This window comes from Cytobacillus sp. EB106-05-05-XG126, from assembly GCF_058791715.1.
In genome coordinates this window covers 1-92,212 of record NZ_JBYTDU010000009.1, presented here as the reverse complement: position 1 = coordinate 92,212, position 92,212 = coordinate 1, and the positions used below count along the sequence as shown (strand labels likewise).

91 protein-coding genes, 1 pseudogene and 3 riboswitches are annotated in these 92,212 nt (G+C 42.7%); of the genes and pseudogenes, 35 read left to right on the top strand and 57 right to left on the bottom strand.

Annotated features, from left to right (window positions below; all coding sequences use genetic code 11):
• Positions 1–357: 357 nt before the first annotated feature.
• Positions 358–1,296, bottom strand: coding sequence for a serine aminopeptidase domain-containing protein (locus AC3WTL_RS19910; RefSeq protein ID WP_248349383.1), 939 nt, complete (start codon positions 1,294–1,296; stop codon positions 358–360).
• 128 nt (positions 1,297–1,424) lie between these two features.
• On the opposite strand from AC3WTL_RS19910, the gene AC3WTL_RS19905 reads away from it, so the two are divergent.
• Positions 1,425–1,751 carry a hypothetical protein gene (locus AC3WTL_RS19905; protein ID WP_163144896.1) on the top strand — a complete coding sequence of 109 codons (327 nt, stop codon included), beginning with the start codon at positions 1,425–1,427 and terminating at the stop codon, positions 1,749–1,751.
• A 55-nt stretch (positions 1,752–1,806) separates the two neighbouring features.
• Here the strand turns inward: AC3WTL_RS19905 and AC3WTL_RS19900 are convergent, their stop codons facing one another.
• Entirely contained in the window at positions 1,807–2,136 is a 330-nt protein-coding gene (locus AC3WTL_RS19900) for a winged helix-turn-helix transcriptional regulator (protein ID WP_197212471.1), read from the bottom strand.
• A gap of 279 nt (positions 2,137–2,415) precedes the next feature.
• Here AC3WTL_RS19900 and AC3WTL_RS19895 point away from each other — a divergent pair, with 279 nt between their 5' ends.
• The 4 genes from AC3WTL_RS19895 (at position 2,416) to AC3WTL_RS19880 (ending at position 5,600) form a co-directional block, all read left to right on the top strand.
• Positions 2,416–3,615 carry an MFS transporter gene (locus AC3WTL_RS19895; RefSeq protein WP_492369932.1) on the top strand — a complete coding sequence of 400 codons (1,200 nt, stop codon included), beginning with the start codon at positions 2,416–2,418 and terminating at the stop codon, positions 3,613–3,615.
• Between the two features lie 20 nt (positions 3,616–3,635).
• Positions 3,636–4,469 (top strand): aldo/keto reductase, encoded by an 834-nt coding sequence (locus AC3WTL_RS19890; RefSeq protein WP_492369931.1) that lies wholly within the window; start codon positions 3,636–3,638, stop codon positions 4,467–4,469.
• 474 nt (positions 4,470–4,943) lie between these two features.
• Positions 4,944–5,072: a hypothetical protein gene (locus AC3WTL_RS19885; RefSeq protein WP_264193796.1), complete on the top strand. Its 129-nt coding sequence runs from the start codon at positions 4,944–4,946 to the stop codon at positions 5,070–5,072.
• 15 nt (positions 5,073–5,087) lie between these two features.
• Positions 5,088–5,600 (top strand): hypothetical protein, encoded by a 513-nt coding sequence (locus tag AC3WTL_RS19880; protein ID WP_197249286.1) that lies wholly within the window; start codon positions 5,088–5,090, stop codon positions 5,598–5,600.
• Between the two features lie 32 nt (positions 5,601–5,632).
• Here AC3WTL_RS19880 and AC3WTL_RS19875 read toward each other — a convergent pair whose 3' ends face one another.
• The 4 genes from AC3WTL_RS19875 to AC3WTL_RS19860 all read right to left on the bottom strand — a co-directional run bounded on the left by AC3WTL_RS19875 (position 5,633) and on the right by AC3WTL_RS19860 (position 8,853).
• Positions 5,633–7,261 (bottom strand): ATP-binding protein, encoded by a 1,629-nt coding sequence (locus tag AC3WTL_RS19875; RefSeq protein ID WP_492369930.1) that lies wholly within the window; start codon positions 7,259–7,261, stop codon positions 5,633–5,635.
• Positions 7,262–7,403: 142 nt separating this feature from the next.
• Positions 7,404–7,745 carry a zinc ribbon domain-containing protein YjdM gene (locus tag AC3WTL_RS19870; protein WP_197249284.1) on the bottom strand — a complete coding sequence of 114 codons (342 nt, stop codon included), beginning with the start codon at positions 7,743–7,745 and terminating at the stop codon, positions 7,404–7,406.
• Positions 7,738–8,520: a hypothetical protein gene (locus AC3WTL_RS19865; protein WP_197249283.1), complete on the bottom strand. Its 783-nt coding sequence runs from the start codon at positions 8,518–8,520 to the stop codon at positions 7,738–7,740. Before AC3WTL_RS19865 ends, AC3WTL_RS19870 begins: the two co-directional genes overlap by 8 nt.
• Positions 8,521–8,523: 3 nt before the next feature.
• Positions 8,524–8,853, bottom strand: a complete 330-nt coding sequence (locus AC3WTL_RS19860) for a PadR family transcriptional regulator (RefSeq protein ID WP_163144887.1) — start codon at positions 8,851–8,853, stop codon at positions 8,524–8,526.
• Positions 8,854–9,489: 636 nt separating this feature from the next.
• Between AC3WTL_RS19860 and ahpC the strand changes: the two genes are divergently transcribed.
• Together ahpC and ahpF are read left to right on the top strand one after the other, a co-directional pair.
• Complete coding sequence (gene ahpC, locus AC3WTL_RS19855; protein WP_009335870.1) at positions 9,490–10,053, top strand: alkyl hydroperoxide reductase subunit C; 564 nt, start codon at positions 9,490–9,492, stop codon at positions 10,051–10,053.
• A 14-nt stretch (positions 10,054–10,067) separates the two neighbouring features.
• Entirely contained in the window at positions 10,068–11,597 is a 1,530-nt protein-coding gene (ahpF, locus tag AC3WTL_RS19850) for an alkyl hydroperoxide reductase subunit F (protein ID WP_492369929.1), read from the top strand.
• Positions 11,598–11,942: 345 nt separating this feature from the next.
• Here ahpF and AC3WTL_RS19845 read toward each other — a convergent pair whose 3' ends face one another.
• Positions 11,943–12,560, bottom strand: coding sequence for a DUF3298 and DUF4163 domain-containing protein (locus AC3WTL_RS19845; RefSeq protein ID WP_492369928.1), 618 nt, complete (start codon positions 12,558–12,560; stop codon positions 11,943–11,945).
• A gap of 126 nt (positions 12,561–12,686) precedes the next feature.
• On the opposite strand from AC3WTL_RS19845, the gene AC3WTL_RS19840 reads away from it, so the two are divergent.
• Together AC3WTL_RS19840 and AC3WTL_RS19835 are read left to right on the top strand one after the other, a co-directional pair.
• Positions 12,687–14,420, top strand: a complete 1,734-nt coding sequence (locus AC3WTL_RS19840) for an ABC transporter ATP-binding protein (RefSeq protein WP_492369927.1) — start codon at positions 12,687–12,689, stop codon at positions 14,418–14,420.
• A 165-nt stretch (positions 14,421–14,585) separates the two neighbouring features.
• Positions 14,586–14,810: a hypothetical protein gene (locus AC3WTL_RS19835; protein WP_163144883.1), complete on the top strand. Its 225-nt coding sequence runs from the start codon at positions 14,586–14,588 to the stop codon at positions 14,808–14,810.
• Between the two features lie 111 nt (positions 14,811–14,921).
• Here AC3WTL_RS19835 and AC3WTL_RS19830 read toward each other — a convergent pair whose 3' ends face one another.
• The 8 genes from AC3WTL_RS19830 to AC3WTL_RS19795 form a co-directional block, all read right to left on the bottom strand.
• The gene (locus tag AC3WTL_RS19830; RefSeq protein WP_197249280.1) at positions 14,922–15,749 is read right to left on the bottom strand and encodes a sugar phosphate isomerase/epimerase family protein; all 828 of its coding nucleotides are present in this window, start codon (positions 15,747–15,749) and stop codon (positions 14,922–14,924) included.
• Complete coding sequence (locus tag AC3WTL_RS19825; RefSeq protein ID WP_492369926.1) at positions 15,746–16,729, bottom strand: DUF6005 family protein; 984 nt, start codon at positions 16,727–16,729, stop codon at positions 15,746–15,748. The genes AC3WTL_RS19830 and AC3WTL_RS19825 overlap by 4 nt, the downstream gene beginning before the upstream one ends.
• Complete coding sequence (gene asbD / locus AC3WTL_RS19820) at positions 16,726–17,001, bottom strand: petrobactin biosynthesis protein AsbD (RefSeq protein ID WP_197249278.1); 276 nt, start codon at positions 16,999–17,001, stop codon at positions 16,726–16,728. Before asbD ends, AC3WTL_RS19825 begins: the two co-directional genes overlap by 4 nt.
• Positions 16,998–18,233, bottom strand: a complete 1,236-nt coding sequence (locus AC3WTL_RS19815) for an AMP-binding protein (protein WP_492369925.1) — start codon at positions 18,231–18,233, stop codon at positions 16,998–17,000. The genes asbD and AC3WTL_RS19815 overlap by 4 nt, the downstream gene beginning before the upstream one ends.
• A gap of 19 nt (positions 18,234–18,252) precedes the next feature.
• Entirely contained in the window at positions 18,253–19,968 is a 1,716-nt protein-coding gene (locus AC3WTL_RS19810; RefSeq protein ID WP_492369924.1) for an IucA/IucC family protein, read from the bottom strand.
• Positions 19,940–21,766, bottom strand: a complete 1,827-nt coding sequence (locus AC3WTL_RS19805; RefSeq protein ID WP_492369923.1) for an IucA/IucC family protein — start codon at positions 21,764–21,766, stop codon at positions 19,940–19,942. The genes AC3WTL_RS19810 and AC3WTL_RS19805 overlap by 29 nt, the downstream gene beginning before the upstream one ends.
• Positions 21,767–21,914: 148 nt before the next feature.
• Positions 21,915–22,862: an ABC transporter substrate-binding protein gene (locus AC3WTL_RS19800; protein ID WP_061793031.1), complete on the bottom strand. Its 948-nt coding sequence runs from the start codon at positions 22,860–22,862 to the stop codon at positions 21,915–21,917.
• A 168-nt stretch (positions 22,863–23,030) separates the two neighbouring features.
• Positions 23,031–24,572, bottom strand: a complete 1,542-nt coding sequence (locus AC3WTL_RS19795) for an AraC family transcriptional regulator (RefSeq protein WP_261391562.1) — start codon at positions 24,570–24,572, stop codon at positions 23,031–23,033.
• Positions 24,573–24,709: 137 nt separating this feature from the next.
• On the opposite strand from AC3WTL_RS19795, the gene AC3WTL_RS19790 reads away from it, so the two are divergent.
• Together AC3WTL_RS19790 and AC3WTL_RS19785 are read left to right on the top strand one after the other, a co-directional pair.
• Complete coding sequence (locus AC3WTL_RS19790) at positions 24,710–25,744, top strand: FecCD family ABC transporter permease (RefSeq protein ID WP_492369922.1); 1,035 nt, start codon at positions 24,710–24,712, stop codon at positions 25,742–25,744.
• Complete coding sequence (locus tag AC3WTL_RS19785; protein ID WP_197212529.1) at positions 25,744–26,775, top strand: FecCD family ABC transporter permease; 1,032 nt, start codon at positions 25,744–25,746, stop codon at positions 26,773–26,775. Before AC3WTL_RS19790 ends, AC3WTL_RS19785 begins: the two co-directional genes overlap by 1 nt.
• Positions 26,776–26,826: 51 nt before the next feature.
• Here AC3WTL_RS19785 and AC3WTL_RS19780 read toward each other — a convergent pair whose 3' ends face one another.
• On the bottom strand, positions 26,827–27,162 hold the full coding sequence (locus AC3WTL_RS19780; protein ID WP_197249272.1) for an antibiotic biosynthesis monooxygenase family protein: 336 nt from the start codon (positions 27,160–27,162) through the stop codon (positions 26,827–26,829).
• Between the two features lie 144 nt (positions 27,163–27,306).
• Between AC3WTL_RS19780 and AC3WTL_RS19775 the strand changes: the two genes are divergently transcribed.
• Entirely contained in the window at positions 27,307–28,521 is a 1,215-nt protein-coding gene (locus AC3WTL_RS19775) for an MFS transporter (RefSeq protein ID WP_197249271.1), read from the top strand.
• 155 nt (positions 28,522–28,676) lie between these two features.
• On the opposite strand, the gene AC3WTL_RS19770 is transcribed toward AC3WTL_RS19775, so the two are convergent.
• On the bottom strand, positions 28,677–29,726 hold the full coding sequence (locus AC3WTL_RS19770; protein ID WP_163144872.1) for an NAD(P)/FAD-dependent oxidoreductase: 1,050 nt from the start codon (positions 29,724–29,726) through the stop codon (positions 28,677–28,679).
• A gap of 215 nt (positions 29,727–29,941) precedes the next feature.
• Between AC3WTL_RS19770 and AC3WTL_RS19765 the strand changes: the two genes are divergently transcribed.
• The 8 genes from AC3WTL_RS19765 (at position 29,942) to AC3WTL_RS19730 (ending at position 37,420) form a co-directional block, all read left to right on the top strand.
• On the top strand, positions 29,942–30,787 hold the full coding sequence (locus AC3WTL_RS19765; protein ID WP_095245508.1) for an ABC transporter ATP-binding protein: 846 nt from the start codon (positions 29,942–29,944) through the stop codon (positions 30,785–30,787).
• A complete protein-coding gene (locus AC3WTL_RS19760) occupies positions 30,738–31,664 on the top strand; it encodes an iron-hydroxamate ABC transporter substrate-binding protein (protein ID WP_163144870.1) in 927 nt (308 codons plus the stop codon). Before AC3WTL_RS19765 ends, AC3WTL_RS19760 begins: the two co-directional genes overlap by 50 nt.
• A 99-nt stretch (positions 31,665–31,763) precedes the next feature.
• Positions 31,764–32,774: a FecCD family ABC transporter permease gene (locus AC3WTL_RS19755; RefSeq protein WP_197249270.1), complete on the top strand. Its 1,011-nt coding sequence runs from the start codon at positions 31,764–31,766 to the stop codon at positions 32,772–32,774.
• On the top strand, positions 32,771–33,778 hold the full coding sequence (locus AC3WTL_RS19750) for a FecCD family ABC transporter permease (protein WP_163144868.1): 1,008 nt from the start codon (positions 32,771–32,773) through the stop codon (positions 33,776–33,778). The genes AC3WTL_RS19755 and AC3WTL_RS19750 overlap by 4 nt, the downstream gene beginning before the upstream one ends.
• Before the next feature lie 109 nt (positions 33,779–33,887).
• Positions 33,888–34,709, top strand: a complete 822-nt coding sequence (locus AC3WTL_RS19745; protein ID WP_492369921.1) for a manganese catalase — start codon at positions 33,888–33,890, stop codon at positions 34,707–34,709.
• A gap of 257 nt (positions 34,710–34,966) precedes the next feature.
• Entirely contained in the window at positions 34,967–35,674 is a 708-nt protein-coding gene (locus AC3WTL_RS19740; RefSeq protein ID WP_492369920.1) for a polysaccharide deacetylase family protein, read from the top strand.
• The gene (locus AC3WTL_RS19735; protein WP_197212545.1) at positions 35,671–36,258 is read left to right on the top strand and encodes a DedA family protein; all 588 of its coding nucleotides are present in this window, start codon (positions 35,671–35,673) and stop codon (positions 36,256–36,258) included. The genes AC3WTL_RS19740 and AC3WTL_RS19735 overlap by 4 nt, the downstream gene beginning before the upstream one ends.
• Positions 36,259–36,274: 16 nt before the next feature.
• Entirely contained in the window at positions 36,275–37,420 is a 1,146-nt protein-coding gene (locus AC3WTL_RS19730; RefSeq protein WP_197249267.1) for an MGDG synthase family glycosyltransferase, read from the top strand.
• Between the two features lie 57 nt (positions 37,421–37,477).
• On the opposite strand, the gene AC3WTL_RS19725 is transcribed toward AC3WTL_RS19730, so the two are convergent.
• Positions 37,478–38,314 carry a DUF6843 domain-containing protein gene (locus tag AC3WTL_RS19725; RefSeq protein ID WP_197249266.1) on the bottom strand — a complete coding sequence of 279 codons (837 nt, stop codon included), beginning with the start codon at positions 38,312–38,314 and terminating at the stop codon, positions 37,478–37,480.
• 123 nt (positions 38,315–38,437) lie between these two features.
• Positions 38,438–39,271, bottom strand: a complete 834-nt coding sequence (locus AC3WTL_RS19720) for a TIM barrel protein (RefSeq protein ID WP_197249265.1) — start codon at positions 39,269–39,271, stop codon at positions 38,438–38,440.
• A gap of 103 nt (positions 39,272–39,374) precedes the next feature.
• On the opposite strand from AC3WTL_RS19720, the gene AC3WTL_RS19715 reads away from it, so the two are divergent.
• Entirely contained in the window at positions 39,375–40,082 is a 708-nt protein-coding gene (locus AC3WTL_RS19715) for a DUF1287 domain-containing protein (RefSeq protein WP_492369919.1), read from the top strand.
• A gap of 121 nt (positions 40,083–40,203) precedes the next feature.
• Here the strand turns inward: AC3WTL_RS19715 and tenA are convergent, their stop codons facing one another.
• The 4 genes from tenA to AC3WTL_RS19695 form a co-directional block, all read right to left on the bottom strand.
• Positions 40,204–40,893 carry a thiaminase II gene (gene tenA / locus AC3WTL_RS19710; protein WP_197212551.1) on the bottom strand — a complete coding sequence of 230 codons (690 nt, stop codon included), beginning with the start codon at positions 40,891–40,893 and terminating at the stop codon, positions 40,204–40,206.
• A 60-nt stretch (positions 40,894–40,953) separates the two neighbouring features.
• Positions 40,954–41,055: riboswitch (TPP riboswitch) on the bottom strand.
• Positions 41,056–41,216: 161 nt separating this feature from the next.
• Positions 41,217–41,705 (bottom strand): energy coupling factor transporter S component ThiW, encoded by a 489-nt coding sequence (gene thiW / locus AC3WTL_RS19705; RefSeq protein WP_492369918.1) that lies wholly within the window; start codon positions 41,703–41,705, stop codon positions 41,217–41,219.
• Between the two features lie 114 nt (positions 41,706–41,819).
• Positions 41,820–41,935, bottom strand: a riboswitch (TPP riboswitch).
• Between the two features lie 69 nt (positions 41,936–42,004).
• Positions 42,005–42,388, bottom strand: a complete 384-nt coding sequence (locus AC3WTL_RS19700; protein ID WP_197212553.1) for a DUF302 domain-containing protein — start codon at positions 42,386–42,388, stop codon at positions 42,005–42,007.
• Between the two features lie 104 nt (positions 42,389–42,492).
• Entirely contained in the window at positions 42,493–43,602 is a 1,110-nt protein-coding gene (locus tag AC3WTL_RS19695; protein WP_197249291.1) for an alpha-hydroxy-acid oxidizing protein, read from the bottom strand.
• 437 nt (positions 43,603–44,039) lie between these two features.
• Here AC3WTL_RS19695 and AC3WTL_RS19690 point away from each other — a divergent pair, with 437 nt between their 5' ends.
• Entirely contained in the window at positions 44,040–44,411 is a 372-nt protein-coding gene (locus tag AC3WTL_RS19690) for a PaaI family thioesterase (protein WP_197249261.1), read from the top strand.
• 57 nt (positions 44,412–44,468) lie between these two features.
• Here the strand turns inward: AC3WTL_RS19690 and AC3WTL_RS19685 are convergent, their stop codons facing one another.
• Positions 44,469–45,317 (bottom strand): TVP38/TMEM64 family protein, encoded by an 849-nt coding sequence (locus AC3WTL_RS19685; protein ID WP_492369917.1) that lies wholly within the window; start codon positions 45,315–45,317, stop codon positions 44,469–44,471.
• Between the two features lie 131 nt (positions 45,318–45,448).
• The gene (locus AC3WTL_RS19680; RefSeq protein WP_163144854.1) at positions 45,449–45,586 is read right to left on the bottom strand and encodes a hypothetical protein; all 138 of its coding nucleotides are present in this window, start codon (positions 45,584–45,586) and stop codon (positions 45,449–45,451) included.
• Between the two features lie 142 nt (positions 45,587–45,728).
• On the opposite strand from AC3WTL_RS19680, the gene AC3WTL_RS19675 reads away from it, so the two are divergent.
• Positions 45,729–46,277, top strand: a complete 549-nt coding sequence (locus AC3WTL_RS19675; protein WP_197249259.1) for a GNAT family N-acetyltransferase — start codon at positions 45,729–45,731, stop codon at positions 46,275–46,277.
• Between the two features lie 50 nt (positions 46,278–46,327).
• On the opposite strand, the gene AC3WTL_RS19670 is transcribed toward AC3WTL_RS19675, so the two are convergent.
• The 5 genes from AC3WTL_RS19670 to phoD form a co-directional block, all read right to left on the bottom strand.
• Complete coding sequence (locus tag AC3WTL_RS19670; RefSeq protein WP_197249258.1) at positions 46,328–47,110, bottom strand: TerC family protein; 783 nt, start codon at positions 47,108–47,110, stop codon at positions 46,328–46,330.
• Between the two features lie 14 nt (positions 47,111–47,124).
• Complete coding sequence (locus AC3WTL_RS19665; protein WP_197249257.1) at positions 47,125–47,250, bottom strand: FbpB family small basic protein; 126 nt, start codon at positions 47,248–47,250, stop codon at positions 47,125–47,127.
• 319 nt (positions 47,251–47,569) lie between these two features.
• Positions 47,570–48,565, bottom strand: coding sequence for a hypothetical protein (locus tag AC3WTL_RS19660; RefSeq protein WP_492369916.1), 996 nt, complete (start codon positions 48,563–48,565; stop codon positions 47,570–47,572).
• A 173-nt stretch (positions 48,566–48,738) separates the two neighbouring features.
• Positions 48,739–48,945: a twin-arginine translocase TatA/TatE family subunit gene (locus tag AC3WTL_RS19655; protein WP_226620198.1), complete on the bottom strand. Its 207-nt coding sequence runs from the start codon at positions 48,943–48,945 to the stop codon at positions 48,739–48,741.
• A 15-nt stretch (positions 48,946–48,960) separates the two neighbouring features.
• The gene (phoD, locus tag AC3WTL_RS19650) at positions 48,961–50,715 is read right to left on the bottom strand and encodes an alkaline phosphatase PhoD (RefSeq protein ID WP_197249255.1); all 1,755 of its coding nucleotides are present in this window, start codon (positions 50,713–50,715) and stop codon (positions 48,961–48,963) included.
• A 313-nt stretch (positions 50,716–51,028) separates the two neighbouring features.
• On the opposite strand from phoD, the gene AC3WTL_RS19645 reads away from it, so the two are divergent.
• A complete protein-coding gene (locus AC3WTL_RS19645) occupies positions 51,029–51,346 on the top strand; it encodes a hypothetical protein (protein WP_095245487.1) in 318 nt (105 codons plus the stop codon).
• A gap of 231 nt (positions 51,347–51,577) precedes the next feature.
• On the opposite strand, the gene AC3WTL_RS19640 is transcribed toward AC3WTL_RS19645, so the two are convergent.
• From AC3WTL_RS19640 to AC3WTL_RS19620, 5 genes are all read right to left on the bottom strand, one after another.
• Complete coding sequence (locus AC3WTL_RS19640; RefSeq protein ID WP_197249254.1) at positions 51,578–51,703, bottom strand: FbpB family small basic protein; 126 nt, start codon at positions 51,701–51,703, stop codon at positions 51,578–51,580.
• A gap of 67 nt (positions 51,704–51,770) precedes the next feature.
• A complete protein-coding gene (gene purU, locus AC3WTL_RS19635) occupies positions 51,771–52,637 on the bottom strand; it encodes a formyltetrahydrofolate deformylase (protein WP_197249253.1) in 867 nt (288 codons plus the stop codon).
• 138 nt (positions 52,638–52,775) lie between these two features.
• A riboswitch (glycine riboswitch) is annotated at positions 52,776–52,876 on the bottom strand.
• 167 nt (positions 52,877–53,043) lie between these two features.
• Entirely contained in the window at positions 53,044–54,231 is a 1,188-nt protein-coding gene (locus AC3WTL_RS19630; protein ID WP_492369915.1) for an MFS transporter, read from the bottom strand.
• A 134-nt stretch (positions 54,232–54,365) separates the two neighbouring features.
• A complete protein-coding gene (locus AC3WTL_RS19625; RefSeq protein ID WP_197249251.1) occupies positions 54,366–55,004 on the bottom strand; it encodes a glycosyltransferase in 639 nt (212 codons plus the stop codon).
• Positions 55,005–55,191: 187 nt separating this feature from the next.
• Positions 55,192–56,556, bottom strand: a complete 1,365-nt coding sequence (locus tag AC3WTL_RS19620; protein ID WP_252220655.1) for an aspartate kinase — start codon at positions 56,554–56,556, stop codon at positions 55,192–55,194.
• A 335-nt stretch (positions 56,557–56,891) separates the two neighbouring features.
• On the opposite strand from AC3WTL_RS19620, the gene AC3WTL_RS19615 reads away from it, so the two are divergent.
• On the top strand, positions 56,892–58,034 hold the full coding sequence (locus AC3WTL_RS19615) for a PP2C family protein-serine/threonine phosphatase (protein WP_252220653.1): 1,143 nt from the start codon (positions 56,892–56,894) through the stop codon (positions 58,032–58,034).
• 70 nt (positions 58,035–58,104) lie between these two features.
• Here the strand turns inward: AC3WTL_RS19615 and AC3WTL_RS19610 are convergent.
• From AC3WTL_RS19610 to AC3WTL_RS19590, 5 genes and pseudogenes are all read right to left on the bottom strand, one after another.
• Positions 58,105–58,931 (bottom strand): annotated as a pseudogene (locus AC3WTL_RS19610) (CheR family methyltransferase).
• Positions 58,932–58,998: 67 nt separating this feature from the next.
• The gene (locus AC3WTL_RS19605) at positions 58,999–61,794 is read right to left on the bottom strand and encodes an ATP-binding protein (protein WP_492369914.1); all 2,796 of its coding nucleotides are present in this window, start codon (positions 61,792–61,794) and stop codon (positions 58,999–59,001) included.
• A gap of 172 nt (positions 61,795–61,966) precedes the next feature.
• Positions 61,967–64,714, bottom strand: a complete 2,748-nt coding sequence (locus tag AC3WTL_RS19600; protein ID WP_492369913.1) for a dynamin family protein — start codon at positions 64,712–64,714, stop codon at positions 61,967–61,969.
• Positions 64,715–65,056: 342 nt separating this feature from the next.
• Positions 65,057–66,259, bottom strand: a complete 1,203-nt coding sequence (locus tag AC3WTL_RS19595) for an MFS transporter (protein WP_197212581.1) — start codon at positions 66,257–66,259, stop codon at positions 65,057–65,059.
• A 174-nt stretch (positions 66,260–66,433) separates the two neighbouring features.
• The gene (locus AC3WTL_RS19590; RefSeq protein WP_048009716.1) at positions 66,434–67,198 is read right to left on the bottom strand and encodes an alpha/beta hydrolase; all 765 of its coding nucleotides are present in this window, start codon (positions 67,196–67,198) and stop codon (positions 66,434–66,436) included.
• A gap of 282 nt (positions 67,199–67,480) precedes the next feature.
• Here AC3WTL_RS19590 and AC3WTL_RS19585 point away from each other — a divergent pair, with 282 nt between their 5' ends.
• From AC3WTL_RS19585 to AC3WTL_RS19575, 3 genes are all read left to right on the top strand, one after another.
• Positions 67,481–69,172 carry a glutamine--tRNA ligase/YqeY domain fusion protein gene (locus AC3WTL_RS19585; protein WP_197249246.1) on the top strand — a complete coding sequence of 564 codons (1,692 nt, stop codon included), beginning with the start codon at positions 67,481–67,483 and terminating at the stop codon, positions 69,170–69,172.
• Positions 69,173–69,296: 124 nt separating this feature from the next.
• The gene (locus tag AC3WTL_RS19580) at positions 69,297–69,647 is read left to right on the top strand and encodes an ASCH domain-containing protein (protein WP_252220647.1); all 351 of its coding nucleotides are present in this window, start codon (positions 69,297–69,299) and stop codon (positions 69,645–69,647) included.
• Between the two features lie 9 nt (positions 69,648–69,656).
• Positions 69,657–70,103, top strand: a complete 447-nt coding sequence (locus tag AC3WTL_RS19575) for a hypothetical protein (protein ID WP_197204360.1) — start codon at positions 69,657–69,659, stop codon at positions 70,101–70,103.
• Between the two features lie 151 nt (positions 70,104–70,254).
• Here AC3WTL_RS19575 and AC3WTL_RS19570 read toward each other — a convergent pair whose 3' ends face one another.
• Positions 70,255–70,980 (bottom strand): glycerophosphodiester phosphodiesterase, encoded by a 726-nt coding sequence (locus tag AC3WTL_RS19570; protein ID WP_222499833.1) that lies wholly within the window; start codon positions 70,978–70,980, stop codon positions 70,255–70,257.
• Between the two features lie 211 nt (positions 70,981–71,191).
• On the opposite strand from AC3WTL_RS19570, the gene AC3WTL_RS19565 reads away from it, so the two are divergent.
• The 4 genes from AC3WTL_RS19565 (at position 71,192) to AC3WTL_RS19550 (ending at position 75,180) form a co-directional block, all read left to right on the top strand.
• The gene (locus AC3WTL_RS19565) at positions 71,192–72,643 is read left to right on the top strand and encodes a TerD family protein (RefSeq protein ID WP_492369912.1); all 1,452 of its coding nucleotides are present in this window, start codon (positions 71,192–71,194) and stop codon (positions 72,641–72,643) included.
• A 179-nt stretch (positions 72,644–72,822) separates the two neighbouring features.
• Complete coding sequence (locus AC3WTL_RS19560) at positions 72,823–73,641, top strand: MBL fold metallo-hydrolase (protein ID WP_252222264.1); 819 nt, start codon at positions 72,823–72,825, stop codon at positions 73,639–73,641.
• 112 nt (positions 73,642–73,753) lie between these two features.
• Entirely contained in the window at positions 73,754–74,101 is a 348-nt protein-coding gene (locus AC3WTL_RS19555) for a hypothetical protein (RefSeq protein WP_048009723.1), read from the top strand.
• Between the two features lie 116 nt (positions 74,102–74,217).
• The gene (locus AC3WTL_RS19550) at positions 74,218–75,180 is read left to right on the top strand and encodes a D-2-hydroxyacid dehydrogenase (RefSeq protein WP_197249243.1); all 963 of its coding nucleotides are present in this window, start codon (positions 74,218–74,220) and stop codon (positions 75,178–75,180) included.
• A gap of 24 nt (positions 75,181–75,204) precedes the next feature.
• Here AC3WTL_RS19550 and AC3WTL_RS19545 read toward each other — a convergent pair whose 3' ends face one another.
• Together AC3WTL_RS19545 and AC3WTL_RS19540 are read right to left on the bottom strand one after the other, a co-directional pair.
• The gene (locus tag AC3WTL_RS19545; protein WP_197249242.1) at positions 75,205–75,882 is read right to left on the bottom strand and encodes a DUF421 domain-containing protein; all 678 of its coding nucleotides are present in this window, start codon (positions 75,880–75,882) and stop codon (positions 75,205–75,207) included.
• A 160-nt stretch (positions 75,883–76,042) separates the two neighbouring features.
• On the bottom strand, positions 76,043–76,966 hold the full coding sequence (locus AC3WTL_RS19540) for a DMT family transporter (protein WP_346769656.1): 924 nt from the start codon (positions 76,964–76,966) through the stop codon (positions 76,043–76,045).
• A gap of 165 nt (positions 76,967–77,131) precedes the next feature.
• Between AC3WTL_RS19540 and AC3WTL_RS19535 the strand changes: the two genes are divergently transcribed.
• Positions 77,132–77,698, top strand: a complete 567-nt coding sequence (locus AC3WTL_RS19535) for a CBO0543 family protein (protein ID WP_197249240.1) — start codon at positions 77,132–77,134, stop codon at positions 77,696–77,698.
• A 62-nt stretch (positions 77,699–77,760) separates the two neighbouring features.
• Positions 77,761–78,444, top strand: a complete 684-nt coding sequence (gene rpiA, locus AC3WTL_RS19530; RefSeq protein ID WP_197249290.1) for a ribose-5-phosphate isomerase RpiA — start codon at positions 77,761–77,763, stop codon at positions 78,442–78,444.
• A 38-nt stretch (positions 78,445–78,482) separates the two neighbouring features.
• Here rpiA and AC3WTL_RS19525 read toward each other — a convergent pair whose 3' ends face one another.
• The 12 genes from AC3WTL_RS19525 to AC3WTL_RS19470 form a co-directional block, all read right to left on the bottom strand.
• Positions 78,483–78,764, bottom strand: a complete 282-nt coding sequence (locus AC3WTL_RS19525; protein ID WP_197249239.1) for a cupin domain-containing protein — start codon at positions 78,762–78,764, stop codon at positions 78,483–78,485.
• A gap of 27 nt (positions 78,765–78,791) precedes the next feature.
• Complete coding sequence (locus AC3WTL_RS19520) at positions 78,792–80,081, bottom strand: TRAP transporter large permease (RefSeq protein WP_197249238.1); 1,290 nt, start codon at positions 80,079–80,081, stop codon at positions 78,792–78,794.
• Positions 80,078–80,554: a TRAP transporter small permease gene (locus AC3WTL_RS19515; protein ID WP_197249237.1), complete on the bottom strand. Its 477-nt coding sequence runs from the start codon at positions 80,552–80,554 to the stop codon at positions 80,078–80,080. The genes AC3WTL_RS19520 and AC3WTL_RS19515 overlap by 4 nt, the downstream gene beginning before the upstream one ends.
• Before the next feature lie 79 nt (positions 80,555–80,633).
• The gene (locus AC3WTL_RS19510) at positions 80,634–81,662 is read right to left on the bottom strand and encodes a TRAP transporter substrate-binding protein (RefSeq protein WP_252220643.1); all 1,029 of its coding nucleotides are present in this window, start codon (positions 81,660–81,662) and stop codon (positions 80,634–80,636) included.
• A 34-nt stretch (positions 81,663–81,696) separates the two neighbouring features.
• Positions 81,697–82,326 (bottom strand): bifunctional 4-hydroxy-2-oxoglutarate aldolase/2-dehydro-3-deoxy-phosphogluconate aldolase, encoded by a 630-nt coding sequence (locus AC3WTL_RS19505; protein WP_197249235.1) that lies wholly within the window; start codon positions 82,324–82,326, stop codon positions 81,697–81,699.
• Positions 82,327–82,352: 26 nt separating this feature from the next.
• Positions 82,353–82,910: a 6-phospho-3-hexuloisomerase gene (gene hxlB / locus AC3WTL_RS19500; protein WP_492369911.1), complete on the bottom strand. Its 558-nt coding sequence runs from the start codon at positions 82,908–82,910 to the stop codon at positions 82,353–82,355.
• Positions 82,907–83,530 (bottom strand): 3-hexulose-6-phosphate synthase, encoded by a 624-nt coding sequence (gene hxlA / locus AC3WTL_RS19495; RefSeq protein ID WP_197249233.1) that lies wholly within the window; start codon positions 83,528–83,530, stop codon positions 82,907–82,909. Before hxlA ends, hxlB begins: the two co-directional genes overlap by 4 nt.
• Positions 83,531–83,539: 9 nt before the next feature.
• A complete protein-coding gene (locus AC3WTL_RS19490) occupies positions 83,540–84,493 on the bottom strand; it encodes a sugar kinase (RefSeq protein WP_048009733.1) in 954 nt (317 codons plus the stop codon).
• A gap of 24 nt (positions 84,494–84,517) precedes the next feature.
• Positions 84,518–85,519 (bottom strand): LacI family DNA-binding transcriptional regulator, encoded by a 1,002-nt coding sequence (locus tag AC3WTL_RS19485; RefSeq protein ID WP_197249232.1) that lies wholly within the window; start codon positions 85,517–85,519, stop codon positions 84,518–84,520.
• Between the two features lie 171 nt (positions 85,520–85,690).
• On the bottom strand, positions 85,691–87,091 hold the full coding sequence (locus AC3WTL_RS19480) for a M28 family peptidase (RefSeq protein ID WP_492369910.1): 1,401 nt from the start codon (positions 87,089–87,091) through the stop codon (positions 85,691–85,693).
• A 194-nt stretch (positions 87,092–87,285) separates the two neighbouring features.
• Complete coding sequence (locus AC3WTL_RS19475; RefSeq protein ID WP_076258255.1) at positions 87,286–87,846, bottom strand: FAD-dependent oxidoreductase; 561 nt, start codon at positions 87,844–87,846, stop codon at positions 87,286–87,288.
• 83 nt (positions 87,847–87,929) lie between these two features.
• Positions 87,930–88,160, bottom strand: a complete 231-nt coding sequence (locus tag AC3WTL_RS19470; RefSeq protein ID WP_035331742.1) for an excisionase family DNA-binding protein — start codon at positions 88,158–88,160, stop codon at positions 87,930–87,932.
• A 205-nt stretch (positions 88,161–88,365) separates the two neighbouring features.
• Between AC3WTL_RS19470 and AC3WTL_RS19465 the strand changes: the two genes are divergently transcribed.
• Positions 88,366–90,024 carry a PAS domain-containing sensor histidine kinase gene (locus tag AC3WTL_RS19465; protein WP_197249230.1) on the top strand — a complete coding sequence of 553 codons (1,659 nt, stop codon included), beginning with the start codon at positions 88,366–88,368 and terminating at the stop codon, positions 90,022–90,024.
• Positions 90,025–90,076: 52 nt separating this feature from the next.
• Here the strand turns inward: AC3WTL_RS19465 and AC3WTL_RS19460 are convergent, their stop codons facing one another.
• Entirely contained in the window at positions 90,077–91,243 is a 1,167-nt protein-coding gene (locus AC3WTL_RS19460; RefSeq protein WP_197204379.1) for a toxic anion resistance protein, read from the bottom strand.
• On the bottom strand, positions 91,240–91,896 hold the full coding sequence (locus AC3WTL_RS19455) for a 5-bromo-4-chloroindolyl phosphate hydrolysis family protein (protein WP_197249229.1): 657 nt from the start codon (positions 91,894–91,896) through the stop codon (positions 91,240–91,242). Before AC3WTL_RS19455 ends, AC3WTL_RS19460 begins: the two co-directional genes overlap by 4 nt.
• Positions 91,897–92,212: the final 316 nt, after the last annotated feature.

Below are 92,212 nucleotides of genomic sequence, written 5' to 3'. Positions count from 1 at the left end.
GGATCAAACTCTCCATATAAGAGTTGATTAAGCTCGTTTGTCTTTTCGAAAAAGACTAATGATTTAAACGTTGACGTTTCTGTTTTGTTTAGTTTTCAAAGAACTAATGTGCTAACTTCTTTCGAAGTGACAACGATATTCATCTTATCATCTTCATTTAAGTAAGTCAACAGATTTTTTTACTTTTTTTCTATTCGATATTCAAACAGATTCAAAAGTTTTTTTGCCGCTGAGCGAATAACTCTTAGCGACAAAAACTATCTTACAATAATTTAAACCCCAAAGTCAATACTTTATATAAAAAAATTGCATACGCCATAATTTTTCTCAAAACCATGCGCATGCATCTTTACGTCTTTAGAGAATATACTTCTTCGTCCATTCTTCAATTATGTCCAGCATTTCAGCGCTCAGCGGCTTTGAAAGACTTCTTTTATAAATCGACTTCAGCTTTAGCATAGAAGTTTGTTCTTCCTGATCTCTAAGAAGATGGTTCATATTCGAGACATTATAGCTCTCAGCTGGGCCATTCACTTTTTCTGCAAAAAGATGTACATGCTCAGGATCGACTTGAACATCTTTATTACCGGTAATAGCAAGAACGGGACATGTAATTGCAGCCAAATCTTCTTCCATCTTATATTGAAAATGCTCTCTTGCCCATTTTGCATTGATCTTTGTAAATCCTTTTTTCATTACTGCCTCTTCTGATTCCATCATTTCATCAAAAATTTTCTTTTGTTTGGAAGCGGCAGTTTTATGAACTTTTAAAGCACGAAGAATTATCCCATTCACTCCCTTCATTTCTTTAATTTCTTCTTCCAGCAGTTTTACTTGCAGCTCAGATGCATTCCTGACATTTTCCGCGTGACCGGCAAGAAAGATAATACCTGTAGCTTCCGCCTTCTTATTAATAGGAGGAATTAATGTACATCCTTCACTGTGACCCAGCAGAAATATTCTTTTAGGGTCAATTTCCGGCAGTTCGAGAGCCGTCTTTACAGCTGCTGCTCCGTCGTTAACTAAATCCCACATGCCTGTTTGATAAAAGTCACCCCCGCTCACACCGGCTCCCCGCTTGTCATATCTAAGAACCGCTACACCGGCTGATGCAAAAAACTCAGCAAGCATCTTATAAGCATTCATCTGCATTACCTTCGCATTGCCATCCCGGTCAACAGGGCCTGAACCATGAATTATAATAACAAGGGGAAGCTTTCCTTCGGACTCTTTCGGAAAACTCACTGTCCCCTTTATTTTTACATCTGTATTGAATTCGACCACACGTTCTTTCATTATGAGTACCCCCAATAAATGACTTTACTTATGAGACGCTTATAAATAATTATCGTTCAGTTTTTTTATTATTTTTTTGAGGCAATACTAAGAGAAATTCTTATTCGTATTAGAAAGGGTATGATTTCATGCCAAGGAAAGCAGCATCAGCAGACAGCGGAGAAGAGAACAAGAAGGATAGTGAAGCACCATCAAATACCCCCCTCAAAAAAAGTGAGGATGAAATCAGTAAGCTAAATAGGATGTTAGCTTCTGTTTTAAATTATCTTTCGGATGATGAAGTAGAAGAAATCGATATTGAGTATCTGCTTGCAAATACAGAAGGACTGCGAGATTGGTGGGACCAATACAGAGAAAGTAATAAGAAACAAATCGAGGAAGAAATTAAGAAGTCACTTGGCTCTTTATCGCTTGAGGAGCTCGAGAGTATCCGCGAACAAATAAAGAGTAAATAGCTTTGCCATTAAAAAGGACTCGTTTGCCTAAAGCATACGAGTCCTAAATTTTTTATTATTCCACAAGCTCTCCGCCTGTTAACTCAATATGCCCTTCTCCCCAGTTGCACATTGCATCCAGGATCGGGCGAAGTGACCATCCGTAATCTGTTAAAGAATATACAACCTTAGGGGGCACCTGATCAAAAACAGTGCGGTTTACAACCTCATCCGCTTCAAGTTCACGAAGCTGCTGAGTCAGCATTTTTTGCGTAATCCCAGGCATAAGGCGTTTAAGCTCGCTAGTTCGCTTTTCACCTTTAATTAAATGACACATAATTACAACTTTCCACTTCCCGCCAATCACATCTAAAGTAGCTTCTACCGGTATATTGTAAGCCAACATCCTTCCCCCTCTGTTTTATAGGCACTTAAAAGTACCTACATTACTTTAAAGTGCGTACTGTTCATTTAGAATCATGCCCTCCATAATAGCATAAGGAAGCATAAAACAAAATGGTGAAATAGACCATAGGTTACTTTTTAGTACCTGTATTACTTTAAAGTACGTACTGTTCATCATGTTTGTCCTGCTCCATAATATCTTTCAACAAGACTGTATGGCCAAGGCGCCTGGCTGTACTTTCTTAACTGCTATTACATTAAAAAGGAGGATTCATTGCTAATGAATTCAATTGCAATAAATAGACAAAAAGAAAAAGGCGGCACTCCCGCCCTGCTTGCACTTGCAATCAGTGCATTCGGAATTGGCACCACAGAGTTTGTGCCTGTAGGGCTTTTATCTGCCATATCAGGCGATTTGGGAATTTCCATTACATTGGCCGGTTTATTGATTTCCGGTTATGCCATGGGAGTTGCGATTGGTGCACCTATACTAACTGCTTTGACCAGTAAAATGAACAGAAAGTCTTTGCTTATGTCATTAATGGTTTTATTTATCATTGGAAATTCTGTTGCAGCCATGTCTTCGTCATTTACATTTTTGCTGGCTGCGCGTTTTATAACAGCTTTTTCACACGGCATCTTTTTCTCAATCGGATCGACCATTGCTGCTGATTTAGTTCCTGAAAATAAACGAGCCAGTGCGATTGCCTTTATGTTCACTGGTTTGACTGTCGCCACCGTGACAGGTGTGCCGCTCGGAACATTTATTGGCCAGATATTTGGCTGGAGAGCTACCTTCTGGGGAGTGGCTCTGTTAGGGATAATTGGAATTATCGCCAGCGCCCTTCTGATTCCTTCAGATCTTAAACAAGCACCAGCTTCCAAGTTTAGTGAACAGCAGAAAATTCTAAACAGCGGAAAACTGCTTTTAGCATTTAGTATTACTGCACTCGGATACGGAGGGACATTTGTATCTTTTACCTATCTGACACCGCTTCTCGAAGATGTAACAGGGTTTAGCGCAAAATGGGTAAGTATTATTCTTCTGGTTTACGGAGTGGCCGTGGCTATCGGCAATGTTTTTGGAGGCAAAGCATCTGACAAGGATCCATTAAAAGCGTTATTTTGGATGTTTACTCTTCAAGCCATTATTTTGGGCCTTCTCACTTTCGCAGCACCTTTTAAAACTTTTGGGCTTATCGCTATTTTTCTAATGGGCTTATTTGCTTTCATGAATGTGCCAGGCCTTCAAATTCTGGTGGTAAATCTGGCTGAGAAATATGTTCCTTCTGCTGTCAACGTTGCTTCCGCTTTAAATATTGCAGCATTTAACATCGGAATTGCCATCGGCTCATTTACCGGGGGACTGATCGTGAATTCTATCGGCTTAATTCACACACCGTGGATTGGCGGAGTAATGGTGCTTGGGGCTGTAATTCTGACGGGATTACTAAAAAAACTTGAAAAACAAACTAACTAATTAATTAAGGAGTGTCTTATATGAATAAACTATCTTTATCAAGTAATGCAGCACTTGCAAATGGAGTTAAAATGCCCAGGATTGGTCTTGGTGTATTCAAAGTGGAAAAGGAAGAAGAACTATTGACCGCTGTTAAAGCAGCAATTGAAATTGGCTATAGAAGCATCGACACAGCTTCCATCTACGGAAACGAGGAATGGGTGGGAGAAGCCATCCGCCAGTCTGGCTTTAATAGAGAGGAACTTTTTATCACTTCAAAAGTGTGGAACTCTGACCAGGGCTATGAAGCAACCCTTAAGGCGTTTAACACCTCATTGAAAAAAATGGGACTTGAATATCTTGACCTTTATTTGATCCATTGGCCTGTTGAGGGAAAATACACAGAAACTTGGAGAGCACTGGAAGATTTATATAAAGATGGTAAAATCAAAGCGATTGGCGTCAGCAACTTTCAAATCAGCCATTTAGAAAATCTATTGAAAACAGCTGAAATCAAACCAATGATTAATCAAATTGAATTGCACCCGAAATTGGCACAAACTGAACTTCGTGACTTTGCTGCCAAACATGATATGCACATTGAAGCGTGGGCCCCACTAATGCAAGGCGGATTATTCGAAAACGGGGTCCTGAATGAACTGGCTGCAAAACATGGGAAATCCGTTGCACAAATTGTCCTAAGGTGGCACCTGCAAAACGGCATTATCGTCATCCCTAAGTCAACAAAACCTCATCGCATCAAAGAAAATGCAGATTTATTTGATTTTGAACTATCTCAGCCAGAGATGGAATTGATTGATTCCTTAGATGCACATTTACGTGTTGGACCAAATCCCGACAATTTTGATTTCTAAATATAAGGAGACGAGGTGCATCAGGCTCCTCGTCTTTTCTTATTAACATGATCAGGTTACTAAATAAATCAGCCCCTAATGAACAAGATAAGAAGAAACAAGTTAAGTTATTTGAGAGATCCAGTGAGACAAAGGGGGTTCCTGCACAATGATTTTTCTTATTTACCTCGTAATCAATACGTTGGTATTGTTTCTTTTTATTAAACTAAAGAAACATCTGCATATATTGGAAACCTTCGTCTATTGGATGTTAAGCTCCTATCTCTTTCAAAATTTTTCGGCCCTTTGCTATATGAACTTCAAAACTCTCATCATTCCGGAACAACTGAGCTATGAATTCTCCCATTTCTTTAACCGAATTTTGCTATTCCCTGCCTTCATGGTCCTTTTTTTGAACTATTTTCTTATCCGGAAAACATACAAGAGTAAGCTCCTCTTAATAATCTTTTTTATCTTGATCTTAGGGGGACTGGAGTGGCTTGGGCATATAACAGGAGTACTGATCCATATTCATTGGAAAATTTGGTGGTCATCTACTTTTTGGCTGCTGTCACTACTGATTTTAATCGGCTTTATGAATTTTTTCCGGAAGATACTATATAGAGGAGTCTAGGCTGTATGAATGTTACATTTGATTGGAATGAATGGTTCTTTATTTTGACTTCTGCAATTGTCATACTCTTATTTCTGCCGATCCGAAAGTACTTTCCTCCAGTTTTAGTTATAATCATATGGGTTTATAACCTTACATTGGTTGCGACCATTGATTACTTTCTGCTGGCCACGCCTTTTCGGATGTATATATTTGGTGACAACCCTACTTATGAACTATCGGGAGCCCTTTTTCATTTTTTCATGTATCCCTGTTCCGCTCTGATTTTTTTATTTGGCTATGACCGCTGGGAACTCTATGGCAAGAAGTCTATTTGGTACATACTGGGCTGGAGTGCATTTTCCATATTCTTTGAATGGCTTACTGTTAAAAATCATGCACTCATCTATACAGGATGGAAACTGGTCTATTCAATCCCGGTTTATCCGGCAGCGGCTGTCTTGCTCATTATTGTGTTTCGTTTTGCAAAAAAGAGACTTATGGATCCGGAGCTTGAAGCGTCTTCCAAAATAAATTGAAAAAAGCAGGGACTACCCCTGCTTTTTTCAATTTATTTAATTGTTTTTAAAAGCGGCAATGTAATCTCTATTAAAGTACCTTCACCAATCTTGCTTTTGTATACGATGCTGCCATGATGCTGCTTAATGATTTTATGGCAAATCATAAGTCCCAGTCCAGTCCCTTTTTCCTTTAATGTATAAAAAGGTTCACCCAGTCTCGGCAGAAATTCGTCAGGTATTCCACACCCCTGATCCTGAAATGAGACAATACAATCCCCGTCATTATTACTTTTTAGGGAAATCTCAATATCCCCTCCGTTATCCATAGCTTCCATGGCGTTTTTTAAGATATTCAAAAAAACCTGCTTGATTTGATTTTTTTCACATGATATCAAAAAATCACCATCAGCAAAATTCAACTTAAACTGAATACCGTTCATATTTGCCTGCGGGGATAGTAACTCGACTGTATTCACTATAATATCCGTTAAATCAGCACTGTCCATTTGTATCGCCTGCGGTTTTCCAAGCGAAAGCATTTCAGTGGTGATATTTTCAATGCGCTGAAGTTCGCTTAGCAGCAATTCATTAATTTGGCTATTGCCGCTCTTATAGAGCTGCACAAACCCTTTGATGGTGGTAAGCGGGTTTCTGATTTCATGGGCAACCCCGGCTGCGAGCTCCCCTACAATCGATAATTTCTCAGACTGCAAAAGAAATTCCTCTGCTTTTTTCCGCTCAGAAATATCCCTGCTGATCATGACAACATGCTCGATTACACCATTATCCCCCTCAACCGGCATACACCGTGACTCAAATTCAATCCAATTGCCTTCTCTGTTTTTTAGCCGGAACTCCATTGCCATTCTCTCATTATTCTCGAATATCCTTTGCATACCTGCCTGAAAATTTTCCGCTTCATCCGGATGAATAACAATATCCACTTCCATCTTTAGCAGTTCCGGCACTTCATATCCTAAAACAAACTCATGAGACGGAGATAAATAACTTAAACTGCGATCCCTATCCATAACTGCGATTAGGTCTGAAGTGTTTTCAGCGATTAGCCGGTATTTAGCTTCACTTTCTTCCAGCGTTTTTTCCATCCGCTTTTTTTCTGTAATGATTCGAATTAATCGTTCATAGGATTCAATCAGCAAACTCCCAACAATGACACCAAGCCCCACAAACAAAAGATATTGCAGATGAAAAATCAGGCTGTCTCTAAAAACGTTAAAAATGATAGGTACCGTTATAATATAAATGATACAATACCCACCATATAATATGGCCGTTTTTTTAACAGCCTTATGGTGCTGGGTATATCTATGTATGACAGTAAAAGCAATCAAAATAAGCAGTAACCCTATTACTGCAGGCAGCCAATTCTCACTGACTGCAAGCCTTGTGGCAAGAGCCATAATTGCGGTAATAACCCCTGCTCCCGGCCCCAAATAGGAAAATACCAAAATCAGAATGGCATAGCGAATATCATAGGAATAACCCTGCTCGTTAAAAGATAAACCCACAAGAATGACAGAAATAATCCCGGCATATATGCCGCCCAAAAGATGCAGGTCCTTAAGCGGTTTATGACTGATAAACGAGCGGAGAATTAAAGGCACACTGACCAGTAATGAAAAAATGGAGAGGTTGACAATGTAGTCTAATAGTATCAAGGAGGCTCCCACCTATATTGAGAAATTCTTAATATTCTTTCTTTATCATAAACCAGAGGTGATGACCTTTCCACTACTATTTTAGGACCCGCAAAAGGAAATGGAAAAATGGCCAATCCATGGAAGGATAGGCCATTTTTCGTTACACTTTCTTCACAAACTCCGATTTCAGCTTCATGGCGCCAAAACCGTCGATCTTACAGTCGATATCATGGTCGCCGTCCACAAGACGAATATTTTTAACCTTGGTTCCAATCTTAATAACGGAAGAGGAGCCTTTCACTTTAAGATCTTTAATGACGGATACTGTATCTCCATCATTTAGTACATTTCCGTTAGAATCCTTAATCACCTTTTCGTCCTCAAGACTGTTGATTTCGGATTCAGCTGCCCACTCATGTGCACACACAGGACATACAAAGAGCACCCCGTCTTCGTACGTATACTCTGAACTGCATTTTGGGCAATTAGGCAAGCTAGACATTTCGTTTTCCTCCATTGTTCAACATATTTTTCCGTTTAGCTATGAAAACAAATACCATTATAGCCGCTATAATAACGAATGCGATAACAGTATATAAAATATATGTTGAATTTTCATTCACATCCTTTGGAATAAATCGATTGGCAATAGGTCCCATAGATATAAACAGGGGAATTATAATCGTAAACCATGTTTTTGTATAAATAGCAGAAACAATAAATATAACCGCACAAACTGCCACAATTACATTATTCTGAAAGGGCGTTGCTGTAAAGACCGGTTCAAACTCCTGTTTCTGATTCCAAAGTAAAACCATAACCATTATGCCTGTCATAGCCACTCCAGCTCCTGAAAGCAGAACTGCACTCCACTTGGAATGAAGAAATTTAGGAAGCACTCTGAAAATCAGAACACCATAACCTGCGACTGCAATCACTCCTGCTATAATAGCGATCCAAAGTGTACCTTTGGATAAAGAAAAGTTCCCTTCAATTGCAGGGCCTATGCAGACATAAGCACCCAGCATAAGAATCATCAGCGGCACCAGCCCCGCCATCTGACGATAATCGGTAGTCATTGATTCTCCGATGCTTTTCATATATTGCTTTGGGCTATCCCCGATAATATGAGAAACATCTTTCCCATCGGCTTCAGCTTCCATTAAATGCACTTCAAGCTCTTCTGTTATTTCATTTATTTCATCATCGTTTTTTCCTTTTGACATCAGGTAAAAACGAAGCTCTGTCAAAAACTGTTCAGACTCTTTTGAGACCATTTTTTATATCCCCCTTTTATTCAATACATTGTCAACAGATGAACTTACCTGTTCCCAGCGCACAATAAACAGGTCCAGCTCCTGTTCGCCTTTTTCAGTTAATGTGTAATATTTTCGTTTAGGTCCAGCCGTTGACTTTCGCAATGTAGCACTGATCAGCTCTTCCTTTTGCATACGCAGAAGCAGCGGATAAATGGTGCCCTCGCTCAATGAGCGAAATCCATATGACTCCAATTTCGCCGCCAGTTCATACCCATATATCTCCCCTTCTTTAATGATAGCTAATAGACAACCGTCCAAAATTCCCTTTAACATTTGCGTGGTATCTGACATTCACCTTACTCCTTCCACTACCTTGTATTACAAGATAATTACCTGCAGTTAAATACCTTGCAATACAAGATATACTTTCAATATAATCCCTCACTATATTGTAATGCAAGGTATTTTTATAAAAACAGGTATTTTTTTACTCTAACCAACCAAACGTTTGATTGAACTATTTTTACTGCCATATCGATTGTTTTTAGCCCAAGAGGGAATAATAAGTTAATGTGGACCAGTTCCTGATCATTGGGCACCGTCTTATCCAAAGGCTTTATCTAAAGCTTATGCTTAATCACATTCTCAATTATAAACTTAAATCTCATATTAGTTGAGATTGATACAGGCAAAAAAAGGGTAATTAATAAAAGAAAGAGTTATACTGTTATTAACGGGCTCAAGGCCACTTTGAAAGTTCCATTTCGCACTGATTCCACCAAAGAAAAAGCAGAATTTACATTGGCTTCTTATCCGGGCATTTAAAGTTTCCGCCATCCAGCCGAAAAGGAGCAAATTTTCACAGCTTATCCCTTGACAAAAAATATGTCGTATATGATAATTATTACCGAATTAGAATTATTATTAAATAGTTCGCTATTTAATTAATAATCATAACACTCAACCATTTTAAGGAGGAATTTAATCATGGCATTAATCGGTTCAGAAGTACTACCATTCGCAGCAAAAGCTTACCATAACGGTGATTTCATCGATGTTACTGAAGAAAACTTCAAAGGAAAGTGGAGCGTAGTATGCTTCTACCCTGCAGATTTCACATTCGTATGCCCTACTGAATTAGAAGACCTTCAAAATGAATATGCAACTTTAAAAGATATGGGAGCAGAAGTTTATTCTGTATCAACTGATACTCACTTCACTCATAAAGCATGGCACGATAACTCAGAAACAATCAACAAGATTGAATACGTTATGATTGGTGACCCGAACCAAAGAATTTCCCGCAACTTCGAAGTTCTTAACGAAGAAGATGGACTTGCAGAACGCGGAACATTCATCATCGATCCAGATGGCATCATCCAAACTGTTGAAATCAACGCTGGCGGAATCGGCCGTGACGCAAGCCAGGTTGTAAGCAAGCTTAAAGCAGCTCAATATGTACGCAACAACCCAGGTGAAGTTTGCCCGGCTAAGTGGAAAGAAGGATCTGAAACACTTAAGCCAAGCCTTGATCTAGTAGGTAAAATCTAAGGAGCACGATAATCATGTTACTTGATGCAGATATTAAAGCACAATTAGCTCAATATCTTCAGATGATGGAGGGCGACATTCTTCTAAAAGTCAGCGCTGGATCAGACAAAGTATCCAGCGACATGCTGGCTTTAGTAGACGAGCTGTCCAATATGTCCTCTCACATTAAAGTTGAGCGTACTGAATTACAAAGGACGCCAAGCTTTAGTGTAAATCGACCAGGTGAAGATACTGGCATTACCTTTGCAGGCATTCCTCTTGGACATGAATTTACTTCCTTAGTGCTTGCTCTGCTTCAAGTTAGCGGAAGAGCACCTAAGGTTGACCAGAAAGTCATCGACCAGGTGAAGAAGATTGAAGGCGAATATCGTTTTGAAACTTATGTCAGCTTGAGCTGCCACAACTGCCCTGATGTAGTACAGGCTCTTAACGTCATGAGTGTTCTTAACCCTAATATTTCACATACTATGATTGATGGTGCTGCTTACAAAGAAGAAGTAGATGCCAAAGAAATCATGGCAGTGCCGACAGTTCTTTTAAATGGCGAATCATTCGGAAGCGGCCGTATGTCCCTTGAAGAAATTCTGGCGAAAATGGGAACAGGCCCTGATGCATCAGAATTTGCAGATAAGGATCCTTATGATGTGCTTGTCATTGGCGGCGGTCCTGCTGGATCTAGTGCTGCCATCTATGCAGCACGCAAAGGTATTCGCACGGGCATCGTTGCTGAACGCTTTGGCGGCCAGGTCATGGATACTTTAGGCATCGAAAACTTCATTAGTGTGAAGCACACAGAAGGACCTAAGCTTGTTGCAAGCCTTGAAGAACACGTGAAAGATTATGGCATCGATGTCATGAATCTGCAGCGTGCCAAGAGACTTGAAAAGAAGGACCTTGTTGAAATCGAACTTGAAAACGGTGCTGTTTTGAAAAGCAAATCAGTCATCCTTTCAACTGGCGCACGCTGGAGAAACGTCAACGTGCCTGGCGAAGCAGAGTTCAAAAACAAAGGGGTCGCTTACTGCCCTCACTGTGATGGACCATTATTTGAAGGCAAAGATGTAGCTGTTATCGGTGGAGGCAACTCCGGTGTTGAAGCAGCGATTGACCTTGCAGGAATTGTTAACCATGTAACGGTTATCGAATTCAATCCTGAATTGAAAGCAGATGCCGTTCTGCAGGAACGTCTAAACAGCCTTTCAAACGTAACGGTTGTCACAAATGCCCAAACAACTGAAATTACCGGGACTGACAAAGTTAACGGTATTTCATACATGGATCGTGAAACAGAACAAACACATCATGTTGAACTGCAAGGTGTGTTCGTCCAAATCGGCTTGGTTCCTAACACAGATTGGTTAGGCGACCAGATCGAGCGTACCCGCTTCGGCGAAATCGTTGTGGACAAGCATGGTTCCACTAATATTCCTGGCGTATTTGCTGCTGGAGACTGTACAGACAGTGCCTACAAGCAAATCATTATTTCCATGGGATCCGGCGCAACTGCTGCACTTGGTGCGTTTGACTATCTGATCCGGAATTAATTTTCAACCTAAAACCGCTTACTGCTTTTGGCAGGAGCGGTTTTTTTATCAATATTTACTCCCAATGGCCACTGTATTTGAGAACAACTTTCATCTATTTCAATCAAACGTTTGATTAAATCAGGTATTCTTTATGCAAGAACTCGTCTGTAAGATTGATACAATACTTATCGCTTACCCCTTCAGCCCACTAAACCACACATTAATAAACCGTTTTAATATACCATCTTCCTCATGTGTATGAAGTAGATATTTGCCGCCTTTTTGACATTATCTAAATCACTTCGCATTGCAATAGGGGTGTAAAATAAAAAGGACACTGTTAAAGCAGCATCCTCCATTTATTTAATTCACTGCCATCCTCCCCAGCGGCCCATTTTTATCAATAATATCCTGCAGATCATAAACGGATATCGGAAACATTGGGAATCCATAGGCGTATGGCGTGATTTCATATAGCTGGAAATAGACAACAAGCGCTTTGTCTGCAATGTAAAAATCCTGGTCTGGCTTGATTGCAGTAAAATCAACCAGGAGCGGAATGTCTCTCTCTTTGATTTGTACAGCAATCAAGTCTGAAATCCGTTTGACATAGTCGCTTCCCGGCTTGAATAAATCCTTAAGTGCCGCCTGCTTCCCCTTCTGAAGATCAAACGTCAGTGATTTTATAACTGTCATTCCATGGGCAGCATGGTAATGATACACATAGTTGCTCAAAGACAAACTCAGCACATCCCGCTGATTATTTTTAATCTCATAATATCCATACAAATCCACAACGGTTGTATCCATATTGCCTGTCTGTTCGTTAATGAGCTGCTGGTTTTGCCTGAGAATGGTATTGTTTATAAATTCCTGCAGCTGCTTATTTTGCATGCCTGAAACACGGGGATAATAGACGACTTTGGTGGGCCCGGTGCTGATTGTTATCGTTTTGATGCCTACTGGAAAGTTGATTGCCACGGCTATCCATCCTTTTTGGGTTTTTAACACATCCTATTCATCGGATAGGCGTTAAGGTGCATAACAGGAAATGGAAGTTTCAATGTTATATAATATTAGGATATATAAGAGACAGGAGCACGCCAAATGAACCAAAAGCAAGCCAGCCTAAAACCATTCATTTCACTCATTCTATCAGCAAAAATTCCAAAGACTGCGCTCATCATTGGTTTAACAGCGAGCATTTTAACCACCCTGACCGGGCTGGTGGTTCCGCTGCTGACCAAAAATCTGGTGGACGGTTTCTCAGTTGAATCTTTAAGCGTTCCGCTCATCATCGGAATCGGGACAGCCTTTATCCTCCAGGCGATTATCAGCGGGATTTCCATTTACCTGCTGAGCTATGTGGGCCAAAAAGTGGTGGCGCGGCTCCGGGATCGGATGTGGATGAAGCTTATAAGGCTGCCGGTCCGTTATTTTGATCAGCAATCCAGCGGCCAGACAGTCAGCCGCGTAGTGAATGATACCAGCATTGTCAGGGAGCTGATTACCAGCCACTTTCCACAGTTCATTACCGGGATTATCAGTATTATCGGTGCAATTATTATCCTGCTTGTGATGGACTGGAAAATGACACTGCTGATGCTCACATCTGTTCCTATTACACTGGCCATTATGATTCCGCTTGGCCGAAAGATGGCAAAAATATCCCGGGGCCTTCAAGATGAAACGGCCATCTTTACCGGAAATATAACCCAGACACTCGGAGAAATCCGCTTAATGAAGTCTTCTACTGCAGAGCAAAATGAAGAAGAAAAAGGGTTGGATGGCATCGACAAGCTGCTTGGCTACGGTTTGCGGGAAGCCCGCATTTTTGCCATGATCGGCCCGACGATGTACCTGATTATGATGGTGGTCATCGTCATGATCATCGCCTATGGAGGCATGCGTGTGGCAAGCGGATCGATGTCAACGGGTTCTCTTGTAGCCTTTTTGCTGTATTTGTTCCAGATTATTATGCCGATCACTTCATTTGCGATGTTTTTTACACAGCTGCAAAAAGCAAAAGGCGCAACAGAACGGATCATAGAAATCTTAGAAGAGCCTTTGGAGGATGGACAGGACGGAATCGAGATGGATATCAGCAGCAAGCCGATTACAATCCAAAACGTTTCTTTCTCCTATAGTGCAGAAGAGAGTGTCCTGGAAAATATCTCTCTGGAAGCCCAGCCAGGCCAGATGATTGCATTGGCAGGTCCAAGCGGAAGCGGAAAAACCACCCTGTTTGGATTGCTTGAACGATTTTACGAGCCAGCTGCAGGTGAAATTAAAATTGGCCATACACCCATCCAGCAGATATCGCTTAAATCCTGGCGCAGTCAAATCGGCTATGTTTCACAGGAAAGTGCAATGATGGCAGGTACAATACGTGAGAACTTATGCTATGGACTGGAAAGACCCGAAAACATCTCAGATGAGAAATTATGGGAAGTTACCAAAATGGCATATGCAGATCAATTCATTGCCGATTTTCCGAAAGGACTTGATACAGAAGTGGGTGAGCGGGGTGTAAAGCTTTCCGGGGGACAAAGGCAGAGGATTGCCATTGCGCGCGCATTCCTTCGCGACCCCAAAATATTGATGATGGACGAAGCTACTGCAAGCCTCGACAGCCAATCGGAAGGCATCGTCCAGCAGGCGCTTACCCGCTTAATGGAAGGCCGGACAACTTTCGTCATCGCCCACCGCCTTTCAACAATTGTCGATGCGGATCAAATTGTCTTTATTGAAAAAGGGAGGGTGACAGGCATTGGCACACATTATGAACTAACTCAATCCCATGAGCTATACAGGGAATTTGCCGAGCAGCAGCTTGCATAAGAATTGGCCAGTCTATTGCAGACTGGCCTTTTTGCTGCAGATCTTAAAAGTCTAAATCTTGTGATAAAATGTGACAAATTATCCATATAAACAGGAGGTTAAATTCCTTATAATGGAATTAGGATCTTCATAGGATACACCAACCCAAGAAGGAGGTTGCGGACTATGCCATTAGGTCATACGAAAAACATGCTTGAAACGTTAAAGTACTACAGCGATTCCCAGATCACCCAAACGTTTACAAAAGATCAATCACAGATTCTAGTGGTTCGTTATATAAAAGAGTCTCATTCATTTGAGGTTACTTATACGGGAACTTCACAGAAAAGGACGTATCCTTCCATTGATTCTGCCGCGGTTGCGATTGAACAGGCAATCGGCAGTCATTGATTCCTCACATGTCTCCCATATCAAAAAAACGCAGCCAGTACTCTCTATCCCGTACCAGTACTGCGCCCATTCCCTTTCAATCAAACGTTTGATTGATTTTTTTCTGTCCATTTACCTTGCTTCTTCAACCTGAAGAAGCTTCATAATCTCCCTGCTGTCTTTTGCCAGTATGCTTTTCACATTTGGACCGAACCATTCCAATGAAGCGTCCATTTCCATCATTTCAGAAGCTTCTCTTAGAAACAGACGATAGTCCACCGCTCCTTCAAACAGTGAAACCATGCCTTCCCTGCTGCCGGCTGCTGCATACACATTATTAGGGGCAAAGACGCCAAGCTTGCTTCGTGATTCAATATTTTTGAAATGAAAATGCGAAACATAGGGCTGCAGCTGCTTAAGAGCAAATAGAGGGTCCACTCTTGATTCCCATATGTGCAGAACATCAAAATTAACCCTTAGGGCCGGATGATCCGTTTCCTCGAGAAGCTGAAGTGCAGAAGATGGATTATCTGTAAGAGTATTCGGATGGGTCTCGACCAACAGCTGCATTCCCTCGGCTTCAGCCATTTTACAGAGCATCTTCATGCGCGAAACAAGCTCAATCCGCTCTAATCTGCTGATATCCGCACTGCCTTTGTTCCCTGCAAATGTCCGTATTTTGTCCGTTCCCCAGCGGTGCGCAAGTGAACATAGGGCGTTCATTTCAGCCATTAGTGCAGGAAGGGGTGCATCCAGGGGCAAATAGTCGCTCAGCATACTTGTCTCCAGATCATATGAGCTCAGCCACTCACTTCCATAATGGATATCTTCCGCCAGATTTTTGGCATGGACACCCCATAGTTCAATCCCCTGGAACCCATTATTCTGGGCCCAGTGGGCAATTTGGTCAATCGATTGGAGATGATGCCGGAATGAGATGGTGCAAAGAGAAAGTTTCATAGGATGGCCTCCTTCATGTTTTGAGATTGCTGCAGTTCAGACCAAGCCTCAAAGCTCTCCTGCAGCCCCCTTTTTATTTTAAATTCCAGGATATTCTGTTCTTCCAGCTTTGCAGTAATTTCGTCCACTAACCGCCTGTTTCCAGTCATAGCGAGCTTCATGGCCCGGTATTGGATGGCTGTATACCCTTTCACAAGTTTTTCGATTTCATCACACCAGGCTTCAAATCCTTCTTCATCATAGCCAAGCGATTCCCAGAAAAACGCAAAAGCATGTTCATAGGCATACTTCCGTATGGCGAGAACAGGCAACTCCCTTAAAGCCAATGTCAGCCCTGACAGAAGAAACTTTTCTTCTCCAGCAGCATGAAGCTCGATAATCTTTGCAACAGCATCTGTCATTGGATTGCAGTCATGCTTGATGCATGTGTTAAAATACGCTTCAACCGTTTCGGCAGTTGGCATAATAATGTCAGATGCATCAAAGAAATAGCCGCCTTCAGCTGAAGGATCCTCAATGGCAGCCAGGATCCGGTCTTTAGCCAGCACTCCTTCCCAGCGGAAGTCAGGATCATACATAAACCATTCCTTTTCGTTTCCCGTCTTTTCCAGCATCACGTAATGGGGAAAAGGGCTTTGATGAAATTTATTTTCCCGCTCAGGAAGCTTTGACAAATCGAGCATCACCATGACATATTCATGAGGCTTCTTATTTTCCAGCAAACTCAGCATTACCTTCATATTTTCCTGCTTGCTTTGCTTCTCGTCGTACCATTTATGCAGCTTGATGCCATAAAGCATTTCATACCACTTGTGAAAAAAATTATGGTCGATCCGTTTGGAATGATACGTTAACACTCCATTTTTCAGCACATCAAAATCTGCATCCCATACTCCGAAATAATAAGGGCGATGGTCAGCGCCTTCTGTCTTTTTGACCGCTTCGCACACACAGCTTACAAAACAATGCACTTTAATCATACGGATCCCTCCGCTGCAGCCGGCTCCTGCTTTCGCTCCAGAAAATCAGCCAGGCTTCCTACTGTCCGGAAATCTTTTGGGACAAGCATTTCATCTGGAATATCAAATCCCATGTCTACTTCCAAATGAAGGATCAGCTGCAGAATCATTATGGAATCCATATACAAATCTTCATTTAAACGTGCATCTTCATGAAAAGCCTTCATGGAAGGAAGCTCTAATTGATCTTGTAAAATGTCACGGATTACCTGTACGATTTCTTGTCTTGTCATGCAAGCACTCCTTCCCCCAGCCTTTTTCGGCTGACCTTTCCATTCGGCAGTTTTTCGATTTCCTTTACTTTCTTAAATTCCAGCGGAACCTGGTAGGGGGCGAGATAATCCCTGCACCATTCTCTCAGTTCCTCTTCCTCAATGAATTCGGAGCAGACATACTGCGCACAGACTCTCTCTCCTGAAAGCGGATGAACTTTTTTATAAACAACTGCCTCTATAATTCTCGGCTCTCCCATCAAAACGTCTTCCACCTCCTGGGGATAAACGTTCAAGCCTGCAACATTGATGGTGTCATCCATTCTGGCCAGAAATGACAGAACACCATTTTCTATATAGCCAAGATCTTTTGTATAGATTGTCTTTTCAGAATCATGAATGAGGATTTCACCAGGATTTTGGATGCTTCCGGCCTCCACTTTGACGTGCGGAAGCGGATAGCCCATTTCACGCGGGTCGCTCACATCCGGATGAATGGCCACACATCCTACTTCAGAACAGCCATATTGCTGAAGCACTCGATTTGAAGCCTTCTTTAATGCTTCCATCCAGCCGGCAGGCATGAGTGTGCCTGATGTCATGACAGCATCAAACCGCTGCCCATCCCTAATTAGGCGCGTTAAAGTATGCAGCAGTGCAGGAGCCCCATAAAGAATATGCTTAGGATGTTCTTTCAGCTTTTTCAGCACATATTTAGGGTTCATATTTGTCAGAATGACCGGTTCTGCCCCACGCCTTATGCATGCAAGTACACCGCAGATTAAACCATAGGAATGGGTCGTCGGGCAGGCAACGACTGAAGCAGTCTGATTATCAGCCGGCAAAACCGAGACATAGCTTTTAAGCTCGTTCTCAATCGATTCCCATGTGCGTTCAATGCACTTAGGATCACCAGTCGTACCCGAACTCATCTGCACCAGAACGCCTTCCTTCTCATTTATCTGCTGTGACAAGTGGATCGGCAGGTGGATATTTTCATAAAGCAGGAAATGGCTTCCCGCCTTATTTGCCATCCTGATGGCACCTTCTTTCGGGACAGAAGGATGGAGGGGGACAATGGACCCTCCTTTACTGCGTACAAATAAACAGAGTGCAAGCCATTGAAAAGCATCCGGCATACAAACAGCCAATCTCTTATTCCGGCAATCTTTTAAATGAGTTATATTTTCAAATACCGTATATTGTCTTTCAAGATCATCCAGCGTATAGTACTGATCATTTATAAAAAACATCTCAATTCTCCTTTGGGTTCTATGCTAAAGAGTTCGTGACAAGATGGCGGAAACCGCCAGCCTCTTCTTTTTGGACCTTCCTTTTCAGCAGCGATTCGGCATAAACCATAGGGGCTGTATGCTGCAGAAGGTAATTTCGGAAAATCAATTCTGGATAGCAGCTCATGTGCCCGGCAAGCGTCTCGCCAGCCAGCGCCCAAAATTTTCTCTCATTGTAGCCGTACTGCTCTTCAAGCGCAAAAGACAGTTCTGTTAAATGAAAAACAAACAATGTATCCATGACAAGCTCTCGTAGTGCTTCAATGGAAGTCATCCAATAAAACTCATCTTCCCCGCCTTTTTTAAACTGCTTATGAATCTCTCCAAAGTCAGGAATCCGGCTGGGTTCTGCCAAAAAATCATGATGATACTCTGTGCTGTCATGGAAATCCCTCAAAACAACACGGGTTGGCCAGCCGTTTTTATGAAGGAGGATCATGTTCTGGGCATGTGCCTCCACAGCTATTCCATGAGCGGCGAGCAAGTGCCAGACCGGCACCACACTTACTTCCATCAGCCTTTTTAACCAGTTTTCTATTCCATAGTGCACAAGCCAGTCATTTATAAATAGGGAACCGTCCCTCTCCATTAATGGAAGTGCTGTAAAAGGTACAGCCTCCTCACCATCTTCCATGTGGAGACGAACGCTTTCCCGCCAAATAGCTCCCAGTTTTGCCTCTGTTTTTTCCTCAATAGGCTGATGGGCAATCCCTGCATACTCCTTCAAAACAATCAAGGAAGCTTCTTCCTTTAAAAATGGATCAGCTTCCACCGTGTCAGCTATCCATTTGGAAATATGGGGAGCAGCACAGATGGCGTGAGTGTCTAAGGTTCTTAGCGATGAGGTATTAACCAAATTCATGGATAGTTTTATGTGAGCCTTCTTTGGATTCATTACGTTCCAAAGCGTTCGGACCGACTGGGTTGCACGATAAGAATCCCCGCTGCTTCTTAGGAGAACGACATCCCCTTGCTCCAATTCATCTTTAATATGCTTTACCTGCCATGGATGTATTGGCAGAAAGGTGTATTCTTCAAAAGTTTTTCCCAGCTCATGCAGCTCGGTCAGAAGTTGTCCGAGCATGAGAGGACCCAGCTCCTTCTCCCAGAATTCCTTCTCACCCTCGGGGAGAGCCATTCGGCTATGCTCGCGTCTCACTGCAGCCCATTGCAGTGCAAAAGATTGGCCTGCTTCCGGACCGAATGCAGCATGGTCTTCAAGAGAGAATCCAGTCCTTGCCTTAAAACAAGGATGATAGGGATGCCCTTCCCAAACTCCAGACTCCAGCTCCTCATAACTGAATGTTCTCCTTGAAAGAGACGGTATGAGATTTATTTCATTCCATTCACTCAGCTGAATGGTTTGCTGCAGCTCGTGAATAAGCTTGTTTCTTTTTTCCGGGTCGGGTACAAGGTCCTCTGCCAGCTCCTCTATGCTTGTTGACGTACGGGAACCATCGCTTTGCACGGAACAGATGCTGTCCTCCTCTAGCCGCACACGGTCAAACGCAGCAACCCTTCCCTCACAGCAGTAAGTCCGCTGATTTCCGAAAACGGTGAATCTCAATAAAGGTTCTTCCGGCTGATTTGCTGTTTTTTCATAATCCATCAGCCCTTCAAAAAGAACGGCCTCCAGTAACTGTCGGATGACTCTTCTTTCAACTTTCTTAGATGGCAGCGGATGCAGCTTCTGCATAGTTCTCCTCCTTCTTCACAATGGCAAAAGGATTTGGGATATAGGTGTAAACGGCTTGTTCGTTCTTCGCCAGCAGTTCATCCACATCATGGAAACGGGTCAGCAGGTTGGCTTTATAGGCAAGCTTCTCTGAGTGCAGGATATGGCCGATGAATGCTTTCCCCTGTCCAGACAGCTCTTTTTCAAGTATGCAAAGCTTTTTCCAGCACCATTCGATCAAACGATCTTCACTGACGAGACCGTCCTGCCCAAATCGGCAAATCACTGAAAAGAGCTGATTCATGAACAGGTAATAGGTGAAGCGTTCCTGAATGAGGTCATCCTCATAAAATAGTTCCGGGCAATCTGCCAATGACGGCAGCAGTTTGCATAGATTTCCTCTATAAGAGTTTGATAGATAGTAGCCTTGATTATCACGATAGTAATAAGCTTCCGGGTATCCCGATGATAAATCCAGGACGCTGTTTTGCTGATGTGCCTCAAGGGCAAGCCCATGATCATCATATAATCGGATCAGAGACTCAATTGAGCATCTCCAGTATTTTTCGAACCAGTCCATACAGATTTCCTGCGGATCTCTTCTCTCTGTTTGTGCCAGCCTTTCAATTGTCCGCTGCAGTCTTGAGCATTCATCCGGCAGCGGATCCTGAACCAATGCCGCGATGGAACTAATCCCCTTATCCGCTCCTTCTGGAAAAGGGTTGGACCGAATAATGACCTCGAACCCTGACTCTTTATGCCCCGGCAATTCAGCTGTTATATAGGCCGGATCATCAATCATCCGAAATGACGGATATTTTTCCGTAAAGCGAAGCTTATCCATTAGTTCCGTCATAGCGGTACCTGCCTTTAGTTCATGCAGGCGGTTCGTCCTTAATGAATTCGTAATTTTTACCGGAACAGAAAATTTGAACATCCATTTATTTTCCGGGCTGTAAACCGTTCTGATGGAAGAGGTAGCTGAATAATAGGCTCCCATTGGGCCAAGATCTTTTATTAGATTTTTTTCAACCGCCCCTCTGACATGATTCTGCTGAAGCAGCCATTGAGCCTGAAGAGGGTGCATCGGAATGAGGCAGTTGTTATGCGGGACAGTAAAATGCGGAATCGATTTCTTTAATGAATGGAGTATAATATCGCTTGCGCTATTCCGGTTAGCTGAAGCTTCCCTGACTAACTCCCGGTCTACTTGAAAATAGTGAAGCTGAAAACGGCCCTTTAACTCCGGTGCATACTGCGGATGCTGCCATCCAGCCATTCCCTGCCTGCTCTTCGGTGTAGGGTGAAGCCAGTGTCCAAACAAATGTGACTGCTCGGCTTCAATGAAAGTGATCTCTTCGGAATACAGGCTATTTTCGTCATTCATTCTTTCTTTAATATACAAAGCCATTGTCTGATAGCTCTCAATCAGCCTGAGTACCAGCTCATCAAAATGGGATGCAAGCTCATGGCAGCCATTTGATTTAGCCATTAAATGCAGTTCGTGGATAAGAGCAATCATCATCGGAAGCCGGTCCTGCTGTATCCATTCCCGTCTTTGACTGCAATATTTAAAGGCACCGCCGATCAAATGCCTTCCAGTTAGTGATTGGTAAATCACTTCCACTGCAAATGCTGCAGACTGACCTGGAAGTTCTATCTCCACTACTGATTCGCCTGATAGAGTCATAGATGGCCGCTGCTCCTGCACCCATTCCTCCCTATCCATCCAATGTCCGCCATTTACTTCTCTTAAGTAACTATTTATAAAAGCTTGAAACGTTGCATTTTCTGCAATTTGTTTGGCTGAATGATGCATAATTCCATCCTTTCACCGAGTCTTTAGACCTAGTAATTGATAACCATTCTCAATAATGGTTAAAAAATTTGATTCCTTCACATGAAAGAAATCAATGTAATGGAAGAGACAGGGACATGCGTAAGTCCCAGTCTCTTATTAAGATGTTTTATTCACTTAGGAGCAAGGATTCAATCTCTTTCAATCCTTTTTGGCGCTCAATCGGATCCCAATATCCCCACGTGGTCTTAAGAGTATGTACGTTTCCGTTCTGAACAGCTTTCAGGCTTTTCCAAACCTCGCCCTGTGTGACAGAATCATAGAACTCTCCACTATTAAAATAAGAAACATCGAGGATATGATCAGGATTATACTTTGCTAATCCTTCAATCGAAATATTCTCACCGAAATCCTCAGGAAGGTTTTCTGCCGGTGTTAGTTTCAAATCATCAAATAATAACGAATTTGTTGCATGGTTTGTACGTCCATATACACGAATATCTTTTTTGTTAATTGCTACTGCCATAAATGTTTCATCGCCCATTTTTTCACTTACGCGGCTGCCGATATCTTCTGCTTCCTTCTCAAGATCCTCAATCACTTTCTTTCCTTCATCAAGCTTTCCTGCAGCTTCAGCAACCTTCAGATGGTCTTCCTTCCAATCACCGCCAACTTCAACAACGACAGTTGGAATAGTTTCAGACAGCTGATCATATAAAGGCTTATAGCGGTCACTGATAATTAACAGGTCCGGATCCAGCTTCAAAATTTCTTCCGAGTTAATTTCATCAGCATAAGGCAGAGCCTTCACACCTTCAAGCTCCTCTGTTAAATGCGGAGGAAACTCATTATCATACGCCATCACGGCATAAGGCTTTACACCAACAGATACAAGTGAACCTTCCCATGATACATGAGACAGCAGAACGATTTTCTTCGGTTCGGCAGGGACTTCTGCTTTTCCGTACAAATGCTCAACGGTTCTTGTTTCCTCTGTTTTCTCTTCTTTCTTCTTTTCAGACGCTTCTGTAGAAGCTTCCTCTTCTTTTCCACAGCCAGTTAAAATAAGTAAAAATAACATAAAAACAACGCTCAAAGGAGCAAAAAACTTTTTCATGGATCATTCCTCCAAAACAATAATGAATTTCATTCTCAATGATAATCATTATCATCATTGCTGAACATGGACAATTTTAACTTCCTCCATGAACAAAATGAATTTACGTTATAAAAAAAAAACAGCCGCAAGTCTGCAGCTGCACGTAAATTATTTTCTTCTAATTCCTTAAGCTTTTAGTTTGGCTTTAAGAATGCTTGAAGGAAACTCTTCCAGCATCCTCTTCCTCCCAATCGGGCCCCACGGATCCCACTCATGGCTTTCAGGGTAATAAACCTCTCCAGTCCGGACAGCCCGGATTTTATTCCAATCTGAAGTATGGGCAGTTCTCCAAACATCCTTTTCATGACTCCATAAAATGAGAAGCTTGTCAGGGTTCAATTCAGCAATCTCTTTCAGGCTTACATTTCGGTAACCCTCCGCATGCAGATCTGGATGCGGCTGGAATCCAAGACCTTGAAAAAGAAGTTCAAGAAGGGCATGATTTCCCTTCCCGTAAAGGCGTATTTCTTCCGGACGGATCCAAATGACAGCCCACCGGCCATTTTTGGTTAAAGGACAAAGCTCATCCCGCACTTTGCATTCCATACCGTGAATGTCCTTTTCTATGCATTCGGCACGGCTTTCAAAGCCGACCAGTGATGCTATTTCATAGAGATAATGACGCCAGTCCTGCTTCAAAGGCATATGATGGACTTGCTCCTGTTTTGAGAGCAGCACGCTTTGAAGCTGAAATTGATGTAAGGGTGTTTTAATAATGCGGTCAGGATGGGTCAGCAAAATATCATCCGGCTGAAATGGTTTTTCTGCGTTTAACAATTTAGTTCCTTCCAGCTCTTTTTGAAGATAGCTCGGAACCCCGCTGCTCGCAGAATAGACGGTTGGGTAGGACGGAGCTGCAACCGGCTGGATTCCGAGTGAAATAAGGTGGTCCTGCAAAAAAAGCTGACTTACGACAGCGATTCGTTCACTGGCCCTTTTCATGAAAACAGTTGGCGGCATCCCTTCTCTGCTTTTAAAAAGGCGGCTGAAATAAAATTCATCCTGAAGCCCTATTTGCACGGCTACTTCTTTAGCTGTAATTCCTCTATTTTGGAGCAGCAATCTTTTGGCAGTCTTCATTCGTTCTGCATTTAAATATTCTTTCGGGGTCATACCGGTCCTTTTGCGGAAAGCCCTTGAAAATGTAACAGGGGTCATATTTGCTTTTGCAGCTAATTCCGTAACGGTGAATGGACGGGACAGGCTGTTTCGAATCAGTTCCTCCGCTTCTTCCATTCTGTCTATGTCTGCCGCGTCTGTCAGGATGGATAGCATCTCCCAGAGAAGGGACAGAAATCTGCATTTGGCCGAAATTGACTTTTCCTGCCGGCTTTTCTTCATCTCTTCCCAGAGGGGGGCCATTTTTGCAGGGACCTGGTCAGCCAGCGGACGGGTTAACAAGTCTTTCAGCATATCGCCTTCTTTTGGCCAGGAAAGCAAATAAGCAGAAAGCAGAGAAGAAGAAGACGATGTAAGGATTGCTGAATCCGTAAGGAAATAGCTTTTGCCCTCCTCAGCCTTCAATCTCTGGTTCCCGCTTACCAAAGTTCCCTTTCCCGATGATATGTAAAGGATTAATAAATGACTGCGCTTTACATTTATACCCTGAGATAAGCCCTCACGCAGGTTGGATGCTTCAATTTCAAACATATGGCTCTTCAGCAGCATATTTAGACACTCCCTTCTTTTTCCTGAAATATGAATTGACAAATGCTGTGGAAGGATAGTAGATTAATAACGATCTTACAGGACGATAACGATTCTCATTTTCATTTAAAAAAATACATAGAAAAGGACTGATCATCATGGCCAGAACTGCTGCTGACATAAACGAATCCCTGCAGCCTGTTCACTTAAAATCTATTAAATGGGGCCTTATTGGCTTAGTATTTGTTTTCCTTTGCCTGCTCGCTTCAATTGGACTTGGAGCCATATGGATCTCCCCTTCTGTTGTTTGGGACTCTTTTGTCTCTTTTCAAGCCGGCCAAATTGAACACCAGCTGATCAGGGAAGTGCGAATCCCGCGGGCATTGGCTGCTGCCCTAATTGGGGCAGCTCTTGCTGTTGCAGGCACTATTATGCAGGGCATCACACGCAATCCTCTTGCCGATCCTTCAATCATCGGCATTACCCATGGAGCTGGACTTGCCATCGCCATTTCGCTTGCATTTGTTTCAAGCGGATCCTACTGGATTCTTCTGATCTGGTCATTTGCAGGCTCTGCAGCCGGCGCCATGCTTGTCCTCTCTTTTTCCATGATTTCAAAAGAGCGGATATCTCCTGTGACCCTGACGCTTGCAGGTGCTGCGTTAAGTACTTTATTCAGCGCTCTTTCCACGGGTATCGCCCAATATTTCCAGGTGGCGCAGGACCTGAGCTTCTGGTTTGCCGGAGGACTATCCGGAACCAAATGGCAGCATGTTTTTATACTGCTTCCAGCTGTTATCATTGGGATTCTGCTGTCCCTCTGGATCAGCCGCTCTCTGACTATACTGGCTTTAGGGGAGGAAGTGGCTGCAGGTCTCGGCCAATCTCAGCAGAAAGTCAGGTGGATCGGGCTCATTGCTGTTATTCTGCTATCTGGCGCAGCCGTTTCCATTGCAGGCGCAATCGGCTTTATTGGCCTAGTCGTTCCCCATATAGTCCGGATGCTCATCGGATCTGATTACAGATGGCTCATTCCGTTAAGTGCCATTGCAGGCGCCCTTCTCCTCGTACTCGCCGATATAGGGGCACGGATGATCAATCCTCCATTCGAGACACCTGTCAGCGCAGTGACCGCCTTGATTGGCGTTCCGTTTTTCTTATATTTGTCCCGAAGGAAAAGGGGGTATATGTAATGGATTGGAAGCTTGCTTTAAGACAGTCCAAAACCTGGCTGGCAGCCTTTGTCTTTTTAATCATGGCCACCTTTATATTGAGCCTGTCCACTGGCGTGATGCCCATCCGTTTTTCTGAAATATTGAACACGTTAGCCGGCAGCGGCACCCCAAGGCAGGAGCTTGTTTTATTTCAGCTGAGATTGCCGAGAATGGTCATTGCCATGCTGATTGGTGCCGGGCTTTCTCTATCAGGCAGCATTCTTCAGGGACTTTCGAGGAACTCCCTCGCGGACCCGGGCATTCTCGGAATTAATGCCGGCGCTGGACTGGCTGTCGTTTTTTCGATCTATCTTTTTGGACAGGAGAAAGGAAGCCTGCTCTCTGAACCTTTTTTCCTGCCCGTTTTTGCTTTTATCGGCGCTCTTGCGATTGCAGCTCTGATTTACCGCTTCTCATGGAAAGGGGGAATAGACCCGGAACGGCTTCTCCTTGTCGGTCTCGGATTTAATGCTCTATGCGGTGCTCTTCTGATGATTCTGCAGCTGAAAATGGATCCAAAGGATTTTCAGCAGGCAGCCATTTGGCTGACAGGAAGCATCTGGGGAACCGGGTGGCCTTATGTATGGGCACTGCTTCCATGGATTTTGATTCTTATACCGGCTGCCTTTTATAAAGCAAGGACCATGAATCTTCTTCAGTTTAAGCAGGAAGTTCCGGTTGCTCTTGGCTTAAAAGTGGAGTCCGAACGCCGCTTGCTTCTTTGCCTTTCTGCTGCCCTTGCTGGAGCATGTGTGGCCGTCGGCGGCGGAATCGCCTTTATTGGCCTGCTCGCTCCCCATCTGGCACGGCGGCTGTGCGGACCCAATTACTTCAGCAGTCTGCCATTGTCTGCACTGATCGGAGCAGCTCTGGTGCTCATGGCAGACATGATCGGCAAAAATCTTCTGGCACCAGCCGATATTCCCGTCGGAATCGTCATATCGGTTATCGGTGCACCATACCTGATCTTCATGCTGCTGACCCGGAAAGGTTCCGGGATGAGGGTCTAAATTCAATAGAAATGCCCATTCAACAATCCCTAATGAATGGGCATTTCAGCTTTATTTGATTTCAGCAGGCTCTCTGTATTTTTTTTGCTCCAGCACATGATATACATCCTGACGGCTTTCGATAATAAATTCAGGCTTTGGCTTCCCGCGGTTCGCACGATGGCCAGCAAGATGTACATCGCTTGTTTCCCAAGCCTTCCATGCCTCTTCAGATTCCCAGCGGATCATAACAATAATTTCTTCCTCTCCACTGCGCTGTTTTTTCTTTAATACATTTAAATCAAGAAAACCGGGCTGCTCTTCGATGATTCCTTCTCCCGCAAAGCGCTCCACCATTTTTTCCCCATGGCCCTCTTTAACCATAATTGTCTTTAATTGAATAAACATGCCTATTTCCTCCTCAGTTCTTTTTTGTTATTATAATTGATAACGATTTTCATTTTCAACTGTTTTAAAAAATAGATTCATTATTTTGTAAGTTTATAGTATCTTTAGATTAACGAAATTTTACTGAAATTGTGAGGCCGTTATATGTGGAAAAATAAAAATGTGTGGATTCTTTTAACTGGTGAATTTATAGCAGGGGTGGGCCTTTGGCTTGGCATTATAGGAAACCTCGAGTTTATGCAGGAAAGGGTTCCTTCTGATTTCCTGAAATCACTTATTCTTGCATCCGGTCTGCTGGCAGGAATTGCAGTCGGCCCCTTTGCCGGCAGAATTACAGACCAGCTGAATAAAAAAACTGTAATGCTCGGAGCAGGTTTTGTCAGGGCCATCAGCGTTATTTTTATGCTGATTGCTATTCAAACGGGATCTGTGTGGTGGATGGTTCTGTTCCTGGTTATGATTCAATTGTCAGCGGCCTTTTACTTTCCTGCACTGCAGGCAGCCATCCCTCTTGTAGTTGCCGAGAAAGATTTGCTGCAGCTGAATGGTGTACACATGAATGTGTCCACCCTTTCGAGGATATTGGGTACAGCATTGGCTGGTGTTCTGTTAGTCATTCTGCCATTATCCATGCTTTATATCGGATCGCTGGTCGCTTACCTGGCTCTGTTCGGATTAACCTGGTTTATGGACTTCGAGGAAAAAAGGGAGCAGCCAGGCCCTGGAAAAGAGTCTGCGAAAAACAGCGGAGGATTCAAGGAGGTTTTCCCAATTATTAAAGGCCTCCCCATTGTATTCATGACACTGATTTTAACGCTGGTCCCACTGCTGTTTCTTGGCGGTTTCAACCTGATGGTCATCAACATCAGCGAGCTTCAGGACAGTTCGTCCATTAAAGGGTTAATTTATACTGCCGAAGGAATCGGCTTCATGCTCGGCGCATTTATCGTCAAGCAAATCAGCCAAAAGCGTTCGCCTTATGCTATCTTATTTTTCTTCTCATTTGTCATTGGCGTCTCACAGCTCCTTCTGTACTTTGCGGATGTGCCTGTTCTATCCATTGCGGCCTTCTTTGTATTCGGATTTGCCGTTGGCTGTTTCTTTCCAACTGCAGCCACCATATTTCAAACAAGGGTGCCAAAGGAATTCCACGGAAGATTCTTCTCCTTCCGAAACATGCTCGATCGTGTTATTTTCCAAATTGTGCTCCTGCTGACAGGATTCCTGCTGGATGCCGTTGGACTTCAGATAATGGTCGTGATCTTTGGCATTCTATCCTTAGTCATGACAGCTGCTTTCTTTGTTAAATTCAAGCAAATTCGGACAGAAGTACAAATAAAAGAAGAGATCAGTACGTAAAAAACCGGCTCACATCATGTGGGCCGGTTTTTTACTGCTATTTTGCCTTAATTTCAGGCGTTTTTTTTTGGTTTATGTGCGGATAAGGTTTTTTCTGTGCGCATAACCCGGTTTGTGCGGATAAAAAAATTTATGTGCGCTTAAGTTTTTTGACCCTAGCGAACCAGCTGCTTCACCAATTCCCGGTTCCGCTTTTTAAAAACATCATTATGTGATGAAACCATCGCTGCCCCGGCTGCATCAGGTTCAATGTACTGCTTCGCTTTATTTACTGCATTCGCAGCATCCTGGAAGGCTCCCGCAATTAAATGAAGCTTGCCGTCATGCTTAAGAATATCGCCGGCAGCATATAGCCCTTCAACTGACGTCTCGCTGTTTGCGTTGCCTGCAATATAGAAATCTTCGAGCATTTTAATATTCAGATTGCTATTTTTCAAGAGTTCCGTATCCTGCTCATATCCATGATTAATCACCACTTCATCGATGGCAAGATATGAAACCTCTCCCGTTTCATTATTGGTCAATTCCACCTGTTCAATTTCCTCGTGATTTACGCCGGCAATTAATTTGGTGATGGACGTATGGTTAATGCAGATCACCGAACTATTCATCAGCTGTGAAACCTGAGCTTCATGGCCAGTTAACGCATCCCGTCTGCAAGTGATGTATATCTGCTTGGCAACAGGCTCCAATTCATTTGCCCAGTCTACTGCGGAGTTGCCTCCTCCTGACACAATAACCGTTTTATCCTTGAAATGCGCAAGAGACTTGACTGTGTAATTTAAATTGGAGACCTCAAAACGCTCTGCGCCTTCAATTTTCAGCTTTTGCGGCTTTAGAATACCGCTGCCAACGGCCACAATCACTGTTTTTGAAAAATGCTCTTCCCCTGAAGACCCTTTCAAAACAAAAAATCCTTCTTCATTCTTACTGATGGATTCCACCTTTTCATTTAGCACAACCGTCGGATTAAAGGTCAGCCCCTGCTCGACCAGCTGTTCAATCAGCTTTGCTCCCGGAGTAGGAGTCAACCCGCCGACATCCCAAATCATTTTCTCGGGATACACATGGATCTTTCCGCCCAGCTGCGGCTGAAATTCAATCAGTTTCGTTTTCATTTCTCTTAAACCGCTGTAAAAAGTGGAGTAAAGTCCAGCCGGGCCTCCTCCAATAACCGTTACATCATAGATCTCCATCTGCTTCATTCCCGTTCACTCCTATAACCAATTATTATTGATTATCATTCTCACTTCAACTATACGTCCTTTCTTCTTCTTTTACAATTAAATTTTTTTCTTAGATGTTTTCCTTTATATTCTATTGACAGAAAAAACAGATAGACTTATAGTAAAATAGAACCGACACTGATAATCATTATCACTTATTTAAAATTTATTCTTACATAAACGGAGGTTACATAATGGTCCGTCTATATACAGATGGCTTGAACATTGGGTATAGCGAACGACTAATTGTAAAAGATCTCAGCGTCCAGATTCCCGATAAGAAAATCACAACAATTATTGGACCAAACGGCTGTGGGAAATCAACCCTTTTAAAAGCCATTACCAGGATCATTTCCCATCAATCAGGCACTGTCATTTTAGATGGGGAGAACATTTCAAAGGAAAATACGAAAATCCTTGCCAGGAAGATGGCAATCCTGCCTCAAACACCTGAAAGTGCAAGCGGTTTAACAGTAGGCGAGCTCGTCTCATACGGACGCTTCCCTTATCAAAAGGGATTCGGAAGATTGACGAAAAAGGATTATGAAGTCATCGACTGGGCTCTTGAAGTGACAGGCACCAAAGAATTTAAATTCCGCCCTGTTGACGCTCTGTCAGGCGGCCAGCGCCAGAGAGTGTGGATCGCCATGGCACTTGCACAGGAAACCGATATCATTTTCCTTGATGAACCAACCACCTATTTAGATATGGCACATCAGCTCGAAGTTCTCGAACTTCTTCAAAAGCTGAACGAGGAACAGGAGCGCACCATTGTAATGGTCCTCCATGATTTAAACCAGGCAGCCCGTTTTGCCGACCACATCGTCGCTCTAAAAGATGGTGAGATTGTTAAATCAGGAAGCTATGAAGAAGTCATTACACAGGATGTTTTAAGGAAGGTGTTCAATATTGATGCAGTCATTGGACGCGATCCCCGCACAAACAAACCAATGTGTATAACTTATAATTTACTAAAAGGAGAAAATCAACATGAAGAAACTTTTGATCCCATTTACGATCTTGCTGCTTCTGCTAATTAGCGCCTGCGGCAATACAGAAGAAAAAGATACAAGCTCGTCTGAACCAAAGGAAGATGAAAAATCCGGTACGATCACTTATGAATCTGAAACTGGACCGGTTGAGGTTCCAGCTGATCCTAAGAGAGTTGTCCTCCTTTCAGGCTTCACAGGAAATGTTATGCAATTAGGCGTAAATATCGTTGGAGTGGATACATGGTCTAAAAATAATCCTCGTTTTGAAGAACAATTGAAGGATGCTGAAGAAGTATCTGAAGATAACCTTGAAAAAATAATTGAACTGGAACCAGACTTGATTATTGCCTTATCTACTGTTAAAAACTACGATAAACTTAAGGAAATTGCACCAACTGTAACGTATACATGGGGTAAATTAGATTACCTTTCTCAGCATGAGGAAATCGGCAAGCTGCTTAATAAAGAAGAAGAAGCAAAGAAATGGGTAGCTGACTTCAAACAGCGCGCTGAAGCAGCCGGGGAAGACATTCGTGCAAAAATTGGCGAAGATGCAACCGTTTCTGTATTTGAAATCTTCGACAAACAGCTTTATGTTTTTGGCGATAACTGGGCTCGCGGAACTGAAATCCTCTATCAGGCAATGGACTTAAAAATGCCTGAAAAGGTTAAGGAAATGGCCTTAAAAGATGGCTACTATGCCATTTCAGCTGAAGTGCTTCCCGAATATGCAGGAGATTATATTGTTATAAGCAAATACTCTGATGCAGATCATTCATTCCAGGAAACCGATACGTACAAAAATATTCCTGCTGTGAAAAATAATCGTGTCTTTGAAATGGAAGGCAATGGCGCTTCCTTCAGTGATCCAATCACACTTGATGCGCAGCTGGAGTTCTTTAAAGAATCATTTTTAGGCAACTAATACGGCAGGAGGGATTCTTAATTTTTAGGAATTCCTCTTTCCTATTTAAAAAGACAGTTCTCCAATGGCAAAATAAACCCGAAGAAAGATGGAAGTACAATGACTAAAGAAGCTCAACCCTTCATTCCATTTATATATAAACTTGCAGCAAGCTTCATCCTTTTTGCCGGCATGTTTGTAGCTGCCTGTGTGTTTGGGGCAGCCGATGTTACGGTCAGAGATGTTTGGCTTGCACTAACCTCCAATGCTTCCGGAGAAAAAATCTCCATCATTCGTGAAATACGTCTGCCCCGAGAAATTGCGGCCATTTTTGTCGGAGCAGCACTTAGCATCTCTGGCGCCATCATGCAGGGAATGACAAGAAACCCTCTTGCTGATCCAGGCCTTCTCGGATTGACGGCCGGAGCAAATGCTGCACTTGCCATAACGCTTGTTCTTATCCCTTCAGCAAACTACATTGGAATTCTGGTCGCCTGTTTCATCGGTGCGGCTATCGGTGCAGGGATGGTTTTCGGCATTGGCGCCATGAAAAAAGGAGGCTTTTCTCCGATTCGAATCGTTTTGGCCGGAGCCGCGGTTTCTGCCTTCCTTTTTGCAATAGCTGAAGGGACTGGCATCTATTTTAAGATTTCAAAAGATGTCAGCCTGTGGACAGCAGGCGGGCTCGTCGGCACATCCTGGACCCAGCTGCAAATAATTGTCCCGGTTATCTCAGCAGGCATACTCGTATCCCTTTTTCTTTCCAAGCAGCTTACGATACTAAGCTTAAATGAAGAAGTGGCTGTAGGCTTGGGACAAAATACAACTCAGATTAAAGTCATCCTGTTTATCTTAGTCACCCTGCTTGCAGGGGCAGCTGTTGCACTGGTCGGCAATATGGCATTTATCGGATTGATGGTGCCTCATATCGTCCGTGCTTTAGTCGGAACAGATTATCGTTTTATTCTTCCCATGTCAGCTCTCACAGGAGCGTCATTTATGCTACTTGCCGATACACTCGGGAGAACTATCAATGCTCCTTACGAAACTCCTGTTGCGGCCATTATTGCCGTAATGGGGCTGCCTTTCTTCCTGTTCATTGTTCATAAAGGGGGTAAGGTGTTCTCATGATTCAGCCGGAATTAGTTAAAAAACAGCGAATTTTAATGGCCGTTTTATCAGTACTTATTATTGTTACCATTGTTATAGGAATGGGATTAGGCTATGCCTCCCTTTCATATGACCGGTTAATCCCGACCATCCTGGGACAGGGAACTTTTAAAGAGGAATTTGTCTTATTTTCCATACGGCTGCCGAGGGTATTTATCACAGTGTTAGCCGGCATGGCACTGGCACTATCGGGTGCGATTTTACAGGGAATTACACGCAATGACCTGGCGGACCCAGGCATCATCGGCATAAATTCAGGTGCAGGGGTTGCGATCGCCGTTTTCTTTCTGTTCGTCCCTATTGAAGCAGGCACTTTCATCTACATGCTGCCGTTATGCGCATTTTTCGGTGCTTTGCTTACCGCTATCCTCATCTATGCTTTTTCCTATAAAAAAGACGAGGGGCTTCAGCCAGTAAAAATGGTTCTTGTCGGAGTCGGGTTTTCCATGGCGCTATCAGGTGTAATGATTGTCCTGATTTCCTCAGCTGAAAGAGAGAAAGTTGATTTCATAGCAAAATGGCTATCAGGGAATATCTGGGGAACGGATTGGCCTTTCATCTGGGCACTCCTCCCCTGGCTGCTGGTGCTTATTCCATTCACTTTATATAAGGCAAATCGTTTGAATCTATTAAGCTTAAGTGAGCCTGTCGCCATCGGCATAGGGGTATCCATTGAAAAAGAACGGATCATCCTACTGCTTACAGCCGTTGCATTGGCAGCTTCTGCTGTTTCTGTAACCGGCGGGATTGCCTTTATCGGCTTAATTGCTCCGCACATGGCTAAAGCGCTTGTCGGACCTCGTAATCAGCTTTTCATTCCGATCGCTATTCTTTTAGGAGGCTGGCTTCTATTATTTGCCGACACGCTCGGCCGGAACCTGGCAGATCCGGACGGCCTTCCAGCCGGAATTATGGTTGCGATTATCGGAGCTCCATATTTTATGTATCTATTATTAAAGAAATGACGTGCCAGCAGGCACGTCATTTTTTATTATTTATGTTTTTTTCTGGTATTACTGGGCAAATATATAGAGTCTCATCATTTAACAGTTTAATAGAATTGGAGGAATTTAGATGTTTTTTCATGTAAAGGAATTGCAATTTGAAGCAACGCCGGAACGTCCGGATCCCGTTTTTGCGAAAAAGCTTCAAGAACTGATTGGCGGCCAATATGGTGAAATGACCGTTGCCATGCAATACATGTTTCAGGGCTGGGCCACTCGCGGTAATGAAAAATATCGTGATCTTCTCCTCGATATTGGAACTGAGGAAATTGGACATGTGGAAATGCTCGCGACAATGGTTGCCAGACTGATGGATAATGCCCCAATTAATCAGCAGGAAGAAGCAGCTAAGGATCCAGTCGTTGGCGCGATCATGGGTGGAATGAATCCCCAGCATGCCATTGTCTCCGGACTTGGCGCACGACCGGCTGACAGTGTTGGGAACCCTTGGATGGGCACTTATATTACAGCCAGCGGGAACTTACTAGCAGACTTCCGTTCAAACTTGAATGCAGAATCGCAGGGCCGTCTGCAGGCTGCCCGCCTCTATGAAATGACTGATGATAAGGGCATTAAAGATCTGCTTTCCGTTCTGATTGCCAGAGACGCCTACCACCAAAACCAATGGGCTGCAGCAATTGCAGAGCTTGAAGAAAAAGAAGGCCTTCTTGTCCCCAGCACCTTCACTCGTGAAAATGAACGCACGGATATCGCTTACACACTCTACAACCTATCAGCAGGCGAAGAAAGCAGCACTGGCAGATGGGCACAGGGCCCAGCTCTGGATGGCCAGGGAGAATACAAATATGTTAGCAATCCGAAGCCGGAAGGTGACAAGCCAATGCTTAAGCCTGCACCTCCTAATCTTCATAACACATTGCCAATGGATTAAAATGCATTCAAAACAGGCTGATGCATTCAGCCTGTTTTATTCTTTCAATCAAACGTTTGATTGAATTGTACCGGTTATCCTCTTTAATATTCATCATCTCCATTGACTTCCTTCAATTTTTTTATATGATAAAACCATCTCACCTTAAATCATGAATGGAATAATTTCCTTACATTCACACTGAACATTAAGGTTATCCTCACTATTAAAAGGGAATGAAAATAAGTGATTCACCCGCTGGAAAGGATCTTGTTTGCATGATTTATTTTATTACCGCCGCACTGATTATATTTATTAGTTACGCAGTTCTGCCCACTGTGCTCATACGATCTCTGAATTGGGGAATTGTAAAAGGTATAACGGAACCAAATTCCATTGCTTTAACCTTTGATGATGGCCCTGATCCCCAGTATACTGCGAGACTTCTGGATGTCTTAAAAAAGCATGAAGCAAAGGCAGCCTTTTTTGTTGTCGGAGAAAAAGCAGCCCAGCACCCATTGCTGCTTAAAAGAATGCAGGAGGAAGGGCATACAATTGGCATCCATCATTACCGGCATATCTCAAGCTGGATCCTTTCACCGGGATCATTAAAAAAACAGCTGGAGCAAACAAAACAAATTATTGAAGAAACAATTAATGAAGACGTCTATTTCTACCGTCCGCCATGGGGCCACTTCAATTTATTCACACTTTGGATCGCAAGGAATTATAAGATTATTATGTGGTCGGGGATTTTCAAAGATTGGAAGATCAAGCATATAAGGAACACCCTTTCCGAGTCGCTGGCAAAAGAAACCGTGCCTGGCCGTATTTTTCTTCTCCACGACAGCGGTGAAACTCTTGGCGCCGACTCCAGTGCACCTGAACATATGATTAGCCATCTGGAAGAGTATTTGCAGCAGGCAGCACTAAAAGGAATACGGTTTATTTCTTTAAAAGAAGAATATCAGGGGCATCGGACATGAGTACTGAAACAATTATAGAATTTATTTCGTCATACGGGTATTGGATCATCTTTTTATTTTTATTTTTCGGGATTGTTGGCATTCCCGCTCCGGAAGAATCGCTACTATTCCTGATTGGCGTGCTAATTGGAAATCACAGATTAAGCTTTGCCGAATCTGCTGTTTGCGCTGAAGCAGGTGTGCTGCTCGGAATGCTTTCAGCCTATTGGATCGGTAAAAAAGCAGGTACTCCCTTTCTTAGAAAATATGGAAGATATATTGGCATCACGGAAAAAAGATGGAATACCGCACAGAAAAAATACATGGAAAACCACCGTTTTATGATATTTGCCGGTTTCTATATGCCGGGAATACGTCAGATTAACCCTTACCTTGCCGGCATTTCACAAGTTCCTTTTCATCAGTATCTTCTATATTCTGCGGCAGGCTCCTTAAGCTGGGTGCTCCCTATAATTGCTGCGGGATACTTTGCAGGAAGCTTTTTTGATATTAATCCTGAATACGTGCCATACCTCGGGGTTTTATTATTAGCTGTATTCGTAATCTACATGCTCTTTAAGTATGCCAAAAACAAACTCAAGTGACAGAAAGGAGGTTATTATGAAAGTTCTCCTGCTCCCATTATTTCAATTCCCCACGGGGCACTCAAAAGTTGCAAAAACACTTCAGGACCATATTATAAGCCAATATCCTGATGCGGAAATCAAAATAATCGATTTTCTTTCCTATTGCAGTGATAAGCTCGAAAAGCTGGTCTCAGGCATATATTTAAAAGGATTCCTGGGGGCCCCTTTCCTTTACAGGGCCTTATATTACACCATTATGTATAAACAGCATCCCTTTAAATTGCAGCCTGATTTACAGGTTCTATCCTATTATTTTGAAAGAAAAATGCAGAAGTTCCTTGATGAAGAAAATCCTGATTTAATATTTTGCACTCATTCTTTTCCATCCGGGATCATCAGTTCACTAAAGCAAAAGGGACGATACCGGGACATTACTGCGGTGAATGTTTACACGGATTTTTTTATAAATGATATATGGGGAAAACGGGGAATTGACTTTCATTTCGTTCCTCATAATGAGGCAAAGGAAAAACTTATTAAAAAACACCATATTCCGGATGATCATATTTTTGTTACGGGCATTCCGGTTCATTCTGCCTATCACCTCCCGGTTCCATTTAAGAAAGATGACCGGATACGCCATATCCTGGTTGCAGGAGGAAACAGCGGCTTGGTAAACTGTAACTTTATCGAATCTATACAAAAGGTTCGGCATATTCGGTTTCTGATCCTTTGCGGAAATAATGAGGAATTGTATAGCTCACTCAAAGCACTTGATTCAAAGCAAATCGAGCCCATTGGATATATTGATAACCCAAATGAAATGAACCAGCTGTATAATAAAGCGGATGCTATTTTGACCAAACCAGGCGGAGTTACAATTAGTGAAGCACTGCAAAAGAAACTTCCGATTCTGGTCCATACCTCACTTCCGGGACAAGAGGAAATCAATTTGGACTATTTGCTTGAAAAAAATTTGGTGACTGTCATTTACGACAGGCAAATTACTGAACAGCTTAAAAACGAAGAAGCTATACTTAGTCTAAGAAAACACATTGATTCTTATCTGGAAAAAATCACTTGCCCATTGGACTATGCCATCTTCATTTCAATTAAAAGCACTGGCAGAAGAACGCCGGACACTGTTCATTCCTTGAGAGCCGTTCCAACTATCAAGTAAACCCTCAGGTCATTAAAATATATAAACAGCCTGGAATCTCCAGGCTGTCTTACATTTTCAATCAAACGTTTGATTGATCAATCCTTCTTCATAAAGAATATCCTCAATACCTGGGCCATTGCCCTGATCAGCTATGTCTTCCTCACAGCCAATTGAAAAATAGGTATACGAATAGTCATATCCATCTCCCTGTACACCGCCTGCTCCGCCATGTGAAATACAGCTGTCCGGTATAGGTTCACGCTTTCCCTTGTTATCCACATAATAGTACAAGTCTTCAATATACCCTTCGCTCTGGGGTAAAGAGGTAATGGCATATCCCCTGTCATTCACCCGAAATACATCATACTCCCCTTCTGTCTCAGGCGCAGGAGCATTCTCTATTTCATGAACAATCCTCACCTGACCAGCATACCCTTTTGGAATCAAATAAAGGTCATGCGTTTTTTCTTCCAGATCTGCCTGCTGCAGCATCCAAAAGAACCCTGCCGGCAGCAGGCAAGCGATGAGAAAACCGGCTGTATTTAAGGTAATTCTCCTCCCTCCTGGCATCTCACGGTCCCACTTTCGCCACTCGTCAACTAAAAAGAAAAGAACCGCTGCAATTACTGCATAATAAGCAAACCCTTCCATAATAAAATAAGTCACAGCAGCTAAAAAGGTGTGAAAAAATGCAGATGCCGGGAATCGCCATACTGCCAAATTTCTGGTTAGAAACTCTGAAAGCAATGAAACCGGAATGCCGTATATAACATTTCCGAATAAACAGTACAAAAAAACCACGATCAGGAAAAAAGAAAACAGTTCCCCTTCTGAAAAGAAAAAGAGAAGCCAAAATCCAAAGGTAAAAAGAATGGAAGCCTGCAGGGCCGTTTTTATTTTTAATCCCAGCATTGAAATAAACTCCCTCCCCTTATATTGTGATTAATTTCACATATATACTAGCATACAAACAAGGCAATTTCCCATACTCCCTATATAAATTTACGCAGAAGGAATGTGGGGAGGCCTGCTCCCCTACCTGACAGACCCGGCCTCAATGACTTCTCTTGCCCACTGAATTCCTTCTTCTGCCATTTTTTCCGAAGGGTTCGTGTGTGGTGTATATTCCATGACAAAAAACACATCCTCACATTCCTTTGCCAGAAAATCCATCAGTTTCTTTATTTTATGATGACGGCCATCATTCTCATGAGATGGATGCACAGGGACCCAGATATATTTATCGTCCTGGTATTCAACATTATGTAAATGAACAACTCTCACAAACTCAGCCCATTTTCCTGCATAATTTATGGCCTTGTCGTCCGTGGCTAATATATAATCCCCGATATCAATACAGAGGCTGAGGCCATATTTCTTCCATGTCTCTACTGGAAAACTGTCAAGATAATCGATTCCTGCCGGCGATTGCCTGAATCCTAATTTTGGTTCACACACGATCATAATCTCATATTTTTTCTGAAGAGCACTGAGTTTCTTGAGTCCCTCCTCAATAATCTCTGCCGGATTCCCACTTGCTTCCTTTTTAAAATAAGGAAAGTGCACCAATATGTATTCAGCACCAAGCCGGGACATCCTTTCCACTTCCGCCTCAAACTGGATCCAGGCTTCCTCTGGATTCATACTGACCTTTTCCAGAAGATCGTATTTGCTTTGTCCCCGGAAAAGAGGCGAATGAAGACCAAAGCTTTTGTTTGTTTTGCCCAGCAATTTAATAAAGCATTGAAAGGATTCCTCATCTTGAAATTCCCCTATCTCAATATGCGGCAAATGACGTTTAAAAAGTTTATGAAACAGCTTGCTGTCTGACAAAATGACGCTTCCTGATACCCCTATTTTATGAACCATTATATCCCCTCTCTTATGAATGGTTATAACAATCTTATCATACCTTCATGTAACTTATTGGGAAATAATACCGTCTATTCAGTAAAATAGGTGAGGTGTACTTATGGTTAAAAAGGTATTTACTTCAATAATTGGAGTACTGTTATTTTTCATTCTTTTTTTTCGGGGTGGAATCATTCTGGATTCCATCGGCATTCATTTCGGAAATCCTTTTGCAAAGAAACTGGAGGTGCCCTCTGATTACTCACAGGCCGATTCAAATCAAAACGGCATTGCTGATCCGCTTGATATGGTCCAGACAGCCAGAAAAGAAGTGGAACAGCGCACGCCATATAAAAGTGCCTACTATGCGGGAGGCTATCCGCCCGATGGCGAGGGTGTCTGTACAGACGTGATTTGGAGAGGTTTCCAGGAGGCTGATGTAACCATAAAGGATCTTATTGATCAGGATATCGCCGAAAATACGGACTTGTATTCAAGAGTCCATGGCAAGCCTGATCCGAACATTGATTTCAGAAGGGTACCAAACCAGAATATCTTTTTTAGCCGGTTCGCAAAGTCATTAACAACAGAACTGATTCCAGGAGATGTTAAGAACCTTCAGCAATGGCAGCCGGGTGATATTGTGGTTTTCCTTTCTCCTAAATTCGACCATGTGGCTTTCATATCTGACAAACGGACTAAAGATGGCATTCCATACGTAATACATAACTCCACCCCATTTGCAGCAGAAGTAAAACTATCTTCTTTTAAGACTCCCATTACCGCTCACTACAGATGGGATTTTGAAAAAACGCCTGCACTGCCATAAAGCAGATGCAGGCGTTTTTCTTATTAAATAAGAAAGTATAAAATTTTGAACTTCGATAACTCTCTAGCGCAAGCAGCCTGCACATCGAGGTGTCGAGGGTGAGCGAGTCGCTTACGCTTTTCTATCTGACTGCTGCCGGATTGCCCGCCGGCCACTCTTCGCAGGTATAAGCCATCTCCCAGAAACCAAGCTCCAGCTGGCAGCTTTTTCGGAAAGCATCCTTCATTCGCTGCCTTTCTTCCGGTGATGCCGCTTCAGCAAGTTCATCCAAACGGTTTCTCATATTCATGGTCACAGCTTCGACTCTAAGGTTTGCATAAAAAGAAATCCACGGATAAAACGGATGGTTCTCATCTGGCTCATATTGCTTCATGAGCTCAAGCCCAATTTCCCAATAAGTCCATGGGCAAGGCAATAATGCAGCGAGTATTTCACCCATGCCGCCTGTATGGGCATGATACATCATATGCTTTACATAATGATCGGCTGTCGGCGGAAGCGGATATCCCTGCAATGCTTCGTAATCCACCCCAATCTGCTGGCAAAAATTATGGTGGGGGTGTACTTCGCTGTTCAATACAAATTCTATTTGCTGGTTAAAGTATGCAATATCCTTACGTTCAGCTGACTTTGAAATCGCAATTCCGTAAATATGCATGAACGCATTCAAATACTCAAAGTCCGCTTTAATGTAATGAGCAAGCGCCTCTTTCGGCACATCCCCTCTCCCGATCCCCTGAACAAATGGATGTTCAAATATCAGCTGAAACAAATCTTCATTTTCCTTGCGCAGAATTTCTGAAAAAGTCATAAAAAATAGCCTCCTTAATTAAATACAGAAGCTGCCGGGGAAAAAGCATGAGGATATATAATGAGGTCCTCACTGCTTCCCTGCGCTGGCATTATCCAGATCAGGTTCCAAGGGACCAAGGAAAAGCTCCTTATCTCAGCCGTAGCGCCCCTAGCAGTTTTCTAACATTTTTAATTGTTTTTTTATCGATTGTCTAACTTGACGTTTTTCGCTCATACATTTTGGATTTCGCCCATAACTCTTGAAAATCGCTCATAAAGTCAGATTGCTATGCTGCTCTCCCTTACTCTGCTAACCAATCTTACTTCTCCAGCCCAAAATCATCACATATTCTGAACCAAATTCTTCTCTTTAACCTTCGCTAACACCAACAAGCCTATCGCCGCACCGGCAATGCTGCTGACCAGAAACGGCGGCACAAAGAAGAATGCACCAGCTTCACTGCCCATGAGAAATTTTGCATACGGAACAGCAAACAATGCTCCGATTATACCGGTGCCCAAAACCTCGCCAGCGGCAGCCCATATTTTCCGGCCGAATTTCAAATAAAGGACACCAGCCAAAAACGCACCGATCATGCCGCCTGGAAACGCAAGCAGCGTCCCGAATCCAAGCATATTACGCAGCAAAGCAATCATAAAAGCAATGGCTGCTGCCGGCAGTGGTCCAAGAGTCACCGCGGCCAATACATTTACCGCATGCTGAACCGGATAGGCCTTGGCTATACCTGCCGGAAACCAGAGCAAATGGGATCCCAGTGTCCCAATCGCCGTAAATAGTGCCATCGTAGTCAACAATCGGGTTCTGTTCATCTAAACCTCCTTTCTAAAAGGGCAGCCTGATTGCTTATCTCGATGAGAAGTATGTATACAAAAAAGCCAGATCCCCACAAAGGACCCGGCTTGGTTTAAGTATATGAATCGACATATTGTCAAATCCTACTTCCCTCCGCTGGCATTAACCAGATCAGGTCCATAAGAGTCGGAAAGCTATAAGCGCTTTCCTCTCAGCCCGCACATTCGGGGCACCCCTAGTAGTTACATAGATATTTAATTTGATAAGCTATTTCAAGCTTAACAAATTATTCCGGCACTGTCATCAAACTTTTAACTTATATACTTCTCTTGATGCACTGGATTAAGCGCTCTTCAATTTCTGCTGCGAAGCTTTGAACAGATTCGTCATTGATTAGCTCAATCATACTTGTCGGCTTAGGCATCCCAATTTTCGTTTTGCCCTTGTCTTCATAGACGACAATTTTACAAGGCAGGAAGTAGCCGGCCATTTTATTCTGTGTTAAAACGCGATGTGCTTCATTCGGATTACATACCTCTAACACATGGAATGCCTCGTTATATTCCAAGCCTTTTTCCTGCAGCTTCTCCTGAACATTAAACTGCCATAGAACTCCGAACTTTTCGTCCTTCAGACTTCCTTCCAGTGAGGATATCGCTTCTTCAATTGATTTTTCGGTTTCAGCTGTGTAATCGAACATAACTGCATCTCCTTTAGTAATGGCATATTAATAATGTACCCCTATAGGTATACTATTAAACACAGTCTCAACTGTCAACAACCCAGAATTTTTTTAAGAAGGTTTTATCGAATTAACCGCAGACCAGCAATATCCTTTAAATTCCCCACCCCCGCAAGAGACAGAGACACTTTTGTTTCTTCTATAAAGTTGGCAAGCACTTTTTCAACTCCTTCCTGCCCGCCAATGGCCAAGCCGTACACATACGGCCGCCCCAGACAAACGGCGTCAGCTCCCAGTGCCAGAGCTTTAACCACATCTGAGCCTCGGCGAATGCCGCTGTCAAACAATACTGGAATCCTTCCTTTAACTTCCTTCGCAATCGGTTCAAGCGCATCAATCGCCGCAATCACTCCATCAAGCTGTCTGCCGCCATGGTTGGAGACAATGATACCGTCTATCCCTCTTTCAACGGCCAGCCTGGCATCCTCAGGGTGGAGAATGCCCTTTAATAAAATGGGCAGGCTGGTTTTCTCTTTTAATCTGGCAATATGTTCCCAGCTTAATGTTGGATGATGAATATTATCAAGGATTCCCTGTACGACATCACCGTCCTGGAGAGAAGCCATAAAGAAGGGATCGCTTTCATAGTTTGCTTTACCATAGCCAAGCTTTAACGGGGAAAAATTGTTTCTTAAATCGGCTTCCCTCCATCCCATCATCACCGTATCAACCGTTAACACAATTGCCTCATACCCCGCTTCTTCCGCACGGCGAACCATACTGAAAGATGCTTCTTCATAATTGGACCAATATAATTGGAACCATTTTGGACTCGAGCCTGTTGCCTTTGCGATTTCTTCAATGGAATAACTGGATACTGTGCTCTGGATAAAAGGAACTCCAAACGAAGCTGCTGCCCGTGCAGACGCCAGCTCTCCCTCATTATGTTCAAGCCGCTGCATCCCAATTGGTGCCAGGAAAACCGGGTAAGGATATGTTTTTCCACATAATTTCACACTTATATCAGGCACTGAAACATCTCTCAGCATCCTCGGTACTATTGAGTATTTTGCAAAGGATTCGATATTCTTTTTCAGCGTTTCTTCCCCGCCGGCTCCTGATTGAACATAGCCAAATCCACCTGCTCCCATTACTTTCTCTGCTTCTTCTTCCAGTTCCTTAAATGAAATAGGAAAGTTTTCTGCGAAACTAATATTCTCTACTTTTGCCATCATCCAGCCCGCCTTTTTTTGAATTTATTGAAAATAATATCACTTTTTTAGATTTTAAGAAACTATGTAACAATTTTGGAGCCTTTTCTCTGCAAATTAGCAGGGATTTCACAAAAAATCGGGAATAACCATGTTAACTTAAGGCTCTTTTCGTAAAAATAGTTTTTTCGCCTATCAATGTTGTCCGTTGATTTTCGCTCCAGGATGCTCAGCGAACAGCGGGGCGGGCGGTGAGCCTCCTCAACACTGCGCGTCTGGGGGGTCTCACCTGTCACGCTACTCCCGCAAGTTTCCATTGAGTAAACACCGCACGAAGAAAATGCGAATGCATTTTCGAGGATCTCGCACCTTTCGCTCCAATCAACTCAGCAAATTAAATATATAAAGCAACAAACTTTGCGAAAACAGCCTAACTTAAAGAAATTGGAGTGTAGCAAATGCTAATCAAACAGCCTTTTGATGAATTTCTGAAATTACATTACGAAAGAATCAGTGAGAGCAAAATGAAAGTCACTTTGCCCATCCAGCCGCTCTTTATTAACAGCGCGGGACTGGTGCATGGAGGGATCATTTCCACTCTTGCGGATGTAGCAATGGGGAATATTTTCGAGCCGGATGAAAATCAGAAGCAGTCCGTGGTGACCGCTGACTTGAAGGTCAGTTTCTTAAAGGGGGCGACAGGGGAATATCTAGTTGCCGATGCTCACCTTGTGAAAAGAGGACGGACACTCAGCCACACAGATTGCCTGATTTATAACGATCAGAATCAGGTTGTTGCCAAAGCATCGGGAATTTTTGCATCTATTTAGAGTGATTAATCCTATCGTTGCCTGAGTAGTTTCGCTGACAGCGATAGGAGGAACCATTTAAAGCTTACGGAAAATCCTAATAGCTTCTTTTCTTCTTTTATAAAAGTGAAAAACACTGTAAAATACTCCTATCACCATTGAAACAACCAGTAAAAACTGTAAGCCAGATAAAGATAGTGCATTGGCGAATGAAAGAGAGTAAGCCAGGAGCAAGGAAGTTGCTATTTTGGATACGGACGCAATTCCCAGGAACTTCTTAAATGAAACACCACCCATTCCTGCTCCAACACAAATGATCTCATCCGGCAATATCGGAATAACAAACAGCAGTACTAGTATGGTGTTTTCATTTCTCTCCATGTATTTTTGGTATTTGTCCAGATGCCGCGCCTTTATAAACCTCGATACAAGCTTTAATCCCCCTATCCTTGCAGTCCAGAACATAACAATAATCCCCAAAAGTGTACCTGTGAATCCAAGAAAGGCAGCGGCAGCAGGACCGAAAACGGCACTTCCTGCAGGCAGTGTGACGGCTTCAGGAAGCGGCAAAAGGATGGGCTGTAAAAAGCAAATCAGGAAAAAGATGAGCTTTCCCTCCGCTTCATATTCCCTCAGTATACTCTCTAGCCCATAGGCATCAGTCATAACGAGTATTTTTGTTACATAAAAGGCAATAAAAACGATTAACAGCAGACTGAACATATAAATCAGTGCCAGTCTGCTGTATTTCAATCGGGATAACCTGCCTGCTGAAATAAAGTAAACATCCATCACTAATATAGCAGCCATACCTGTAATAAAAACCCATTTGTAAGCAGGCAAAAGTGTCGGAAAAAAATTAAACAACATAGAAAGTGATATTAAAATGATAAGACCATGCAAACTAACTTCAAATTTTTCATTCATACATTTTCCCCTTCTTGCTTTTCTTACCTATAGTTTAAAAAGAAATACAAGAAGGATTAAGCTCCCTCAGCATTAAAATAATCTAAGGCCAGAGGCTTAGATTTAAAAAAGCAGGGATTATCCTGCTTTTTCTAATACTCTATCTCATCATAATCCTTAGGCTGCGGAACCGGCTGATCCCCTTTATATTTTCCAAACTCATTGACAAGCTCCCTTTCTTCTTTTGGGCCCTGTGTCTGTTTCTTATTTTGCTCATCTTTTCTAGACAATTTATTTGCTCCTTTCTTATGGTTCTTTAAATTAATATGTACTCATTACTTTTATTTCACGCATAGCTTAGAAGGATTTTTCCTGAACTCTGTAAAATAGATAAAAAAAGCACAATTAGATGATAAATATAAGGAGATTCCCATGGTAATATTAGAACCTTTTACAGAAGAAGACTTCGATTTGCTCATCAGCTGGATCAGCACACCGGAATTAATGATTCAGTGGAGCGGTGCTCATTTCGAATTCCCGCTTGATCATGTGCAGCTTGCTAAGTATATACGCTCTGCGAATCTGGATACCAGCTCGGATTATATATTCAAAGTTATGGCAAACGATGAAATTGTCGGTCATATTTCCCTAGGCAGAGTAGACCGTGTCAACGAAACTGCGAGGATTGGCAAAGTTTTCATCTGCCCTGCAGCACGGGGGAAAGGGTATGCTTCAGAAATGATTCATCAAATCCTGAACTTAGCCTTCCAGGAGCTGAAATTAAATAGAGTCAGTCTCGGGGTTTTCGATTTTAATCTGCCTGCTATTAAGATTTACGAACAGGCAGGTTTCCAAAAAGAAGGGCTTCTCAGGCAGACCAATAAAGTTAAAAATGATTATTGGAGCTTAATAGAAATGAGCATCCTGAAAGAAGAATGGCAAGCTGGCTCCGGGCTCATGGGTATTCAATCAAACGTTTGATTGAAAGTGCTCATTAAAAAAACAGGGCGGATAACCTCCGCCCTGCTTGATCAGCTTGCTTTTTCCTCTGCTGGCACTTCCTGTACTTCCTTGGAAAGAAACCATCCAGCTAATGCTATTCCAATTAAGACTACGTAGAAAGTAGCTTTCCATTCCGTCGACTTGGCAAATCCTTCAGGCAGGATCGCCAGCGCCGGATGGGACATTGTGTAGACAGCCAGTTTGACACCAACCCAGCCGACAATACCAAATGCTGCAACCTCAAGTCCAGGTCTCCTGTGAAGCAGATCCACAAATAAGTTAGCAGCAAAACGCATAATGATCAATCCGATCATACCGCCTGCAAAGATGACAAAGAACTTTCCGCCGTCAAGTCCGCCTACATGGCCAAGTCCTGAATCCGGAAGAGCCACAGCCAGGGCGACTGCTGCCAGAATAGAGTCTACAGCGAAAGCAATATCAGCAAGCTCTACTTTAAAAACCGTAAGCCAAAAGCCTGATTGCTTTTTTGATTTTGTAATCTCTGCTTCTGCCTCGCCTTTTTTCACAAGAAACTTTCTTAATATATGATTGGCCGCGATGAACAGAAGATACAGTGCTCCGATCGCTTGAACCTGCCATACGTCAACTAAATAAGAAATTGCAAATAACGATCCAAAGCGGAAAACAAACGCTCCAGCCAACCCGTAGAATAAAGCCTTCTTCCTCTGCTCCTCCGGAAGATGCTTTACCATAATCGCCAGCACCAGCGCGTTATCAGCAGCCAATAAACCCTCCAGCGCCACAAGCAGCAGCAGCACCCATCCGTACTCAAGTATTAATGATAATTCCATCTAAACACCCTCCCTTATTTAACCTTTGTGTATTTTTCGTCTAAACGCTTTTCAATTTTAGCCAGCAACTCTTGATCTCTCAGCATCTCTTCCTTGTTTTTCTTAATTAATTCTGCAAATGATACTTTAGCTTTTTTCATCCTGAACTCCTTTCCTTTGTTTTTTAAGTATTGAAAGCTTCGCACTGTTTCCCTGCAGTTATGTCGATTGAGGATTTCCATTGCCAAGCTATATCAGGCAATAAAAAAACCTCTACCAGCAAGCGGTAAAGGTTTTAAAAAACAAAAAGACCTTTACCCGAAACAGGCAAAGGTCTTGCTAACAACGTTAAGGTTGCCAACAAAGCCGGGAGCTCTTAACTCCGAAATGACGACTCTGCTGTAAAAGCTACTCCCCTTTAGGAGAAACTATTCAACTATTTAAATTAAGCATATTCTATTTTATTCAAAATGTCAATGCTTATGCAAATCGGTAATAAATTAAAGTGAATGTCGAAAGGACGAAAATAAAGTTCAGGAATACAAACACAAATTGATCCGCCTTAGTTTTGTGCAGCTTGATCGGCGGGTTATAGAAAGACACCCCTTCAATGATGAAAATAATCAGCACAATATGGATCATAAAATGCCCGATCACTTCTGTCATGCCAAACAGCATTGTGGTAGTGATGAAAATAACTGTCACGACGAAGCCAACTACACGGTTAAGAATCCCTACTACAAGAAGGTAACCGACCACAAATTCAATGAATGCAGCTATAACAACGAATGCAGCAGGTGCAAATCCGAATGTAGGGACTCCATGATTGGCCACAATATCCAGTGACATGCTTGGATATACCCATTTTTCGACAGCCACCCAGCATAAAGATAAACCTGTGCCCAAATATAAGAATGGAAATCCAACCTTCTCGAGCTTCGTGCTGCCGACCATCAGGACTCCAATAATGGCAACATAATATCCATAATCAAGCATATGGAAAATGCCATTCTGCATGGTAACGTACACAAACAGCCCCAGTAAAATAACGGCCCCGGCCTTTGTTGAAATATGATGAGGAATTAGCAGAAAGCCAATCGCAGCCCACGTTAATATCATAGCAATCGTGCTGGTTAAATGAAATTCAGGCGCAAACAATGTTCCGTTCGTTACCTGGATTATTAACGCCGCAGCAGTTCCATACTTCAGGATATATCTGCTGTATTTGCGGAATCCTGAGAGCCAGTCATCAAGCTTTTTGACTTTAGCCCATTGTGAAGTCTTTGGGATAATCAATGTCAATAGCGCAAGGACAATCGCAGCAGCCAGGGCCAGTCCCATGAATAAAGGTGATATTATATTTTCAATGGTTTCCTTTTGAGGCGCCACATTCGTGAACCATTTCACATGAGCGCTTGTAAAAAAAGGCGTCATGACTAAGCCTATTATTAATAATAACTGAAATATTTTTTTCATGGTTTGTTATGCCTCCTTGGTGGCATTTAAAATTATTTAAACAATATTAGTACAGTATTAATATAATATACTTCTTGTTGTTATGGATTATTCAAAAATGAACATTATGTGAAATTATTCACATATTAATACACATAAAAATACAGGCTAATTTGCGCCTGTATTTTTATTCCCTACTTTTCTCTTTTCAGAGCTGAAAGTGCCGGCTTTTTCTCTTCTTTCATTCCCTCATCTGACACTAAGTCTTTTGCCGCGCTTTTAAACTCAGTTAATGTCCGCCCAAACGCCCTCCCAATTTCGGGAAGCTTTGATGGCCCAAATATGATCAAGGCAATGACAAGAACAAGAATTAAGCCTGGAATGCCAATGTTAGAAATCATCTTCTCACCGTCCTATTAATGTAATACCTTTTCGCGCTTTTTCTTAAGCTGCTTTTCATGTGCCCGGTTATGGGCACGATGACGGTCTTCCTCAACCTCGGCAGATATTCGAACTCCCTGAGGGACAGCAGAAGCCGAAACCTGCTTCAATCCAGCCTGATCTTTTTCAAAAACAAATGATGCTCTTGTTGAAATATCCGCTCCTGGCTCTGTTACGAATGGAAGAACCCGATAATCCGCACGCCATTGCTCTGGTGTTACCCGGCAGCGGACATAGCCTCTATAATTATTAAAAAACTTAATATGCGGATTCTCTGCAAGCGTCTTTTCCGTATCTGCTCTCACATCTGATCCGTTCCCTCCTGATGTGATAGAGGTTCCGACAAATTCGGCCCCAATCAGCTTTGCATTTGGATCATCATAGTCTGTTAGAATATTGGAAGCCCAGCTTGCATGAACATCTCCAGTCAGGACGATCAGATTTTCGATATTGTTTGAAGCTGCGAAATCAGCCAGGCGCTCCCTGGCAGCGGGATATCCATCCCATGCATCCATGCTGAACTTCGGCGAAGCACTTGTCCCGAAGTTCCTCTGGGCAAAAAACACCTGCTGTGCAAGCACATTCCAATGAGCATTGGAGGTACTAAGATTGCTTTCAACCCACTGTTCCTGCTCCTTGCCAAGGAGAGTCCGGGCTGGATCAAGCGACTCCGGTGTATGCGGCTTGCTGCCATCACCATTTGCCTGGTCATCCCGATATTGCCGGGAATCAAGCACAAGGAATGACGCCAGGCTGCCATAGCTGAACTCCCTATACAACTGCATACCATCACCATTTGGCATGGAAGATAACCGGAGTGGCATGTGCTCATAGTATGCCTGATAAGCTGCTGCCCTGCGTCTAATAAATGCTTCAGCCGACTGACCTTTTTCCGGAATCCCTCCTGCATAGTTATTTTCCACTTCGTGGTCATCCCAAGTGACCACCCAAGGGAAAGCAGCATGAGCTTCTCTAAGATGCTGATCAGATTTATACTGAGCATGTCGATTCCGATAATCTTCTAGAGAGATAATTTCCGGTCCGCTATGATGGCGGACATTTCCTGTTGGTGAAATATATTCATTTGGTCCATATTCATATATGTAGTCGCCAAGGTGAATGACAAAATCCAAATTTTCCTTTGCCATATGCTGATAGGCTGTAAAAAATCCATGTTCATACTGCTGACATGAAGCAAATGCAAATGATAACCCTGATACTTTGGCACCCGCAGGCGGAAGTGTCTTTGTTTTGCCGATTGTGCTAAGCTCATTGCCGCTTTTAAAACGATAATAATAAACAGTGTTTGGCATTAAGCCTTCTGCCTCCACATGCACAGAATGCGCCAATTCCGGCACTGCAATTTCAGTCCCGTGTTTAACAACTTTTTGGAAGTGTTCATCTGCAGCAAGTTCCCATTTGACCGGTACAGCATGATTTGGCATCCCGCCTCCATTAAGTGGATCGGGCGCTAGTCTTGTCCATAAAACCACACTGTCAGAAAGAGGATCTCCTGATGCGACACCGAGCGTAAAAGGGTATTTGCTGAACTTAGGAGCAGCATCAACCTTTAGATTACCCACCCCTAATGATTGCGCCATAGCCAGCGCCAGCGAAAAACCTGCTATTTTCCCTGCGCCAGATAGAAAGCTCCGGCGGTCAATGTCCCTCTTCAGATTTTCTTCATTAAACTTTCTGATTAAATCATCAATCGATCTCTCATTGTTCATTTTCTTCACCTCTTAATTCAATCTGGATTCACATTTGATTATAAGAGGCATTTTTTAAAGCAATATGAAGATGTGTAAAGGAGAATGACAATACCTCTGCCTATTTTATCAGGTCTTTTGTAAGGATTTGGTTATTCTTTCACCTGTAATCTAGACTTGCAGCCAAAAAGCCTTTGTTCCCCTGTATCATTTGTCCCAGCTATTTTTACAATATATACATAGAATATTTACGAATCCTGTCAAAATCTTTTAGTTTACTAATCTATAAATAGTGGTTATGATGATAGTTATAATCTTGAAAAGGGGTGAGGGAATGAGGAAACGCCAGGTAATGCCACTTTTACTGCTGTCTGTGTTTTTATCCTTTCTCATTACCCAATATCCTGGTGTCCATTATAATGACATTCCAATGGACCAAAGCAAAGCGGTAACAGTTTCGGACTTTACCGAGAGCTTCCTATTAAAAGATGATCCCAAAAAGCATATCTTCACGTTGGATATCATCTCTTTATCCATTACAATTCTGACAGTTATCCTTTTTGTATATAGTGCTCTGCACATTGCCCGCAGGAGAAAGATATTTTATACTCCAATTTTCTACGAGGCGAATTATGTCATTCAAGCTCCTTAATTGTCCAACAAAACAATTAAAGGAGGAAGACATAATGTGGATTAGATTTTTAATGATTGGGTTATTTTCATTAACAGCTTCCAGCCTGTTCTTTTATCAGGGTATGGAAATGTATCATGCTTTCACAGATTTCTTTAGACAAAAATAAGAAGTTGGCGCCCAGGGATTCCCTGGGCGTTTTAATTCATAAAAAAACCCGGCCTGCTATATTCCCAGGCCGGGTGTACTTTCTTACTGTGCTTTTGCATATTTATCGTCTATTTTTTTTTCGATCTTCTCAAGCTCACGGCGATCTTTTAAAAGCTCTTCTTTATTAACCTTAATCATTTCAAGCATTGATAATTTTTTCCTTTTCATTTCTGCTCACCTTCTTTCATGATGCTGGTAATCTTCTTGATGCAAGATCTATTTTTGACAGTGCCTCTTAAAAAACAATCGTTTTATTGCCATGCACTATGACTTTGTCTTCTACGTGCCAGGCGACTGCCTGTGCGAGGACCTGCCTCTCCACATGCCTGCCGGCAATTTTGAGATCCTGTGCAGTGTGCCGGTGGTTAACCCGCTGGACATCCTGCTCAATGATCGGCCCTTCATCCAAATCATTTGTTACATAATGGGCAGTTGCCCCAATCAGCTTGACTCCACGGTTAAACGCCCGTGCATAAGGATTGGCTCCCACGAAGGCCGGCAGAAAGCTGTGATGGATATTAATAATCCTGTTTGGATATTTGGAAATAAAGCTCGGTGAAAGAATCTGCATATATCTCGCAAGCACAATGAAATCCGCTTTTCCATCCAGCAGCTCTACTGCCTTTTGCTCAGCTTCCGATTTAGTGTCCGGTGTAATCGGAACATGATGATATGGTATTCCGAAACCTTCTACCACTTCCCTCATGTCAGGATGATTGCTGATCACAAGGGGAATATCCACTTCAAGCTCCTTCGATTTCCAGCGCCACAGCAGCTCGAGCAGACAGTGATCCATTTTAGAAACAAATATGGCCATCCGCTTGCGCTCGCCTTTGCCGCTCAGCTTCCACTCCATAGAGTATTCCTTGGCCATCTCAGGCAGATCCTCTTTCAGTTTTGAAAAGGACTCATCAAAATGATTCATATCGAATTCAATTCGCATGAAGAAGATGCCTGCCAGCGGATCGGTTGTGTGCTGGTCAAAATGCACAATGTTCGCGTTATGCTCCAGCAGAAAGTTAGAGACTGTAGAGATGATGCCCGGTCTCTCTGGACAGGATATCAGCAATGTCGCCCGGTTTGCGTTAATATTTGTATTCATATAGATTCCTCCAACTGCCTTGCCATCCATATAAAAAGGACAGAAAAAAGGCGGCTTCTTTATCCCCCTTCTCTGTCCTTTTACCTGAGAGTTTGACCCCTTTGGTGTCGCAAAGTCCATGCGCGCTCTCCAGAGATGCGTCCGACTGAGGTTCTGTCTACCTGAGAGATTGGCTTCAAGGGTATTTTTGAAGCTTGCTCCTTCGGTGGCTACTGTATGCTCTCTCCCGCAGCCGTCATCCGCTCAATATTTTTGTTATTTTCAGAATAATGTATTTTTTAACTCATGTCAATCGAACTAGGTTTCTTTCACAAAATTGCCACAATTTCAGCCTGGCATTAAAGCTGATTTATTATGTGAAAAAGAAAAGTAAAAAAGCTTGAAGACAACGTCTCCAAGCCTTTCTCTACACAGCTGCCTTTGGTTTTGGCTCCTTTTTCTGCCAGGCAATCGTGATAAACAATGTAACGATCAATAAGGCCAAACCAAGAACAAACGGATAGGTTATCCGTACATCATAAAGTACACCGGCAATCGTTGGCCCCAGAACGTTTCCAATGCTCATATAAGCATTGTTCATTCCCATGGCAAACCCCTGTTCATTACCGGCCATTTTTGAAATTAGCGTGGTCAAAACCGGTCGAAGAATGGAAGTTGCAAGGAAAATGATCAGCGAAATAACGAAGAAAAGTGCATAGCTTCCTGCAAACAGTGAGACAAGGAATCCTGACGCTGCAACAGCCAAAAAGATATTCAATACCTTTCCTTCACCGAATTTATTAACCACACGATCGACTACAAATAATTGAACAATAACACTAATGACTCCTGTCGAAGTCACCATAAGGGCAATTTCCTGCGGAGTAGCAGCAAATTCATTATCAAGGTAGAGCCCAAGAACTGACTCATACGCCATTAGTCCAAAGCTCATCACCAATGTAATGATAAGCGGAATAAAATAAGGCTTCTTAACGGACATGGCCAGTTTCTTGACCATCGGTTCCTCTTCAGGCATCTCTCCCGGCACTGTCTGCAATGTGCTGCTTTCCTCAAGGAGCACAACTGAAAAAATAACAGCCACTAGAGAAACAAGCGCGGAAATCAGAAATGGCATTTTTAGGCCGAAGTCTGCCAAAAATCCGCCAATTCCAGGCCCAACCACAATTCCAAGTGACATTGCAGCTGAAACAAGACCATTCCCTTTTGCACGCTGCTCCATGGTAGTAATATCAGCAATGTAAGCAAAAATAGCTGGAATCAGCAAGGCAGCTCCAATGCCTCCAATGACACGTGAAAAGTAAAGCAGCCAAATGGAATCTACTGCATAAAAGACAAGCATGGATAATGTCAAACCAGCTAACCCGTAAATAATCATCTTTCTGCGTCCGTACTGGTCAGCCCATTTTCCCGCGATAGGAGAAAAAATCAGCTGGGCACCCGCAAAAATGGCAATCATCAGGCCTGCTGCCGTTCCTCCCTGGTTAATGGATTCCAAATAAGCCGGCAAAATCGGAATGATAATCCCAAAGCTTCCGATTGCAATAAACATATTGATCATCAAAATGATCATCTTTTTCTTTTGATCTCCTGACAAAACGGATACCCCTCCTTCTATATGTGAAAAATTTACATTATTTTTTTCGGCACGCTAAATAGCTTATAATGAGACATGCTGCTTTGTCAAAGGAAAAAAAAGAGAAGCCTCAGCAAAGCTGAAGCCTCTTGCAGTTACCCTTTAAATTTGTTTGGGAATTGCTTCACAACCGCATCAGAAATGGCATCTGCCATCATAATGATATGCGATACTCCCTCATCAATCGAAACAATTCTTGCTTCCCAATCCTTAACAAGACTTGCTGTCAGATCATTTGTTACTAATTCCAAATGCTTATAAAGCAGTTTTTTCACATCTTCATTTTTCAGATTTGGATTGGCTCCGCTTAGAAAAGCAGCGATATCATCGGCATTGCGATACCATTCTTTGTTCAGCTGGTTCACCTTTGCACCCTGACCGCTCTTGGCAGCCTCCACGATATCACCCGCAATGACAATATGCTCTTTAAGCAGTTCTGTCAGCTTAGCTCCTGCAGCTTCTCCGTAATATGGCTTAATGGAATTCCCTATGTCCTCCTGATTTTTAAGCAGGCGCGCCAATACCTGCTTCTGATCCTCCGCCCCGGCAGTTGTGGCACTTGTAATATAGTTGCTTGTCCATAATACATGGTCGATCCATAGTCTGCGGAATTCGTTTTCAAACTTAACCTCTGACTGGGTAAGACACGGTTTTTGTGCAGCTGCACTGCCCGGAGCTGCCAGCATATTCAGCGGCATGAGCAGCATTATTCCTATGATCAGTAATTTCTTCATATCCTTTTCTCCTTCCTAATTGAAAAAGTTTCCTTCTTATTTTGATTATCCTAAGATTTTTCATACAAAAAAATAAAGCTCGAGGCTAATGCCCCAAGCTTTTTCAATCAAACGTTTGATTGATTGCATATAAAGCCTATTTACTTTGGCTCTTTTCGTATAAACATATTTACCTTCGCATAAATGATCACACTACTGCCACCGCAGCAAAAAACTCATTATAAAGCGCCTGTACCGCACGTACCTCATCCGCTGCCTGTACGCCAAACATCATGCTCACTTCAGATGAGCCCTGATTGATCATTTCCATATTGACTTTCGCTTTAGCGAGGGCTTTGGAGGCACGGGCCATTGTTCCGATGTTCTGGCGCATCCCTTCTCCAACCACCATAATAAGTGAAAGGCTGTGCTGGATTTTCACTTCATCTGCATGAAGTTCATGCTGTATGCGATTCAGAATTTCTTCCTCCATCCCATCAGTAAATTGGTTTTCCCGCAGAATAATGGAAATGTCATCAATTCCAGAGGGTGTATGCTCATAGCTGAGGCCATTCTCTTCCAAAATGGTCAGCAGCCTCCTCCCAAAGCCGACTTCCCTGTTCATTAAGTATTTGCCGACATAGATGCTGCAGAATCCCTGATCACTGGCAATCCCGATCACAGGTCCGTTCGTGTTATCCCGCTCGTTCACAATCCTGGTGCCGGGAGCAGACGGATTATTCGTATTTTTTATTTGCACAGGAATTCCGGCCCGAAATGCCGGTACAAGCGCTTCATCATGCAGGACAGTAAAGCCTGCATAGGAAAGCTCCCGCATTTCCCGGTATGTCAGCTCTTTGATTTCTTTAGGGCTTTCTACAATAAAGGGATTTACCGAATAGACCGCATCCACATCTGTAAAGTTTTCATATAAATCCGCCTTGGCTGCACCGGCCAAGATGGAGCCTGTCACATCCGATCCGCTTCTTGAAAATGTGAAGACCTGGCCATCCCTGCTATATCCAAAGAAACCCGGAAAGATGATGATCCCGTCCTGCTCCCTTAATGCAAGCAGCTTGTCATATGCTTCAGGAAGCACCTGAGCGTTGCCGGGCTCCGGACTGACAATCAATCCCGCTTCCTTCGGGCTCACATATCTTGCTTCTATTCCCTGCTGCTGAAAATAGGCTGCTACAAGCTTAGCGTTGTTATCTTCACCGCTAGCTTTGATCAAATCCATGAAAACTTCAGGATTAAGCGTATCACTGGAAAGCCTCGTAAAAAGATCCTCCCTGATGATATCTTTAATTTCCGGACCAAGCTCTAATTCATCAGCGATTTGGCCATACCGATCCAATACAGCTTCTGCCAAATCATCTGCTGCTTCCCCCTGAATCCGTTTCTCTGCACATGCGATTAATAAATCAGTAACCTTGTCATCCTCTGAAAATCGCTTTCCAGGAGCAGAGACAACAATGATCTTTCTCTCTGGATCAGCATTTACAATATTGAATACCTTCTCGATTTGCTTTCCGGATGCTAAAGAAGATCCTCCGAACTTCACCACTTTCATCCTGACATCTCCCAATCTCTGAAAATTTAATCTTTATTTTACTCTTATCCTCACAGAAATCAAGAGAAAATTCCACCATATAAACACAAATGTTCTTCATAAAAATACATAAAAATATCCAGATATAATATTATTACTTGATTTCTAGGAATACACCGTTAAATAATATTATTTTAAGAAAATAAAAGAAAACGCTTACAATTAGTATTTATTTTTTGGATTAAATAAAGCCAAAAATAATCAAATTAGTGGTTTTCACTCTTCCGCAAAAGGGTATATGTTAAGGATATTTATATAAAGAATTAAATCGTAAAACACGGGAAGGGAAAAAGTCTATGGGAATCCTAGTTGTGGACGATAATCAAGCCAACTTATTTGTTATTCAACATATATTAAAACGCGCCGGGTATAAAGAACATTTAACGTTTTCTTCTGCAAAGGATATGTTTCAGCATCTCCAGGGATATTCACCTTTTTCAGCTGATATAAAAGCAGACGTGATCCTGATGGATATAATGATGCCGGAGATGGATGGAATTGAAGCATGCCGCCGGCTTCAGCAGATTCCACATTTGAAGGATATCCCGGTGATTTTTGTAACTGCATTGGAGGACTCAAATAAAGTTGCAGAAGCTCTTGATGCGGGCGGGACCGATTATGTAATGAAGCCCATTAATAAGACGGAACTGCTTGCCCGCATTCGTGCTGCCTTAAGGCTTAAATATGAGAAGGACTGGCATAAGGAGCAGGAAAATAAAATCAGGAATGAATTGGATTTATCCATGCAGGTACAAACCAGCATGCTGAGCGAACCGATTTATCACGAACATACACTGTTAAAGGCTTCCTACCTGCCAGCCAACAAACTTGCAGGAGATATGTATTACTGGCACCAGATAGATGAACATCGCTATGCTGCCATACAGCTGGATATGATGGGCCACGGAATTTCAGCTTCTCTTGTATGCATGTTTATCTCTTCTGTTCTCAGAGATGCCATCAGAACATGCAGTGATCCTGAATACGTCATGAACGAACTAAATCGGTGGATGAATTCCCTAAACCAGCGCAATCAGCGAATTCCATATTATTTTACAGCTATTTACCTCGTTCTTAATAAAAAAGACAAAACAATCGAGTATGTAAACGCCGGACATCCAGCTGGATATGCACTTGTAGACAAAGATGAAATGTTCAGCTTATCAAGCAATATGTGTGCAGTGGGTTTTTTCGAAGATATTACCATACAAAAAGAAACTATTCCCTATACAGAGTCAATTCAGCTGCTCTTGTTTACAGACGGAGTGGAAGAAGCGGTAGAGCAGAATAATCTCAATCCATGTGAGTATCTTCAGCGCTTCTCATCCTTTCACTGGAATGCAGCCAGAACAGCAGAGCCAATCGATATGATACTGACTAAGCAGCAGCAGGCAAGCGCTGATGACGATATGTGTATTGTTCTTATTCAGGCAGATTAGGATGAATACATAATATTTCTTACAAAAAAACAGAGTGCAGTCCCTCCAAAATAGGGACCGCACTCTGTTTTTATTTTACATGAGAACCCTTCCTGAATATCTTTTCCTGCAGGCTGATTTCTTCGAATACAGAGTATTCCACCCGCAGCGCTTCCTTGCTGCCAAGCCCCAGAAACCCTCCCATGCTGAGGCTTTCATTAAAAAGATTAAAAACGTGGCTTTGCAGGTCTGTATTAAAATAGATCATCACATTACGGCACATAATCACATGAAACTCATTAAAGGAGCCATCAGTCACCAGATTATGCTGAGCAAAAACCATTCGATCAAGCAGGGATGCATTCAAATAAGCCGCTTCACAATCGGTTGTATAGTATTCAGAAAAGGATTTTTTTCCGCCTGCCATAATGTAGTTCTTTGTATAGAGCTGCATTTTTTGCAGCGGGATTATTCCGCTCTCTGCTTTTTTAAGCACCTTTTCATTGATGTCTGTGGCATAAATTTTCGTTCGCTCTCCCAGCCCCTCTTCTTCCATCAAAATAGACATGGAGTAAGCTTCTTCCCCAGTCGAACAGCCTGCATGCCAAATTCTGATCTCCGGCAATTCTCTGAGCATCGGGACAACCTCATTCCGAAAAGCCTTAAAAAAGAAGGGTCCCTGAACATTTCTGTCACATTGATTGAAAAATCGCTCAGTACCTTTTGCAGGTACCCCTCTTCATGTATAACCTTTTCTGTGAGGCTTGTTATGCTGGGCAGCCGATCCCTGCTAAGACGAGCTTGAATTCTCCTGGCAATTGACGAGCGCATATATTGCCGGAAATCATATCCGGATAAACTGTATATAGCCTTTAAAAGCAATTCTATTTCTAATTCTTCCTTTTTCAATTCCTTCATTCCTCAACTTTCGAGAATAAAATGATGTTGACGGTGTCCGGATGTTGTCCGGACTCCTCTTTGCCAACTATGAAAGCCATACTCTCATAACAGACAGCAGCTGGTCCAGTTTTAAAGGCTTGCTGATATAATCCGTTGCACCCGCTTCCATGCATTTTTCCCTATCGCCTTTCATTGCCTTGGCAGTAAGGGCAATGATTGGAACATCCTGGTGCCTGTCAAGCCCGCGAAGCCTCTTCATGGTTTCATAACCATCCATAACCGGCATCATAATATCCATCAGAACAATATCGATCTGTTCTGTACCCATTATCAAATCGAGGCACTGCATCCCGTTTTCTGCTGTAAGGACATTCATGCCTTCTTTTTTCAAAGCATTTTTCAGTGCATAAATATTTCTGTGGTCATCATCTACGACAATGACTGTTTTGTCTTTAAGCTCCGTTCCTGTCTGCTGATGCTCTGCTTCCGTATCTTCTTTAGCATCTTGTGCTTCAGTTGCCTCAGACACTTGTGTGACAGGCTCAACGGTTACAGCAGCTTCTTCGAAAGCCAGCGAACCTGCCTCTATTTCAGGCATTCCGTTTGGAAGATTCGGGATAACGAGTGTAAACCGGCTTCCTTTTCCTTCTTCACTCTCCACTTTGCAGATACCGCCGAGCAGCTGGGCAAATTCCTTGGAGATGGACAATCCCAGGCCCGTTCCGCCATATTTCCTCATTGTGGCGCCATCAGCCTGCTGGAAGGCTTCAAAAATCAGCTCCTGCTTCTCGGACGGAATGCCAATACCTGTGTCGAGCACTGTTATTTTCAGCCAGTCATTTGTATAGCTGGATAACGGCAAGCCAAAGAAATCGCCTTTTGAAGCTTTTTCAAACGTGACTGCTACTGAACCTTCTTCCGTAAACTTAAATGCATTTGAAAGGAGGTTTTTCACAATTTGCTGCAGACGCTGCTCATCGGTATTGAATACAGAAGGAACTTCTTCCGAAGAGCTTACAGTAAATTCAAGATTTTTATGCCTTGCCACCTGTGTAAAATGCTGTTTCAGACGCTGCGACATTTCTCCCATATTGACTTCCTCAAAGCTGATTTCCAGTTTCCCTACCTCTACTTTTGAAAGGTCGAGAATATCGTTAATGAGGGCAAGCAAATCCTGTCCAGATGTATGTATAACCTTGGAAAACTCTTTCTGCTCCTCAGTAAGGATTTGATCCGGGTCTTCTGCCAGCATTTCTGATAAAAGCAGGATGCTGTTAAGAGGCGTGCGCAGCTCGTGGGACATATTTGCCAGGAACTCTGATTTGTATTTTGAGCTTAGACCCAGCTGTTTTGCTTTTTCCTCCAGTTCTTCCTTGGCAGCCTGAAGTTCTTCGGATTTCATTTCAGCATCTCTTGAGCGCTCTTCAAGCTGCTCATTAATCATACGCAGCTCTTCGGATTGACTCTGCATTTCTTCAGATTGCGCCTGCAGCTCCTCAGACTGGGATTGCAGCTCTTCAGCCTGTGCCTGCAGTTCCTCTGTCTGTGCCTGGGATTCGGCCAGTAAGCGTTCAATCTCCATTCTTCCGGAAATATTCGTAATGGCTATTCCTAATGTTTCTATTACTTTTTCCAATAGTTTGATCTGGGCTTCAGTGAACGGCTTCAAACTCGCCAGTTCCAATACTGCCACTACCTCGTCCTTTAGCATAACGGGTGCCATCATGATGCTTTTCGGCCTGACATCTCCCAAACCAGTTGATAAGACTTTGTAATCCTCAGGAACATCCTCGAGGAAGATTGTTTTCTTATCCCTGACAGTTTGCCCTGCTAACCCTTCCCCCTCATAGAAAAAGTCTCTTCCTGCATCATCCGCTCCATCTGCATAAGCAGCCTGCTTCTTAAATACAGGTTTGCTTCCGTTGTCATCTTTCACATAAATGACTCCAAGATCAGCTCCGGCGGCAGGTGCCAGCCTTGATATAAAATCATCTGCCAAATTGGCTATAGTCACATGCTGGCTATAGATGCTTACTAATGCAGCAGACTGGCTTTGGATCCAGTTTTGCTCACTGATTTCAGCCGAATAGCGCTGTTCTTTCACGTAATAATTCTCAAGGGAATCAGCCATAGAATTAAAGGCTTTCGCAATATTGCCGATTTCGTCATTGGATTCGACATTCAGCCTTGAAATGGAAGAAAGATCCTGATAATCAATATCCTTAATCCCTTTTGTAATTAAGCTGATGGTTCTGCCTGTGCTTCTGATCACCCAAACCGTCACACCTACGATTAAAACAATTGCTATTGCAACCGCAGCAACCAAAGTTGATACTAACTGGCTATACGTGTCATTTGCACCATTCAGCGATTCCGCCATAAGGGATTCCTGATACTCTTTAAATTCAGCCAGCTTGTTCAGCAGTGCGTTTCGGTTTTCTCTCTCACTTCTGTATAGACCTTCCAAAGAGTCCATATCACCATTACTCATTAATCCAATGAAGCTGTTTTGCATCTGGGCATATGATTCATATGCCTGCTCCACTTCTTTTAAAAGCAATTTGGATTTTTGTCTATTTAATTCTTGTTCTAAATTAACTATTCGGGTTTGTATCCCCTCATGGTTGGCTTTCACCAATTCAGCCGTCATGGCTGAATCGCTTGAGTCTTTATCGGTGAGCACACTTAGCAGCTGCTGGTCTGTCTGGTAAAATAGCTGTCTGATCTCTGTAGCCTGATTTACCTTATAGTATCGATCCTCCACAATTTCCAGCATGTTTGCTTTCATTCCGTTTACCATAGACAGAATGACAAACATTAGAATAAACAAAAAAAATACGGTTAAGCCCAATCCCATCATTTGCTTTCTTTTAAAGCTCACCTGTTCTCTCCTTCTTTCCCCCGATTTTTCTTCATCATTTTTCTTTGCATGTTCATGCTTTATGAGATTAAGGTTTTAATAGACCAGCTTCTTTACCCTTATTTAATATAAACCAAACCTACTTTTCTATTTTTTTCATAAAAAAAGAGGAAGGATAACTCCTTCCCAATGTTTAACGATATTCCTTAACTCTTTCCCCTGCTGAAGTCATCCATTCAAACTGGCGGTGCTTCAGGTCAAATAGTGTCAGAGGATCCTGATAAATCTCAGGATTTTTGCGCATATCGCTTAATGCTTCTTTATTTTCTGCAATGTTTGTATATGTCTCTTCAACTGTATGATTCAATACGTCACACGGATTTCTGAAGAACATCTTAATATCCCGCTCAAGCGATTTCTCGAAGAGTTCGAATTGCTGCATGAATTTATCGGTGATGAATTCTGCTATTTCGCTATAGTCTTCATGTTCAATGAACTGTTTATATTTATTATGGAGCATGGTTTTATTCTGCTGAATCGCCCCAAGCAGTTTTCCTGCACTCTTGAGCAGGAACTGCGATGGCGAAAAGCGGTTTAGAATATTGGCCTTTTCAAGCTGAACACTCCCGCGCGTCATCCGGTCAGCGTCGCGGCGCCAGTCATCCAGGACTCTGAAATCGCAGTCCAGCGCGATTTTCTCCTCGCCGTAAAGCTCATTGAAGCCTTGGCTCATTTCATCCAAATATGCCTGGCTGCTTCTGAACTCTCCTTCACTTTCCGCAATCCAATCCTGTATGGAAACATGAAATTCCGGCAAAACCGTATCTTCAATATATTGATGTACCCGATTATTCATCTCATCATTAAGCTCAGTATGGATTTTTCCAAAATCACTGTCTTCTGTCACCATTTCTGAACAATTCCGAAGCAGTTCCGGAATCTGCTTCTCAAGATCCGCTCTCATTTCACCTTTAATCTTGCTGTACGATCTTTTAATCGTCCGGACCTTCTCTTCTTCCATATCCATCAGCTGATTCTTGGCACCCTTTATTTTTGTCACCATCTCTTCATTCCATTTAATCGTATCAATCAAGCTGTTTTCCATCTCAACACGTTTTTCAAGCAGGAATTTGATAGATTTTTTTATATAGTAAAGAACCTTAGCTGTACGCTCTTCTTTCCGGTTCCGTCCATCGATCATCGACTTGATAAAGACGGCTAAATCATTGAGCTGGCTTTCACTTTCATAATAGGCGGAGAAAGCAAACACCTTTGCTTTCGGGAAATAGGTATGAACACGGGACTGAGTTTCGTCAAGAAGCTCAACGGCATTCTGGCTGTCCGGAATCCGATCCATTTTACTGAGAAGGAAATGTATAGGCAGTTCCGGAGCCTGCTCTCGCATTCTTACAGCAAGATCCAGCTCTTTATCTGTCAATGGGGAATCCGCATTCAGGACAAATAGCATGCTGTCAGCGAAATGGAGGTATTGGAACACACCATTTCTGAACTTGCTCTGCCCCGCAAGACCCGGCGTATCTATGACAGCGAGTCTATTATTCTGTAAAAAGCTGAATGGCATCTTGCAGCGTATGAGCGTCTGCTGGCTTTTCTCTGCACTTTGCCTAAAATCCTCAAGATCATAAATGCTTCTGACTTCCTCGTCCGTAATAGCATGGATTTCCGCTTCATCACCATCCTTGAACAGTACTGAAGCAGAGGTTGAATCCCCCATCAGCTCTTCACCGAGAAGAGTGTTCACAAACGAGGATTTTCCATTTGATGCTGCACCGGCAATCAGCAAGTGGCCGGAATCCAAATCAAGGAGCTCACGGACCATCCATTCAAATCGCTCACCCATCAGGACACCTTTTTCCTTTGCCCATTTCATGATATTTTCGAAAAGCTTAAAGCTTTCCTCCAGACCTTCTTGATAACGGACAGAACGGTTCACAAGGCTTTCTGCTTCACTGACAGCAGAAGAATCAATATTGGATGGAAATATTTCGCTCCATGCCAGCACTGCCGATGCCGACACAAGATAATGAGAAGGAGCAGCTATTTTCACCCAATTCGTTATGTGATTGGGAATCAGATGGGATAAGTCCCGAATTAAATGCTTCCCGCTGATCATCTCAAGATAAGTATCTTTATAAAGCTCCGAAAGCACGCTCCATGTATGTGAGCGTCCTGGCTCCATATTCAGGAGAAGATGATTATATTCTTTCAGCCATGAGAAATACAGATCTGATGTCCTGTAGCTGTCCCACAGAGCGGCTGATAAACCTTCAAAGTGAGCCTGATCTGCACGGTATAGCACCGAAAGCGCCTCACTGAAATAGTTGGGCTCCATTTTTGCTGTCCGCCCCTGTTCCACATACGAATGAAGAACTTCAAACCAGGATAGTGATTCTGTCCTGATTGCTTCATTGACAGCCAGCTCCACTGCATTTCCCCAATCGCTGTGTTCTTCAAAGAACCCTCGTGCCAGATCGGTCACATCCGGATAATCCGGATTTAGCCGGACCGCCTCTTTAATGGATTCAACAGCCAATTCAAGCTTGCCGCGCTGTATGTAAAGTGAAAACAGCTGGAGGAGCACTTCGGTCTTTAACACCTCTGAATCTGTTTCAATCGATTTATAAAAGTCCTCTGCATTTGAAAGCAGATCTAATTCAAAATAGGCATCAGCCATATTTTTCTGAGCCCACGGCCCCAATTCATTCGGAATGCTTTCCCATTTAAAAATGGCCGCTTCATAATCCTTGTTAAGGAAATAGACTTCACCCTGGGCGAAGCGGATATTAGTTAAATCAGGCACCTCGTTCTGCTGCTCAGCCACATACAGTTCACCCAAAACCCTGATCGGATGCACATTTTCATTAGATTCCATGAAGGTCTTATAAAAGGTTTTGCTGATTAGCTTCTTCTCTAAAGTCATCTTGATCCCCCGCAGTGCTATTTTTAAAAGTCCGCCTAAAGGCGGCGTCTTTTAAAAGAATTTTATTGATCCAGCCTGCTGATTTCCTAATTTCATAGGGCTTTATCAGCATGCATTATAAAAAAACGCATAATACGCCAATTTTCATCCTTTATCCTTATATTGTAGCAAAAATTTTTCTGCAAAAAATTTCATTTCTCTATCATTTTTGAAACATTGCTGTATTCCTGTGTAATATTTTTAATAGTTAGAATCACCTTCTCTCTATTAATACCACCTCAAATCAAAATAAAAACTGGCAGACAGAAATATATATTCCTGCCTGCCAGTTTTCATTCTTCATTATGAGGCCTGCTGCGGCCGGGCGGCCCGGCGCCGTTTCCCATAGATGACTGTAACAGCCATGCCCAGAATCAGGAACACACTTGATATTTGGAAGAGCGCCGCCGTTTCCACAAACTGTGCAAGCACCCCAAATACAAGCCCGCTTAGTCCAATGCCAAGGTCGATGGAGGAGAAGAACATTCCATTTGCCACACCGCGCCGGTTGGATGGTGTCATTGATAACGTCCAGGACTGCAGAGTAGGAATCAATGAGCCAAAGCCAATTCCAAACAAGATTCCGCTAATGATAATAAACAAATTCGAATGAGCGAAGGAAAGTACCCACATTCCTATGAAAGTCAGAAACGTGCACAGCAGCACGAGCTCCATCGGCCCCCGCTGGTCAAACCACTTTCCGGCAACCGGCCTTGATAGCGATGCCATAATCGCATTAAACAGGTAGAATAGGAATATCTGATCAATGCCCCGCTCTTCGCCAAAAATAACGATGAACGTTACGATGGAGCCATATCCAAAGGTCACAAGTATTGTGATGAACGCAGGAAACCAGCTGGATTTTTCAACCAAAGAGCCCAGATAAGAGAATTTAAGATCTTCTTTCCTTGTTTTCATAACAGCCTCAGGCGTTTCGTAGCGGACAATGGCCAGGAGCACAATGGCAATCACCCCTAGTACGCTTGAGATATAAATAAGATTTGTAAAGGAAGTAATCTGATATAGATAGATTCCAAGACTTGGAGCAATGATCATTCCAATCGTAACGCTCAGGCCATAGTAACCCATTCCCTCTCCGAGCCTGGAATTAGGCACTACATCTACAGCCGCTGTCCCATTCACAGTAGTTGACCAGCCCCATGCAAGGCCATGAATGAATCGGAACAACAGAAAAATCATCACCACGCTTGAAAGCGGATAAATAATGGTTATTGCCAAAAGCGCTGCTGCACCAATCAGTACCAGCTGCTTTCTTGCTTTATATTCCAGCATGAATCCGATGAAAGGCCTGCTCAAAACGGCTCCAATCGAAAACAGTGCCGTTACCAGCCCAATTTCAAGACCAGTCGCCCCAATGGACTTTATATATGGAGGCAATGTTGGAATCAGCATCTGAAACGACATAAAAACAAACAAATTCCCAACCATCAGCATAATGAAAGACTTTGTCCATAAAGTCTCTTTTGCAGCCTTTTCCAAGTGCATCCCCCTTTCATCTATTAAAGAAAATGATAATTATTTCGCATCACTAAATGCTACCATAACTGGCTGCAAAAAGGAACGGGAATTTGCATCAGATCAAGGCATACAAAAACTATTGGGACAATGAAAATATCCTTTTAAAGTCCAAAAAAAAAGGAGCCTGGTAAGCTCCCCTCATCACCCCTGAAGGCTGCTTGTTTCCAGTGCCCTCTGCAGAAAATGCAGTGTTCTATCTATAATGATATCCTGATCGTTATCCAGCGTTGCTACATGATAGCTGTTGTCCAGGGTGACTAATTCCTTGGCAGCTGATTTAATGCCGCTGTATATTTCCTGTGAATTGGAAGGAGGAACTACATGATCTTCTTTTGAGACAAAAATCAGCGCAGGACAAGTCACTTTCCCTAAATCGGCTTTCACCTTCTTCATTAGTTCCGTTATTTGACCAAGCGATTTTACCGGTGTCTTTTCATAGGCAAGCTCTTTTATATCAGGGTTTTTTATGTCTGAACCAATTGCATCAAGGAAACGGACATCCTCCAGGCTGGCTGCTGCCGCCATATCAGGAATCTCAACTGCTGCATTAATCGGGATAATCCCCTTAATCTCCGGATATTTCTCGGCCATATACAATGTCAGGGTGCCGCCCATTGACAGACCTGTAACGAATATCGTACTGCAGCGCTCTTTCAGCCACCGATAACCTTCTTCAACAGAATGAATCCAGTCCTGATAGGTCGTTGTTTCCATTTCTTCATAATGAGTGCCATGTCCCCTCAGGCGTGGACCGCAGACCGTATATCCAGCATTTGCATAAGCTTCCCCTAGCGGACGCATACTTTGAGTTGAACCGGTAAAGCCATGAGAAACCAGAATCCCAATCTCATTTCCTTCAAAATAAAAAGGTTCTGCTCCTTCTAAAACCGGATACTTTACAGACATGTTCCTTCCTCCATTCAATAGATTATTTCCTCTAAAGAGATATTCTTTTTACCTCCCTTTATCCCTCCTCGTCTGAAAGTATTTAACATTTTTGTAAAACTTCGCATCCAGCATTGAGAAAAACTTTTTTTCCACCATCGCCTTGTTTATAATAGAAAGAATGAATAAAGAGTATTGCCTAATAAACGACAGCAACACAGCTAAGGGAAGTTTCGCTTTATTTTCCTTCCCGATATAATTAAAATAAGTACTAACTACATAAACAGAAAGGCTGATACCGGTTTGGAAAACAATTCAAATTTTATACGAACGATTATTAAAGAGGATCTGGAGTCGGGAAAGCGCAAAGATGTCATTACCCGTTTCCCGCCTGAGCCGAACGGTTATCTTCATATCGGACATGCCAAATCGATTGTCATCAACTTCGGCCTGGCAGACGACTTTAACGGCAAGACGAATCTTCGTTTTGATGACACGAACCCGCTTAAGGAAGATCAGGAATATGTGGATGCCATTAAAGAAGATGTTAAATGGCTTGGCTACGAGTGGGAGGAGCTTCATTTTGCTTCAAATTACTTCGAAGAAATGTATAACCGCGCTGTTCTTTTAATTAAGAAAGGAAAAGCTTATGTGGATGATTTAAGCCAGGAAGAGATCCGCCAATACCGCGGAACACTGACAGAGCCTGGAAAAGAAAGTCCATACCGCAGCCGTTCAGCAGAAGAGAATCTGGATTTATTTGAACGCATGCGCAAAGGCGAATTCGAAAACGGAGCAAAAGTTCTTAGAGCGAAGATTGACATGTCTTCACCGAACGTAAACTTGCGTGATCCGGTTATCTATCGTGTTTCACATGCAACTCACCATAATACAGGTGATACATGGTGCATCTACCCGATGTATGCTTTTGCCCACCCGCTTGAAGATGCAATTGAAGGGGTTACCCATTCCTTATGCACAACTGAATTTGAAGACCAGCGCCCGCTATATAACTGGGTTGTCTCAGAGTGTGAAATGGAAAGCACACCACAGCAAATCGAGTTTGGCCGCCTGAATATTACTAATACAGTAATGAGTAAAAGAAAATTAAAGCAGCTTGTAGAAGAAAATTATGTTGATGGCTGGGATGACCCGCGGATGCCGACGATTTCCGGTTTAAGACGCAAGGGCTACACTCCGGAAGCAATCCGCGAGTTCGTAAAAGAAACGGGTGTTTCAAAAGGCTCAGGTGTAGTGGATGAAGCGATGCTTGAGCATTTTGTGCGCGAAGACCTGAAAATGAAGGCTCCCCGCACAATGGGTGTACTTCGTCCGTTAAAGGTTGTAATTACGAACTACCCGGAAGATCAGACTGAAATGCTTGATGCAGAAATCAATCCGGAGAACCCGGAAATGGGCATGCGCCAAATTCCATTCTCAAGGGAGATTTATGTAGAGCAGGACGACTTCATGGAAGATCCGCCGAAAAAATATTTCCGCCTCTTCCCTGGCAATGAAGTCCGTTTAAAGCATGCTTATTTCATCAAGTGCAACGATGTCATCAAGGATGAGAATGGCAATGTTGTGGAGCTTCATTGCACATATGACCCTGAAACAAAGAGCGGATCAGGCTTTACCGGCCGCAAGGTAAAGGGTACGCTTCACTGGGTGGATGCCAAGAGTGCCATTCCGGCTGAATTCCGTTTGTACGAGCCATTGATTCTTGACGAGGATGCCGATCAGAATGCTGAGGCAGATACGGATGAGGCTCTTGAAAACGAAGCAGAAGGCAAAACGTTCCTTGACTACGTGAATCCGAATTCGCTTGAAATTGTTCATGGTTTCATCGAGCCAAATATGAAGGATGTAAAAGCCCAGGATAAGTTCCAATTCTTCCGCCATGGCTATTTCAATGCAGACCCAAAATATACGACAGCAGAAAAACCTGTCTTTAACAGGATTGTTTCACTGAAGAGTTCATTTAAATTGAAATAGGCATTAAGCTTGAGGGATTCTTTCCCCAGGCTTTTTTACCCGTAAAACATTTCATAAACTGCCTTTCCGCAGGAAAGTATGGTAAGGTTTTAAAAGTAAGCATTTACATAAGGAGGAATAGATTATGTCAAATCAGCACGACCCAAATACATTACCGCCGAAAACATGTTCAGTAGACCGCATGGTTACCGTTAAAGAGGACGTTGAAAAGGTTCTTGCAGGAAAGAAAACAGCTACACGCCGCAATGGCCGCTATGCTGATGTGGGAGAAATCATGACACTTGAGGGACAGGACTTTGTTGTAGATACAGTTTATTCACAATCCCTTGGTGAGTTAACAGACGAGCATGCCCGCCAGGAAGGCTTCGAAAATTTGGAAGACTACAAGCAATCCATCCTTTCCATGCATCCAGGAATGCCTTGGCTTCCGCAAATGCGTGTATGGGTTCATGAATTCAGCGCAGTGAAGAAGTAATCTGCCGGAATGGACATATTGTACCGAATACTGCTGTATATCCATGTCAGCAGTGCCATTCTTTCTGTTGGACCATTTTTTATTCTAATCCCGATCGTCAATAAATTGGGAACGGCTCATCCCGGGGTCCAGCAGGCATATATCGGCATCTTCAGGACGTCCGTGCGCCTTGTCAAGCATGCAGGACATGTACTTGTAGGCTCGGGTATCCTTTTAATCGTGAACAGCCACTGGGCCTGGACTACATCATGGATCGTCGCTACCCTGGCAGTCATGGGAGGCTCAGTCTTTTTTCTCGCCCGGGCCTTCACTCCCGTCCTGAGGAAATTTGATGAGCCGGGAGCAGATCAGCATTTCCTAATCAGAAAGCTTACACGCTCCGTCTGGATCTATCTTTTTCTGTTAATGCTCATGCTCTGGTTCATGGTAGCCAAGCCGGTGCTTTGGCAGGTATAAAAAACAAGCGCTCATGATGTGCGCTTGTTTTTTTATGCATGGATAAATTCATATTGCCGCGGTTTGATGCAGCTTATTTTACTTTTTACTGAAGATGTGGTGTCTTATGCGGACGCGTGGATAATCAGAATTTCTACATCCAGCCAACTCATCATTTCAAAAACCTTTCCGGAAAATCGGTCATAATCACTTCTACTCCGGCATTAGTTAAAAATTCGCTGCGGGTTTCATCATTTACGGTATATACCCGCAGCGGAAACCCTGCTTCCATTGCTTTCCTTCCAAGCTCGGATAGGGCAAACTTCTCTTCACAATGAATGCTGTCTGCACCGATATTTTTTGCCATATCAAGTGTGTTTTCAGGAATGCCTTCAATCAAATAACCCGTCTGTATCGTTGAATGATAGTCCCGGACTCTCCTCAGACTCTCCGCATTGAAGGATGAGATAATGACACGCTGTTCCAACCCATACTTAAGGATAAGGTCAATCACCTTTTTTTCCATCCCAGGATAGACAATCAAATCATTTTTCAATTCAATATTGATCAGCAGTTCGTTGCCCTCCATCGCCGCCCATTTTAAGAATTTCTCCAAATCGGGGATTGTTTCTCCGGCGTTCACTTCCGCAAACCAGCTCCCGGCATCAAGCTGCAGGATTTCTTCAAAGGTCATGTCCTTAATATAACCGGTTCCGCCTGTCGTTCTATCCACTTTTTCGTCATGAATGATTACAAGCATACCATCCTTCGCCATCTGCACATCCAATTCAATGCCATCTGCTCCTGCCTCCAAAGCAGCCTGAAAAGCAGCCATCGTGTTTTCCGGAAAATGCCCGCTGACACCGCGATGCGCAAATACTTTCACTCTTTTATTCAATTTATCTCCTCCTATGACAAAAACATCATCATTAATATTCTATTCTACGGCCGGCATCAAAATCATTTTTTCAACCTTAGAATAGCTAAGTTTCACTTCGCATTAGATTCCATCATTAGATTCCATTATAATGAAAACTATGAAACTTCTCTCTTTCCAGTACGTATAACAAATTATCCATACATAAAAAACGAATTTAGGAGTGAAATCTGTGGGAGTTCGATTGAGCAAGGGACAAAAAGTAGATTTGACCAAAACCAATCCTGGTTTGCAGGTTGTGATGGCAGGATTGGGCTGGGATGTCAGCCACAATCAATCTCAATATGACCTGGACGCTTCAGCATTTTTAACAGGCGCATCCGGCAAAGTGCAAAGTGACAGCGACTTTGTGTTTTATAATAATCCATCCGGCGGAAACGGATCGATTCTCTACAGCAGTGATAACAGAACGGGAGCCGGCGCCGGGGATGATGAGCAAATCCGCATCGAGTTGAATAAGGTGCCGCAGCATATCCATCGAATTGCGTTTTCTATTACCATTCATGATGCCCAGATGAAGGGACAGAACTTCGGACAAGTTTCAAATGCCTATGTAAGAATTTTTAATGCCATGACGAACGAGGAGCTGATTCGCTTCGACCTTGGCCGTGATTTCACTGTTGAAACAGCCATCGTCGCTGCAGAGCTTTACCGTCACAATGGTGAGTGGAAATTCAATGCCATTGCAAGCGGATTTCAGGGAGGATTAGCTGCCCTCTGCCGCAATTTCGGTGTTTCCGTTGATGATGAGCCTGCTCCAAGTCAGCAGACATCATTCGGCAATGGCCAATTTCAGCAGCAGGCAAATTACGGACAGCAGTCTTATGGATTCAGCCAACAGCAAATCCAGCAGTCTCAATCAGGCCACAGCCCGTCGTCTTTTAGCCAGCCTGCCTACAATCAGACTGCATATAGCACGCCTCCGTCCCAGCCATCTGCGATGGGCGGCCAAACAGGTTTTGGACAGCCGGTACAGGCTCAATCCTATACAGATGGGAATATTGCCTGCACCCGGTGCGGATCCACTAACATCCGCACCGGCCAAAAGGGATTTGGCCTTGGAAAAGCAGCAATCGGAGGACTCATCCTTGGCCCTGTAGGACTTCTTGGCGGCTTTATTGGTAAAAATCAGCTGAAGCTCACCTGTAATGCCTGCGGTAATTCATGGTCACCTAACCAGACAGATTACGCTCAGTGGGCCAATGACCAAAAGCGCCGCGCACAGGAGCTGTTCACCCGATTCAAGAGCCAGGATGTCATGGACGCCGTTGTAGCTTCATGCGCTCTTGTCGGCATGGCAGATGGCAGGCTTGATCCATCTGAACGCCAAAAGATGATCGAATTTGTAAACAGCAGCCAGGAATTAAAAGTGTTTGATACCCAAAAGGTGATACAGCAATTCAATATGTTCGTCCAGCGGATTGAGATGGACCCGATCATCGGCCGGGCTGAAGCCTTCAAAGCAGTTGGCCGGGTAAGAAATAAGCCTGAGATCGCCCGCCTCGTAGCCCGTTATTGCATCGCGATTGGTTATGCTGATGGGAACTTTGATCAAAATGAAAAACAGGCTGTTACAGAAATCTGCATGGAACTCGGATTAAACCCTCATGAATTTCTATCTTAATTTTCCAAAGCTCTGCCATTATGCGGCAGAGCTTTTTTTGCATATATTCCCTCCTCCTCCTGAATATGCCGCATACAAAAGTCACATGCGGGTATACTCAAAAAGATAAGAGGTCTGTAATTTAAAAAATTAACAAGGAGGTAATATTTTTGAAGGAAAGTTCATCAACTGAACGCTATATGCCCATGACTTCCTCCACGAGCGGAATGATTGTAAACGAAGCGGATGGAGTTTACTGCCTGACAGTTCAGATTGTCAATGTTTGTTTTGTGCGAATATCAGAAAAGCCCGGCGACTGGGTTCTGGTTGACGCAGGCATGCCAAAATCTGCAGAGAAAATCATGGATGCCGCCGAAGAACTTTTTGGAGAGAACGCCAGACCGAAAGCCATTATTCTTACACATGGCCACTTTGACCATGTTGGTGCAATTATTGATTTGGTAGAGCGCTGGCAGGTTCCTGTATACGCACACACACTGGAAATGCCATTCCTAACCGGACAGCAGGATTACCCAAAACCTGACGCGAGTGTTGAAGGCGGACTTGTCGCAAAGATGTCCCCCACTTTTCCGCATGAAGGCATCGATCTCGGAACCCATGTTCAGTCCTATCCTGAAGACGGAAATGTTCCCCATATGGAAGGATGGAAATGGATCCACACACCAGGTCATACCCCTGGCCATGTTTCCTTGTTCAGGGAGTCGGATCGTGTGCTGATTGCAGGTGATGCTTTCGTAACTGTGAAACAGGAATCCTTATACAGTGTCCTCACCCAGGAACAGGAAATCAGCGGCCCGCCCCGCTATCTGACGACAGATTGGGATGCGGCCAGGACATCCGTACAGAAACTTGAAGCCCTTCAGCCGGATGTCGCCATCACAGGGCACGGCATTCCCATGGCTGCCGCTGTATTAAGGGAAAGCCTCACCAGACTTGTAAATGATTTCGATGAAATTGCCGTTCCAGACCACGGAAAATATGTAGACGGGGAACGCTAGAAAAAAAGCAAGGTCCAGCAAAACGACTGGATCTTGCTTTTTTGATGTTTAAAACACTCAAATAAAGGAAGAGTATAAAAAAACGAATTTTTATAGTTCAGGAGGTTCATATATGCATCTTGAAAACTTTACAGGTCAAAAGATCCAAATAAAATTCAAGAACTTTCCAAATGATCTCGTCGGCTCCATTACAGGCATTTTTCAGCCCGATGAGTGGTACCTTGTTAAACTGATCAAAACAGAAAGCATGGGAATTTGGGTTGAGAACCCTTGCTTCAAGCGAACAATGGTACAAAAAGAAGACGGTACCAACATCCCGGAAGAACAGCAAAAGGAAGAAGATTGTGTCACCCATTTTCTGATCCGCTGGGATTACATCAGCTCTGTCATTACCTTCCCGGATAAGACGACGCTTGGTGTCGATAAGAAAGCCAAATTAATAGGTTTTCAGCCCTCTTAATAGATAGATCATCCCCCGGTGCCTTACACCCGGGGGATATTTTATTAGAAAAGTTCTCCTTTATAGACTATGATATATTTACCGACTTTTCAAAAAAATAAAATGGAGGCACACACATGACAAAAAGAACCTGTATCATTACCCATGATCTGGAACCCTCACAGCTAAAAAAAATAAAAGAAATCATTCCCGATTGGGAGCTCATTTCCGGCAAGGATCTCGCAAACTGGCAAAATGAAATAAAAAAAGCCGAAGTCATCGCCGGCTGGAAAAAGGAACTTAAAGAGATGGTCCTTGACGGAGACAGCAAACTCCGCTGGTTCCAGTCCTGGAGTGCAGGTGTCGATTCCCTCCCCCTGGCAGAAATGGAATCACAGGACATCCAGATTACAAGTGCAAATGGCGTACATGCCAATCCTATTTCTGAAACCATTTTCGCTCTCATGCTCGGGCTTACCCGCAAAATCCATACATATGTAAAAAATCAGCAAGCCAAAGTATGGCACCATTCCGGATTAAAGCTCGAAATACATAATAAAACCATCGGCCTGATTGGCGCAGGAGCCATCGGAAAAGAAACGGCCAGGATTGCCAAAGCATTCGGCATGAAGGTGATTGGAGTTCGCCACTCCGGAAAACCTGAAGAGTATTTTGATGAAATGTTTACATCCGGACAACTGAACGATGTGCTTCCTCAATGTGACTATGTGGTCGTCACCCTTCCGCTTACACAGGAAACCCGGCAGCTATTCGGAGCCAAACAGTTTACCCTCATGAAGGATTCCGCCTTCTTTATCAATATTGGCAGGGGTGAAATTGTAAAGGAAAGAGATTTGATCGACGCACTGCAAAACGGCGTGATTGCAGGTGCAGGGCTTGATGTATTTGAAAAAGAACCGCTTTCTGAAGACAGCCCTCTATGGGAGCTTGATAATGTCATCGTTACTCCGCACACAGCCGGATCAACGGAATACTATACCAGACGTGTAATTGAAGATATATTTATTCCCAATTTAAAAGAATATATAACCAGAGGTATACCAGGCATTAATCTTGTTGATTATAAAAAGGGATATTAATAGAGAGCCTTGCAGATGCAAGGCTCATTTTTTATAAGCTACAATATAAAACCCTTCTTCTTCCGACCATTCCGCACAGAATATTTCTTTGATATTATGATAGCCTTCGTTTTTAATGGATTCCCTCAGCCACTCACCATCTTTGCCCAGTAATGTAAGTCCGTCTTCCACTACTTCTCCTTCATCAATCAGTAAAATGGAAGGATTCTTTTCCTTCACCTCAAGTTTCATCATTTCAGGAGTGACAGGCTCTCCTTTTTGATATTTCATTACGCTTAAGCCCCCATTGGTTTCAAGATAAGCATATTTGACTTCGTTCATGCTGAATATTCCTTTCTGGCGCAGCATCGTCCTAAACTGTTCCATCTCAAGATGATTTTTCTCCATCTCTTTTACATCCAGCTTGCCTTCCTTGACCAGGATTGACTCTCTGCCTTTTAAAATCCTTCTGAATATATTTTTCTTTTTTGCCAGAATTTCAATGATATAAATAAATGCTCCCCATAATAGAGCCGAATAGATAACTTGAAGCGCCGTTACTTTCTCATCATAAATCGTTTCCTCAATAATCCCTCCAAGAACAACCGCATAGACAAAGTCAAAGGGGGTTACCTGTGAAAGCTCCTTCTTTCCAAGAATACGGGTTACCGCTAACAGCATTACCAGCCCCACAGCCATCTTTACTGTTATAGATAAATACATCCATGCTCCTCCTCTCTCTATAGCCTCTCTATTCCCTTAAGCAGTCTTTAAATACACCTTTTCCCGTATTCCACTTTTTGCAAAAAAAGAAAAGGTGACAGGTACCTATACCACTTTGTCTGACTGGTATAGGTCCCTGTCACCGCTATTAAAAATCACTCTATATATACCGGCTATTCTCTTTTCTCCGCTTTCTGAAAACTAAATCCTCCAATGCTCCAGATCCTGAAAGAACACCTCCCACAATAAGAACCAGCCCAAGCAAGTGGTTGATGGTAATGACCTCACCAAGGATCAGCGCCGAGCCTGCCAATGAGAAAAAGGTATTCAGGTTCAAAAAAATACTGGCTTCTGCCGGCCCGATATTGCGGATGGCTGTGTTATAAACCATATGGCCTACAGCTGTTGCCAACACGGCAGATGCAGCAAATGCAGCCCAAACATAGGCTGGGGCTTCTGATATGCCCTTAAGTCCCCCAGGTTCCATCACGCTCGCCATAACAAACAGGATCACTCCTCCAAAAACCAGCATATAGCCTGTCAGCAATCGCGGATCCAGCGTTTTCGAGGCCTTGCTAATCACAATGAAACTAAGAGCCTGTGCAAGAATGGACAAAAACACAAAGAAATCGCCCGGAGTTAAGCTCGATATCCCTTTATTTCCTGAAAGAACAATAAAAGTTACGCCTGCACCGCCAAGCAGAAAACCAAGCACCTGAATGCCTGTAGGCTTGTGGCGCAGCAGAATGGAAGACAATATAGCTGTCAAGAGGGGACCCGCACCTAATATAAGCCCTCCATTCACTGCACTTGTCCCCGTTAGTCCTATAGCCAGAAGAAAATGGTGGCTGACAACACTCAGAAAACCGCCAAAAACAATGTACGAGATTTCCCTTACGCTCGGCTTCCTCACTTTTCCCATTATGCCTAATATTAAAAACACCGTTATTCCTGCAGTTAATATTCGCAGAGAAGTAATCGAAACTGGAGGAAAATAACTGACAAGAATTTTTATTATGCTGACATTCAATCCCCACAAAGCCATGATGGAAGTGAGGAGAATGTATGTTTTTATGTTCTTCACACCGATCCTTCTTTCCAAAAAATCCAAATTATTAATTTGTATCATTTTATCATATTTCATATAGGAATATGTCTATTTAAAGCTTTAAAAAGGAAAAGTGAACGGGCATGAAAAACACTCTTCTGGACAAAATAACCATCAGCAGAATGAAGGGAGGGGTCCTTTTTGTCATCCAATCAAGTTAAATTCTTCAACAAACTCGTTGCTATTCAAGGTGATCTGACCCGGCAGGGGATTGAATACTGGCAGCAATACTCCCACCTCGGCACATGGCAGTTTTGGACTGTCACAGGTCTGCTCATCCTGCCCCTGATGCTTGTATACTTTAAAATTGACCGAAAGCTCATTTTTCACATCGGCTTTTTCGGATTTGCTGTTCATGTCCTTTTTTCATATGTAGACGCAGCGGGAATCCGCTTCGGTTTGTGGGCCTACCCTTATCAGCTGATCCCGTTCATACCCAGCTTGTCATTAGATGCAGCCATTATCCCTGTCACTATAATGCTCGTATATCAATGGACCTTGAAAAACAATAAAAATTACTACCTTTATGCTCTTTTAACTGCATTGGCTTTCGGATTTGGCTTTAAGCCCTTGCTTGTCGCACATGGTTTATTCCAAAAGTATGAATGGGTTAATTATATTTATATATTTTTAATTTACATTACCCTATTCCTGCTGGCTTATTGGCTTACCAGAGTTTTTCGATGGATGAACAAAAAGGGTGCATGATAAAGTAATCGCATCACTTCATTTGGTATAATATAAATACTAAATGCGGGGTGAAAACGTTGATGGATCTTAAAGATTTGCAGAAGAAAGCAGCCGGGGAAAAAGCGGCCGACTTTGTAAAAGACGGTATGATTATTGGATTAGGTTCAGGATCTACAGTGTATTGGTTTTTAAAAAGGCTTGGTGAGTTAGTTAATGCTGGTCTTACAGTTAAAGGAGTCCCCTCTTCTCTGAGAACAGAGGGGTGGGCAAGGGAATTTAATATCCCGCTGGCAGACTTTTCCGAAACCCAAATCCTTGATTTAGCCATTGATGGAGCAGATGAGGTTGACCCTGAATTTAATTTAACAAAAGGGGGTGGGGGATCGCTTTTAAGGGAAAAAATTGTAGACGCCAACGCAAAAAAACTTATCATCATCGTAGATGAATCCAAATTAGTGAACCAACTAGGCAAATTCCCCCTGCCTGTAGAGATTGTACCTTTCGGCTGGGAACTAACCTCTAAGAGAATTGCAGAATTAGGCGCGATACCACAGCTAAGGATAAACGACGGAGAAGTATTCGTCACGAATAACGGAAATTACATATTAGATTGCCAATTCGAGCGGATCCCGAATCCCAAAGAGCTTCATAATAAGTTAATACAAATCATAGGTGTTGTCGAGACCGGGCTTTTTATAGAAATGACAGATTTAGTGCTAGTCGGCAGCACCGATAAAGTAGATGTTCTCAATAGGATGGAATAATACCAAAAAGGAGAGGGTTTCGCCTCTCCTTTTCGGTTCTAACTTGGTAGCAAGTCTTTTCTGATTGGGGTAAAAACATCTATGATAATACATTCTTCTATCACCTTTACCTTATGCTCAACATTTGATGGAATGTATTGAATATCCCCTTTAGAAAGGATTCTTTTTACTCCCTTTACTTCGAATTCCACTTTTCCTTTTTCAATATAACTTATCTGTTCTTCAGGGTGCTGGTCGGTATCACCTTTAAACCCTTCTGCCAGTTCTACTTTTACAGCCATCAGTGAACCATCGCTGTTTAAAATTTCTCGTTTTACCATGATGTCTCCTTTCTATACAAAACTTTTCTAAAATAATCCTGGGTTAATTAACTTAGGCACAAAGAATGCGATATCCGGGAAAAAGGCCACAAATATCAGCACAGCCAATACAATTAAAATATATGGGATTACTGCAGTTAGGGATCTTTCGATGCTGAGATTACCAATTTTCGCAGCCAACAATAAGCATAATCCGTATGGTGGCGTTACAAGTCCAATTGCCAAAGTCATAACCACTATAAGGCCCAAATGGACAGGGTCCATGCCAAACTGAGTGGCAGTCGGCAGGATAACCGGAACGAATAGGATCATGGCTGGAATGGCATCCATAAATGTCCCCACAAATAAGAAGAATGCAATGATAATTAAGATGAATACCCATTTCGCCCCGACATTATTAACGAAGAAGTCTTGAGCCATTGTTGATAATTGATAATAACTCATAAGTTCTCCAAGCGCACTTGCAGCAGCAAGAGCAAATAAAGACAGGGAACTTAACGCTAAAGTATCCATAAGTATTTTGGGCAAGTCTGATAGCTTTAAAGTTTTATAGAAAAACATGCTGATTAATAACGTATAAAGAGACGCCACAGCCGCAGCTTCAGTTGCTGTGAAGAACCCTGATATAATTCCTCCGATGATAATAATCGGGGTAATTAAGGCAGGAACTGTCTCATACACCAGCTTTAAAAATTGCTGGACAGTTGCTCTATCAGACCTCGGATAACCCTTTTTCAAAGCCATAACATACACGAAAAGCATCATGCCTAACCCGACTAAAATTCCTGGGACAATTCCACCTAAGAATAGAGCTCCAACAGAGGCATTCGTTAAACCCGCAAAGATAATCATCGGAATACTTGGAGGAATGATTACACCAATCGTGGATGATGCAGCAGTAACACCTACTGCCGTTTCCGTGTCATATCCTTGCTTTTTCATATTAGGAATAAGGATCTTCCCTACTCCTGCTGTATCTGCCTGAGCGGCACCTGACACACCCGCAAAGATCATGGACACCAGAATGTTGGCATGTGCAAGCCCGCCTCGGATATGCCCAACAACGGCAAGGGAAAGGTCGATTAGCTTCTGTGAAATTTTACCGCTATTCATTAAGTTTGCTGCCAGGATAAACAAAGGAACGGCAAGCAAAACAAATGAATCGATTCCATTTAGCATTTTCATCGGAACGGTTACTTCTGGTATATAAGGAACACTAACTATTCCAAGAAGAGCTACAATCCCTATGACAAAAGCAATTGGAACCCCTATTAGCATAAGGATCAAGAATAATCCTACTAGAATAACGCCAATCATATGTTAGCCTCCCTTCCCTTAAGCTGTTTAAAGTTAATGATCAGGTGGTTAATGGAGTAAATGGACATTGTTAGTCCCATGATCGGTATAGAAATCCAAACATAGCCCATTTTCATAGCCGGAAGGGATGCCCAATTATAATTCCAGAAATTCTTTACAGCCTCAATTCCGTAATAGAAAAGAGCTAGAGCAAACAACAATACAATAAAATCAATAACAATCAAAAGTCCTGCCTTGGATTTGCCCTGAAGCTTTTGTTCTAAAAAGTCAAAGCTAAAATGTTCCTTTTTATTCACCATGACAGAAGCACCCATAAAGACTGACCATATAAATGAATAATTGGCTACTTCCTCTGTCCAAATAATCGGTATTCCCAAGTGCCTTGTGACGATTTGAATCATAATCGCAATAAAAAATATCGATAAGCTTATCACGCCGATGGCCATTTGTATCTTCTCAAGAATCTTAATCATGCTTATCGTCTTCCCTCCTATTAAGGATTAAAGGGAAGTCCGCATTTCACACTCTTCCCTTTAACGCATTTGTTTCGGATTATTTAAGATCTTTAATTTTCTTCAGCAGTTCTTCAGCACCCATGTCTTTAGCCGCTTTTTCTTGCATTGGCTCAGCCAATTCAACAAATGGAGTACGGTCAATTTCATTTACGACAGCACCTTCAGCAATCGCCTTTTCTTTATACTCTTCTTCTTGGGCATAAACTGCTTCTCTTTCGGCTTGAACAGATGCTTCAGCCGCTTCTAAAAGAATATCCTGCTGTTCTTTTGTATAAGAGTCGAACTTTTTGCCGTTTACTAATAAGAATCTAGTTGTATAGTCATGGCCTGTTTCAGTAATATATTTTCCATTGTCTGTTTTGTGATGATTTTGCTGAATAAAATATGGATATGAGTTTTCAGATGAATCTACAACGTTTTGCTGTAGTGCCTGGTATAGTTCTCCCCATGCAATAGAAGTAGGGATGGCACCTGTTTCCTTCCAATAGTCAGCAATTACACCTGAAGTTTGCGTTCTGAATGTCAAGCCTTTTAAGTCTTCCATCTTTTCAATTGGCTTTTTGCCATAGTAATGTCTAACACCAGCAGACCAATAACCAACTAATTTAAAGTCATTATTTGACTTTTCCTGAACAAGCTTCTTCATTTCTTCTCCCACTTCGCCATCAACAACTTTTTCCCAATGCTCATAGCTGTCAAAAAGGTATGGAAGGGCTAATAAATCAATTTCCTTAATGCCTGTTTGAGTCATAAAGCCTGGTGATACTAAAACAACATCTGCTGCACCTAGCTTAAGCTTTTCGACTAATTCCGATTCTTCTGTACCGATCGTTCCTGCATGTACTTCAACTTCGATGTCACCGTTTGACTTGCTTTCTGCCACTTCTTTAAACTTTAATAATCCTGTTTGGTAAGGATTATCTGGAGATGTCTGATTATGTGCCGCTACAATTTTAATCTTTTTGGAACCTGTTTCTCCGCCTGCCTCTTCTTTGCTGCTGCAGCCAGCTAATAGTGCTGATAATGCTAAAAGTAAAACAAAAGAAACTGACAATAACTTTCTCATTTTTATTTCCCCCTTGTTTAATTGGAATGATAAATTATTTATTAAGCAATGCCGTATATTCAAGCGCTTTCTTCGTCAGCGTCAGGTAATCCTCATCACTGTTTAAGTTTTTAGGATTTACCAGGTTGCCTCCAACCCCAATCGCCAAAGCACCACCTCCAATATACTCCTGCATATTGCTCTCATTAATTCCGCCTGTTACCATCAGCGGGATATGCGGGAATGGACCATGAATATTTTTAATGTATCCCGGACCAAAGGCATTGGCAGGAAAAACTTTTATCATGTCTGCACCATTCTCATACGCTGTTAAAATTTCAGTTGGTGTTAGTGCTCCCGGTATGCTTGCTATGCCATAGCGTTTTGTCATTTTAATTGTTTCAGTGTTAAGCGAAGGAGAAACGATGAATTGGCTGCCTGCCATTATGGCGGCTCTGGCTGTTTCAGGATCTAAAACTGTTCCTGCCCCCACCAGCACTTTATCGCCAAGCTCCACTCTTACTTTTTCAATCATCGCCATGACTCCGGGAGTTTCAGCGGTAACTTCCAATACTTTTACTCCGCCGTCATACAGAGCACTAGCGATCGGCACTATATTCTCTGGAGTTGCTTCACGTATAACAGCAACAATGACTTGCGCTTTAATAAAATCCACGGCTTCCATTTGTTTTACCTTCCCTTCGCTTGCATCTATTCCAAATTGGTATGTCTCTTGGTCATTTCTTCATAAGCTGAATCCTGATTATCTGTTTGCACTGTTCCAATGATAATTGCATCGAGAACAAGATGGACTGATTGGTCAAATTGATTGCCGAGCGGCTGAATAGTGCCTGGTTCACCCGGTCGGCGGTACTTTGTGGCAGCCGGAATGACGAGTATCCCATCACATATGGAAGCAATTTTGGACTCTTTATTTGTGGTTATCAGAAAAACCTTTGCTCCCATTTCTTTTGATTTGGCAGCAAATTGCAGAATGGCACCCGTTGAGCCTGAACCAGAGATGGCCACTAGCAAATCATCCGAATCAATACTTGGCGTGACCGTCTCCCCAATCACATAAACCGGAAACCCTCCATGCATCAGGCGCATCGCAAATGCTTTTCCCATTAACCCAGAACGCCCTTCTCCATAAACAAAAATCCGTTTGGCTTCCCTGAGATGTTTGGATAGATGAATCGCTTCTTCTTCATTAATACTAGCCAGAACGGCTGAGATCTCATCAGCCACGGTTTTTATAATAGATTTCATTGATTTAACAATCCTTTCATGGCTAAAGCTGCTTCATAGGGATTTCCAGCTTTCGTGATAGCGCTGCCAACTATGACCGTATTAGGCCTTCTCTCTAAAATTCCCGGCAGTGTGTTTAGATTGATTCCGCCAGCAACAGCAACCTCCAGCCCGGTAAGCCCATGTGTAAGAGAGAATAAATCTGTTCCCATCTCTCCTTCGGCCTGCATATCTTTCCCAAAATGCAAGCTAACGAGTTCTACTCCCGTATTCTGCAATTCTATAACTTTGCTGCGTTCCGATATGCCCAGCAAGTCGATCATAATGCGTTTCCCATGCTGCTCTGCTGTTTTAAGCGTATCTGCAATTGTTTTATCTGCAGAAAATGCCATCACCGTGGTGATGTCAGCGCCTGCTTCAAACGCTTGTGCAGCTTCATATTTGCCGGCATCACATGTTTTCATATCAGCCACGATTGTTTTGTGAGGATATACTTGCTTAATCTCACGAACAATTGACATGCCATACTCCTTAATTACACCAGTGCCAAGTTCAATCCAATCTACAAAAAGCTCGGTTTCTCTTAAAATCTTTAAGCACTCTTCCCTCGTAAGGCGGTCAAGGGCTATTTGAAGATTCATACTCTCACCCTATCTTTCTACGAATTCTCTTTCTCCCAATTGAACGAGAACGTCCTCCAAGTAAGGAAGGCCTTCATTATCTCCTGAAACACTCACGACCATCGAACCTATGACATTTGCAAATTGCAAAGTCTTTTGAAGCGGCCATTGGTTTAATAGCCCGTAAATAAATCCGGAGTCAAATCCATCCCCAGCCCCTACTGTATCCACAACTTTTTTCGCTTTAAAAGCCGGAGCTTCAATGTACTCACCGTTCTGATAACCCACAGAACCTTTTTCCCCTTGCTTAATAGCAATATGGCTGATGCCGAAAGCTTTGCCAAGTTCAATGACTTCTCTTGGGTCACTGGTTCCCAGCAATAATTCAGCTTCCTCCTCGCCCGTCAGAAAAATATCAACATACGGGAGAAACTCTCTTAAAACAGTCCTCGCCTCTTCCTTGGTCCATAGTTTCAATCTGATGTTTGGATCAAATGAGACTAGAACGCCGTGCTTCTTAGCGAGAGAAATTGCATATTTAATAAGGTCAATATTTTTCTCCTTATCCACTGCAGGGAAAATTCCGGTGATATGGAGGACCTTTGAATTTTTAATATATTCTTCACTTAATGTTTCAATTGTTAAAGCTGTAGTTGGAGAATTAGTTCGGTAGTAAAAAGTTCTTACACTTCCATCCCCCATAATCTCTTTAAAATTAAGAGATGTCGGATATCCGTCAACAAGCTTTAATTGTGAGACATCAATTCCTTCTCCGCGCACTGTATTAAAGATGTGCCTTCCAAATTCATCATTTCCCAGACGGCTAATCCAGCCGGTTTTTAATCCCAACCGGGAGCAGCCAATCGCTACATTCAGCTCTGCCCCGCCAATTTTACGTTCAAAGGTTGGTACAAACCTCATTGGACCGGTTGCCGAAGGGTTGAATGTTATCATGGCATCCCCAATGGTAACTACATCTTTCATGGCAAAACACCCTTTTCATTTCTATTAGCACGATTCTCTTATGATTAATTTTGGCTCAAACCGATAAACAAGCTTCTCTTCTGCAGCAGTTTTTTTCTGAATCTGGTTCAATAAGAGTTCTGCTGCTTTCTTGCCTATTTCAAAAGCCGGCTGTGCAACGATCGTTAATCCCGGTTCATAGAAGCTTGCAAAAGAGACATCGTCAATCCCTATAATGGCCAAGTCTTCCGGTACTTTTAAATTATTTTCTTTCACATATTTAAGGATCTCAATTAAAGTAAGATCGTTTCCGGCAAGAATCGCTTTCGGAGGATCTTCCAGCTCAAGCATCTCCTTAAGCCCTTCTTTTATGTTGCTGACTTCCAAACTTTTAATATATTCTTTCCTTAACGGAAATCCATTTAATTCAAGCGTTTTTTTGTATCCGTTTAATCTTTCCATCCTTGGGGTAACATTTCGAATTACATTTGTGATGATTCCGATTTTTCTGTACCCTTTGTCAATAAAGTGCTGAACCCCTAACCCTGCTGCCTTTTCATTATCCAGGAGCATAGATGGAATCGGCACATCAGGCACTGTTCGGTCTACAAAAACAATCGGGTATTTTTCTTTGAGCATTTCATTATAGAGATCTGCATTATCACCGGTGGGAAGAAGGATTATTCCATCAACCTGTTTTGCCCGAAGCATTTCAATATACTTTTTTTCCTTAATAGGGTCATCATCGGCATTACAGACAATTGTATGAAAGTCAGAATCATGACACATATCCTCAATTGCCCTGATAACTTGGGTGGAAAAAGAGTGAAGGATATTTGCCACAATAACCCCAATCGTTGTTGTTGATTTCTGCTTTAAGCTTCTTGCCACAATATTAGGCCTGTAACCAAGTTCATTAATGGCAGCTTCGATTCTTTTCTTGGTGTCTTCTCCCATGTAATCAAACCTTTTATTTAAATACTGGGAGACGGTGCTTTTTGAAACTTTTGCATGCTGAGCTACATCAGCCATAGTAACCGTTTTCATCATGTCTTCTCCGAATCATCTCTTTTATCTAAATCGATTTACTAAACCGGTTTACTAAATCGATTTATCACAATTATAGAAAAACTGAAAGCGCTTTACAAGTCTTTTTTTAAAAAGACATCAGACACTTCATAAAAAAAAGCCTCCCATCTCAGGAGGCTGCTCTTCTGTTTATTTTACATCTAACTCATAAATCATCTCAGGTGCTGCTTTCATTTTATGCTTCTTTTTCGGTTTAGGGCCCATGTTGTCAAAACGCGCTTTATCATAAATGGCAGTGCCCACAATTTCCGCTGTATCCTGAAGCTTTTCCTTGCTTATTTTATCAATTGTATCTTCTGGAGAATGGTACCACGGCTCAGTAGGGCTGTGAATGAATAATGCGGCCGGGATGCCCGCTTCCGCGAATGGAACATGATCACTTCTGCCGCCCTGATATACTGGTGTCGGCTCACCGTTCAGCCTTTCACTTGATGCTTGTGATAGCTCTGTTACCAGATTTTCTTTTCCATCCAATGTCATCATCACTAAATCGCCTGCATCCCTGCTTCCAACCATATCAAGATTAAAGTTCGCAATCGTCCTGCTAATTTCATCATCAGAAAGGCTGTCAACATAATGATAGGACCCAATTAATCCCAATTCTTCTGCCCCAAACGTCACAAAGCGGATTTCTGTATCAGTCGGAATGTTCTTGAATACTCGTGCAAGCTCTAATGTCATCGCTGTGCCGGAAGCATCGTCATTCGCCCCAGGTGCACCCGCTACAGAATCATGGTGTGAGCCGACTACAATAATGTCATCGTTCGCTTTCTTTTTGCTGGTCGGTTTCTTTGTGGCAATCACGTTATGTGAAACTTTTTCTCCTGCCTCCGCACCTTCAATGGTCAGGGAAGCTGTTAAGGTTTCACCTCTCTCCAGCAAAGCAAGAATGGCCTCACCTTCTGCTTTTGACAGAGCTAACGCCGGAACATATTCTTCACTATGAGCTCCAAGTGTTCCGCTTAATGGACCCTCTGCATTATTAAAAATAATCACACCGGCAGCACCTTTTTCTGCTGCGTTAAGAACTTTCTCTGCAAAAGAAATGGATCCTCGCTGAATTAGTGCAATTTTGCCAGTGAGATCAGCACCTTCCAGTTCTTCCACTGTTCCCAGACCTGCAAATACCAACTCCCCGCTCACATTCCCGTTGACTGAATAGGTAAAGGATCTTGGCTGCAGTTCTCCTTCATAGCCGTCAATGGTCACTTCCATACTGCTTGGAGGAGTATATCCATAAAACGTGAATGGCTGAATCTCTGTTTCATAGCCAAAGATTTTGAATTGGCTTTTAATATACTGAACAGCGTTATACTCCGATTCCGTACCGGCTACACGCGGGGTTTGTGAAAGATAATCAATATTATTATAGATATTTTCTGCATTAATTTTATTGACTACCTTTTTATCGAATACATTTACCGGCTGGTCCTGTTTTACGCTGGCTGGCTGTGCAAAAGCTGCTTGTGCTCCCACTGCCCCAAAAACAAGAGTTGAAGCTAATGCCACTTTTAAAATTGGTTTTCTCATCTAGTACCTCCAATAGAATAATAGATTCCGCTCACTAAATTTTATAATGTTTCGAAAACTCTTATAAGGGTACAAGATACTAGAATATAATAGGCACAAAAATCTATATCTTGGTTATTTTGTAAATTTTAGGTATTAATTAATAGGAAGATAGATAAAAAAAGAAGGCTGCTCCATGCAAGCCTTCTTCCAATCTATTTCATTAAATCATGGTCCACATAACGCTCGCCGTTCAATTCACTGATTACGTTAATCGCCACTTTCGCACCGTCTCCAGCTGTTATGATTGTATGGACGCTGACTCCTGCAATAGTTCCGGCTGCCCAAATGCCATCAACATTTGTCTTTCCGTCAGCATCAGCATCCAGAACCGTTTTAATGCGTGGCTCAGTCCCTGCTTTAGTCTTCAAACCGGCTTTTTCGGCTAAATCAGTTGAAAGCCCTGCTGCCACAATCACATGCTTCGCTGAATATGATTTTTCTCCTGCTGTTACAGTAAAACCACTTTCAGCTTTTTCAATGTTTTCTACAGTTCCTTCTGTGATCTCTGCCCCAAACTTAACAGCTTGCTTTTTGCCTGTTTCAATCAATTCCGGGCCAGTGATTTCCATAACGCCATAATGATTTTCAACCCATGCCCGTTTAGTCATGCTTTTATCATTATCCACAACCACTACCTTCTTGCCAGCTTTGGCGGCAAATAGCGCAGCACTTGCACCCGCAGGACCTGCACCAACAATTAAAATATCAAACATCCATACTTCCTCCTTTAACACATTATTTACTTATAGTTTATACAAGGTAATAATAATTGTAAAATAATGTGATTTCAGGAAATTTAATCTTCATCTTTGATATCCCGGTCCTCCGGTATCGGCTCATTTAAAATTTCCTCCACCAGCTCCCTGTATTTTTCCACCTGCTTTAGATGGGCATTAAACTGTTCCTTGTATATTAAATACTGTTCCCCGTCATAAATAGCGCGTATTTTCTTTTGCTGTATCAGGCTTTCGACATATGACTCAGGGTAAGATAAATATTCTGCGGTTTCTTTAATGGTCAGATACATGCTTGTCCTTCCCTTTCTTATTCCTTATAATATGATTTTACTAATTTCCAGACACTAGAAGACTCTGCTAAAATCATATAGAATAGAAGCTATAAATAATCTGTATAGGCAACCTGTATATTCTATTATTATACGCGAAAAATACTAATTTGACTGAATTCCAGCATATTTTCAGCCAAATAGAGAACAGGAGAAATATAAGCTAATGAATAAAAAAAAGGTATTGGGCTTATATGTGATCATCAGCCTTATTTGGGTATTCGGAACGAATTACCTTTTGCATATGCTTGAACCTTCTTCTCTTGTCAGTTTTCTATTCAGAGCTAAAGAATTTCTGTACATCATCGCTACAGGATGGCTGCTCTATTATTTTATAGGCAAAAGAGATGAGCTCAGTGCCTCAAGAGAAGAGGAAAAGCGCCTTTCCACTTTAATCAATTCCATGGTGGATTTCGTTAATTTCAAAGACGGTCACGGCCGCTGGATTGAGTCTAATGAATTTGGACTTAAGCTATTTAATCTAGAAAATGTCGATTATAAAGGCAAGAAGGACTCAGAACTTGCCGAGCACACTGATTTTTATGCAGACGCACTTCGCTACTGTGAAACTTCAGATGAAGAAACCTGGGTAAACGGTAAAATTACCCGCATCGAGGAAGTAATTCCCTTGCCTGACGGAACAGAGAAAACGTTCGATACAATTAAAGTACCGCTCTTCCATACAGACGGCAGCCGAAAGGGACTAGTCATTATCGGCCGGGACATAACAGAAAGAAAGCATGTGGAGAAGCTCCTTGCCGAAAGCCAGCAGCAATATAAATCCCTGTTTGAATATAATACCGAGATCGTCTTTATGACAGACCTTCATGGCACGATTACGAAAGTAAATCCCCAATTTAAAGCCGTGACAGGATACAGCCCTGATGAAACATTGGGTAAAAACATCAATGAAATTATACCGGCTCCTTATAAAACGAAGGCAATCGAAGACTTTACAGGCATCCTTGAGGATAAACAGCCAAAAACCTGTGAGTTTGATTTCAATCATAAAAGCGGCAGCAAACTGACTATTCAATGCACTGCCCTTCCGCTTATTGTGAACGGCCAAATTGCCGGAGTCATCGGCTATGGGAAAGATGTGACAAAGCTGCGGCAGGCTGAAGAAAGACTGCGCCGCACCGAAAAGCTTTCTGTGGTTGGCGAGCTTTCTGCAAGTGTTGCACATGAAATCAGAAATCCTCTCACATCTTTAAAAGGCTTTGTGCAGCTGATGCAGCTGGAAGATGAAAAGCATCAGTTCTATTATCAGATCATGCAGGAAGAACTCGACCGGATCAACCATATTGTCGGCGAACTTCTGCTCCTTGCCAAGCCTCAGGATATTTGTTTCACAAAAGCAGATGTTCAAAAAATCCTGTTTAATGTCATTTCGCTTTTAAAAACTGAAGCCAGCATGCACAATGTCCAGATTGAATTTCTGTTAAAATCGGATGTGTTTATGATTGAATGTGAACCAAATCAGCTAAAGCAGCTTTTTATTAATATCATAAAAAACGCCATCGAGGCATCTAAAGAAGGCGGCAAAGTAACCGTTACACTGCTGGCAGAAGACCACCAGCTGACTATCCTGGTTAAGGATACCGGCTGCGGGATGTCGGAAGATCGCCTAAATAGGATCGGTGAACCTTTTTATTCGTCAAAGGAGAAGGGAACAGGCCTCGGACTCACAGTCAGCTTCAAGATTGTTCAATCCCATAATGGTTCCATTCATTTCAATAGCGAAAAAGGGAAAGGTACAGAAGCTGTCATCAAGCTCCCTGTAAAAAAACAAACACCTGCCCCTGAAGCTGGATTAACCGTTTAAACAGCAAAAGAGCGATGTTCAATCAAACGTTTGATTGAATATCGCTCTTCTTTTAATTTCCCTTAATCTCCAGTAGCTTCACTCTTAAGTCATTTTCCATATTGGCCAGGTCATGTTCTGCCTGCCGGCGCTTATTCCTGCCTTCTTCCTGGATCCTCAAGGTTTCTTCAAGAGTAGAGATCAGGTTCTCCTGTGTTTTCTTTAATGTTTCGATATCGACAAGGCCCCGTTCATTTTCACGTGCCGTTTCAATTGTGTTCACTTTCAGCATCTCCGCATTTTTCAATAGAAGATCATTGGTGGTTTTTGAAACCTTCTTCTGGGCTTCGACGGCATGGCGCTGGCGAAGCAGTGTCAGGGCAATGGCCACCTGATTTTTCCAAAGCGGGATGGCAGTCATGATGGACGACTGGATTTTTTCAACCAATGCCTGATTGGTATTCTGTATCAGGCGGATCTGCGGCGCACTTTGAATCGTTATTTCACGGCTCAGCTTCAAGTCATAAAGACGTTTATCCAGGCGGTCGGCAAACTGGATCATATCGTTCACTTCCTGGAACTTCATCTGGTCATTTGACTCTTCTGCCTTCTTCTTCAGCTCGGGAATCGTCTTTTCATGAAGCTCCTCAAGCTTCAGTTCACCCGCTGCAATATAAACATTTAACGCATGAAAATACTCTTTATTATTATCGTAAAGCTTATCTAACATGACAATGTCGGAAAGAAGCGCGTTTTTACTTCTTTCCAATTTCACGCTGATGCGGTCGATTTGAGCTCCTGTTTTCTGGTATTTGGACAATACTTCCTGAACAGAACCGGAAATCTTTCCGAACATACGCGCAAAAAAGGATGATTTCTCAGGCTTCAGCTCATCCGGATTCACATCGCTGAATTTTTTCATCAGATCATTAATGATTGTTCCCACTTCACCAACGTCTTTTTTCTGAACATGCTCGAGCATGGTATGGGAGAACGATAACAGCTTTGATTGAGCTGGTGTTCCGTATGAGATCATCGCCTGGTGATTGGCCGGATCAATTTGCTTTGCAAGCTGATAAGCTTTTTCGCGGTTTTCTTCCGGAATCACATCTATCAGCCTTGTCCGCTTTTCCGAATGCAGCGGCGAGGAAGCAGGCTGCTGATTTTCCCCAAAAGGATCTGCCAGCAAATCATCCATTAAATCAGTGTTTTTTAACAGGGACGGTTTTTCTTCGGTCATTTTAATCTCCTGCTTTCATCATGAATTCTTGATTCTTTTATCTTCTCAATCGAATTCCTGGCAACATCGATTTCAAGATGAAGCTGATCAATATCTTCCGCTATAACCCGGTGAAGATCTTCCTCCACATGATGGGTAAGTGCATCAAGTGTACGTCTCGTTTCCTGGAGGGACTGATCCAGTTCACGGGATTTTCTCGGCTGGGAAGATAGAAAGACATACTTTTCCGCCAGCTCCACAGCAGAATCCAAATGGGAAAAATAAAACTGCTCCGCCTGATAGAACCGTTTCGGCTCACTTCTGGTCAGTCTGTAAATCCTCCTTGTCACCCTCATGAACTCCATGCGCTGCTTCAGTGTCGGGAAATGCCGTATTGAGAACATCGCTTTGTGCAGACGGGTTATTTTGCGGCGTGCCTCATCAAGATTTCGCTTTATATATTGGTATTCCCTTTTCGTCAATCCATGCTTTTTCAAAAAGCGGCGGCGCTGAATCAATCCTCCGGCCCAATAAGTGAGCAGCCCGGCTCCAGCTCCATAAACCCCTGACAGAAAAAATGTTTGCCCGAAAGCAAAGTAACTGGCCAGCCAGATACTGACAGACAATGGAACAGCCGTCAGCAGGCGAAAAGCAAATGCTAAAAAGGAATTCATATTTATCGACTCCTACTCATAGTCCTACTTATTTATACGTAATTGATAAACCTAAAGTTTCATCCACAGACATCTTTCAGCAAAAAAGGCATATATCCTTAAATCTATTAAAACACTTTTAAAAAACTTCTCAAGTTATACGATACAAAATAACACGATTGCCCGCCATAGACCACAAAAGTAATCGCTGCTAAGACCTGAGACGTATATTAAATAAAAAAAAGCACCTGCGGAAATTTTAGAGTGACCCAGTAAAATGAGACAAGGAAAAAACACCCCCTGAATCGTATTTAATATCTATACGATTTTGGAGGTG

Excerpts from the sequence above, each read along its gene's own strand:
- AC3WTL_RS19910 (WP_248349383.1), bottom strand. The coding sequence starts at position 1,296 with ATGAAAGAACGTGTGGTCGAATTCAATACAGATGTAAAAATAAAGGGG.
- AC3WTL_RS19905 (WP_163144896.1), top strand. The coding sequence starts at position 1,425 with ATGCCAAGGAAAGCAGCATCAGCAGACAGCGGAGAAGAGAACAAGAAG.
- AC3WTL_RS19900 (WP_197212471.1), bottom strand. The coding sequence starts at position 2,136 with ATGTTGGCTTACAATATACCGGTAGAAGCTACTTTAGATGTGATTGGC.
- AC3WTL_RS19895 (WP_492369932.1), top strand. The coding sequence starts at position 2,416 with ATGAATTCAATTGCAATAAATAGACAAAAAGAAAAAGGCGGCACTCCC.
- AC3WTL_RS19890 (WP_492369931.1), top strand. The coding sequence starts at position 3,636 with ATGAATAAACTATCTTTATCAAGTAATGCAGCACTTGCAAATGGAGTT.
- AC3WTL_RS19880 (WP_197249286.1), top strand. The coding sequence starts at position 5,088 with ATGAATGTTACATTTGATTGGAATGAATGGTTCTTTATTTTGACTTCT.
- AC3WTL_RS19870 (WP_197249284.1), bottom strand. The coding sequence starts at position 7,745 with ATGTCTAGCTTGCCTAATTGCCCAAAATGCAGTTCAGAGTATACGTAC.
- AC3WTL_RS19865 (WP_197249283.1), bottom strand. The coding sequence starts at position 8,520 with ATGGTCTCAAAAGAGTCTGAACAGTTTTTGACAGAGCTTCGTTTTTAC.
- AC3WTL_RS19860 (WP_163144887.1), bottom strand. The coding sequence starts at position 8,853 with ATGTCAGATACCACGCAAATGTTAAAGGGAATTTTGGACGGTTGTCTA.
- ahpC (WP_009335870.1), top strand. The coding sequence starts at position 9,490 with ATGGCATTAATCGGTTCAGAAGTACTACCATTCGCAGCAAAAGCTTAC.
- ahpF (WP_492369929.1), top strand. The coding sequence starts at position 10,068 with ATGTTACTTGATGCAGATATTAAAGCACAATTAGCTCAATATCTTCAG.
- AC3WTL_RS19840 (WP_492369927.1), top strand. The coding sequence starts at position 12,687 with ATGAACCAAAAGCAAGCCAGCCTAAAACCATTCATTTCACTCATTCTA.
- AC3WTL_RS19835 (WP_163144883.1), top strand. The coding sequence starts at position 14,586 with ATGCCATTAGGTCATACGAAAAACATGCTTGAAACGTTAAAGTACTAC.
- AC3WTL_RS19830 (WP_197249280.1), bottom strand. The coding sequence starts at position 15,749 with ATGAAACTTTCTCTTTGCACCATCTCATTCCGGCATCATCTCCAATCG.
- AC3WTL_RS19825 (WP_492369926.1), bottom strand. The coding sequence starts at position 16,729 with ATGATTAAAGTGCATTGTTTTGTAAGCTGTGTGTGCGAAGCGGTCAAA.
- asbD (WP_197249278.1), bottom strand. The coding sequence starts at position 17,001 with ATGACAAGACAAGAAATCGTACAGGTAATCCGTGACATTTTACAAGAT.
- AC3WTL_RS19815 (WP_492369925.1), bottom strand. The coding sequence starts at position 18,233 with ATGTTTTTTATAAATGATCAGTACTATACGCTGGATGATCTTGAAAGA.
- AC3WTL_RS19810 (WP_492369924.1), bottom strand. The coding sequence starts at position 19,968 with ATGCAGAAGCTGCATCCGCTGCCATCTAAGAAAGTTGAAAGAAGAGTC.
- AC3WTL_RS19805 (WP_492369923.1), bottom strand. The coding sequence starts at position 21,766 with ATGCATCATTCAGCCAAACAAATTGCAGAAAATGCAACGTTTCAAGCT.
- AC3WTL_RS19800 (WP_061793031.1), bottom strand. The coding sequence starts at position 22,862 with ATGAAAAAGTTTTTTGCTCCTTTGAGCGTTGTTTTTATGTTATTTTTA.
- AC3WTL_RS19795 (WP_261391562.1), bottom strand. The coding sequence starts at position 24,572 with ATGCTGCTGAAGAGCCATATGTTTGAAATTGAAGCATCCAACCTGCGT.
- AC3WTL_RS19790 (WP_492369922.1), top strand. The coding sequence starts at position 24,710 with ATGGCCAGAACTGCTGCTGACATAAACGAATCCCTGCAGCCTGTTCAC.
- AC3WTL_RS19785 (WP_197212529.1), top strand. The coding sequence starts at position 25,744 with ATGGATTGGAAGCTTGCTTTAAGACAGTCCAAAACCTGGCTGGCAGCC.
- AC3WTL_RS19780 (WP_197249272.1), bottom strand. The coding sequence starts at position 27,162 with ATGTTTATTCAATTAAAGACAATTATGGTTAAAGAGGGCCATGGGGAA.
- AC3WTL_RS19775 (WP_197249271.1), top strand. The coding sequence starts at position 27,307 with ATGTGGAAAAATAAAAATGTGTGGATTCTTTTAACTGGTGAATTTATA.
- AC3WTL_RS19770 (WP_163144872.1), bottom strand. The coding sequence starts at position 29,726 with ATGAAGCAGATGGAGATCTATGATGTAACGGTTATTGGAGGAGGCCCG.
- AC3WTL_RS19765 (WP_095245508.1), top strand. The coding sequence starts at position 29,942 with ATGGTCCGTCTATATACAGATGGCTTGAACATTGGGTATAGCGAACGA.
- AC3WTL_RS19760 (WP_163144870.1), top strand. The coding sequence starts at position 30,738 with ATGAAGAAACTTTTGATCCCATTTACGATCTTGCTGCTTCTGCTAATT.
- AC3WTL_RS19755 (WP_197249270.1), top strand. The coding sequence starts at position 31,764 with ATGACTAAAGAAGCTCAACCCTTCATTCCATTTATATATAAACTTGCA.
- AC3WTL_RS19750 (WP_163144868.1), top strand. The coding sequence starts at position 32,771 with ATGATTCAGCCGGAATTAGTTAAAAAACAGCGAATTTTAATGGCCGTT.
- AC3WTL_RS19745 (WP_492369921.1), top strand. The coding sequence starts at position 33,888 with ATGTTTTTTCATGTAAAGGAATTGCAATTTGAAGCAACGCCGGAACGT.
- AC3WTL_RS19740 (WP_492369920.1), top strand. The coding sequence starts at position 34,967 with ATGATTTATTTTATTACCGCCGCACTGATTATATTTATTAGTTACGCA.
- AC3WTL_RS19735 (WP_197212545.1), top strand. The coding sequence starts at position 35,671 with ATGAGTACTGAAACAATTATAGAATTTATTTCGTCATACGGGTATTGG.
- AC3WTL_RS19730 (WP_197249267.1), top strand. The coding sequence starts at position 36,275 with ATGAAAGTTCTCCTGCTCCCATTATTTCAATTCCCCACGGGGCACTCA.
- AC3WTL_RS19725 (WP_197249266.1), bottom strand. The coding sequence starts at position 38,314 with ATGCTGGGATTAAAAATAAAAACGGCCCTGCAGGCTTCCATTCTTTTT.
- AC3WTL_RS19720 (WP_197249265.1), bottom strand. The coding sequence starts at position 39,271 with ATGGTTCATAAAATAGGGGTATCAGGAAGCGTCATTTTGTCAGACAGC.
- AC3WTL_RS19715 (WP_492369919.1), top strand. The coding sequence starts at position 39,375 with ATGGTTAAAAAGGTATTTACTTCAATAATTGGAGTACTGTTATTTTTC.
- tenA (WP_197212551.1), bottom strand. The coding sequence starts at position 40,893 with ATGACTTTTTCAGAAATTCTGCGCAAGGAAAATGAAGATTTGTTTCAG.
- thiW (WP_492369918.1), bottom strand. The coding sequence starts at position 41,705 with ATGAACAGAACCCGATTGTTGACTACGATGGCACTATTTACGGCGATT.
- AC3WTL_RS19700 (WP_197212553.1), bottom strand. The coding sequence starts at position 42,388 with ATGTTCGATTACACAGCTGAAACCGAAAAATCAATTGAAGAAGCGATA.
- AC3WTL_RS19695 (WP_197249291.1), bottom strand. The coding sequence starts at position 43,602 with ATGGCAAAAGTAGAGAATATTAGTTTCGCAGAAAACTTTCCTATTTCA.
- AC3WTL_RS19690 (WP_197249261.1), top strand. The coding sequence starts at position 44,040 with ATGCTAATCAAACAGCCTTTTGATGAATTTCTGAAATTACATTACGAA.
- AC3WTL_RS19685 (WP_492369917.1), bottom strand. The coding sequence starts at position 45,317 with ATGAATGAAAAATTTGAAGTTAGTTTGCATGGTCTTATCATTTTAATA.
- AC3WTL_RS19675 (WP_197249259.1), top strand. The coding sequence starts at position 45,729 with ATGGTAATATTAGAACCTTTTACAGAAGAAGACTTCGATTTGCTCATC.
- AC3WTL_RS19670 (WP_197249258.1), bottom strand. The coding sequence starts at position 47,110 with ATGGAATTATCATTAATACTTGAGTACGGATGGGTGCTGCTGCTGCTT.
- AC3WTL_RS19665 (WP_197249257.1), bottom strand. The coding sequence starts at position 47,250 with ATGAAAAAAGCTAAAGTATCATTTGCAGAATTAATTAAGAAAAACAAG.
- AC3WTL_RS19660 (WP_492369916.1), bottom strand. The coding sequence starts at position 48,565 with ATGAAAAAAATATTTCAGTTATTATTAATAATAGGCTTAGTCATGACG.
- AC3WTL_RS19655 (WP_226620198.1), bottom strand. The coding sequence starts at position 48,945 with ATGATTTCTAACATTGGCATTCCAGGCTTAATTCTTGTTCTTGTCATT.
- phoD (WP_197249255.1), bottom strand. The coding sequence starts at position 50,715 with ATGAACAATGAGAGATCGATTGATGATTTAATCAGAAAGTTTAATGAA.
- AC3WTL_RS19645 (WP_095245487.1), top strand. The coding sequence starts at position 51,029 with ATGAGGAAACGCCAGGTAATGCCACTTTTACTGCTGTCTGTGTTTTTA.
- AC3WTL_RS19640 (WP_197249254.1), bottom strand. The coding sequence starts at position 51,703 with ATGAAAAGGAAAAAATTATCAATGCTTGAAATGATTAAGGTTAATAAA.
- purU (WP_197249253.1), bottom strand. The coding sequence starts at position 52,637 with ATGAATACAAATATTAACGCAAACCGGGCGACATTGCTGATATCCTGT.
- AC3WTL_RS19625 (WP_197249251.1), bottom strand. The coding sequence starts at position 55,004 with ATGAAGAAATTACTGATCATAGGAATAATGCTGCTCATGCCGCTGAAT.
- AC3WTL_RS19620 (WP_252220655.1), bottom strand. The coding sequence starts at position 56,556 with ATGAAAGTGGTGAAGTTCGGAGGATCTTCTTTAGCATCCGGAAAGCAA.
- AC3WTL_RS19615 (WP_252220653.1), top strand. The coding sequence starts at position 56,892 with ATGGGAATCCTAGTTGTGGACGATAATCAAGCCAACTTATTTGTTATT.
- AC3WTL_RS19600 (WP_492369913.1), bottom strand. The coding sequence starts at position 64,714 with ATGACTTTAGAGAAGAAGCTAATCAGCAAAACCTTTTATAAGACCTTC.
- AC3WTL_RS19595 (WP_197212581.1), bottom strand. The coding sequence starts at position 66,259 with ATGCACTTGGAAAAGGCTGCAAAAGAGACTTTATGGACAAAGTCTTTC.
- AC3WTL_RS19590 (WP_048009716.1), bottom strand. The coding sequence starts at position 67,198 with ATGTCTGTAAAGTATCCGGTTTTAGAAGGAGCAGAACCTTTTTATTTT.
- AC3WTL_RS19580 (WP_252220647.1), top strand. The coding sequence starts at position 69,297 with ATGTCAAATCAGCACGACCCAAATACATTACCGCCGAAAACATGTTCA.
- AC3WTL_RS19575 (WP_197204360.1), top strand. The coding sequence starts at position 69,657 with ATGGACATATTGTACCGAATACTGCTGTATATCCATGTCAGCAGTGCC.
- AC3WTL_RS19560 (WP_252222264.1), top strand. The coding sequence starts at position 72,823 with ATGCCCATGACTTCCTCCACGAGCGGAATGATTGTAAACGAAGCGGAT.
- AC3WTL_RS19555 (WP_048009723.1), top strand. The coding sequence starts at position 73,754 with ATGCATCTTGAAAACTTTACAGGTCAAAAGATCCAAATAAAATTCAAG.
- AC3WTL_RS19550 (WP_197249243.1), top strand. The coding sequence starts at position 74,218 with ATGACAAAAAGAACCTGTATCATTACCCATGATCTGGAACCCTCACAG.
- AC3WTL_RS19545 (WP_197249242.1), bottom strand. The coding sequence starts at position 75,882 with ATGTATTTATCTATAACAGTAAAGATGGCTGTGGGGCTGGTAATGCTG.
- rpiA (WP_197249290.1), top strand. The coding sequence starts at position 77,761 with ATGGATCTTAAAGATTTGCAGAAGAAAGCAGCCGGGGAAAAAGCGGCC.
- AC3WTL_RS19525 (WP_197249239.1), bottom strand. The coding sequence starts at position 78,764 with ATGGTAAAACGAGAAATTTTAAACAGCGATGGTTCACTGATGGCTGTA.
- AC3WTL_RS19520 (WP_197249238.1), bottom strand. The coding sequence starts at position 80,081 with ATGATTGGCGTTATTCTAGTAGGATTATTCTTGATCCTTATGCTAATA.
- AC3WTL_RS19515 (WP_197249237.1), bottom strand. The coding sequence starts at position 80,554 with ATGATTAAGATTCTTGAGAAGATACAAATGGCCATCGGCGTGATAAGC.
- AC3WTL_RS19510 (WP_252220643.1), bottom strand. The coding sequence starts at position 81,662 with ATGAGAAAGTTATTGTCAGTTTCTTTTGTTTTACTTTTAGCATTATCA.
- AC3WTL_RS19505 (WP_197249235.1), bottom strand. The coding sequence starts at position 82,326 with ATGGAAGCCGTGGATTTTATTAAAGCGCAAGTCATTGTTGCTGTTATA.
- hxlB (WP_492369911.1), bottom strand. The coding sequence starts at position 82,910 with ATGAAATCTATTATAAAAACCGTGGCTGATGAGATCTCAGCCGTTCTG.
- hxlA (WP_197249233.1), bottom strand. The coding sequence starts at position 83,530 with ATGAATCTTCAAATAGCCCTTGACCGCCTTACGAGGGAAGAGTGCTTA.
- AC3WTL_RS19490 (WP_048009733.1), bottom strand. The coding sequence starts at position 84,493 with ATGAAAGATGTAGTTACCATTGGGGATGCCATGATAACATTCAACCCT.
- AC3WTL_RS19485 (WP_197249232.1), bottom strand. The coding sequence starts at position 85,519 with ATGAAAACGGTTACTATGGCTGATGTAGCTCAGCATGCAAAAGTTTCA.
- AC3WTL_RS19480 (WP_492369910.1), bottom strand. The coding sequence starts at position 87,091 with ATGAGAAAACCAATTTTAAAAGTGGCATTAGCTTCAACTCTTGTTTTT.
- AC3WTL_RS19475 (WP_076258255.1), bottom strand. The coding sequence starts at position 87,846 with ATGTTTGATATTTTAATTGTTGGTGCAGGTCCTGCGGGTGCAAGTGCT.
- AC3WTL_RS19470 (WP_035331742.1), bottom strand. The coding sequence starts at position 88,160 with ATGTATCTGACCATTAAAGAAACCGCAGAATATTTATCTTACCCTGAG.
- AC3WTL_RS19465 (WP_197249230.1), top strand. The coding sequence starts at position 88,366 with ATGAATAAAAAAAAGGTATTGGGCTTATATGTGATCATCAGCCTTATT.
- AC3WTL_RS19460 (WP_197204379.1), bottom strand. The coding sequence starts at position 91,243 with ATGACCGAAGAAAAACCGTCCCTGTTAAAAAACACTGATTTAATGGAT.
- AC3WTL_RS19455 (WP_197249229.1), bottom strand. The coding sequence starts at position 91,896 with ATGAATTCCTTTTTAGCATTTGCTTTTCGCCTGCTGACGGCTGTTCCA.